Raw genomic sequence first — 115,343 nt, forward strand, 5'->3', positions numbered from 1 at the left:
TCCAAGCCGTTGATGGTGAATATCTTCTGGCAGTCATTGTCGGTAAGAGCCAAAGTGGACTGGATCTCAGAGAACTTATCCTTGAACTTACTCTGGTCAAGCAGCATGAAGACATCAGAATTATTGATGATGGCCTCCTTAACGATAGGAGAGGAGGTGATATCCTGGATCTCCTGTGTGACCACTCCCACCATAGCCCAATGTTTTCTAGCCGTTTTATAGAGATACTTGATATAGCTCGCCATCACCGGTGTGGCTATGGCTTTCCATGCCTCTTCAATAACCAGACACTTTCTGCCCTTCTTGATTCTCATTTTCTGCGTGAACACATCCATGATGATCAGAACAATGATAGGGAAGAGAATAGGGTCATCCTTCACCTTGTCTATCTCGAAGACGATGAACTTTTCATCAAACAGCGTAGCATCCAGGTCATTATTCAGAATATGAGAACGTTCTCCACCTTTATAGAATGGCTTGAGAATGGCGGCAAAATCATGGATAGCAAACTCTATCTTCTGCTGAACGATAAGCTGAGGTATTCTCACCAGAGCGAACTCATAATAGGTATTGAAGGAGAGTTCAGAAACCTTGAGACTTCTTTTCTGGCGTTCAATCTTGTCAATCTTACGCTCGATGCGCTGGAGATAGTTTTTTTCCACGAGTTCCGGAGTCAAACGTTGGAGCTGGTGAAGGGCAGCTTGCTTTTCACCCTCTGTAGCTGCTGTATCTTCCACCACGGCCTGGAGCTTATTGACCAGACGCGAATTTCTCGAAGTCATGTCCTTTTCCTCAGACAATTGCTCATATCGATCCTCGAGCTCCTTTTCATATTGGTCATACTTGCCATTCTTTTTATCTTCCAGCAGAAGTATCTCCTTCATCTGCCTTCTTTCGTCCTTGCTGAAGTTATCAAAAGGATGGAAGTAGGCCTCATAATATTCCGTGATGGTCTGGTTGATGACCGTATCTTCAATCTTGCTTGGGTAGTCAGTTCCCTTGAAGAGTTGGAAAATCAGGCTTTTCAAGAAGTTCTTCTTCTCGCCAAAGTTCTCCTTATACTCAAGTTCTGAAATCTTGAACGGATTCATTGAAATCGGTTTTTCCTTGCTATAAGAGATATAAGACCCACCGAAGTAGTTGCAGATTCCCTCATAACTGTCACCGGTGTCCACGATGACCACGTCCGTATCCTGCTCATAATATTGTCGCATCACGGAGTTCATGAAGAAACTCTTACCGCTTCCAGATGGTCCCAGGACAAAGAAATTGGAGTTGTTGGTATATTTGACCTTACCTTCCTTGCCGGTGATGTCTATGGGTAGTGGCAAACCCTGCCGATCTGTGTAATAGCATTTCAGGGGTGAAGAGTCACCCTGTTGCTGGTGTTCCTTATACATCAGACAGAGAGCCGGTTCCGAGAGCGTCAGAAATCTGTCATATTCCTTATTAAGCCGGAAGCAATTACCAGGGAAGCTGCCAACGAAGAGTTCCAGTTGGTTATAAGCTCTCTTGGATATATGGATGCTATGTCTTGCGAAGAGGTTCTCCAAGGAATTGGTTATCTTTTGGAAATCCTTATCCCCAGAAATCTTAACCACCATGTTATAGTGGGCATAGACGAGCATCTTGCCGTTACGGACGATTTCAGACTGAACCTTTTCGATGTCCTCAACGGCAATCTGATTGTTGGGATTGGGAATGGAGGCATGACGGTTCTTTTTCTTATCCAGCTTCATGATTTCCCTTTTTTGGTTGGGAAGGAAGATCACCTGATTATACACCAGGGTATCAACTTCGGGAAGCGAGTCGATGGAAGAAAGCAAATCCTCGGAGAGAATACTGTTTCCTACCTGGCTTTCAGAATAGGGACGAAGCATGCCCGGCAAGCCAACCTGATCCACATCCAAAAGGCTATAGGCCTTGATATGGTGCTTTCCCATACCAATTTCCTCGCTGGTGACCTTGAAATCACTCATGGAAACTGTGGCGTTCTTGAAATCCATGGCAAAGAAACGGTCTGCATACCTCTTGCATTCTTCGGCCTTGAGAAAGGAACATTCCACATTGCTGACCTTCAACCTGTCATGGACCTTCTGGATTTTCACCAAGAAGTCCTTCCATTTGGCGGGATCATAACTGTGAATAGTTCCTTTCTTACCTTTTCTTGTAATCATCAGGAAGGTTTCATGAGCTACATAACTCCTTCCATGAAAGAACCTGAAATACGAATCAGAAAGGAAACGTTTGGAAATAGAGCTTTTTCCCTTGGCAGCAATGCTATTCATATCAAACTGCTTGCGAACGAAGACATCCTGCTTATGAAGGGCATAACCTTCCCCCAAAAGTTGCAGAATAGAAGAGAACAGGCTTATGAAATCGTAATAGCTATCTTTGGAAGCTGAATATTTTCTTATGGGATTTCTGATTTTAAGTATAGCGGTATAGTCCCCTCCCTTGGTATAGATGATTCCCATATCGTTCACATCTTCCACGCTGAAATAAATGTCCTCGAAGACCTTGGCTCTTTTTCCTCCAGTACCAAAGGCGCAAATGGAGATACCCATGCCTATAATCACTGCAATTAAGAGCATTACTACTGCGATTGCAACCATTTTACTGAATTATATATTGTTTTACTTAATAACTTTTTGAACGAGCAAAGATGAAAATACCCTTGGGTGCTTTCTTGCTGTGAAGTCCCTGATGCTGCTTCAGAAATATCATGGACCCTCCCACGCCTAAAAAGGTGGTAAGCAGGAGAAGTCCAGCCAGGAATCCCAACAGGATGTAGCCTATGAGAAATCCCAGGAGTCCTCCTCCCACAGCACCAGCAGCCCAGAAGATATACCTTCCTTTCAGACCCAGGAATTCAAGGGGTTTTTGAAGTCCCTTGAAAACCGGGTAGTCCTTGTATCGTTCCTGGTCTTTCTTGCCCATATGCCAAGATTAAAGACCGAAGAACAAAGGCAAACACTGAGCTGCGGCAATGAGGAAGATGCAGGCACCCACAATCATCATGATGCTCTTCTTGACATCCTGCTCCTCGTTGTTCATCTTTACATATACAGAAATAGCGCCAATCATGGCAACAATACCTGCGATGGCATAACAGAGGTTCGTAACGACGGGCACATATCGCTTCAAACTCTCGGTGGAAGTCTCAATAGCAGCAAGACCAGCATCCACATCCTGCGCGAAAGTAGTGATACTAACCATGAAAAGCATCATGGCCATCATACAGATACGAGGGTTCTTGACAAAAGCCTTTGCATTTTTTACTGTGGCAGCGGCGCCCTTCATTGCGCCGCCTGCCAGATTACTGAAAAGTTTATTCATTTTTTTCTTGAAAAATTAAATGATTATATAATTCTTTGACTAATTTATCTACCATAGGTGGTCAGTTACCCCATATTGGAATCCGAAGAATGACGGGAAAATAAAAGTGGCACATCCAAGAAAAATCAAACTTCCTATCAGAATGAGCACACTCTTGGCAAAACCGTCTTCACCAGTTTGCATCTTTATGTAGATATTGATGGCACAATAGAAGCTCAGGAGTGTTGCGATGGCATACATGAGCTGGGCTACATAAGAGCACATCGTGAGCACATAAGTGACCATATCATAAAGTCTTCCGGTGTTTCCGCTATAATCAGTGGTTCCACAATTGGCCATGGCCAGGTGGGAGATTGAAAGCAACAGCATTGCTATCGCCATAACTTTAGTATAATCCCTCATTTTGGATACTGTTTATATCGATACTCCACCTAAATTCTCGGCGAAACTATTGATGAATGCTTCGCCATCGATCATGTTTTGAAGGAAATCTTTGGAACTGATTTCCTCTTCAACGTCAGCCTTGCAGGTGATCATTTCCTTTTTCGCATTACTGATTCTTGCATACACCTCATTTACATCCATTTGCTCCACATCTTCCACAGTTATGGAAGCTGGTCGTTCCTGAGAAGATTCGATGGAGGTCACCCCAGTTTCACTGATTTCTGAAGACGAATGAAGGAAACTATCCTCATCCACATCTACAGGCTGTTCCTCTTCCAAAACTTGGGGAACATGATTTGTTGAGGTCTTGAAAACCTCCTCATCCGCCTTCTTTTCACTTGGCGCTATCTTCTTGAGATCTAAGACGATGATAATCGCATAATAGACTGCAAGAAGGAATGTCATTGTTAATGCAAATATGCTAAATGTTTCCATTGTTATTTGATTGATAAATTCCTGATTACGGGTGCAAAGGAACAGCTTTTTTAGCAGATAATACCTATTAAACTAATCAAATACGTTTTTTAACTAAAAACCGGTCATTTTGTCAAGTAAAACTCAAGAAAGTGTTAAAATGGAAACCTGTATGCTACTTGTGAATAATAGTAAAAGCTATTTTGATGATGATGATTCTAAAACTATCAACTTCTAAATAATGATATATAATAACTCCGTTTTTGTTCTGTCAGGTGAACCTCACTTTTTATCATATCAGACTTTGCACTTTTTACCACAGGCTTTTTTCTTTGCAAAGGTATGGCTGTCCTGGCAGACACCAAGCACCACCTCAAAAGGTTATACTGCTAAAAACTTGTTCAGCAGCCTTCCACAATCCAAGATTGGGTTTTCCAAAAAGTTTTTAGCCGCATTGCCTGGTTTTCTGCCCTGATAGGGACACCCATCTTTTTAGCACGAAAAAAGGCATAGTGGTAAAGGTTACGCTGGAATGTAATTAAAAAAAATCTCGGATTCTCCCAGAACAAAAGTCTTGAAAAGGCTGGGTTTCAGGAAATCTAGAATATAATTTTAATGTTGAACTTTTAAATAAAGCTTTTATGGAAAGAATGATTTCAGAAAAGGACAAGGAGTTTACGGATGTATTCTCACGTTTCGTTAATGGCAAGATGGGCAGTGCGCAGCTTACCGGTGAGGAATGGGCTAATGACCATCGTTATCTTGTAAATGAAAAATTCAAGGTGGTGATGGCATTTATTGACAAGCTAGCTTATTGCTATGAGCAGGGTTGGTATGACCCACGTGATGAGTGGGCATGCACATTGTCGGCATCCATCATGGAGCATTTGAAGGAGAAACAGCTGTATTATTCACAAATTAAAGATAGATAGGAAATGGCAAATTGGGCATCAACTAGTTATAGAATAGAAAGCAAGCAGAAAGACCTTCAGGAGATATATGACCTCTTCATGGAATTTAATGAGAACGGAAGAATCCCTTTCGATAATCTTACTGACAAGAATTGGGAAGGGAACATCGTCTGGGCTTTGGGAGGAGACACCAATAATTACTACCTCAGAGGATTCATCCAAAGTTGTGAAATTAGTGAGGGCATGCTCTCCATCGAGGCAGAAGAAGCATGGGGAGCATCTGATTTCCGCCATTTCCTAGAAAACCATTACAAGGACATGAAGGTATATTTCATGGTGGAAGAAGACGGTGACTGTGTTTATGCCACAAATGATTCAGAAGGCAAGTATTTCAGCTGCCGCTTTGTGGTTGATTCTTGTCTTGATGGGGCATATGACTATGAATGTTTCAATACGGAGAAAGAAGCCCTTCATTATATTGCTGAGCTTCTTGAGGTGGATTCCATATCAATGGAACAACTTGAGACCTGGCAGAAATATCACGAGAATGAGGAGGATTACTTATATTTCAATGAATATAAGATTGTTGCGTAGAATAGGTAACGGAGAGACTAACCACCTCTCCACAATATAAATAAGGTATGGAATACATAAATTTCGTCAAAAGGAAGGTGCAGCTGCATCATGAGATAGAGAATGCCATCAAGGAAATGATGATGGAAAAAGGTGTGACGGAGATAGACCTTTTAAAAGATGAGGAATCATTTGATGCAGGATGGCTCATAAGAAGCATTGGTGATACCAATGCACTCGAAGAAGTACTAGTGGCTAACATCAAAGTGGAGAATAACACCTTGTATTACAAGGGTAAAACCACTTGTGAGACAGATGAAGATTGGCAACTGATAGATGTGATCGATAATGTCCTGCTCGGTAGCATTGACACTGTTTATGATGCGGTTTTTCAGAGAATCAAATCAAACTTCTAAGAAAGGGAGCAAGGGGCTAAGTGCCTCTTGCTTTTTCGATCGGTGCTGCCTATATACTTTTGAGCGGTATATAGGCAGCACTATGTGGGTATCTCCGATAGAAGTTGAATGGATATGTATCATATCTAAGCCATATATCATTCGTAACTAAGATGTGTTACATTAAATTTAATTTAAAATTTTCCTTACCTTGCGCTTTTCTTAATCAAATATTGTATCTTTGCATAAGATAAGTTGCACTCGGCAATTTGAAAGCAAGCTTTCATTGCGCTCGTTTGCATTATCTTTGCAACAAGGTGGATACTATAGCTACAAACATCAACATCGAGGATATGAGAAGTTTTTTATTCATCGTATTAATATTGATAAGCATTATGATGGAAGCAAAGATTCGCAAACCTGCAGTAGCAGGTAGTTTTTATGCTGACGATGCCAAGGAGCTTCGCCAGGATGTGAGAGATTGTTTCTCTCAGTGCAAGAATCCTGTCATGGAACATGTACAAGCCGTTATCGTACCCCATGCAGGTTATGTGTTTTCTGGAGTAACGGCAGCATCAGCTTTTGCTGCCATCCATCCGGAGGCAGAATATGAGCATATCTTTCTTCTGGGACCAAGCCATCATGTTTATCTGGGCAAGGCTTCTATTAATGAAGGTGCTTCTGCCTACGCCACACCTTTGGGAGAAGTAGCTGTAGATACAGCCCTTTGCAGGGATTTGATGGCTAAAAGTGATGCCTTTACCTATGTACCAGCAGCACATGAGAGTGAACATTGCCTGGAGGTGGAACTGCCATTCCTGCAATACCACATGAAGAAGATGCCGCCAATCGTTCCAATTATCATTGCGACTCAGGAACTCAGTACACTAAAGGAGATTGCCAGCTGCCTGAAACCTTATCTGAACGAAAGAAATCTTTTCGTTATCAGCAGCGACTTCTCTCATTATCCTGCCTATATGGATGCCAAACTGGTGGATGGACTCACCAAAGACAGCATCATGACAGGAAAGACAGAGGCTTTTGTTAATGCCACACTGCATAATCAGGAACTCAATATCGGCAATTTGGCAACGAGTGCCTGTGGCATGGCTCCTATTGCCACCTTGCTGATGATGACAGAAAAGAATGCAGGGATTCATCCACATCACATCATGTACTGCAACTCCGGTGATTCACCATACGGAGGAAAAGACAAGGTGGTGGGCTATCATTCTTTTGTATTTACCACTCAAGCTGCCAGCTTTGAATTGACTCAAGATGATAAGAAGATGCTTAAGTCTATCGCTTATCATACCATCGAGGCTTCTCTTGAGGGAAAAAAGTATGAGCCTAGCGGACTATCTTATATGCTAAAGACCCACTGCGGTGCCTTTGTTTCTCTGCATAAGAAGGGGAGATTAAGAGGTTGCATCGGTCATTTTGGTGAAGATATGCCATTATATCAGACTGTGGTACAGATGGCTAAGGCGGCAGCCTTTGAAGATCCCCGCTTTTATGGGGTTACATTGGATGAACTGGATGATATCGATATTGAAATCTCCGTGCTCACTCCGATGAAGCGTATCCATAGCATTGATGAATTTCAATTGGGCAAACAGGGTATTTTCATGCGCAAGGGATATCATACGGGTACCTTCCTTCCACAAGTTGCTGATGAAGTAGCGTGGTCGAAGGAGGAATTCCTGGGCCATTGCGCTCAGGACAAAGCTGGAATAGGATGGGATGGCTGGAAGACGGCAGAACTATATACCTATGAAGCCATCGTATTCTAGTGGCTAGATGATTACAAATATTCTAAATCTTTAGATATGATGAAGGAATGCAGATTTTACAAGAAGCTGGATGGGGTAGGGAGGTATGCAGCCAATACGGTAATGTGTGAACTTTGCCCTCATTGCTGCGTCATCTCGGAAGGCAGGCATGGGAAATGCGGCAGCAGATGGAATTTTGAAGGGAGGCTTTACTCTGTGGTCTATGGCAAGCCCTGTGCCTTGGCTGATGACCCTATTGAGAAGAAACCCTTGAATGAGTTTCATCCGGGAACCCGCTGCCTGTCTCTGTCCTGTACAGGTTGTAACTTCCGCTGTCTCAACTGTCAGAACCATGACATCTCTCAGGTGCTTCCATCTAATGTTGACTTCTATGAGCTGTCTCCTCTGGAAATTGTAGAGATCGCCGTCAAGCATCATCTGCCAGGTATCGCCTTTACCTATACAGAGCCGCTTACCTACTATGAATATATCTATGACATAGCTCAGGAAGCGCATAAGAGAGGACTCTGGAATATTCTGGTATCAGCAGGTTACATCAACCCGGACCCCTTGAAAGAGATTGTATCTTTCATAGATGCAGCCAATATCGACCTCAAGGCTTTCTCCGATGAAGTATATCAGAAACAATGTGGCGGTCATTTGCAGCCAGTTCTTGACACTCTTCTTACAATCAAGGAAGCTGGAGTACATCTGGAGATAACAAACCTCTTGATTCCAGGAGTGAATGATGATGAAGGTATGATAAGGGATATGTGCAGATGGCTCAAAGATCATGGCTTTGACGATTGCCCTCTTCATTTCAGCAGATTCTTTCCTCAATATAGGATGAAAGATTCTATACCTACTCCAAGAGAAACCTTATATCTAGCCCGTAGGATTGCAGAGGAAGAAGGAATCAATAAGGTATATTTAGGGAATATTTAAAATAAAAATAATTGATAGAAATGAACAAAACAGCATTTATTACAGGAGCCAACAAAGGTATTGGCTTTGGAATCAGTAAGTATCTTGGTCTAGGTGGCTGGGATATCATCATCGGCGCTCGTAACGAAGCGAGAGCTTTGGAGGCAATGAGTAAGTTGAAGGGAGCAGGATGTACTGTACTTGGTTGGGTGAATATTGAACTCGGCGATCTCGATAGCATCAGTCTGGCAGCTAAGGAAATCAAGGAAAAGTATCCTTCGCTCAATCTCCTTGTGAACAATGCAGGCATCCCAGGAGACATGTCCAAGACCAGTTGGGAGACAGACATGAAGGATATCAAGGAGACAACAGACGTGAACTACTTTGGAACCCTGGCAATTACTCAGGCACTTCTCCCTCTTATCAAGACTAACGAAGGTAGAATCGTCAATATTACGGTTCCAAGCGAGATCAGTCCCTACTGGCATCCATTGGCATACGTGGCTAGCAAGGCTGCCCAGAATGCCATGATGGGAGTAATGGCAATGGAGTTTAAACAGAACAACATCCCGGTAGAGATTTTCAGCGTACATCCTGGTCCTACTACCACAGATTTGAACGGCAACATGGCTTTACCTGGTTTCCATACGATTGAAACTGTAGGCGAGAAGTTTGCCGAACTCATCAATGATGGAAAATCCCACAACGGTGAATTCATAGAATTGTACCCTATTGTGAAGGAAGATTAAGAACATATCTCTTCGAGGGTAAAAAAATAGCACAGAAAAAATTAAGAGGGTGTGTCATAAGTCCATGGCACACCCTCTGTTTTATTTTCAAGAATATACTTGGCCCCAAGCATCTATACTCCTCAAGGCAAGATACATTTTAGACACAATATAACACTTGTTAATATTTTACTTTATCATCAAATTCCACATGTACTTCCAGGTTGAACTCACGGACATATATGAGGTCGTATAATGAGAAGTAACAATGATCATACAGATTATGAAAGGGCTGTATAAGATGCAGGTCTTTCGACCATTCTCTATCCAGTCCCTCATTCCAATTGTCGTTCTCAATCTCCATCCCCAACCAATTCTCCAATTTCTCATTGATATTTTGCTCAGAAGGACGCTCACTACTGAATCGGAGCGGCCATGCGCATCCCTCATCATAGAGTGTAATGTAACCTCCATATGTGAGAGCATCCCACACCTGTTTTGCCGTTTCTGTCTGAATGGGGTGATGTGCAGGATATTCGTAACCAAGGAATATCTTTCCTTCCACCTCAAAATCTCCAGAAATGTCCTTACGATGCAGGTATTCTTGATAAACTGTCATCGTCCGGTGATAAAGCTGCGTACATGCCTTTCGAAGTGCGTCATTGAAACCGATGAGGAGTTGCTTCGTCTCATCGTCATATACATTCAATTGCCATAGTACGTTGCAACGCTTTTCGAGCAAGTGCTTCATCACAAACTTTTCTTTATCAGAGTATTGACAATACTCGTTTATTCTTGCAATGTCTTTCTCCAACATGACAATGCGAGAGTCTTCAAATACATCTTTTATGTTCATATCTTAATCCCATAAATTACTGTTATACTTATAGAAAAACTTAATTTCTTTATTCGTTAAGAATCTTAATGGCTTTGTTGGCCAGCTCTGCAGTAATGCCATCATACGGATTGGTCAGGATGAAGTGTGGCAGTTGCGAATCCTGTATCACGTATTCATCATCGATAATAACATACCGACCTTCATCTTGGAGATTGTCAGCTATCCATGATGCGATTTCCACTCCTTTCCATTGGGTGTGTGCGGGATTCATTTCATCAAGGTTGGCATTGAGTAGCATGTTGTCAGTGGCAGAAGACGGAGTTATATCAATAACTTTGCCGGGCATGTTTCTGTCGCTCCACATCTGTTGCATAGCCTCTAACCCAAGATATTTCCACGATGATTCTATTACGATATCAGCATTGGTCTCTTCTACTATTCTCTTAAGTTCAGCCACTGTCTCCGGGTCGAAGAAAGCTCCATACTTGTCTTTCCTGGATTTCCCATGATACATAAGCAAGTTCTGGTTGTACTCAGTATTCAGTACACCGTCAAAATCGAGAAAAATTATCTTCTTCATGCACATTATTTTATTGGATAATGAGAGATGTACTAATCCAAAAAGAGTGCTTCACGGTATGAACCCGTGAAAGCAACTCCCTTGTAGTGCTATTGTCATTTTTGTAACAAAAAACAATAAAATGAGTTGTAAGAGTTATAGTAGTTTCCTGGCAATCCAAGCACAAGCCTCTGCGTCAGCCAGGGCATTATGGTGTTGGGTTAGGTCGTACCCGCAATAGGCAGCTACAGTTTGTAGCTGGTGGTTGGGTAGGAGAGATCCCAACTTTCTTCTGGAGGCACGACAGGTGCAATGGAACTCATAATCGGAATAGTCCATCTGATACATTTGGAACACAGACTTCAGGCACCCCTCATCGAAGGGTGAGTTGTGGGCTACCAATGGCAGTCCCTCTATCTTTGACTGAATCTCAGCCCATACCTCTGGAAACACCCTGGCGTTCATGGTATCCTCCATGGTAAGTCCATGCACCCTAGTATTCCAATAGGAATAATACTCAGGTTCGGGTTTGATGAGACTGTAGTAGCTATCCACAATCTCACCATCCCTTACTATCACAATGCCTACGGAGCAAACGCTTGTGCGTTGCTGGTTGGCAGTCTCAAAATCTATCGCTGCAAAATTCTTCATGAGTGCAAAGTTACTAATTATAGATGTATTATCCAAATTTTTAATATTTATATATCCATACTGGTATGCCCTTTTCCTTGGCAATTTCTATCATGTTCTTGGTTCCATGAGATTTGCCATCCCAAAAAGCAACAAGATGTGTTGCCGTAACAAGCATGTTCATGTTCCTAAGGATTCCTGCCATCCTCGGATACTTATCCCAATTCGCAGGGTATAGGACCATTGTTAGCTTATGCTCCTTGGCGTATTTGATGCCTAAGTTGTCTGCACCATCTGCCATCCCTGAAATGATTTCTATTGGGTGAGCGTCCAAGTCTCCCAAAGATTCGAAAGTCTCATCAAACTTTTCTTTCAAAAACTCATAGTTGTCAAAGTCACGTTCTCCCGCTACAATCACCTTGTAACTATTGAGATACTTTGTCTTGATGGCATGTTTGATGGCTTCTTTGTCCATCTTGCCATTTGATAATTCTTTGCCCATATTCATGTTTGCTCATTAAATTTTCTGCAAAATTAGATAAAACGTGAGAAAAATCATTGCGCATGAAAAAAGTTTTTGTTGTGTGAAAGGAAATTACACAGGTGTGGGCTACCTTTGCACCAGAATAATTAAAATTGATATACAATGGAAAAGTTTGATATTGATAAAGAAATGGCGAAGTTTAAAGGACTGAACATTATCGAAAAATGCTCGGCTTTAGACGATTTGCTTGATGATTTGGAAGATGCCCAAGAGCAGATTATCTGTGCCAAGGATGAGATTTCCGAAGAATACGCCAACGTTTTTACGAAGAAGTTCCACGAGGAGATAGCTTCCTTTATAGCGGAAACCTTCGATGGCAAGATTCCATATGTTGAAAAATATGGTTATAAAATCATGTATGACAACATGCCCATTTACATAACCTTTTTTTGTATTTATGGTGAATGGTCTATTTGTCTTTTTGATAAGAGTGGAAGTACAAAACATCTGATAAAACTTGCAGGTGTTTTAGGTGTCAATATAACAGGGAATGAGGCATCTTTGAACTTAGAAGTTACAGAGAAAGATTTGCTTTCCAAGGTGAAGCAAATCCTGTTACTCTCAGACACCTACGAAAAATGAATCTTTCATCAGGTAAGATTCTTATTTCATAAATCGAACATATAACTTAAAAATAAAGCATAATGAACAAAACTATAAAAGAGCAATTGGATAAGATGGAAAACCGTTTGGACGAGGCTCTAGATAATGACTTCTTCAATGATCCCGAGTTTGACTTGGATGACTTCCAACCAGAGGTTTGTTCCATTGAGAGAGAGCTGAATGAGATATTGGAGTTCAATCGTGAACATCTTCAATTTCCGGAGTTGGAGCAGATTTGTTCCATCCAGAAGAAAATCAAGCAGGTGAAGGATGAGTATGAATTCTATGATCCAGAGTATGAGAGAAGCGTCATGTTCCCAAATGGTGAGGATGAGGAAGAGGATGATTTCGCCTTCTAAATATAGACAAGTATGGAAAATAGACCTTATTTGAGAACCATATTGGGAGGAACGGATTTTAGAAGTCTTTCCCTCATGGAGAAAATTGTATGTATTAATGTAGTGCTATTATGGTTATGCAAACGTCGTGTAAAAAAGATATGGAGAAGTATATATTTTTAGATTTTGATGGAGTAATCAATACTCCAAAAGGTAAGTTTGATAAAAACGCTGTGACAAATTTACGCCGCTTGTTGGAAAGAACTGATGCTAAGGTCGTCATTTCTTCCACTTGGCGATTGCAAGGCATGGAGTACATACAGCAATTATGGCAGGAATACCAATTGCCTGGCGAAGTTATAGATTTGACCCCTTCTTGCAATTCCACTAACTTTAGCAATGTAGATGGGCAGGAGGAATGGCAAGGCTTACATGGGTGTAAAGGCTTGGAGATTGCAGAATGGTTGAGATTGAACGCCAAAGAGCCTTATCAATATATAATTCTTGATGATGAGGAAGATTTTCTGTTTTCTCAACGAGAACATCTTGTAAAAGTTGAAGGTAGCAAAGGTCTTGATAAGGCTGATGTGAGAGTTGCAATTCAAATCTTAAATACCAAAGAGATCAGTCAAATGAAACGTTGGTTTTATGGTGCTCTAAAATTTATTGCGCTTTATATCCTTATGGTGATGGTTTTCATGGCTTATTTTTACTGGTATCCAGAAAAGGAGATAAATAACATGAATCGTTGTGCCCTTATGTACCATGAGTGTTTGCGTAATCATTTTCATTGGCAAAAATAACAACTTCTACAATAATTTATATGGAATTTCGTTTCTAAGATAAACAATTATAGTTAATAATGTGATGAATGATATAATCAATATTCTAAACCAAGTTCGAATAGTTTCACAAAAAATAAAAGAACAAAGAAAAGAAAAGTTTGAGCGTGGTGAAAACTTTAATATTTTCAATGATTTAGGCTTCATGTCCGATGAAGTCCATCTACACTCTATGTTTTTGGCAAACCTGCTGAACCCTAAAGGAAGTCATGGACAAAGAGGAAAATTCCTTGAGGCGTTTTTGAAAATGCTACAAAAATCGTTTCCTGCGATATCTGCAGATAGTTTAGAATTAGACACGGCTATCGCTTCTGTAGGAGTAGAGAAATATATAGGTAGGCAGACAGATAGTGAAGGCGGCAGAATAGATATTTATCTTACCGATGGCAAGCATAGTATTATTATAGAAAATAAAATCAATGCTGGTGACCAACATCATCAGATGCTAAGATACTGGAATTATGGAATGTCACAAAAAGGAGACGATACGGAAAAATCATTTGTATTGATTTACTTGACATTGGATGGTTGTTCTCCTTCAAAAGACTCTTTGGGTGAAGACTTAAAGGAAAATGATATAGTTTGCCTATCCTATAAGAGTGATATTAGAGGATGGCTTGATCGTTGCGTGGAGTTGGCTGCAAGAACTCCGCTCGTGAGAGAAACGATCAATCAATATATTAGTACTATTGACATATTAACAAATAACGTTATGGAAGATAATAAGGAACTATTAGATATTTTAAGCAAAGAAGAAAATTTAGATGCAATTTATGATATTGCAAACAATAAAAATATTGTTGTAAACAGATTTATAAACGAAGTGTTTATTCCTAAATTAAGAGATTTAGCTGAAAGCAAAGGGTTGACTATGGGAGATAATTGTACAGAGAATTGGATGGAAGAATCGTGGGCAGGAGCATCATTTTATAATCCAAAATGGAAGTATCTTAAACTTGCTTTCGAGTTTGAACATAAAGGCTTAGATTTTTTAATCTTTGGCTTTCGACCAAAAGATGAAGATGGTGTCAAGCGTGAAGATGTAAAAGACTGGGAAAAAGTTCAAAAAAACTATTCCACAAAAGATGTCAATAATCAATGTTGGATTTGGAAAGATTTTAATGGAAATCAATATTGGGATAATGCCTCAGGGATAAAAGACTTACTGAACGGTAAAACTTTAAATGATTTCTCAATAATGTTTGACGAAGCTATAGATAGTGTCAAGGGACTGGATATTTAGTCCCTTGACAAAAGAACATTAATGGGTTGCCTTTCAAAGATACTTACTTGCAAGTTTTTTTATCCGCTCCTTCACCTCTTCTCTTAGCCATTGAGGTTCCAACACTTCCATGGTATCCATGTTAGAGAAAATTTCTTGCTCGAAATCAAACTCTGGTTTCAGGTGATACTCAAAGATGGAGTATTCATCGGTACGCTTCATTTCCTTTTGAGACTCATGGAGAGGAAGATTACGTATGTAGTTGCTCTGGAAGGCATCTACCTTGAGCACCACCTTCTGAACTTCGGAATCCTCGTTATTGATGATTCCGAAGCAATCCTTGAAATATTCGGCCGGTTCCAAATCCTTTGGCATCTTGAAAATTTTGTCTGAGATGATGACATTCTCCATACGGTCAAGTGCATAGCAACGGATATCGTTCGTGCCAGGACTATATGCGACCACATACCAACGTTTCTTGAAAGCCTTCACGAAATAAGGATGGATGTCAAACTCATAATACTTCTCGTTATAGTAGCTGTAGTAAGAGATGAATATGACGTGGTTGTCGCGCATCGCCTTGATGATATCCTCCAGGAAGTTTCTGCCAGATGGCATGTCCTCCAGGAGAACTCTCTCCTTGAGTTTGCGACTGTTGCCCACCATGGCGTTGAGTGAGAAGGCGTTGAGTAACCAGTTCCTGGTGCTTCCTTCCTCGAAGCAATTGCCATACTCTATGTGATAACGGAATCCGCTACTACATTCGATGTTAATCTCAAACAGTTCCTCAATGGCATGGAGATTGTTGATGAAGGTACGGCGAGAAAGTTCCGTTCCCTCACTGAGGTCAGAGTCCAACCATCTGCTTTGAATCTCCTTCAGGGTAATGCCACCCCTGTTCCTTGCTCGATGAATGGTCTCTACGAGCCAGACATATTTGTTCAATTGATTGATAGCCATATTCTATACTTTTAAATTTTGGCACAAATATAATGAAAAAGTGAGAAATAATGTTGCACAGTTGCCAATTATTTTAGTAAGAACTCTATCATTTCGTCGTATTTGGCGAAAAATACACTTTCCTTCATCTTGCATAGTTTGGCATCTCTTCCTAGCAGGTAACTAAAGTACTCCCAAAATTGTTTCCTATGATGCATAAATTTTGTGGCAAAGGTACATATTTCCTGTGTAAAATGTTGTCACACTTAAAATATTTTTTAGGTGTGCAGTAATTTTTCCTATTTTCAGACTACCTTTGTGTCATAGATGTAAAGTAACAAAAAATTATGGAACAAACTAAACACGGAATATCGGTAAAACGCCGTATCTATTCCTTTCCAATGAAAGGAGAGAGCAGGGCAGAGGCAATCTGCCGATCTTTTAGGCAATACACCCTGGTGGATTGGACAAAATATAATAAGGTGTCTATGCGAATCGTCACCTCTGTAAAATATCCTTTGCTGATGGGAGAACTGACTCAACTTATATCAGTGTCACAATCATTTATGGACACAACAAAGGTGGATCTTGTAAAGGAGACATTGGGCACAAGTGAAGAACAACTATTGTTAATCATTCAAGCATATGAAGATGAATCAATGGGTTGACTTTGACACAGGTGATGAAGCTCAAAGTGAGTATGTTTTTTCCTATATGGGAAAGACATATAGCATAGAACTCAGTTTGAGTATTGGCTTTGGCGATATATGGTTTGCGAATTTGTACTCAGTGACCGGTGATAAGAAACAAAAATGTGTATCAAACATCAAAATTCCAACTTGTGATTTTGACGAACTCTCTTGGTTGAAACAATACTTGGAGAAACGAATGGATATGCTCTTGCTAGAGCTAAAAAATGAAGTCTCATCCGTCAGCTTCGAGCCAGAGGACATTGCCGGCTTACCCATATCTTCAGACGATAAAATCAAACTGCTTGACATGTTGCATGGTTTATGGTTTGATGTTTACAAAGTGTGCCAGGAAAAATAAGAAAACAGGTTTCGTATCACTTAAAAAAATAAAATAGGAAGCCAATGCAAAAAATGTGGTCGGAAGAGATTCTGCCAAGATTCACCATTGAAGTATTAACTTTATAAGATTTAGATTTATGCTATTCAACTATAATGAACATCGGATTTTTGCGTTCTCTGATACTCATGGGATGCACAAGTGGCTTCATATCCCAGAAGAAGCCGACATCCTGCTTTGTGCAGGCGATGTAGTGTCTGGATTTGGTAAGGATGGCATGGAGGACTTCTTTTCCTGGTTGTTAAGCCATCCCGCCAAACTTTATATTTTTGTCTCAGGTAATCATGAACTGTTCTTGGAAGACAGCTTAGAGCAGACAATTTCGCTCTTACCTAAAAAAGTAGTTTTCCTTCATGATTCCACCTTTGAGTTTGATGGGATATGTTTTGGGAATATATCCATGCGAAGCTTGCAAAGTAAGGAGCAAAATGTCCAATCTGCTACCAAAATGGACTTCCTGATTACCCATATTCCACCGGAAGGCATACTTGACGAGGATAGGGGAAGCCTTCCGCTATTGTTAGAGGTTTATCGCTCTCAACCTCGTTTCCATGTCTTTGGTCATGCTCATTCTTGTGGAAATCAAAGCAAGGGAGGTGCTTTTACGGAGTTTTACAATGTCTCACAGTTTAATGAACTTAGAAATAAGAAATGAGAAGTCATAACTAGACCAAGCTCATTTCTTATTAAACCACTTTACTATCAGTAAATATAGATCTTCTCCTAAGTTCTCGTCATACGATTGATACCATCTATAGTTTTTCCCATCAAGGTCGGTTATGATTTTTTTAATCTTGTTTTTTTCTTTTTCCAGCAACGGATGTTTTGAAGATGTTCTTGTAAGGATAAGAAAGCCATCCCAACCAGTAAAAGGGAGATTGAACATTTCAATCAATTCTGTGATGTATTCCACTCTCTTATTTTTTTCAAAAGCAAAGCTGACATATTCCTTTTCCATCTGGCAGGATTTATGGTACAACCATTTAAAGTTCTTGCTATTTAAGCCTTGGCAGTTGTTTTTAGTAAGTCTTCTGATTAAGTAGTGGGTCTTACATATTTGTTTATATTGTACAAATAAGGAGTAAACCTTGTTAAATGTATATAATTTCAGAAGTGCAATGTTTCGACAGTGTCTCTTCCTGATAATTTTATAAAGTTCTTGTTCTGACATTCTTTCGGGAACGCATTTCTTTGGCAAGAGAACTTTAATAACCAGCTTGTATATATTCATCACTAGCTTACTGAACTTAGTATTTTTAACGATGCCAAGACTATGAAATGGCTCAAGCACACCCTGTTGGTTATTTCTTATAATTGTTTCCATAATACTTGCGGCAATGCTTGAAGTGTCAGGACTTTCACAACCTCTAAAGATGACTTTGTACTTGCCTAAATTCTCCAAAGAATCCTTTTTATACCCTTCAGGCATGATAACATTCATGCCCAAAGGGTCTATGGAGGAATTCACAATCTGTACAATCATATAAGAATGCTCAGATGTTCCTGTCTGATGGCAAATACGGTCATAAGTCATTTTCATGAAAGGGGTAAAGTTGTCCCCCATTCCATAAACTTCCCATAAGATTTCTTCAATATCTTCGAAAGATATACTTCTTAAATATTCAGCTATAGTCATTTTATAATTTTAAGAATATCCCACAATCAGCAAATATATGTCCTCTCCTAAGCATTTGTCAGTGGCATGATACCATATGTCAGGTTTGATTCCTTTCTCCTTGAGAATGTTTGATATGGCATCATTTTCTTCCGCAGAAAGCATAGATTCTGGAGAAGTTTTGATTTCAACCAGATACTTGTCCCATTTCTTGAACTTATCCGCATAATGCTCAAATAAGTCTATGAGATATACTATTCTCTGGCTTTTGCATGTGGCAAATGAACGGAACTCCCTTCCTTTGTCATGGCCTTTTATTTGGAAAAGCCATTTAAAATCGGTGTATGAAAGTCCATCAACGTTGTTCTTATATAATCTTCTGATAAGATAGTCTATCTCATTGTATATTTCCAGTTGCTTGATTCTATTCTTGACACGGAAATTACGTTTTCTCTTTGCCCCATTGCAACGCCTTTCTCTTTTTTCTATAATATTTCGATCTTCAGAAAATACAGTTAGATTATATTCGTCTTGCCATTCTTCATCGAAATACCTAGTTTGTTTGCCTGGCAACTGATGTTTTGCATATCTTTTATAAATCAAACATGCTTTTTTTATATAAAGTGAGTCGTAGTCTAATTGAAAACTTTCTCCATCAAGACTATACCGCCACCCTGGTAAATCATAAACAAGTTTAGCCGCAATTTCTTTTTGGGAGAAAAGACCAGGATTTCCATCATACCTAATTTCCTTTGAGGCGCATTCAGCTAAAGGCACCAATTCGAAGTCCCATGTATTCATGCCAATATAGCCAGGAATAATGTCCCTATGGTCTATGAACTGAATCCAAAGATAAGGATTCTTACTTGGTTTTCCTTCAATTCTACAGATACAGTCATATTTCATTTTGCATTCTTCCAGTTGGTGATCATCCGTCCAAAAATATGAATCCATTTTTTTTCGCCACTCTTCTATCATTTTTCTTGTGGGTGGTAGGATGTCATCAAAAGAGAATTGCTTTAAGTATTCTTGTACTGTCATTTTCGATTTTTTAAATCATTATACATCATCATCTATCGGATGACCCTTTTTGAATTTCTGAATGAGAATCGTAAACTGTAAGTCAATAACATCAGAGTTTACCTCTGCTGTACCAAAGACGAGTTCTCCCTTTCCTGCCAACTTCTGAAACTCGCTCTTAATCTCTTCTTTCTCTTTCAAGGAAAGAGGATGAAGAGATGATGCCTTACATAATACAACCAGCTTCTGAGGATTGGCAAACTCATTCTCTGAATCCAGCTCGATGTACTTTATCAGTTTCTTCAGGTAATCCACTCTGCTGCTTTCTCCATAAGTGTGAGTCTCCATGTTGGTTAGCAACATAGAGAAACCATCATAGATGAAGTCCATGTCATGAAAAGTGATGTCCTTTCCACCCATGAACTTATCTCGGAGACCTTCATATTTTTCTCTATAGTCTAGATAGTCAATTCTCTTCTGCATACGATAGTCACGCTTCTTTCTGATATTGGATGCTTTGGCGATTCTCTTGTTGCAATAGTCCCAGTCTTCCATGCTCATGGATATACTATCATGAGAAAAGAGCTTCATGGTTTCGAGAACCTCTCTCTTTTTATGTCCGGGCAAATAATAGAGATAGTACTTTTGTTCTAACTTTCTTGCCATAGTACCATAACAGGTGTGCATCTTGTGCTCGATTCTGTCCTCAAAGGTATCTTGGGTAGTCTGTGGCGTATAGCCATAGAAAGTACAACTCCAAAGAATCTTGGCTATGACTTCTTCTTTAGTAAGTCTACAGGCATCGTCAACAATAACTTCCTTGGCGACATTGCTTTCCCAAAGATCACCTTCACAATTGTATACATTAATATATGGCTCTTCGTCCTCATATCCTTCAACAGGTTTAACCCACTCTACACGTATTTGGGGGTTCTTAATCTCGGATTCATCCGCTGGAGTAAGATGGCAAAGGATGTCGTATGCCTCACGATATTGTCTGATGCCCAAATATCCTTCCTTTTTTAAGGCAGGAATCAATGCGTCAAAATCCGTACTAAGTAAAAGTTCTTTCAGTTTCATACACTTAACATTTAAAATTTATTGCAAAGGTAGTGCAAGGGTGTGCCAAAAAATGGCACAGCTTAAAAATATCTTTGAAGGCTATGATATTTTTATAAAATTTTTATAAGGTGTGTTGAAATATCCTCAAGACATGAGCCACCACAAAGATATACGCACATCAGAGAGCGTAGAATCTCACTATGTTGATAATCAAACAATGTACAAGGTGGAATCTATGGTTTGAGCTAAAAAAGCATCAAATTGCTCCATAATTGAAAAAAATCCCCAAAAGGAGTGTGTTTCTTAGATTTTATTTGTATTTTTGCCATGTCATTCAGAGTTTTATTTGTTTTTTAAATGCAACACTAAGATAAGTGAAATTTCTGACATGGCATAATCCTGAGCAACTTATTGTTGCTCAGGTGCTTATAAAAAATATTAAATTATGGTATTGCGCAAATAAGGTCATTGACATCTATAATAAGGCGTTTCTCATATTTCTGAACGAGTATAGTGAAATGGATGTCAGCCACCTCAGTTTTTATCTCTGATAAACCAAAGATGAGCTTTCCTTTTCCTGCTAACTTGTGGAACTCATTCCTGATTTCTTCATTTTCATCGGAGGAGAGTGGGTGTTGTGAAGGCACCTTGCATAATACAACAAGCTTCTGCGGATTGAAAAACTCATAGTCTGAATCCATCTCGATGTACTTTATCAGTTTCTTCAGATAATCCACTCTGCTGCTTTCTCCATAAGTATGAGTCTCCATGTTGGTTAGTAACATAGAGAAACCATCATAGATGAAGTCCATGTCATGAAAAGTGATGTCCTTTCCACCCATGAACTTATCCCGGAGACCTTCATATTTTTCTCTATAGTCTAGATAGTCAATTCTCTTCTGCATACGATAGTCACGCTTCTTTCTGATATTGGATGCTTTGGCGATTCTCTTCTTGCAATAGTTCCAGTCCTCCATGCTCATGGCTATACTATCAAGAGATGCGAGTCTCATTCTTTTGAGAACCTCTCTCTTTTTATGTCCGGGCAAATAATAGAGATAGAACTTTTGTTTTAACTTTCTCGCCATAGTTCCATAACAGGTGTGCATCTTGTGCTCGATTCTGTCCTCAAAGGTATCTTGGGTAGTCTGTGGCGTATAGCCATAGGAAGTACAACTCAAAAGAATCTTGGCTATGACTTCTTCCTTAGTAAGTTTACAGTCATCGGCAACTACAACTTCCTTGGCTACATTGTGCTCCCAAAGATCACCTTCACAATTGTATACATTAATATATGGCTCTTCATCCTCATAGCCTTCAACAGGTTTAACCCACTCTACACGTATTTGGGGGTCATTAATCTCGGATTCATCCGCAGGAGTAAGATGGCAAAGGATGTCGTATGCCTCACGATATTGTCTGATGCCCAAATATCCTTCCTTTTTCAAGGCTGGTATCAACATATCAAAATCCGTACTAAGTAAAAGTTCTTTCAGTTTCATACACTTAACATTTAAAATTTATTGCAAAGGTAGTGCAAGGGTGTGCCAAAAAATGGCAGAGCTTAAAAATATCTTTGAAGGCTATGATATTTTTATAAAATTTTTATAAGGTGTGTTGAAATATCCTCAAGACATGAGCCACCACAAAGATATACGCACATCAGAGAGCGTAGAATCTCACTATATTGATAACCAAACAATGTGCATCTCGATTCCAAGGTGGAATCTATGGTTTAAGCTAAAAAAGCATCAAATTGCTCCATAATTGAAAAAAATCCCCAAAAGGAGTGTGTTTCATAGATTTTATTTGTATTTTTGCCGTGTCATTCAGAGTTTTATTTGTTTTTAAATGCAACACTAAGACAAGTGAGATTTCTGACATGGCAAAAACCTAATCAACTTTTTGTTGCTCAGGTTCTTATAAATAATATTGAATTATAGTGTTGCGGAATTTAGGTTATTATGACAACATCAGACAAACAATTTGATTCGCAGTTTGATAAAGTTGAGAATCTTGTACACTATCCTTGGATAGGTTGCAACTATGCTTCGGCACCAAAACGTGTGCTTATCATGGGAGACTCGCACTATACGGTGAATGATGAAGGCAAATTCTGCCCAGAGGAATATGATAGATGTGTTACAGACAAGGAATATACAAGAGGAATCATTAATTGTGCAATAGTTAATTGTGCAATAGAAAAAGGTAGCTGGAAATTCCATACAAACCTTCAGAAAACATTCTTGGATGAAAGCGACATGGATGTCGAGGGTTTTTGGAACAAAATAGCTTCTTATAACTTCATACAGGAGCCTATGAAAGGCACACATGAGGTGCCCTCCTTAGCTGATTACGAGACGGCATGGAAGTGCTTAGCTGATGTCGTGCAGATTATCAAGCCAGATGTTTGCATATTCGTTGGATTAAGAAACGCAAAGGGTATAAATGTTCTCGATGAAACGGACGTGAAATATTCTATCCAAACATTGGACGAAAGAATCAGTTACAGTTCTCCTATACGAGGTGAATTGCAATTTGCTGATGGCTATCAGCTTCCATTCTATATGATTCATCATACATCAATGGGGTATAGCCCTCAGCTTTGGTACGACTTCTTGAACAAAGAGATTCCAGAGGTTGTCAGCTTTTTGGATAAGTAAAAAATAACGTGAGTGACGTATGACGACAGAGGAAAAACATTTGGGTGAATATCGATTGCCGACTGAATGGCTGTTATTGCTACAACATCTCCAATTCAGAAAATCTTGTTGATGGATAATTATCACGCTGGCTGCTCGATGCATATTCCACAGTCCACACGTTGTCGCAAGACACGTCGCTTAAAGACCGTAAAATCTTGAAAAAGCGAAAAAGAAACCGAGGGTGTGTCATAAGTCCATGACGCACCCTTTTTCGCAAAAACTCCTACTTGCAAGTTTTTGTCTTGTTCTTTTAGAATTTTTTCTGCTTTATTTACAACAAAGCCCAAATTTTCACAAGCTCGGGCTTTGTCTTTCTGCAAAAAAGTAGTATCTTTGCAGAAAACTTTATAGAATATGGCAAAGATACAAATAAAATCCGAAACTAGGAAAGATTTGAGCTTTTTTCCTTCATCTTTTGACAATTATATCCCAAAAGATGATAAAGTACGTATGTTAGATTCCATAGTTCGCAGTATGGACAGTAAACCATTGTTAAGTACTTACGAAGGTACAGGTGAATTAACCGATTCCGTACAAATCACCTTCTGAAATGCATCGATTTCTATTTTGACAAGGTCGTGAATATCCTTGTAAAAAAGGGTGTTATAACCTTAGAGGAGCAGTACGTTGATGGTACCAAGATAGAGTCAAAGGCTAACAAATATACCTTTGTTTGGAAGAAGACAGTGCAGAAAAACCGTGAGAAACTTCTAGAAAAGGCAGCAATAGCTCTCAAGCAACTCAAAAAAAAATAAAGTATCTCTCAGGAAAAGAATATGATGAAGACACGGAGAGTTTGCTGGAAAAATCGTGCGACATAGACTCCACGGTAAGGAGTTACGAGCAACAGCTGCTGTCTATCCCGGAGGCGAACCTCTCAAAAAGAGAACGCAGCAAACTTGGCACTCAGATTAAACACTTATATAATTATAGTAATAAAATGCGCGAATACGAGTCTTCATTGGAGATTCTTGGCAACAGAAACAGTTTTTCCAAGACAGACAATGATGCCACATTCATGCGCCTCAAAGAGGATGCCATGAACAATGGACAGACTAAGCCTGCCTACAACTTGCAGATAGCCACCGAAAATCAGTATATCACGAACTTTGACTTATATTCAAATCCAACAGATACACTTACTTTCAAGCCTTTCATGCAGAAGTTCAAATGGAGACACGGTAGGCAGCCAAAAACCGTCACTGCAGATTCTGGCTATGGATCCTTAGAGAATTATGAGTTCATAGAAGAAGAGGACATGGTTGGTTACGTTAAGTACAACTGGTTTCATAAGGAGCAACACAGACCATTCAAGGAAGATGCTTTTAATCAGGCAAATCTCTATTATAATAAGGAGGAAAACTACCTGGTTTTCCTATGGGGCAACATATGGAAGAATGTGGGCAGCGACAGACTACGAGTGACTCCGGATATGTTTCCGTCATAACGCTTTACAGGGCCAAACGGTGTGATGGTTGTCCATTGGCTAGTAGGTGCAAGACTTCCAAGGGGGATAGGGTTGTCGGAGTTAATCACCGTCTTAATGCTTACAAGAAGGAAGCTTTTGAATTGTTGACATCTGAGCTAGGCTTGGAACACCGGAGCAAAAGACCGGTAGAGCCAGAGGCGGCTTTTGGACAAATGAAGTTTGATATGGGCTATAAACGATTCCGACATTTTGGCAAAGAGAAGGTTTATATGGACTTCGGTATTTATGCCATGTCTACCAACTAAAAAAAATGTTAGGAATAAAGCGACATGAATTGTAAAACTCAAAACAGCTGATGAAGCTGTAAGGGATAACTATGCCCAATTGGGAACTAAAGTGAGAAATCTATATCTAAGGAGACCAGAAAGTAAATATTATAAACATTCCGTTTCTAGTAGCTGTTAAATCGAGATAAGGTTTACGGAAAATTATAGATAGAAAAAGGGTGCGTCATGGACTTATGACACACCCTCTTTTTACATTCTTCCAATGTATTCGATAGAGGGTAAGCATCATGAAGCCGGTGATAGCCCAAGAAAACGGGTATACCCACATCAGAAGCTTGAAATCGTTGAAGTGGGGTAACACTGCAAACACCCAAGCCATACGGAGTACGCAGGTACCGAAGATGGTGACAAGGGTAGGGGCTATAGATTTACCCATGCCACGCATCGCTGACGCTGCCACCTCATAACTTGCAGCGATAAACTGGATAACAAGAACATTATGCATTCGTATCTTTCCATATTCCAACACATGAGGGTCACCCGTGAAAAGCCCCAGGAAGAATTCATCTTGCCAGGCGAAGCACCAGTTACATAAAGCGCAAGTTAATGCCCCCAGAGCCATGCAAATCCAAAAAATGCGGTTCACTCGGTCGAGCTTGCCGGCACCATAGTTCTGACCGATGAATGTAATTGCGGCTCCATTGAAGGCAGCGATGAAGAAATAGCTGTAGAATTCGAAGTTGAGTGCAGCTGCTGAACCGGCTATCGCTCCATAGCCATAACCATTGATAGCAGACTGTACCACCACGTTTGAGAAAGAGAATACCATTCCCTGCAATCCTGCGGGTACACCTATCTGCAGCATTCGTCTCAGTTCCTTCCATTTTACACGCATTCTCTTGATGTTCAGTCGAAATGGTCCTTTCTCATGAATTAGGAGGTAGATGATGAGAGCTGCACTCACTGCATTGGCAATAGAGGTAGCGATGGCCACACCAGCCACACTCATATGAAAGACGATGACGAAGATAAGGTTGAGTATGGTATTCACGATGCCCGCCACCATCAGGATATAAAGTGGTCGGCGCGTATCGCCCATGCTTCGGAGTATTGCAGAACCAAAATCGAAGATCATGAAGAAAGGGATACCTAGGAAAAAGATGCGGAGATAAGTCACCGCCAAATCGAGAACATCGGCTGGGGTATTCATCAAAGTAAGAATCGGTCGAGCCACGCTAATGCCCAATACCATAAGAAAGAGCCCACTTACCAGTGCAGTGATTCCTACTGTTCCAATGGCATCCCGGATACTCCGCTTGTCATTTTGTCCAATGTGGTTGGAAATAATGACGTTGGCGCCCATCGAAACTCCCATAAAGAGATTAATGAGCAAACTGATGACTGGTGTGTTGCTTCCCACTGCCGCCAAAGCTTGGCTGCTGGCAAAGCGTCCCACTACAGCAACATCCACCGAATTAAACAATTGTTGCAAGATGCTGCTTGCTGCCAGAGGGAGGGTGAACACTATTATCTTCATGAGCAATGGTCCATGAAGCATATCAATCTGATTCCTTGATTTTGTATTATCCATATCCATTCAATCTTTTTCCTTTTTGAGTCCTTTTCGCTTTATCTAAAGAGTTTTTCTCTTTCATCCTGTTTTGAGGTGCAAAGTTACTGCTTTTTGTTGAGATTGAGGAATCATAACCCAGAAATCTATTAAAATTCGGTAAAATAGCTAAGGATTTGAACTACCCACAAGCTAAAGACTTGTGGGATTCCGACTTCATCAAGGAATGCTTGCAAGCAAGTCTTACGCCCTCTCCATCGGTGTAATCGACAGTTCCTGCCGATATATTTCTTAAACCTTCATCAAGTATATTCTTCGCTGCATTCAGGTCACGATCTATTAACTCACCGCAATTTGGGCAAGTATAGTAGCGGTCTGACAAAGACAGATCCTCCTTGACATGGCCACAATAATGGCATGTCTTCGAGGATGGATAGATGGATTGACTGTTACCCCAAGAGCCATTTAGCCGCTACACTTTTCTGTGGAGGAGTAGATGAACCTCGCAGCATTGAGGGCAACAGCAAGCTTGAAGAAGCTTATGAAATGGGAAAGAAGGTGTAGTATTATATCAAGAGTCCGGTCAAGGCAACCCGTGAAAGGTTACTTTGGACCGGACTTTCCTTTTAATGCCCTTACAGTATATTTCGCATTATTACCTGAAAAACAGAGGTTATGCGGAGGTGTTCTAGTTAAATTATCCTAAACTGTTTATTAATTGGATTTTTCTTTCTTTTCTCTTTCTTTTATTATAATTTTCTTTCTCTATTTCTTTCTTCCTGTTATCAATATATAGGGGCCGTTAACGAACCTTAAATCGATTTGGCGGCTCCAGGATTTCTACTTATATTTGCAGCCGATAAAAAATTGAGTATATGAAAAAGGAAATGAATAAACCGGCGGAGAACATGCTCAGATTGTATGACTCGGTCATCTATCCAGGAAAGTGTGAGCACATGAGAAAAATGGATAGAAAGAGATTGCGTTCTGTATGGGCGTATGATATCACCTATCTATATCCTGTGATACAGGAAGGCATCGATTGGATGAAATTCGGGCTCTTTGACTCCAAGAAGCTCGACAGGAAGGTTCCCTTCTACAATCATCAGCAGGAGATATTCCTGCAGATGGCAGAGAAATGTGCCTGGATAGAGCAGGTGATTGAATATCCAGAGGAGATTATATATGATGAGGAATTCACTTTGACGTTCACTCCTGATTATATGATTATCCTGGAGGATGGATGTATCGTAATGGTGATGCTCATGCCCTACCATCTGTTTTCCACTCAGGCTGTACAGAAGAAATGGTATGCTTTGATGGAACACTGCAGACTCCATGGATATGGATGTGTACTTTACGATATCAAAAGAGGAATCAGCCTTCATTGGTTACTTCATCTATGGGAACAGAAGGACATGACCCTTTTTGAGAAAGAGATAATGGAGACGCTAAGAGCCCGGAAAAGTCATTGGCTTGACAGCTTGAACATGCAGAAGATCATGAAGAAGCACCAGGCCAACCTTTGTGACATACAGGCACTCGTTTTCAAGCACAAGCTGCTGTTCATTCCTGAAAGCAAAAGTCGGAAGGTAGCATTGCTGAAGCTCCATGAAGAAAATATGTTTGATTCACAACTAATCATCGATGCACATGAAAAGAATTATCACTCATCCAGAAGAAACAATATACGAGCTAGTAGCAAACTCTGATTGTTTAGAGTTTTGGAAGTCTATGGGATTTGAATACAATAGGGCAGGAGACCGGGATGATGAATATTATCTAAGAAAGACATGTTCTTACGGTCTTAAGCAGGAAATAGGAGGACTGGCCATCATTCAGAGCAAAGGGCAAGAAGGAATCGCCAACAGATGGGGATGCATTCTATTGCCCTGTCAGTTTGAGAGGGTTGAGATACTGACCAGTAATGATTCTCATGGGATACAGAAACTGCATTTTGTGGGATACAAGGAAGACTGTATGGAAATGTACGAGTATGAAGGGGAAACTCCCATCAAGACATTGACATTGCATAAGTTGATAGCCTGATAGTCCTTATCTATGGGGTATTGTTCCTCCACTTGAGGAAATCTCACCCATTTTTAAGGGAGATTGGCTATGCCTTCACCCTCAGAGCTTTTATCGTGCAAAGGTAAGGCTGCTACAGCAGATGCCAAGTATCGCCTAAAGGCTAGAAAGCTAAAATCTTTTTCGGAAGCCTTCCACAATTCCCATGGAATTGGGTATTCCCAAAAGATTTCTACTATCTTACTTGGCGTTCTGCTGGATAAGCATCCTTCAAAGGAGGCACGAAAAAGGCTATGGTGTGAAGGGTATGCCGGAATGTCATAAAAAAAAGTTCGGTTTCCTGTGGAAAACAAGTCTTTAAAAAGGCTGGTGCTCAGGAAATCCAGAATTTTCTTCGAAGCAGGGGGCGAAAGCAGGGCATGATTATTGATGCTTTGCGTCTGAAGCTGTGGGGAAAATCAAATGGAAAAATATACAGCAAAATTGTGCAATATGCATATATGCAGTATAAATATCCGGAAAGTGTTAAAATAGAAGTTTCATTGTGCAGAGGGGATAGATGCAGAAGAAATCTATTATCTTTGCACGCTTAGAAGAGTAGAAAAAGAATGAAAGCAAAGGAAATTGAATGGAAAGAAATAAGTGTTTTGCCGCTCAGTGCCAATGTATTTCCACCAGGCAAGCCCTATAAGGCACAGATGATGCTTGGTAAGGCGTTTCCCATCAGCAAGGCTCAAGCCATGGAGTTTGTCAGGATGGGATGCAGCATGGCTGAAATGAATTCCGAGGATGTGTGTATCATAGAAAGGCTTCTTGGGAAATATCACATGACTGGTGAATACAGATATGTGGGTGACAAGAGGCATGTAAAGCTCATCAACCAGATGGATCTTGACAAGGCTTTGAAGCTGGAATACGACTTTTAGCCAGAAACGGGAAGGCCTCTTGAATCCATTCAGAATACAAGAGGCCGAACCAAAGGAATTTTCCTAAATGAAATGTGGAAGTTTCATGCTGCAAAGATACGAATAATTTCTTGAAATGGCAAAAAAAAGTTTGCGAAATTCTGGTTTTCGAATGAATATTAATAACATTTACAAAATATTGATTGACATGAAGAATCTTATGATGGGGGTGATGATGTTTCTCACCTGTACAACAACAAGCATGGCGCAAGGTTTCAAGGAGCCAGAGTATATCGGACAGGTATCACTCGTGCAGTCTGCCAACAGCCAAGTGATCCTGGAGAAGGAAGAGGCAGAAATGAAGACCAAGACCTCTGGTTTTGGCTACATTCCTATTCCCGGCAGCAGTTTACTCGACAAAGGAAAGACGTTCCTTAGAGTAAAAGGTGAATCCTCACCCAACAAGGTTGCCAAGGGAAAGGTGCAGTTCGTTGTGAGGGTAAAGGACCACAATGAGGATCCTAAGACTACCATTGGAGTATTCCAGTTCGAAGCAAAGAAGAAAGAGCGCAGATTCATGCTGGCTGAAGTGGGGGTTCTTTCAGGCTTGAAGGCAACAACATCCTTCAACACAGTAGCATATGAAGTGGAGAAGTTTGGCGAGAGTTCGTTCCTAGTGACAATTTCAGATGCAGCACCAGGAGAATATGGAGTGACGACCACCAACTTCGGACACATTTCAACCTTCTCTGTCAAATAACAATTAAACTATCAAGATTATGGGAGCAATATTCTTATTTTTGTTTTTCATGTGGCTATTCAAAGGTTTTGGAAAAGCCATGAAACATAGTGAAGATTCATTTCGTCCAGACAAATAGCAGTTTTAAAGTTCAACACATTTTTATATACTCAAAGCCCAGAGGTCTTCGCGAGAAGACTGATGGGCATTTTTATAGAATGAACCTTCTATTTCTCCTTGGGTGACAAAATCCCTGCAGGCAAATTAAACTTTCAGTACGCCCACCAGGAAGTTAAGCCCAGGAGCAGTACCGAAAGAACATGGTATGTCACATCTGCCCAAATAGTTCAAGCTTAAAAACTACTTCCATAAACCGCCATCCCTGTAGGTATGCTTGATCTCGTAGTAGAGGGCAAGAGCAAACAGAATGATGACTATTGCAAAGATGCATATGGGAATAGCAATAGAAACGTTGTTCATATCCTTAGAACACATAGTCGGATGATATATGCTTGTCCTTAACAAAAGAGCTGAGATTTCTATAACCCTTATAGAAAATACTGAAGTTCTTGACTTTCTTCTGGTTACGCTGCTTCAAAGTAAGTGCGATAGTCTCACCCACTACAGTATTTGGGAAAAACACATAAACCTCATCATAGTCATCACTGTCCACTACCATATGCATGAAGTTCTTGACGTGTGACATGATGATGCAGGTACCTTGATAGGGCAAACGTAGTTCTGCAGATCCCTGTAATGAACAATAAGCCAGATAGTCCATAAAGTCATAGAACAGGCAACAAACCTGGGTATCCTTTACCTTAGGGTTCAGGACTGTGGTTATGCCACAGGCTCTCAATGTTACTGGATTTTTGGTATAATCCGGATGGAAGAACTCAACGCCTCCCATATCATTTTGAATCCCGAAGCCCTGATACAGTTTTCCCAGACTTCCAAATTCTACACTCTGAAGAATGGAAGGTACCTTTTTCAATCCGTTACTTTTAAGATATTCCTTATCACCCTTTGTTAAGTTATAGACACATATATCGCCTTCCAGGTGAGCAAAGGATAAACGTTTTCCTTTTATCATGATAGTTGTATTTATTAGTTGTTGAATGATTGAAAGATCAAATTTTCTAATGTTTCCCGGGTGCCTCCCAGTTTAAAGAAGTCACTGACATCTTTTTCCTGCTTACTTCCGGCAAGTGGCAGAACCACCTTGCTTACCGGATAGGAAGACTCCAGTTCTTCCACTCTATGGGTAGACTCCCGCAATCCGGTAGCATCCACATCATACACAAACACCAGATGCTCAAAACGAAGCTTAAGCTGGTCCAAGAGTGTAGAATGAACCTTGGCTGTTTCACTATTGAAGCAGATGGCAGGAAAGCCATGGCTACACAAAGACAGTACATCCTTCTCGCCACCAGTAATCAAGAGGAATTTTCCTCTTTCCGGTAGTTGGTCGTAACCGAAGACATAAGGACAGGGAAGTTCTCCAGCATAAAGAAACCTGTTCTCAGAACGAGGTCGATACACCTTGATACCCTTACCGCTTTTGAAGAAATATCCATAGCTGGGAGTGAGGGAAGTGGAGTAGATGCCATATTGCCTTCCATCAGTCTTGGTAAAGACACAACTCTTCAAGCTCTCAACATGAAACCTCGACAAGATTTCTGCTGTGATACCATATGCTCCCCAATAGGCTAACTCTTCCTGAGAGAAAGACTTCACCTCCGCCCTAAAGGATATACCAGGATCTTCCTGAATCACTTTCCTTGCAGATATAGCCTTCTGGGGTATAGCGCGATAAACATATCCTAACTCTTCACCGCCATAATCAAACACTCCTAAAGAAAGATCCCTGTCTATCTGCTTCAGAAGATGAACAAAGTCGGTTGACAGATTGATGTTCAAAATCTGAGCAGCAATGAAAAAACAATCTCCAGAATATCTGCTATCACCAAAGTCATGCAAATAATAATAGGCTCTACCTCCCAATGGCTGATTGAGGTACAGCTTGCAAGATGGCCGATTGTCATCATCCCGAAAAGGACTTTTGAACTTTCTTTTCAGGCATTCCTTTCCCAGGTAATGAACAAAAATGCCCAAACCTCCGGAAGTTCGGGCTAGGATTTCTTCTTTTTCCTTCATACTAAATGGGATTATAGGTTTCAGAAAGCTCTCGAAAATTAGTATCTGGCATCACTACAACCTGCATCATGTGATTCACACGATCAGCCATCCGATCCCCATAGCGAGGACGGACTTCAGAAGAGGGCAGGTTGGTGGTTACAATGGTGAATAACCGACACTCATAGCGATAGGAAAGCAACTCACTAATCGGATAACACTCTTGCCCATATTTCATGATACGCTCAGACTCCATTCCCAAATCATCAATAGCCAATAATGCCGTATTGCGATAACCCAGGAACTGCTTATAGTCATTCACGTATAAATGACAAAGATCAGAAGCACTCATCACTGTAAGGCCAGCAGTTACCATATGTCCCGATGAAGCCTTGATGGGATCAGGCAGATAAAGAGAGTTTATAAGTCTCTGTATGGCAGACACTATAGTGGTTTTACCAGTCCCACCAAATCCACTCAACCATAATCCGCATTTATAACTTTGACCAACCAGCCAATAGGCAATTGTATTTAAAACCATACATTGTTCCTCGTCATAGATACAGTTGATATAGCTGGCATTTACTGCCTTTTCAAAGGCTGCACGCAATGCCTCATAACAGAATCTAGGACTAACTGGCAACTTAAAACTACATCTACCCACAGGAGCAGCTTGTATTCTATAAATCACCTCGTCAACACTTTGAGGCGGTCTGAATGCTGTAGTATTCATCATTGTTCATTCCTCGATTAAACCTTAACCATGTATCTTAAAAACTCTGACCATAAATAGTCCTGCCATCAGATGCCTGAGGAGTATATCGGGAGCCATAAACTGATTTAGGCTTCTTAAAATCCTGCTTTTTAAGCCAATCGCAGAAATGACTCTTGTAATCACTCAGATCATCATGCTTCTCTTTACCACGGCACTGCATGTCGAGGTTAAAGGTTCTAAGCAAATCTAGAACTTCGTGAATATTTGCGAAATGATAACGCGACCTAACGGCTTCCAGCCAGGATGATTCATCAAGCAGAGCAAAATAGTAGCTTTCTTTGCTTGGTTTCTTTTCTGCCAGCTCTTTTCCATTCTGAAATTTTCTACCCTCACACGCACACACATGCGTCGATGAAGTTCCGGCTTTTATATCATTATATCTATATAAGGGAGTTGTCACCTGCATGTCGCTGATTTGTCTGGTGTCTGTCATCTGCGTGTCACCTGCATGTCGGTTGCGTGTCACTTGCATGTCACCATCAAAGACACCATCATAAACACCTTGATATTGGTTGTAATTACAGATGGTAATAAGATTAGATTGGAGAGAAATTTCAATTTCTCCAGTCTTCTCCAAATCACCGAGAATAGACCAGATACTACTTAAGGGAATACAGGTTTCTGTATGAAGATCCTGATTACTTATAGCCAACTGAGCTCTACTTAAAGACTCATCTGGTCGAGATTTATAAATCGCATTCAGCAGCAGATGGACGAAAAGATGAACCTTTTCCCCATCTTGATACCACTTCCAAGACAAGATTTTGCGGTAGAGTTTAATCCAGCCCAAAGTATCATCTTCATTAGAAAGCTGCAAGAAACGTTCAAAATTACAAATGGAAACAATTGTTCCCTTGTTGCTGCTCTTGACCTTGATATCCTTTGTGGAGGATAACTTTTTAAGGCAGGTTCGCACATTTCTAATGGATAATCCTGTGTCTTGAGCAATTTGCACAAGACTTGTGACAACTTGCCCAGGATAGATAGTCAAGGAAAGATAATCCTTCTTCTTGACATTAGCCTGAAGCAACAGATACAAAAACAAATGTACCATCTTACTCTCATGGTACCATCGCCAGGAAGTAAAACTTCGAGGCAGTTTAATCCATGTTTTATCGAAATTACGCATTTTGTGATGTTGATTTTAAATATATCGTAAGCACAAATTACTGTGCAGGGGTTTTAAGATTTTAGAACTACATAGAGCATCTTAGAAAACCTTATAAAAAGCCTTCCAATCGCACACACGTGAATTTTACTCTTCTATAATATTGAAAGAAAGACTATTACGTCCAGACTTAGTTAGTACATGAAGACATCCGCCCTCAACTTTCAGATTTCTAATTTTAGTCAAGCTATGATTACCACCATGCCATTTCACCGAGGACTTTTCCAATATGTCCTTGATGACTATCAAATGCTTCATACAGGCAGCATGAGACTCTTGCCAATCATACACTCTTGGTGGTATCTTATACAAGACACATACAACCCAATCAGGTTTTGTTTCGCTATGAATTTTCTTCTTAATTTTGAACATCTTTATTTTGTTTAAATCAATATTAATAGAAATTTGATTGAGTCGAAAGAATGAATGTAATCAATTGTTCTCTTTCATGTCAATCATACTAATACTCGCCTTTTGCTTATACATGAATACTCCAGTGAGCTTCCATTATTAAGTTTAATATAGTGTTAAAACCATCATCTAGATTTCAGCAGTTTATAGACTCTAACATGAGACTATAAAATCCTAATCTTTTTTGCGAATGCAAAGATATATATTTATTTCTACAAAGGCAATCTAATAACGTATAATTTAACTTTAATTAACTTGTAATGTGCTATTTTTCAACGCAATAAATAACTAAAACATTTTTCTACTTGTTTTTTATAATATGCCTTTAAACTCATACGACGGTTTAATAACTTTAGCTTAAACCGAATCATCCTTACATAGTCTCAAAAAACATCCACACAAATAACATTTCAAAAAAAATAGGATTTTATTATGATGTTTTATTTTTTTTTGTACCTTTGCATCGTTGTCCTTTGGGACATAGATTTTCGTGGGAATAAGTAAAGTGCCTCACTTTCTTAAATCGGCAAATTAAAAGAATAAATACAAGGCACGGGACAGCTCATATACGTGAGCTGCCTATCCGTGCATGTATTTATAGGCTTTGCCGAGCCTTAGAAGGTGTGCTGGATGGCAGCTCACTTTCTTTTTAGTTAATGTCTAATAAACGTAGACACGAATACTATAAATATATGAAATACGGTTTTAAATAGCCAATCATTTAGTAAATTTGTGGCTTGAAAGTGTATACTCAGAGTGACACACATAACAAAGGAAAGGAGAGAAATAGACCAGCAAGTGATTCTAAAAAACAATAGTATATTATGAGTGGCAAAGAACTAAGAGAAATATTGGCATCAAAAGGCATCTTACAAAAAGATGTTGCCCAAAAACTAAACATGACAGCTGGCAGTTTTACCCAGTTATTACGAGCCCAGGACATAAAAACTGGACTATTAGAATCAATCTGTAGAGTACTTAACGTCAAGTTGAACTTCTTCTATGAAGGAACAGAATACATAGAAAGTAACATCGTCATCAGAAAAGAGGACTTTGAACATCTTTCTACAAAAATAGAACAGATTCACAAGACTTGTGAAGAAATGAAAGACAAAGATTAGAGCATCCTCCCACATATCTAACATGTGAGAGGATAACTAACTATGACAAGTACTTCACTAGCCCTTGATGACAGCCACAGGGAACAAATGAGTCTTGATTTTAACAAGATCTGCTTCTTGCTCTATGACTTTCTCTATATTCTTGTAGGCGGAAGATGCTTCCTCAAGATCTTCCTGGCATCTGATGGCGTGGACGATTCCTTTTTCATCCAACTTTTGAATCTCCTCCGCAAGATTGAGACTCTTGACAGCCTCAGTCCGGCTCATGACCCTTCCTGCACCATGAGAGCAGCTCATGAAGCTTAAAGGATTGCCAAGACCTTCTACAATGTAAGAGCTAGTACCTTGAGAACCAGGAATGATACCAATTTCACCCATCTTCGCACTGGTGGCTCCTTTTCTATGAACAATACATGCCTCGTCAAAATGAGTCTCCCAAGCCGCATAGTTATGAGCGATATTGATCATTGGCTCGAACTCAACGTTAGGAATCGCATCAGAAATCACTTCCTCAATACGCTGCATAATGAGATTTCTATTGCATAGTCCAAAGTCTATGCAATACTGCATCTCACTCCAATATTCATTGAACTCCTTGGTCTTCAGAGGCAAGAATGGTAAGTTCAATTCCGGCTTTACTGATGAAAAGTAGCGTTCATTGAGTATCATAGCCACTCTGCTATAATAGTCACAAACCTGCTTGCCCAAATTTCTTGAACCCGAGTGAATCATGATCCAAAGCCAGCCTTCATCATCGCTTTGAAGCTCAATGAAGTGATTGCCACCACCAAGCGTACCAACTTGTTTGGTAGCTGATACATATTGACGCTTAACTATAGTCATGCTATCTACATCGTGGTTAGCTGGCATGTACTTCTCCTCCTGAGCCTCCTTATGATGCTCCATCCCTAGCGGAATCTGTTTGCGGATGCCTCGCATGATTTGCTTTCTAAGTACCTCCTGTTCTATAGTCTCCACCTTTATGTTAGTCTTGACAGCACACATACCACATCCGATATCAACTCCCACAGCGTTGGGAATAACAACATCCTTGGTTGCCAATACCGTTCCAATAGGCATACCCTTACCCCCATGCAAATCTGGCATCAACGCCAAATGTCTAAAAACAAAGGGCAGGCTGCAGAGGTTCGAAATCTGTTGCCATGCCGTAGCATCACACATGTTAGCCCACATCTTCACCGGGGTTCCATTCATTGCAAATTCTTTCATTTTCTTAATCTCCTATGTTTTTGATGCAAAATTACAATACCGGTGTGCAGTATTTTTGCGTAGGAGTACAAAATCTTCAAATTATAGCAAAATTCGGCTGTTCAACGGGTATATCAACTAATCTGCATCACAATGAGCATGAGGAATCACCTTACTATTGTACTGCCGCAAGAATGGTATAGAATTTCGGAATTCATTCATCATAGCAGTGTTACCATGGTATGAACTACAAAAGAAACGAGGGCAATACCCTTCAAACCGCAGCGTCTCAGCCTCACGGAGGTATTGCCCCTTACAAAGATACCCTTATGAATACCTTATCAAGCGCAAAAATAACCTTTTCATCTGAAATCTGCAAGAGAAATAGGGAAAAGTTTTAATGTTGATATATCATTTTGTTGAAACAGCAGTTGAAAGTCGGACTTCTGAAAGGAAAACCTGCCATTTTGCTCCAATTGTCATGACAGTTTTTGACGGAAATCAAGAAATCGCCCGTTTTTTGAAGTTTTCTCTCAAAAAATTGTGTGCGCGCACAAAAAGGCATTACCTTTGCACTCGAAAAGATTGAATAACGAATAATTAAAGAAAGAAAGGGTAACAATTATGATGGTATTAGTAATGACACTGGCAGTTGTAGCTGCCCTTTTTGCAGAGGTTGTAAATGTCAACAAAAAGATTAGCCTCGGCAAGTAATCAAACCTTGAGAGGCATCTCCGGATGCTTCCAGGAAGTTGATTCGAAATAAGGTAAAGATTAGGATAACAGATAAATATAGAGAAAGGATAAAAGTTATGATGGTATTAGGAATGACACTGGCAGTTGTAGCTGCCCTTTTTGCAGAGGTTGTAAATGTCAACAAGAAGATTAGCCTCGGCAAGTAATCAAACCTTGAGAGGCATCTCCGGATGCTTCCAGGAAGTTGATTCGAAATAAGGTAAAGATTAGGATAAAAGATAAATATAGAGAAAGGATAAAAGTTATGATGGTATTAGGAATGATTTTGGCAATGATCGTTGCCGGATGCGCTGAGTATGGCGCAAGAACTAATATGAAGAACTTCGCTTAACAGCTGTTCTTCTTTCAATTTGAGAGAATTTAAACAGTAGTTCCATATAATAAATAAAGAAAGGCAGTTGTAGGCATTTGAAAGATGTCTGCAGCTGCCTTTCCTTTTTATATTCATTTATGATAGATTTCTACTTAAAAGTTGTATCTTTGCAACCAAATTATTGATCTACAATGAAGAAAGAACGTGAAACGGCGAACAAGTACCGTCAACAAGCCCTTGAGGGAGACTTGATGGCGATGAACAACATGGGTGTATGCTATGCGCAAGGCATCGGTGTTGTAGAGAATCATGCCACTGCGTTTGAATGGTACATGAAAGCTGCAGAACTCGGTGATACGTATGCTTGCTACAATGTAGCAGAATGCTACTACCTGGGAGATGGAGTAGAACAGGATTATGAGAAAGCCCTTCATTGGTATCTGATTGCAGCCGAAAAGGGAGACGTGCAATCTCAAGTAAATGCAGCAAACGCATATTACCTGGGGCAAGGAACCGAAGAAAACCATGAGAAGGCTCACGAATGGTGGATGAAAGCCGCTCAGAGGGGGCATCTTCAGAGTCAGAAAAACGTCGGAGCCAACTATTGGAACGGCGATGGAGTGGAGAAAGATGACAGCTGGGCAGCCTTCTGGTATGAAATGGCAGGCCAGCAAGGAGATGCACAGGCTCAGTTCTCTACAGGATGGTTCTACATGACCGGCACAGGTGTAAAGCAGGACAAGCGCAAGGGACTCAAATGGATTCACAGAGCTACAGCCCAAGGCTTTGAACATGCCAAGCAATGGTGCATGGATAATGGTTACAGTATATATTAAATAGATATGAAAATGAATAGAGATTTACGTTTGATAGAAGGGCAGCATCCTCTCATACATAACATAACCAATTATGTTGCCATGAACTTTGTGGCAAACAGCCTACTGGCAATTGGGGCTTCCCCAATCATGGCGCGCGCCCAGGAAGAGGTGGAGGAAATCAGTAGCAAGAGCAATGCCTTGGCACTTAACTTGGGAATTCTGGAAAATGCGACAGCCTACTCTATGTTACAAGCTGGTGACGCTGCTTCCAAGAGCAGAATTCCAATTGTATTAGATGTGGTTGGAGTAGGTGCCACACGGTTTCGAATGGATACTGCATCAAAAATCATCCTTCAATGCCAGCCAACTGTTATCAAGGGAAATGCCAGTGAGATACTATCATTATACTCTCATCAAATAGGAATGCAGGGAGTGGACAGCCTTCTTGAAACTTCTGGGGTTGAGGTACAGGCCCAAATTCTTGCCAGGAAACTGGCATGCATCATCGTTATTACCGGTGCTACAGACATCATCACGGATGGTGAAAAAGTAGCTTATGTTCATGAGGGGCATCCTCTGATGGGCAAGGTTACAGCCATGGGTTGTGCTGCCACTGGTATCATAGGAGCTTTCCTTTCAGTAAACCCTAATCCATTTGATGCATCTGTTCATGCCATGAAAGCCATGGGCATTGCAGGAGAAAGAGCTGCTGCCATTTCTAGAGGCAATGGTAGCATGATGGTGAACTTCCTTGATGAACTTTGTAATCTGGGATGCCATGAGTAGAATTATCAAAATCAAGAAGAGATCATTCATGAAACGATTTTATGCCATCAATCTGTTTGGCATAATCATTACTTGTGAAAAGCTATCAAAGGAGAGTCTCAATCATGAACTCATACATACAGCGCAAGCAAAGGAATTGCTATATGTTCTATTCTATATATGGTATATTGCTGAGTGGAGTGTTTTAGTCCTGAAATATAGAAATTGGATGAAAGCATATTACAACATCAGATTTGAGAAAGAAGCCTATGCTCACCAGAATGATATGGAGTATTTAATTCGGAGGAAACACTATTGCTATCTGAAACGCATTGAAGCAAGACACATTTAGGCATTCCCCAACTTTTTGGGGAATGTTTCCACATACTTTCCTCATTTTCCACACTATTCATTTTTGGCACAAATGACATAAGCTTCTGATTATCAATACAAACTAATTTCTATCATCTTTTTGGCACGCAGATTGTGACTATGATTAGCGGGTTCGATAATGAATCCACAAACAAGTAAGTAACATCAATTAGTAACAATTTAAAAAAGATAAGATTATGAAGAAGTTTATGTTTGCAGCTATCGCAGCTTTGGTTATGGTTTCAGTAAGCAACGTTTTTGCATCAAGCAAAATGGTAAGTAACGCTCAGGTTGCTCCTGTTGATACAGTAGCTCCAGATGCTCCTTCAGATACATTGGCTGTTGGTACTCCTATCCAACCACAGGCTGGTGTTGAGGATTCTACCCAGCAGGAGAATGCCACAGAGGCAACTACAGAAGCAACTCCAACAGAGACAACAACTGAGAATGCTACAGAGACAACAACAGAGAATACCACCGAAGAGACTCCAGTAGCTACAGAACAGCAGGCTATTGCTGAATAATAGAGAAAATACAGTTCTTTTTGTAAGCGTTATACAGGAATAATAGGGATATTGTTATCAAAAAAGTACTTATACTTATTTTAGTTTCAGAAGAAATTGCATAATTAGTAGATACTTGACAAGATTTTTAGTTCAGTTAGGAAAAGGGGGAGTCTGCTGGCAGTGATGCCGGCAGACTTCTGTATTTTATACTAATTGTTTTTTTACTGTTTGATCCGAATATCACCAAGGCTTCGATTCTTTGCAAATCGATTCAGATCAACCCAATTCCAGACTCCTGGAACCCTGCCATGTTTGCTGAACTGCCAGATGTCATAGTGAGGTTTACCTGGCAATACCGGTTCATGATCATAACTGGCAATCCAGAGATAATAGTTATCAAATTCCGGACTCAGGTAATCCTTGAAATAACTCTCGCTACAATATATAATAGGTGTATGTCCATAATAGGATTTACAGAGCTTGCAGAATGTTTTCAGAAGAAGTTGGATCTCACTCTTGCTGAGTCCCTTGGTTCCATCATCTTCAGCATCCACTACAGGTAGAAGATCCTGCCTCTCCTTATCATAAACTGCACGAAAGTTTTCAAACTGCATTACCGCAGGCATCTTAGATAGAAAATGGTAAGTGCCAACTGGAATCTGATGTTTTCTCGCTTGATTAATGTTGGCTTCATACCAAGGATCCTGGATGGTTGCTCCTTCTGTTGCCTTCACATAGATGAACTTCAATCGCTTTACTTCACTGAGTTCATCCCAATGGATTCTGCCTTGGTGGCGTGAGATGTCAATGCCGTCATAGCTACCAGAGTATTGTCCCGATGTCAGGTCGTGAGCGGGCCACTGATTATCTGATGACTTCTTGATCATATAGGCTGAAATCATACGGTATGCCTCAAATCCTATGATGCATGATACTAGTAGAATGAGGGCAAGACATATCAGTTTCTTGCCTTTATTATTCTTGTTATTTTGTCGTTTTCCTCTTGTCATATTATACCATTCGAGTTTTTGCATACAAAATTATAAAAAATATTTGAGAAAATGAGATTTTTTGAATAAAAAGTCATCTCTCTTCTTTAAGAGTGGAGTAGGATATGTGAGCCTATTACTTTGAAAACATATCTTTAATTATTTATAAAACTTTAGGCTAACCCATCTTATAATGAAGTTTTTTGCTTATATTTGCATATTATAATTAGGATTAAGGCAATGACAAAGAATACAATGGCGAACAAACTTCCTAGGAAGTTGATTCAGAAAATGGAAATCGTGGGCGAACAAATCAAGCTTGCCAGATTGCGCCGCAACCTGAGCATGGCTCAAGTTGCAGAAAGAGCAACATGCTCAGAAGTTACACTTTGCAAGGTGGAGAAAGGATTACCAACGGTTTCCATCGGAATCTACCTGCGTGTACTCTATGCTCTTCAACTGGATGATGACATCTTGCTCTTGGCAAAGGATGACAAGCTTGGAAGGGCATTGCAGGATATGGGACTGAAGAATCGTCAAAGAGCATCTAAAAAAAGATAGAAATGGAACGACTGTTTGTTTTCGCTGATTTTAACTGGCTCGGCAAAGCGGAGCTGGTAGGGGAGTTGTGTTATGAAAAATTGCGCGGCTCTGACAGTTATGCATTTAAGTTTGATGAGAATTGGCTTAAGGTTCATGCCGGAATCAAGCTTTCGGAGGACATCAATAACTACCCAGGCATGCAATATACCCAGCCAGGAAGTGATATTTTCGGATGCTTTTCTGATGCATTGCCAGATAGGTGGGGGCGTACCTTGCTCAAAAGAAGAGAACAGCAAGAGAAACAAGCATGTACGTCAGCTTGACGCCATCAAGGATGCTGAGATTATAGGAAAATACTCCAATGCAAGTTGGGTATTGAATTGGTAAGAAAGGAGATTATTTATGTCAAAAAAGAAGATATTCAGATGCCAGGAATGTGGGTACGAGACCGAAATATATGAGGGACGTGGTTTCATGGGGCAGCACATTGAAGCCATGTCTTGTCCAGACTGCAGGAACATAGTACCTCTAGTGGTAGGTGGAGTGATAGGTGATGCTGCACCTAGCTTCAACTCCCTTGTGGGAAGACTCTGCCTGAGATGCGGATCTGACAGAATTCACAGGTGGGATATGCACACCTGTCCCAAATGCGGGGGCAGGATGCTGCCCACTGGCGAAGAAGAGTTCTGGACATAAAGTCATTGCTTTTAGGACAGAAAGACTGAGAAAGCAAAAAAGCCTGCTGGCTATAATTGTCAGCAGGCTTCTTTGTTATAATGTTCGCCCTTGAAATACAGTACTCTTGTGAAGAGGTAGTATGACTCCATTGAGGGTGAGCCTACGAGAGTTGAAGTTAGGCAGAATCTCCACACTGGCTTCATGGCTTCCCTTATACATGGTAATCCAGATTTGGGCAGAGATACCAATGCCAGTAACACTCATACTTACTTGTGTAGTCCCTTTCTTGTCCGTTTGAATCTTGTATCCACTTACGCTTCCCTGAACCGTAACTCCACCAATGCCATTAGGTCCGGAGAAGGGAACATTGAAGGCTACCTGCACAACAGCATCATCCTTATTGACGGAGACGAAATTGGTGTTGGAATTAACATAGGCAATCTGACCATACGGGAAAACAACCTTGTCGGCTTCCAAGGTAAAGGTAGTATCCTTAATTGCATTCAATGCTTCATCCCAATACACACTATCTATCCGGTTTTGCAAATCACGCTGCTCTTTTTTGAGAGCTTTCTGACGTGACTTCAAACCATTGACCAACTGCTCGTTGGCCTTATTTTTTCCCCATTGATACATATCATCTGACTGGCTTGACTGCGCACAGGCAAAGGCTGACATCAGACAGAAAACAAGTGAAATAAATATTCTTATCATCCTTGATCCTTTCCTATATTAAATTCATAAATTCAAAAAAGGGCCAGCCCCATTATCAGGACTAGCCCTCCGTTTTAATTATTTTCTCGATGCAATGAATGTCATCTTGAAAGCTGCATAGCACTTCAAGAAAGATTACTTAACCTCAATGTGCTTAACATCGTCTTTCTTCTCCTCCTTGGCTGTCTTAGGAATCTCAATCTTCAAGACACCGTCACTGACCTCAGCGGAAATCTTCTCCTGGTCAGCATCCTCTGGCAAAGCGTAACTCTGAGAGTAGCTGCTGTAAGAGAACTCACGACGCAAGTAATGCTCTTCCTTCTTCTCCTCCTTGTTCTCGATGGATACATTCAGATAGCCATCCTTGTCGATGTTCATCTTGACCATATCCTTCTTCAAACCAGGAGCTGCAACCTCCATTGTGTAAGCTGTAGCACTTTCCTTGACGTTGACTGCAGGAGCTGTTGCGTTCATGTGTGGCATCAAGCTTGTATCAAAGAAGTTGTCATTAAACCAACTGTTCAACCAATTTGAAACACTGTTATTTCTACGAGCTAACAACATAATGTAAAACCTCCTAATTCTATTTTTCTCATCCTCTCTTCGCCTTCCGGCTCTGTCGGGATTTCTCATTGTTTTTAATTTATCCTTTTTAATAATGATCGCTTCGGCTTTCGAGGCTCAAGGATTTCCAGAAACCCTCAAATGTCATTGCTTAGGGTTCTTATCGTTCCCCTTGCCCTTTCGGCTTCGGCTTTCATTCTATGTAGAAGCAAGTTGCGTGCCAACCCGTTTTGTATATTTGGAGTGAACAGTTTTTGCCAATCTTGGCAAAAAACTCTGCAGAATTGGCAACAAAGGATAATTTATTTAAGCTTTGCTGCCAAAACTTCATGCTTTTCTACATATCTAGCATGGTTTGCCCTCGAATCTTTTTTCATATCTATTTATCTATAATCTCCTATATATTTAATGGATATCAGACTCTTCCACTGCAGATGCTTTGTCCTCCTTGGGTTGGGGCTTGGGTACGAAGCCCAGAATAGCTACCAGACAACTCATCAATGGGCTGATGATGTTGAAGAAGCAGAAGGGGAGATACACCAGTGTCGGGATGCCGAGAACCGTACTCTGCGTCATACCGCAGGCTGTCCATGGAACCAGTACGCTCGTTACGGTAGCACTATCCTCTGTACTTCGGCTCAAGAGTTCCGGACGGTAGCCTCGTTCAGCATATTCATCCTTGTAGATAGATGCATTCATGATGATGCTCAGGAACTGGTCACCCATAACGAGATTGAGCAATACACCCGATGTCACGGTACTGCAGACAAGTGATATGGTGCTATGGATGCTTTTCAGAAGCACGTGGGTGATAGCGTGAAGCATGCCGCTGGCAACCATACATGAACCGAAACACATGGCACAGAGAATGAGCCAGATGGTATTGAGCATGCCTGCCATACCTCGGGTTGCCACGAGCTCATTGATGTTCCCCATGCCGCAATCTACCTGGGTGTGGGTATAGCAGGTGGTCATGATTCCCTCAAAGAGACTCTTGGCAGTGATGTTGTCTTCGCCAGCAATCTTTACCAGTACTTCCGGCTGGAGGATGAGGGCACAGATGCATGCAGAAAGAGCTGAAAGAAGAAGCGTGATGAGAGAGGGGGTCTTGCGGTAGATGAGCCATCCTGTAAAAGCCGGAACGAGCATCGTAAGCAGGGAGATATTGAAACCATGACTCAGACCGGTAAGATACTGGCTGATATCCACAGGTTTGGAATCATAGCAGAGTCCGATGATGAGATAGAGCACCAGCGAGAGCAGGATGCTTGGTATGGTGGTGTAGAGCATATAGCGGATATGCGAGAAGAGATCGGCACCGGCTATGCTTGAAGCCAGGACGGTGGTATCGCTCATAGGCGAGAGCTTATCACCGAAATAGGCTCCCGAGATGATGGCTCCAGCGGTGTAGGGGGCTGGTATTCCCAAGGCATCACCGATTCCCATCAGGGCAATACCGATGGTGGCAATGGTGGTCCATGAGGTTCCCGTCATCACGGAAATTATGCTGGAGATGATGCAGGCGCAGGGTAGGAAAAAGGTCGGCGACATGATCTGTACACCATAATATATTAATGTGGGAACCACGCCACTGACCATCCAGGTAGCTGACATCATTCCGATGAGCAGCAGGATCAGAATAGATACCCCGGCATCGCCCACGGTCTTTTTGATCATCTCCTCGAAGATATTCCATTTCATATTGTAGATTCCCATGCCGAGTGCCACGCATACTGCTGTGGCTATCATGAGGGGCACCTGAGAGGCACCTGCCAGGGCATCATCAGGGAAGAGTTTGACAACCATGACGATGAGGGTGATAAGTACTGCCAGAGGTATGACAGAAATGAAAGGATGTGGTTCCACTGGCTACTGAGGTGGGCAGGAAACCTGCTCCTCAGCAACTTGAGTTTTTTGTTTATTTTCTTTTTGTTCCATTTGTTAATACTCTCTTATACATTTCACAAAGACACAATTCGTCATCTGACGATGCCAGGATGATTTCACCGCATGTCGAGCTGTAATATTGAATGTTTATTTGCTGCATTCTTTCAACTGCGATTAAACGAAATCTTTATTTTTCATACAGTTCTATCGGCAAACCATCTGGGTCACTGAAGAATACAAATCGCTTGCCTGTATATTCATCCGTGCGTATAGGTTCATGCGCAATACCTTTACTGTCAAGTTCATCAATTGCCTCCGAAAGATCATCTACCTCAAAAGCAAGATGGCGCAGACCGGCTGCTTCCGGATAGGAAGGACGTGCAGGTGGGTTAGGGAAGGAGAACAACTCGATGACATAGTTGTCATCAAGCCAGCAGTCAGCTTTCCATGAGTCACGTTCCGTACGATAGTTTTCACTCACAATCTTCATTCCGAGCACATCTGTATAGAAATGCTTGGATTTCTCATAGTCGGAGCAAATCACGGCTACATGATGGATTTTGTTAAGTTTCATATTTCGTTGTTTATATTTGTTATTCATTAAGTCATTTTCAGAACTTCTTTGTTCTCATATGGCAATATGGCTCACCGCCGGTTTTCTCGTAGTAGTGCTGGTGGTAGGCTTCGCCAATATAGAATGTCTCCTCGGGTAAAAGGAGGGTATTCACCTCATTGCCCTTGTTGCGAAGCAATTGCATCACCCTTTCTGCCGTCTGCCTCTGGGATTCATTACGATAGAAGATACAGCTGCGGTATTGTGGACCGAGGTCAGGACCTACGCCATCAGTCTGTGCCGGGTCATGAATCTCGAAGAAAAGTTTGCATAGGCTCTCGTACGATACCTCTTCGGGATTGAACTCCACGATGATGGCTTCTACATGATGTGTCTTATGGTCTCGAACATCAGCATAGGAAGGGAATGCCTCTTTGCCACCGGTATAACCAGCCAGGGTATTGATTACCCCAGGCTGTTTCTGAAACTGATGCTGCGTTCCCCAAAAACATCCGCAGGCAAAGATGCCCACTTCTGTCTTCTTGTCATCAGGCGCATGATAGATGTCAACCTTTGAGCATTCCTCAATGGCTGCCTTTACCATTTCCAGTGCCTTTCCATGCTTCTTCTGAAGGTCTGGATAGGCCTTGCCACGTTCAAAATTATGCTGGAGGTCGTTGTATTTCACCTGCAGGGCAATGGGATTCTGAGAGTCTATGATACCTTGGACGTAATCATAATAATCTGTTCCTTTCTTATGCGTGAGTAGGCGAATGGCATTCACCACGCCTGTAGGGATTCCTTCATGAAGCAAATCATCAAAGGAATAAGGACTGTCTTCTACCACATCATGCAGAAAACCTGCCATTTTCTCTTCGTCTGTATGTCCCATCAGTCCCACTGTCAATGGATGAAGAATGGCTGGATAGCCATCTCGGTCAAGTTGACCGGCATGGGCTTTTGTTGCTATGCTAAGTGCTATATCAATTGGATTCATTGTATCTTATGAATGTTTAAATGATTTATTAATGATTCAAGTGAAAGTATATCATCAGCGCAATCTGGATGAGCAGGATAATAGGAACTCCGTATTTGAACTTCCGATGCTGCGTCTTATGATGCCAGGCTTTCATACCCAACCAGGCTCCAATACTTCCTCCCACAGCTGCCATTGTCAGAAGCGTTGCCTCCGAAATACGCCATTTGGCTTTCTTGGCTTTATACTTGTCTATACCATATATGATAAATGTGGCAGCATTGATGACAAGTAGATAATATATGAGATAACTATGCAATGTATTCATGCTGATTATTTCAATGATGATGATGCTATTTTTAATTCTGTATGTCTAACGATTCTCCCTCACGCTCGATCTTCCAAAACGGGATTTGCTTGGCATCTGTGAACTCCTTCATACGCCAGGCACTCTTGAAACCGCTTGCCACAAAGTGCATAGGGACAAACAATCCTGTCTGGAATTGCTCGATGAACTGTCTTGCACCACGGGTATATCCATTACCTATGCGGCCATCCACAGGAAACATGACTACATCAAAGCAATCTGTTATTTTTCTGATGTCTTCCAGTTCACCCAAGTATTGCTTCTCGTCTTTTAGTGGGTCTATCTCACCAAACTCAAAGCTCCAGATAGTTCCACCCTTATAGTCGTCTGTCAAGAATCTAGCATACCAATTGTTCAAATCTGCAGCATGGAAGATACGTTTCCCTTCAACCTCTACGATCCATGACACGCCACTGTCATTGCTTCCGGCAGCAACGACCTTTATATTTTTGTCGCACCATGAGTTTCCCTTAACCATCAAGACATCTGCTTCTTCTCTCTGGCATCTACGATGCCGAATGATATCCTTGGAGAGAATGTAAGTCATTGGGGTATGTGGAAAGTGTTTTCTCCAAGAAAATATTTCTCTGGAGAAATGATCTTCGTGGAAATGACTTGCAAAAACATACACAGGCTTACCCTTGGATAGAATCTCCGGCAAGCAATTGGCAGGATCCATCCAATAGTCAAAAACCAATATGCAGGAGTGTGTCTCCACTGCAAAACCACTATGGAATATATATGTCAGTTTCATCTTTCTCATTCAGATTTACGATTGAATCTATGGATTCTTTCCTTAATGATGCACAAATAGGTTCATTTCATCATGTCATTCAAATATGAATTGTTGGTCAAATGCTCAACCCCGGCAGGCTAGGAAGAAAGAGTATCCTTACTGTACTTAAACTGTTTGACGAATCTCATATTTAACCTCCATGCCAAGTATATCCATGATTTTTTCAACCGTCGATAGGGAAGGATTGCCTTTACCGCTCTCTATCTGCTTGATGGTAGAAATGGCTACCTCAGACATGTCAGCGAGGTCTTGCTGGGTAATACCCAAAACCATACGCTGCAATTTCATTACTTCTCGAATTTTCATACAAAGTAGTGTATTACATTGTACTTTTCGTGCAAAGATAACAAATATTTCTGGATTACGCAAGAAAAGGTACGATATCATGTTCCTTTTTAAAAAAATTATATGTTAGTGCGATTTTTCTTGATTATTTGCCATTAATATTGTTTTTTTCCTTATCTTTGCAGGCAAATTGCATCAAAGAAGTCATGACAATAGAAGAAGCTATCAAACAAAGACATAGTGTACGAAATTACATACACAAACCTCTTTCAACAGAGGTAGTTAGAGCACTCGAAGTAAAAATCGGGGAGTGCAACAAAGAGGGTGGACTACACATACAACTAGTTACCCAAGAAACCAAGGCATTCACAGGCATCATGTCCTATGGAAAATTCCATGGTGTGGAGAACTATCTCGTAATGGCTGGCAAGAAGGCTGATGATCTCGATGAGCGTATTGGATATTATGGCGAACAGCTTGTGTTGCTTGCTCAAACCTTGGGACTCAATACCTGCTGGGTTGGATTAAGTTATCGAAAGGTGAAGGAAGCTTACCATATTGAAGAAGGGGAGAAGTTGGCATGTATGATTGCCTTGGGATATGGTAAGACGCAAGGTGCCAGTCACAAAATCAAGACCATTGAACAGGTGAGCAATGCAACCGGCGATTCTCCTTCATGGTTTAGAAAGGGCGTGGAAGCTGCTCTTCTAGCTCCAACAGCCATCAATCAACAGAAGTTCTCATTCCTCCTTCAATCTCAGGAAAGCCCAGGAGTCGGAGGCAAGGCAAAAGTTCTTGCCAAGAAAGGTTTCTCGATGGTAGGATATACCCAAATGGATCTCGGCATCGCCAAGCTTCACTTTGAAATTGGTGCAGGAACAGAAAATTTTGAGTGGGAGTAGGGGGAAAGGATGAGAGACTACACGGAAATATGGCAACTTCAAGATACCATCATCACTGCAGTCAATGCATGTGGTCAGGTAGTCTGGGATTTGCACGAAACAAGTGATGGATTCCATTTGGAGCTTACAGAACACCTGGATGAAACAGAAATCAGCAACCTCTGCTGTCAACTTCCGCTTTCTGCAGATTATGAAGGCGAAGGCAAAAACGGTTCTGTGCTGAGATTGAATATATAGCAGATGGCCTTACTTGACAAAAAGCATCAATAGAGCCCTATTCATGTTACCCTTTAAAATAAACGTATTATGCAGATATTATTGGCAAATGCCAAAATCATGTTTGATAAGGCAGATAGGGCAGCTGTTTCAAAGCCACTTTTCCAATCTGTGGCCGAAATTTTGGCTACAGAAATGGCTAAGCTGGATGTAGAGGAATTGGCTAGGCAACTTGATTGCAGCCACAAGATAGCTTCGGAAAACTGGAAACGCTATCGTAATTTTATGGCTGCTGAGAAGATGCCTGCCATTCTTTCATACAATGGACAGGCGTATAAGCATCTACGTGCCAACACCTTGGGAGAAGAATCCCTGGAGTATGCCCAGAAACATCTCTGGATTACCTGCTTTCTCTATGGATTGCTTCAGCCGATGGATGGCATTGTGCCTTATCGTATGGAGCATTGTGTGACGCTTGAAGCCACAAACGACAAGCCAATCAATCAATTTTGGAAAGATAAACTGACCGATGTTCTTATCAACAGTGTGAAAGCAGACGATGGCATACTTATCCATCTCTCCACAGCAGAATATGAACATCTATTTGATTGGAAGAGAATTTGCATGGAAGTAAAAGTCATCCAGCCCCTCTTTTATGTTCGCCAGATGGATGGCAGGTTGAAGATGCAGGCTGTATGGGCTAAATCCTGCCGTGGAGCTATGGTAAGATATATTCTAAGCAACCAGCTAACTACTCTTGAAGAATTGGCAGCCTTCAGTTACGAAGGTTTTGAATATGCGCCAGAATTAGGAGAAGAGGCTTTTCCGCATTTCGTTTGTAATAGAACAAAATAGTTTTTTCTATGCGAATGATATGATGAGAGTACAAAAGAATTTACATAGTGAATGAATAGTATTTATTTTAAATAAAATATAGTATAAGTTAAAATACTGTTTTTTCGTTCATCATAATGAATAAAAACAGTACTTTAACTTATTTTTTTCGTTCCTAGTATATTCTAACATCACAAAAGAAGATTTTCAGATGCCAAAATTGTGGGCACGAGACCTAAATATACGAGGAACGGGGTTAATGGCTCAGCACATAAAAGCCAGAGGTTGCCCAGATTTCAGGAACATAGTACCTTAGGTGGACCTAGCGTATCCCCATTAAATTCTATATTGCTTTCCAAGCAACCAATCCTTTTCCTAAATCATCTAGTTCTATGGCAAGAGCTGTAATCTTGCGCTTGTCTGCTTTGAAAGGTTCTGCATACTGCTTAGCTTTAATTTGCTCTGCTGCAGCATCAACACCGCCATTGTTACTTAGCTTCAATTCCAATACATAGATGATGGTCGATGTTTCTACCACCATATCTATTCTACCCGTAGCTATCATCTTCTCAACTTGTACTCTGCAGCCAATGGCATTGAAAATTGTACTCAGGATGAGACGATAACGTTCTTCCATATCCATGCTTGCAAGCTTCTTGTTGCTGTATGGGACATCGGCAATGAGAGCTTTCAGACATTGCATAGCTTCTGATAGATCGCCCATTTTCAGGGAATACTGCAACATATTCTGAGTAGATACCACTTGGGCATTTGACTTCAGCGTCAAAGCTGGTAACACTATCTTATACAAAGCCTTGCGTACTTCATTATTAGGAATGCCTAGTAAATAAATACCTTCTACATACCCTTTTATCGTAAGGTAACCAGACTGATAGAGGAACAGTTCTGCTCCACCGCCTGTCACGTCAGAAGTCTCCAGGGTATCACTATCCATCGGACATTTTTCGAAATCCTTCAATCTTATTTCTATATCATCCACAAACTTAGGAAGTAACGAGGTTGCTCCAGAGGAAGCCCAGTAATTCTTAAGACTGGAATCAGAAAGGGCATTGACAAGACTAAATGGATTGAATATGTCAACCATATTTTCATGACTGAAATGATAACCATCGTAGAATGTCGTTAACTGTGCAACGGCTTCTTCGAAAGTCCACCCATTCTTTGTAGCCAGTTTATTGACTTCCGGATTGAAATCATTGAGGACTTCTTCTTTCGTGATACCGCAAAGAGCAGCATACTCAGGAGCGAAACTGATGTTGCTCAAATTATTGAGAACTGAGAATAGCGAAATTTGCGTAAACTTGGTTATACCCGTGATGAAAACAAACTTCTCGTATTTATCCTGAGCTTTCAATACAGAAAATACTTCTCTATAGACACTCGTACATGCTTCATGTTGCGGAGTCTTCCAGGAATGCTGCAATGGAGAGTCGTATTCATCAATGAGAATAACCACCTGCTGCCCTGTCTTATTGTAAGCCGTCTTTATAATTACTATCAGACGAGTAGCTAATGGGAAGTTATCCCTGGCTTCAATCCCATATAAAGATTCATATTCCTGAAAGGTATAGTTCAGATAACCTTTCAGACTTTCCGGTTCTGCTCCTGCCTGACTCATGTCGAGTCTGATTACAGGACGCTTCACCCATTCCGTCTCCAGCTGCATAATTTTCAATCCCTCGAAGAGTTCCTTCTTACCCATGAAGTAGGCTTCGAGCGTATCGACTAGGACGGATTTACCAAAGCGGCGTGGGCGGCTCAGGTAATTATACTTCTTTCCCTTGTTGGCAAGCTGCCAGATGATATCTGTCTTGTCAACATAAAGATATCCACCCGTTCTGATTTCCTCAAAAGACTGGATGCCAACAGGTAATTTTCTATCGTTTGTCTCTACCATAATACCTAAATCATTCGTTTCATTTGCAAATATACAATTATTTTTTTAAATTTCCATGTTTTTTTATTTTTCTTAGTAGTTTTTTTGCTCTACATAAAAAAGCCTACAGGTAATGTAGCCATTAACTGCAGACTATTCATTTGCGATAAATTTAGATATGGTTCAAGGATAGAGCACTAAACGTCAACCACCTCGTATGTAGGGTTGACGCCGAGCACTTTATTTTCTAACGTGAATTATGATAAATATAACTTACGTTTATGGATTCTTCTCTGCTAACTTTAGATATTATCATCTTGAACTCGCATCAATCTCCAAAGCAAAAAAGTGACGAAAAAGACAATAAGACACCATATCATTGCATCTGCTGCCCATGATGGTGAACCTGGGGTCATCGCTAAGTCACAAAAACCGGCACCAAGTATAAAACTCAGTAAAGAAATGCATCCAGTCGTGGTTCTTGTTGCGTCGGGTTCTACTTTGTATTCTTTCATAACTATTGCTATTTATATGTTATGTGTACAAAAGTAACAAAAAATACTGAAACTGCCAAGAAAACAGGAGGAAAACACACCAAAAACAAAAATATTTCTTGCAATGGAGATTGGCTGCACACCTAAGATGTACCTTTGCAAGTTTAACATGATTTTAGTATATTACCTCCCTATCTCACATCCTTCATGGTTGCGGTAGCTCGGTTTCTAGAACGTAGCCTTTATGTGAGAATTATATTCTATTTAACCCACCTTGTCTAACATATCATATCTACTTAAAATTCATTGAACTACCCACAAGCTAAAGACTTGTGGGATTCCGACTTCATCAAGGAATGCTTGCAAGCAAGTCTTACGCCCTCTCCATCGGTGTAATCGACAGTTCCTGCCGATATATTTCTTAAACCTTCATCAAGTATATTCTTCGCTGCATTCAGGTCACGGTCTATTAACTCACCGCAATTTGGGCAAGTATAGTAGCGGTCTGACAAAGACAGATCCTCCTTGACATGGCCACAATAATGGCATGTCTTCGAGGATGGATAGAATCGGTCTATCTTAACCAGAGTTTTGCCATACCACTTTGCCTTGTACTCCAACATGGTAACGAATGTACTCCAGCTAGCATCAGAAACTGACTTGGCAAGATGACGGTTTCTTACCATTCCCTTGACATTCAGGTCCTCGCAACACACCACATCGTATCTGCGAATGAGGTCAATGGAAATCTTATGCAGCTTGTCCTTACGGCAAGACATGATTTTCTCCTGCAACCTGGCGACCTTGATACGCAGCCTGTTCCATGAACCGCTTCCCTTCTTCTTGCGTGAAAGATGCTTTTGCATCGTTGCCAGCTTCTTTGAATACTTCTTGATGAACTTATTTGATGAGTACCTGTCATTATCGGAAGTAATCACGAAATCCTTCAAGCCCAAGTCAATGCCGACACTCAGATTGGTTTTCTCCAAGTCCCCGACCACAACCTGCGCCATGATGGTAACATAATACTTTCCGCCCGGTGTTACAGATACTGTCATATTTCTTAACTCGCCCAAAACATCCTGACTCTTGGCGAACCTGATGCCGCCTTTGAATTTCGGGATGAATATTCTGTTGCCTTCAACCTTAAAATGCTGGGGAACAGCAAAGCTGCCCCCATGTTTCTTTGAGTGGAAACGTGGGAATCTGGCTCTCCCCTTGAAGAAGTTTACATAGGCGGTTTCCAAATGGCGCAAGGCATGCTGCAAAGTCTGACTGTTGATTTCCTTTAACCAGGAGTAGGCCTCGGTCTTTTTCATTGCAGTCAGCTCCTTTGCCTGCTCATAGTAGTTGGAGCTCTTCCTGGTCTGCTCATACTGTTCCTTGCGCTTGGCGAGAAAATGATTGTAGACAAAGCGGACACTACCAAAATAATTCGCAAGCATTTTCTCTTGCTTCTTATTCGGGTAAAGCCTAAACTTATATGTCTTCTGTATCATCTTCATAGTGTACAAAGGTACGAAATTTTTCTCCAACAACAAAGGAAAGATGCAATTATTTGCAAAATATTACGCGATTTCAATATATGTGATGCAAATAGTGACACCTTCAGAAAATACATTGAGAAACAAAGCTAATTTTTGTGCCAATTCATCCCAGAGGCTAAAGACCTTTGGGTTTTCTTGGCAACATTATATAAAAAATAAAGGCTAGGCTTTCCTTCCTTCATCCGATAAGAATTATTATCTTAAATATCCGTAAAAAAATTACGGCATGTTGATATTTTGTATATCTTTGCAAATGCTAAGCAGCACTGAACACCATAAATAAAACTAGTTTCGTCGTTTCTGTGCATCTTTGCTTTGCACCAACATTATTGTTATCAATTAAAATGAAGTATATAGAATCATGTTAGTAAAATTTGCCGTAACGAACTATAGAGGATTTGCCAATCGCATAGAATGGGATTTGTCGAAACCAAGTAACTATTCGTTCAATACTTTTGCCATTAAAGATGGTATCATCAAGAATGGCATCGTGTATGGACCTAATGGTTCTGGCAAGTCGAACTTTGCAATGGCCATCTTCGACATCACCAATCATCTTTCACAGAAGTGGAAGAAGGTGAACTATTATGATAACTTTACATATACGGGAAAGTTGAACTTCCCCGTAAAATTTGAATATGCCTTCAAGTTTAGAGATGATACGTTACAATATACATATAGCAAATCGCCTGATGGAAAGCTGGAGGAAGAAGAACTTGTAGTGAATAACAAGCTTATTTTCTGCAATAAGAATTCTGTCTTGACATTGGATGAAACTGAGTTCCCGATGGATTCTGCAGTGAAGGCAAACCTTGCCAATAACGCCAACAATGTGTCCATCGTAAACTTTCTACTTACTTCCTATCCTCTTGCCAAGGAGCATTATCTTCTGAAACTGCAGCAATTCGTAAACTCAATGTTATGGTTTAGAAGTGTTGAAAAAAATGAATTTATGGGGTTGGCTACTGCTCCGGCAAATCTCGATGAGTATATCATCAAGAATCAGCTGACTCGGGACTTTGAGGACTTTATACATCGGGTAAGCGGACAATGTTTTGAGTTCCAGGAGCCAAATGATGATGATAAAGAGTTGTATTGCGTTTTTGGATTAGGTCGCATTCCATTCGGTAAGATAGCATCAACGGGTACTCAATCTCTGATGCTACTTTATTACTGGCTGAAACAGATGACAAATGCATCGTTCGTTTTCATCGATGAATTTGATGCTTTCTATCATTTCAGACTCTCTTATGAGGTTTGCAAAACCCTCTTTGCTCTTCCATGTCAGGCTTTTACGTCATCACACAACACCTACCTGATGACTAACGATTTGCTTCGCCCAGACTGCAATTTCATCTTGCAAGACAACAAAATCAAGCCGTTGAGCGAATGTACCCAAAAAGAGTTGAGATTCGGGCATAATATAGAAAAAATGTTTAGAGGTAACGCATTCGAAGTATGATACTATTCGTTTTTGAAGGAGTAAAACGGGAGCCGGATTTGTTCCGCACCATCCAGCGATTATACTTTGCAAACAGAGATGAGCAGATAGTATGTTCCTATAACAACAACATCTATCAGCTATACAAAGATTTGCAGGAGTATGATGGCGATGGAGATATTGTGTCTTTGCTTATGGAGAAATTTGCCGGTCAAGCAGACAATCCGCTTAAGGATATTGATGCTTCTGCTGACATCTCGGAAATCTATCTGTTCTTCGACTATGACTTTCATAACCGGAATTTATCACTCGAAGAAATCAACAGGCAGGTAAAGGAAATGCTTGAAACTTTCAATAATGAAACGGAGTTTGGTAGGCTTTATATTGACTATCCGATGGTTGAGTCTATACGATATACCAAGCAGTTGCCCGATGCAAACTATTGGACGTATTCTGTAACACGTTCTGAGTGTGGTAAGTTCAAAGGTGTATCTGCCGATTTTTCTGCGTATGACAGTTTCGATTTCATCCTACTGAAAGATCATCGAGAGCCAACAGAAGAAGAGACGAAGGAAGTCAAGCAGAATTGGGAATATTTAAAAGAAATGAATGTGGGAAAAGCGAACTATCTATGTAAGGGGAAGAATATGATGCCTGCATCTAAAGAAGACATACTTCAAGATAAAATATTCAACTCACAATTAGAGCAGTATATAAATACCGAAGATTGCAAAGTAGCAGTACTCAATGCTTTCCCAATATTCCTATTTGACTATTTCAAATAATGTTTGCATACTATGGTATTTAAAACGTATTGACAGAAGTAAACACTGGGAGTGTCAAGTATAAATTTTATACAAGAATATAGCATAAGTTAAAGTACCGATTTTTACGTTCACTGCAATGAATAAAATCGGTACTTTATTTTTTTGTGCGCTCTAACACCATATTATAACAAATATGTTTAACAAACATTATTGCTATTAAAAACTTTAAATATTATCGTCTTGCATTCGCATCAATCTCCAAAGCAAAAAAGTGACGAAAAAGACTATAAGACACCATATCATTGCATCTGCTGCCCATGATGGTGAACCTGGGGTCATAGCTAGATCACAAAAACCGGCACCAAGTATAAAACTCAGTAAAGAAATGCATCCAGTCGTGGTTCTAGTTGCGTCGGGTTCTACTTTGTATTCTTTCATAACTATTGCTATTTATATGTTATGTGTACAAAAGTAACAAAAAATACTGAAACTGCCAAGAAAACAGGAGGAAAACACACCAAAAACAAAAACATTTCTTGCTATGCAGATAGGCTGCACACCTATGCTATACCTTTGCAGGTTAAAACCTGATATATAGGATATATGAAAATTGTTATGCTTCATAGGGAAAAATTACTCTTTATCTATAAAGGCAAATCTGAGTACATTTTACTATGATGCCCTCAGATTTGCCTTTGTAAAATTCACTTATATCCTGTCTTATTTTTCCTCATAAGGAGCAAAACCATGATCTAGCAGGAAGGCATAAGTTTCAGGGTCATTTCGAATAGCAGCACCACCTTTTTTGTGAAATTTCATCAAGATGCCGTAGTAAGGCTTATCCTTAGGAGTAGGCAAAAAGCCACGTTCAATGACAAACTTCTTTAGAGCTTCATTTCCCTTACATATAGGTTCGTTGTCTTCTAAACCTATCATTTTTCTCAACTCTGCCTTCATACCTTCTGATATTTCCAGGCGGTTCATGTGATTTCTAATCCAAATATAATCCAGATCACTGGCTATACCGGAACCACGCTGGATGATTCCTTCCTGCTCCACACGTTTCTTGATTTTCTCAAAACGAACCTGTACTGCCTTCATAGGAGTAACATACATCTGTAAAATCCGCTGGAATCTATCAAGATGTGCCTGTGTCAAACTCTTGTTTTTCTTCTTACCCTTCAAGAATTTCTGAAACTCCTGGTAAATTCCATTCACATATGAATCTTCCTTCTGTGTTGGCAACTTACCGTTGTTCTTTTTAATAGCTTCTTCAAGGATATCAAGCCGTTCATCTAAACCTGTACGCTTAACTGGTTCCTTTGAATAACCATGTGCTACCAACCAATTCATACGATGAGGATATTTACGCTGATTCATCGGAAAACGCTGTTTTTCAATAAATCTGACAGCCTTTAAATCCTCAGAAGGATAAGGAAGACGACCATTTTTATCATAAAATTCTGTCAAAAGTGGTAAAAAATGATCATACCAAATGTCATCCTTCAGTTCTGCAACATCATCAAATTTGCATATTTCCTCATAAAACTCACGAAAATCTCTACATTCGTCTATTACTTCAAAAGGAAAAGGTTCCAATTCATCATTTGAAGAACTTTCATTATTACCATTACTACCTCCACCGAAACTATAAGTTTTGCAGTAGTCGAGCAACATAGTATCCATATTGTTTACTAAATCCAGAACAACAGGACGCTTCAAAATGTTCTCTGCCGTAAGACAACGACCAATTTGCTGCTCAATGATAAGACGGGATATGGTTGAACGGAGCATGATAATCCCATCCACGTGTGGCACATGAATTCCTTCATTAAGCATATTTACAGAAATGGCTACCTTTAACCCGTCATAATTGTCCAATTCGAAATCCTCCATTTCTTTGGAGAGGTATTTCTCCTGATAATCAATCTGATAGAAACGGATACGCTTGAAACCTGCAGAAGATAACCAGTCCCCAAGAAGTTGTCTGGCTTTGGCAGCTTTGGCAACCTTAGAACAAAAGACAATAATTCTCTTGATATCGGAACTGAAATATTTTTTGATGATAGGAGATACTCCATGTGACTCAGACCAACTGCGTGAAATTCCTGCAAGACGATGCAAATAGGTCTTCTTCTCTCCATCTTCCATATACTTGGAAGTTCTAATAGCCCCTTTTGCCTTCTCTATTGTTTCATCAGCAGAATACAATGAAGAAACATAAATCGGAGTAGGAAGAATATTCTTTTTCAAGGCAAGTCCAAGACTCAAGTAGCTAACAATGTTGCCATCGAAAAGTTCTTCTGCCATATCTCGCTCATGATCCAAATATCTGATATGAGTCGCACTCGTACCTAAGATTTTTGCAAAAGGATTAGCTGAAATTATCTTTTTAACACCATGTCCCCATTCTGGTGCACCCGCACGATGAAACTCATCAAGGACTATCAAATCATAGCCTGTAGAAGGGACTTCATCATAGATGGAACTTGCATAAGTACGGAACTCTACCCCTTCATTACACACTTTCTGGGTCTCGTTCAATACAAAATTATTGGGAGCCATGACCAATACCTTTGAAAAATGGGAAGCAATTGCTGCAATACAATAGCTCTTACCTGTACCAGTGGCATGTACTATAGCTGCACGTTGATGGTTCTCAAAATGAGCCATCACCTTTTCATAAGCTTCTCTATTATGAGGAAGCAGATGAAGATTCTTTTGTTCGGTAGTTACTGACATATTCTGTTCTAAAGTTTGTTTATTCAAATACATGGGACTGCTGCATATATCGAGTGACATCTAAGCAAGGTTCACTCCAAACAGTTAAGAACGGAACGAAGGATGCAAGGTATTACAGGATGTTGTAACCTTCCTAGGTGTTAAAACCAGGTGCAAAGATAGAAAAAAACATTGGAACAAACAAGAAAACACAAAGAAAACACACCAAAGACAAAAATATTTCTTGCTACGCAGAAAGACTGCACACCTATTGTATACCTTTGCACCAGAAAAAAAGATTTCTGGATGTGTGAAGAGATCGTGGTGGTCAAGAAAGACTTACTTCATTAATGAATCGCTGGTGGTAATACACTAGAGCTATGGGTACTCAGTTTTTCCATTACCACCCTATTCCACATCCTTTATGGTTGCGGTAGCTCAGTTGGTAGAGCATAGATGTGTGTGGGAATCATCTTCTTCCAGGAGGTCAACTTACACATACTTCTGCAATGAGAGCCTAGTGTCGCAGGTTCGAGTCCTGCCCGCAGCCCAATTATTAACTTAGGTCAAGAGGGACTTACTTCATAGCTTGAATTGCAGTTTCATAGTTGGAGTTCCTCCATTACCTTATTATAATATAGATTGATTATGAACGACAAGGCTTTAGTAAAAGTTGCATTGAGGTACAAGGCTTTGTATCTTGACATCAGGAAGGAAGACATCAACATGTCTTCGGAAATCACTCCAGCAGTCTATTCCCTTTTGGAGCGATTAAAAGAGTACGGCTATTGTGTAAGCGAGGAGCTGTTACATGGTCTTGGCATGGTATCTGTAGAAGAACTGACAGATATTGTTGCCGTCATCGAGGATGTAATGGGAGTAGAACTCAATTGGTCTCCACTAGTCAAGGGTTGGAATGTTCCTACTAAAGAAGGAGCTGTGGATCATTTCATTACCTGGATTGCCAATATCTTACACAAAGAAGTGGATATCAAGGGTACTACCCTACCTTGTGGACATTTGATTCCTGAGGGAACTTTCCCATTGGAGAGATACAATGGATGTCCCTACTGTGGTACACCATTCGTTGCAACTGATTATGTTTTCAAGGGTCAGGGAAGCAAGCTAAAGGAACTGCGCCTGTTCACGGGAAAAGAGCTGAAGGAGGTTTTTCAATCGTTACTCTCCTCTCCCACTCCACTGGACATGACTCAGAAAAACAGTCTGGAGCTTCTTTTGGATGAATATGATGTTCCAGAAGGAATAGAGATCAGCATGAAAGAGACCATGATGCTGGTCATCAGAAATCTGGTAAGGAAGGAGGATGGTGATAAAGCCACATCCTACTTGAAGACCCCTACTGACATCTTGAGATATCTCTGGTATGAGAAAACTGGGCAGCTGCAGATTATCAAGCCATCTGTTCTCCAGGCCAATGCAAGAAGGTTAGGTTATCAGATGGGGATGGCAGGGGATACCTCTCTCACCTACCAGGAACGAATGAAGGAGCATCTCAAGCTGAAATACTCCAGAAAGACATGCAAGATGGTAGCCAAATGGATGAATGCAACCTCGCTTTCTGCCAAGAAAGCGGCTGAGGACATGAATCCTAAGCGTGGTATGTGGGTAAGATTTATTCGCGCTCTCCGTTTGGCAGAATATGCCAAGAGAAAGGGATTTGAGCATTTGGCAGAAATCATGGATGTATTCTACAACCAGGATTACACCACATGGCAAGGCTGCATAGACAAGGCTAGCAAGGAAAAGGACGCAAAGAAGGTGTTGGATTTACTGAAATCCAGACCAGGCTCTTTTGCCCGCTGCCTGTTTGCCACCATGTTGAGGTTTGGTTGCGAAGAGACTTTGAAAGCTTTTGAGGAGGTAGCAGATAAACTATCTATGAGACTTCTGGTTTCTCTGGGCAATGCTGCCGAGATCTACTTTGACGAGAACTCTATTCGCTCCATACAGACAATTACCGGATTAAGAAAAACAATCGAGCATAATAAGTTGCTTTCTCTGTATTCGAGAGAGGAACGTCAGCAGATGGTGGATGCGGTATATGGTATATACAAACATGCCATACTCAGACGCTTCAAGGATATGGATACAGAAAGCAAGACCATCTATATTGCACCAGAACTGTTTGATATCCCAATCAGCGTAGGTGACCGTTCTTCTACCATACAGGATACCAGCTGCGCCTTGATGGGTACGAGATTTCCAGTGGAAGGTGATGCTGTTAGATTGTTCTTGCAATGGGGCAAGGGTCTTCACGCCCAACACCTGGACATGGATCTTAGCTGTAGGATTTCATATGATGACAAGATTGAGGAATGTGCCTACTATCATCTCACATGCACCGGTGCCAAGCATTCGGGTGACATCAGAAGCATACCGGAGATGGTGGGAACGGCAGAGTATATAGATTTGTCTTTACCTGAGCTGGAGAAAGCTGGTGCCAGGTATGCGACCTTTACCTGCAATGCATACTCCTGTGGTTCACTGTCACCAAATCTTGTGGTGGGATGGATGGATTCTGCCAATGAAATGACAATATCTGAAAAAGATGGTGTTGCCTACGATCCATCATGTGTTCAGCACATGGTAAGAGTGGGTGATGACAATCTTGCCAAGGGACTTGTCTTCGGGGTTCTGGATATAGCCAGAAGAGAAATCATTTGGTTGGAAATGCCAGTCTCAGGACAAACGCTTCGTTCTGCTTGTAGAGAAGACATAGAGGCGCTGCTCAAGAGACTTCAAAGAAAACTTAAGATTGGAGAGCTCCTTCGATTAAAGGCAGAGGCACAAGGTCTTAAAATCTTGTTTGATGAGAGTCAGGCAGACGAAAGCTATACCTATGAATGGGCTTTGAATCCGGCAGAGGTAAGCAAGCTCTTGTATTGAAAGAACAACGACTCTATTGCGGAATACAATTACTCCTCACATGATGAAGGTTTTTAAAATGCCAAAAGCCTTCATCATGTGATGAGTATCATAGGTCTGTAGTAGTCCAAAACAAACATCCCTTCATTAAATATTCTTAAATAATAAACCTATAAGTTGTACATTTAAACTTTTTTTGTATCTTCGCATTATAAAATAGTACGATTATGAGATTCGATCGTTATCACAGAAAACGAGCACCTCTGGGCTGTCAGATATGACGACTGCCTTGACAACGTTCTTGATTCCATACTTGGACAATGGAACGATGTTGCATGGTTACGCAACTTCTTTAAGCAGAATACAGATGATTTAGCCTCCTACTTCAAAATCACAAATGTCAACCAAGCCAGTTATGATACGATTGAAGATAGTGAACGCTTACAGTGTCTCATCATGGACATATCTCCAGATGCAGACCTTGACAAGATTTTCCGTCCATTGGAAAATTGTCGTACTTCAGAAATGCTTTTGGATAAGGAAAAGGCACGCCTTCGAAACACCCCTCGCCATGCTTCGTGGCTTCGAATTTATGCCATCAAGCTTGAACCAGGTATTTATATCATTACAGGAGGGGCTATCAAGTTAACCCGTACCATGCATGAACGTGAACATACGTTAGTAGAACTTGCCCGTATGGAAAAAGTGAGACGTTTTTTGATTAACAACGATATTGCCGATAAGGACTCCTTCATGGACTTCTTAAATGAAATTTTATAAAAAAGAAAGGAGGTTATTATGAAAACTGCTAATGAAATAGTTTCAAAACTTAAAGAGCATCAGGCTTCTTCTCCATCAAAATGGCGTGAGAATGCAGAATGGCGCATGGCAAACAAGTCATGGCTTCGCTATTCTCAGCATATTGCAATGAAAATGCTCGATAAAATGGATGAATTAGGAATGACACAGAAACGTTTGTCAGAACTTATGGGATGCAGTCAGCAATATGTGTCCAAGATTCTCAAAGGACAAGAGAATCTATCTCTTGAAACACTGGCAAAAATTGAGCGCTGTCTCCAGATATCTATCCTGGGGAACTTAGCCAAATAATGTTGCTGAAAAAAAGAATAATCTTCTTAAGAAAATACCCTTCATTAGAAAATAATGGCTGGTTTGAGATTCTTTATCCCAAACTAGCCATCATTATATTAGAAAATATTTGCCATATTCTAAAAAACACAGACGCCTAATTGCTGTCTTAAGTCTAGACTTCCAGTGAAAAGGATACCATGGATCCCCACACGATTGGCACCATCTACATTCACTTGCCGATCATCGATGAAGATGCTTTCCGATGCCTGTAGATCATAACGATTCAGAAGAAGTTGATAAATCTCCGGATTGGGCTTTACCATCTTCTCCTCACCACTCACAACGATTCCTTCAAACATATCAAACAGACGTGCATGGACTTCCCTGACTAATGGGAAAGTCTCATGAGACCAGTTGGTAAGGCAGAACAAATGATAGCCTCTATTCTTTAACTCGGACATGATTTCATAGATTCCGGGAATTTCACCACCATCCATATCCTTGTAACAATACCAGTAAGCACCTATGTAAGGAGCATACTTGGGAAAAGCCTGCTTTAATTCGAAAATACATTCATCTATTGGCTTTCCCAAGTCTGTCTGATCATTCCATTCATTCGTCACCACATGATCGATTATCCACCTAGCCTTCTCCCTGTCGCCATGAAACAGAGTGGTATAGAGGTTCATGCGCATCCAGTTCACCAATACGCTTCCTACATCAAAGATGATATTCTTGTATCTACTCATTGCAGTCTACATCTTATGTTTTAACTTTTTACATAGAAGAACTCAGGCTGCTTGGATTCGGCAAAGGCCTTCTCAAATTTCCAGCTGACTGCCTTATATAACAGACCTCCAAATTGGCGGGCATGCTGAGGGCAGACCACTACACATCTACCACACGAGATACATTTCTTTTCGTTGGTCTTATATGGTTCGTCCTGAGTAATGGCTCCGACAGGGCACATCTTCACACAAGCATGGCAGGAAGTACATTTTCCCTTGCTTCCTTCTGGATGCAAGGGAATTGGCTTAGTATCACGATATGGGCGGTTGCCATTTACCATCAGCCGGCTAACTGCTGCCATCTTTGAAATCTGGGATAGAAGTTGACTACTCTTTGAAGCGAAATCATGGAGTTTGGCCATATCATCAGCATCAGGTCTTCCCTCTGCAATCTTAGGGAAAATGGAATGCTGGGCTATGACGGCAGCCGCAGAAAGTATCTTGAAGCCATGGGATTCCACCAGGTCCTTCAGCTCGATGAGCGTATCATCGTAGGCTCTGTTACCATAGACACATACTATGATGGCTGGGGTATTGTTTCCAAGAAAACGTCTCAATGAACGAACTGCCATTTCAGGAACTCTACCAGCATAGGAAGGTACTCCCACAATCAACAAATCCTCTTCACTTCCAAGCGAGACATCATCCTTCAGCATATCAGAAGTGATGTCATACTCCTTAACTGGCTTCTGAAACTGGGATGCAATCTCACGGACTACACGTCTTGTTGAAAAAGTGGCGCTATAATAGACCAAGTGGATGTTTTTAATATTCATAATGTCATTGTATATTTAGAATGCAAAGATACGATTTTTATGTTAAACCAGCAATTGATTTGAAGATTTTTGTTATCTTTGCAGAAAATTTGAATTACTGGGTATAATATTGACGAGGTTTTTTGAAAAGACAAAGGAACATACAATGATAGATACAAGACTGAAAGTTTTCAGAAGTGTGGCTACACTCCTGAGTTTCACTAAGGCTGCCAACGAACTGTTCATCAGTCAGCCTGCCATCAGCAAGCACATACAGGAGCTTGAAAAGGAATATGGGGTGCAACTGTTCGACAGAATCGGCAATCGCATCCAGCTCACCCGTGCCGGACAACTTATGCTTGACCATGCCTGCAAGATTATCAATGCCTATCAGAATCTCGATTTCGACATGAAGAAACTCACTGAGAAATCAGGTGGCGAACTGCGCATCGGAGCCAGTACCACCATCTCGCAATATGTTCTCCCCGAACTGATTGCTGAATTCAGGAAACAATATCCCGATATTCGTCTTACCCTGCTCAGCGGAAATTCTCATGAGATAGAGGACGCTCTTGCTGCTGGAAGAATAGACCTGGGCATGGTGGAAGGCATCAAGCGTCAGCCCACCTTTAAATACACTCCTTTCATGAAAGATGAGCTGGTGGCGTTCGTACATTGTTCCAATCCCCTAGCCCAACAAGACGAGATTTCCCTGGAATTTCTCAAACAGATACCTATAGTGCTGCGTGAATTAGGCTCCGGAACTTTGGATGTCATCCAAAATGCCCTGCAAAAAAACGGTATTGATCTTTCTGATCTGAACATAGAGATGAATCTGGGAACCACAGAGGGCATCAAGCATTTCGTGGAACATTCCTTATGCATGGGTATCATCAGCGTAAGAGCCATCTACAGGAGTATCTATGAACAAGTTTTCAAGGTTCTGGAAATTGAAGACCTAAAGATGGAACGAGAATTTCTGTTTGTAGAGAAGAGAGGCGAAACCGCCAAACTCCAGCAGACATTCAAGAGATTCATAACCAGTGGTTATAACGTATAGTTATTATGTATATACAGCATCTCATGATTTTTCGTACCTTTGCACCTGCTTTTCAAAAGCGATTAACCGACAAAAAAGAAAAATATGAGATTATCAGAACAAAGGAGCAGTATGCTGCATGGCGTATTGCTCATCGCACTCTTCGCATGCGCTGCCTTCTACATCGGTGGCATGGACTGGGTGAAAGCTCTTTCGTTTAGCCCCATGGTGGTGGGCATCATCATTGGTATGCTCTATGCAAACAGTTTACGTAACAACCTGCCCGACACCTGGGTACCGGGCATCAAGTTTTGCAGTAAGCGAATCCTCCGCACAGGCATCATCCTTTATGGTTTCAAGCTTACCTTCCAGGATGTGATGGCTGTGGGCTTCTCTGCCATCGTAATGGATGCCATCATCGTATGCGGCACCATCGGCTTGGGAATCCTGGTGGGAAGACTCCTGAAAATTGACCGCAGTATCGCACTGCTCACCGCTTGCGGAAGTGCCATCTGTGGAGCTGCAGCAGTATTGGGTGTGGATGGGGCCATTCGTCCGAAGCCTTACAAGACGGCAGTAGCCGTAGCCACCGTAGTCATCTTTGGAACATTATCCATGTTCCTCTACCCTATTCTCTACAGGGCTGGCATCTTTGACCTATCACCAGATATGATGGGACTCTTTACGGGTTCCACCGTTCATGAAGTAGCCCATGTGGTAGGTGCAGCCAATGCCATGGGAGCCGAGGTGAGCAACAATGCCATCATTGTAAAGATGATAAGGGTGATGATGCTGGTACCGGTATTACTGGTAATTGCATGGACCGTTGCAAGGGATGTTGCCAAAAGAGACTGTTTGAAAAATACTGATACCAACAAGCCTAAAATCAGCATTCCATGGTTTGCCATTCTCTTCCTGGTAGTGATTGGATTCAATTCTCTTGGTTTGCTTCCGGAAAGCATAGTGGATTGGATTAACCAACTGGATACCTTCCTCCTGACCATGGCAATGGCAGCATTGGGAGCCGAGACAAGCTTTGACAAATTCAAGAAAGCTGGCATTAAGCCTTTCCTCTTGGCTGCCATTCTTTATTGCTGGCTCATCGTAGGTGGATATTGTCTGGTTAAGTTTGCCATACCTTACTTACAATAATAGTATCACATATATGATACCGTCAAAACTGAATATCCATGTGAAAAATTGAACGATTCACATGGATATTTTTATTCGTTAACGTTTTTACTTTCTTCTTCTCCTAGGAATTTCAACCGTAGGCTCGTAAGCTTTCAGTCCTTCATCACCTGTAAAGATTTCAACTTCATATCCTAAATCAGTATAAAACTTTACGACTTCAACTATAGAAGCATCGCCTAAAGCTTGCCCTCCTATAACTGTGTCCTTCCATTTCTCTGCCAACTTTTTTAAGTTTTCAGGATTCCACAAACTGCTTTGTTCAGTAAATGCAGCCCATGGTGATTTCTCATCAGCAGAATCAATCATGATTTGAGCAAATTCCTCGCCTAATGACTTTCTGTCTCCGGAAGAATGAGCTATATGATTCCCAGTCTCAATGATCGTTGCAAGCGGCAGAATAAAGGTTGTTCCTTTCTTCTTTTCTTCCTCTATTTTCTCAGAGACCATCTCGTATGTAACCAAGGCTTTGCTTGGACCACAAGTTTCCTTGCCAGGTACTTTGAGCCAAACACAAAGTACACTCGTATCAATCACCAATACCTTTCTCATTATATTTTATCATTAACCATCATTCTACCAATTGTTCCTGAAGCCATCAATTTGGCTAGATTCTCTTTTTCTTCCAAGAGATTGACATGACTATCACCATTCTCATCACGGGTAACATAGCTGACAAACGGAATCATCTTGTTGCCTAACTCATCTAACAAAACTGGATTATGCGTCGTACAGAGCACATCAACCTGGCGCTGTCGTGACAAATCCTTCAACATATCAACCAACTCCTTTGCACGAGAAGGATGCAAGCCATTATCCACCTCTTCGATAAGCAACAAACTATGAGGTGCAACCGTCAAAAGAGCTACGACAATCGCTATAAAACGAAGCGTACCATCACTCATACCTCTTGCATCAACAGGTTGTTCGGGATTCCAATCCTCATAACAATAAAGCATGGCATCCGACTTAATCAGGCCAACAGGCTCAGATATCACCTTGTTAATATCACGCTCAGGAAGTGGTCGAACATAGCTAGACACCAGTGCTTCCACCTTCTTCTTTTCCTCAGGTGCCAATGCACATAAAACGCCAGCTACATTACTACCATCAGACTTCAACTCTTTTGAAATCTTGCAGTAATCACGCATCTTAGCAGGAACAGGATCAAGAATGATGATATTTCTAAAAGTAGCATATATCTTAGCCCAAAAATCTAGAAATATTGGAACATCATACATTTTCCATGTGATATTGCGAGCAGAATCAATAAACTTGCCAGGAACGACATCATCGCCTTCTATACCTAAACGATGAATTTCACAAGGACCAAAACTGAAAACTGAATTCCGTTTAATCACTCTCAAATCAAGAAGATAATAACTTCCATCAATTTCTATTTCTATCTCAATACAGAAAAAATCCTCACCTCTACGGATAATCCAGTCTTCCCCACCTCTAACAGCCTGGATGGCATCAAGAAGGCTCTTACCTTCCCCCACAGCACGGAGAAAGGCAAACGCATCTAACACATTTGACTTACCACTAGCATTGGTTCCGATAAGGATACCCAAAGAATCGATATATATAGTAGAGTCCTTAAAGCTCTTCCAGTTTTGTAACCTAATCTTTGTAATCATTGCCCATGTTTATTTAACTCAATATAATAATTTGCAAAGCTAATCATTTTTTCTGAAACAAACAAGAAAATCGCAATAATTCTGCAAGTAACCAGCAAATTACCTAAAAAAAGTAGAACGATTCACAAGGATATTCTCATTTTTTATTACCTTTGCAGCCATATTCTAAATATCATAGTCAATATGACTATCATAAAATAGAGGGGAAGGCTCCTCAATGGGGAATAAGTACATTTAACGCAGCAGAAATCATGAAGAAGAAAATATATTTTGCAGGTTCTATTCGTGGAGGGAGAAACTTTGCTGATCTCTACAGAAAGATGATTGAACATATGCAGCGCACTGACATCGTACTGACCGAACATATAGGTCAGGATGACATCAATCTCATGGAAAAAGGCAGGATGAGTGATGCAGAAATCTACAACCAGGACACAGCATGGCTTCAGGAGAGCGACATGGTGGTAGCCGAGTGCAGCAATCCTTCACTTGGTGTGGGTTATGAATTGGCGTATGCCGAGAGTAGAGGTATTCCTTGTCACATCTTCTATGACAAGAGCAAGACTCAGCTTTCAGCCATGCTTACAGGTAATCCCTACTTCGTGATTTACCCTTATCAAACAGAAGAGGAACTATTCTCTTTAATGGATAAGATTTTGTCATAGAAGCAATTATCACTATATGATTATCTGGAATCCATGGCACGGCTGCCATAAAATCAGTGAAGGATGTGAGCACTGCTACATGTACTTTCTAGATGGCAAGAGAGGCATTGACACGGCGAAGGTTTTCAGGACAGAGAACTTTGCCATGCCTCTTCAGAGAAAGAGAGACGGTAGTTTCAAATATCCTTCTGGCATGGAGATGTATGTGGGACTTAGCACGGATTTTTTTGTGGAGGAAGCTGATGTTTGGAGAGAAGAAGCCTGGAGAATCATCAGGAGTCGGCCGGATATGGTATTTCGTCTGCTCACCAAGCGTGCGCATCGCATTGAGGAATGCTTGCCAAAGGACTGGGGAACTGGTTATGAGAATGTTCTTCTCTCGGTAACTACAGAGAACCAGAAGAGAGCTGATGAGAGGCTTCCTATTCTTTTGGATCTTCCAGCCAGGCACAAAGGCTTCATGGCTGCTCCATTCATTGGTCCCATAGACGTTTCTTCCTATTTAGCCACAGGGCAGATAGAAGATGTACTATGTGGAGGTGAGAACTATGACGGTGCCAGGCCATGCCATTATGAGTGGGTGAAGAGTTTGAGTGATCAGTGCAGGACCTACCATGTATCATTCAACTTCATCGAAACTGGTACTTGCTTTGTCAAGGACGGAAGAATTTACCGAATTCATGACAAGCAAGTCCAGAGTAAACAAGCTTATCTGAGTGGGTTGAGTTTTCAGGGGAAGCCTATATCCTACAAGCTCCACCTTCCTGAAGGCAATCTGTTTGGCAATGAAATTATCAAGCCACAAGCATTGTTCAGAGCACATTGCAAGACCTGTGGGAGCAGGATGACGTGCAACGGTTGTTCCAATTGTGGGGCATGCGACAACAGATAGCGGAAATACTCATTATTGGTAGATTACAAGTTCCCTCGGGAGGTTGATGATTTTCAGTCTCTCGAACCAGAGCTTCATGGAAGAGCCTTGGTGGCGCTTGACATGGCTATTGATGATGTAGTAGTCGGCTTGGTATTCGTCCATCAAGTCGGAGAAAGCAGCCTTGATACGCGAACATTTCTCATTGATGGCATTATCAAGAGGGTTCGTCAGGCGATTCACTGTTTCTGTGATTTTATCGGGGTCGATTCTGTTGCCGATTTTTCGGTAGAGGGCAAACAGTTCCTCACGATGATCCACCAGGTTCTTGAACTCTATTCCTTCCGGGTGATTCAGAAAGAGCAGATAGAGGGCCTTGTGGATGGGACTGAGCTGCACTTCCCTGTTTCCATAGTCTGGGAGCAAGAAACGGTAATCTTCCGTGATGACCAGAGGACTGAGGGTTGCCCTTGCTGCCTCGATACGGAGCTGTTCCAATACGGGCACACTGATGGCTTTTAACAAAAGATCGGTTCTACCTTCTGCTAAAAGCTGGGTGGAAAGCGTCTTTACCTGAGCGGCTTTCTCCTCTGGGGTCATATTTCTTGTTTCTTCTTGCATACTGGTTGCAAAAGTACAAAAAGAATGGGAAATTTCGTTTCACTCCTTGGAAAAATCATCTTTTGCAAGGCTTGCGTTTGTTTTTTTATAGGTGATCTGACTCTTTATATGTATCTTTGTGGCCAAATTGAAATATTGAAATGATGAAAGAAGATTGGACACCTATAGATTTCGGGCAGACAGAAGACACTACCAAGAACATCATCAAGGTGATTGGTGTGGGTGGTGGCGGATGCAATGCCGTTAAGAATATGTATGCAGAGGGTATAGTAAACGTGAGTTTCGCCGTCTGTAATACGGATAGTCAATCACTATCCAAGTCGCCTGTGCCGGTAAAAATCATGCTCGGAAAGAGTGGTTTGGGTGCAGGGGCAAATCCCGAAGTGGGAAGAAGTGAGGCTCAGAATACCCAGGAAGATATCAAGAAACTGCTGGACGACGGAACCAAGATGGTTTTTGTTACAGCCGGAATGGGTGGTGGAACGGGTACGGGTGCCGCACCTGTCATTGCCGGTATTGCCAAAGGGATGGGAATCCTTACCGTTGGCATCATCACCATACCTTTCTACTTCGAGAAGCGAAAGAAAATTGTCAAGGCTCTGCAGGGTGTAGAAGAAATGCGCAAGAACGTGGATGCCTTGCTTATCGTCAACAACGAGCGTCTCTGCGATGTTTATGCCGACTCCGAGATTACCGTAAAGGATGCCTTCAAACTGGCAGACAAGGTACTGAGCGATGCCACCAAGAGTATCTCGGAACTCATCACCGTGGAGGGAACCATCAATCTTGACTTCCGTGACATCGAGACTACCATCAAGAGCGGTGGCGGTGCTATAATGGCCATGGGTAGAGCCAGTGGTGAGGGAAGGGTTCAGAGTGCCATCAAGAATGCGTTAGACTCTCCTCTGCTCTATGGCAGCGACATCAGTAATGCCCAGCGCATCCTTTTCAATATCTACACTTCCAGCAAGCACCCAATCTTTGTTCGGGAAATGAGAGAAATTGACGCTTTCTTTGATGAATTGAATCCAGACATCAAGGTGATCTGGGGTCTCTCTGATGATGACAGCTTGGACGAGGATGCCAAAGTCACCATTCTTGCAACAGGTCTCAACAATGAGTTGTCCGAGGAGGTAAAAGAAAGTTCCTCTACGTCAAAGGATGAAGAAGACTATCAAAGAATCATCGACAAACTCTATCATCCTATTCGAGACAACTTCCAGACGCATTCAGATAAAACTGAGCAAAAGCAAGAAACAGAACCTGCAGATGACAATAAGACTGATGATACAAAGAAGGTCGCCATGATTGCAGCTCAAGAAGGAGAGTCTGAAGAAGGGGCAACTAATGTTTTGAATGAGAACAACCCTCATAGCACAGAAGATTCAGGAAAGGTTTCTGTAGAATCGCCAGTTTCCAAGCCTAAGCCACTAACTTTGGGTAAAAAAATCAAAAACGGGCTTATAAAAATTGCAGAAGACTTGGATATCATCTCTTACGATGATGAGAACTACAAGTAGCTTCTTGAGAGACGAAGCTTCAAACCAAGAAGATGATAACGGCAGGCTTTGAAATCCCCACCGCTTAGGATTAATTCCAGCGATGGGGATTTTTTGTTCATTCATGCAGGAATATTAATTTAGGTGAATGGTTTCCGCATATCGTAAATCATTAAAAGAAATTAAGTTATATTATGTTTAAGGATTCCGTATTTCAGAATTTGTTTCGAACTATTAACTTAAGGACACTACAGAGAAAACAGAACACCATGAAAACATCCATTCCAATCTGATTAAAACTTACCTGTCATCTAAACGAGAGTAACCTGAAGAAGGCAAGAAAAAATGGTCAAAAGAAGCTATCATTTATACAGAATATGTTTAACCATGTAACCTCCATGCTGGTTGCAACTTTTTATCCCCGGTTTCATATATCCCAATTTTAAGGAGAGAGGTTTTTACTTTGCAAAATTACGATAAACGTAAACCTGCAAGTACCGCCTAAAGGCTATTTCTGTATTTTTTGTCTAAGCAGCCGATGGCTACCGAAAATAATACAGAAATTCCTTGCACCCTGTTTACTCTTATTTATCGTATTGACTTGCACGTAAAAAGCCTATCACCTTTTAATCTTCGGGATTTGGGGAGAGGGAATAATATTTTTAAATTACTAGTTGCAGCAGGTCTGTCGTGGGTTCACACGGAAAACGAGTATTCATATGATGTTACTTTTTGTTCTTGGCGTTTCAGTTCTTGCAGTTGTTACAGCTTACTCTCCTGAGGAATGGAAAGACATAATAGATAGAGTTAATGAATGATTTTCTTTTCAAAAGTCGGATTTTATCATAGAATCTGACTTTTTTTGTGTTATTTCTCATGACTTCACGATTTTTTTTGTATTTTTGCCATATTAATAAACGAAAATCATAAAATGATGCATATGGAGACTATTATTTCAACGATTGTGATCATAGCTTGTATCTACTTCTTTTCTCGTAGAAAAACAAAGCCAACAGAACAAGGAGCAGCCGGCAGCACACAACCTGAGGCTTCTGCAGACATACTGCAAGAAGAAAAGCAGGCAGGACCTCCACACACCAGGGATTTGTGCATAGAACTACTGAAGCAGTTAAACTGTAAGGCTGCTGTTGCAGAAGAGGACGAGAACCGCTTGTGTTTTCAGTATCAGGGAGAACTTTTCGTCATTGATACCAGTAATGAGAGTTTCTTCATTGATATTTGGGATCCAAGGTGGTATATTGTTCCATTGGATGATCTAGAACAAATGTCCAATGTACGTAAGGCAATAAACACAATCAACAACTATAGTGGAACAACCATTGTTTACTGCATAGAGGAAGAAGGACAGAAATTTGTTCTCCATTCCAAACGCCAGTGCATTCTGACCAAGGAAATCCCTCATGTGAAAGAATACCTAAGGGCGCTATTGAATGATTTTTTCACAGTTCATAACAGGCTGCGTGAAGAAATCGTTTCACAAAATACAGAGAACTAGCTTTCTACCTTATACCTTCTAGCCTAGGATCAAAACGTAGAAGAGTTCTCTGTTGCTGGAAGGTCTCAAGAAAGAAGAGAAGTGCTACACCAAAATATTTTGGGCAACACTTCTCTTTTTCCATCTATCACATAATGCAAAAGACAACTTCTCCCCTCTCTTCATTTTCACACTTAATTCTACAAAAAAGAAAAAGGGCATTTTTCTGCGATTTAAGCCGTTGTTGCAATTTTACCGAGGAAAGTTTCATTGCAAATCATCCAAGAGCCTGGTCTCCCATACAAATCAAGAAAAAGAAGGCTTTCTCTTGATTTGCAGAACCCTGTACCTATCTCTTCTCATATCACCAAACTTGTCTTAGGATTCTACAAGGCTATCAAGGCATTTATTTCCTTATAATTTTGTCGCAGCAAGCTCAAGAATGCCTATATGGAGTACAGAGGAAAAGGTCCAGAACCAATACTACAGGAGAAGGAGAGATAAAAAATCTGTTAATTGCTGCAAATCCCATACCTTTATAATTTTGTCGCACCAAATCTCCAAGAGTTTATAATAATGTCGCATGTGGGTTTATATTTTTGTCGCATCATCTTATAATTATGTCGCAAGTAGCTAAAGGGAGATACTATAAATCAGTTAGTTACAGATACAGAAAAGAATAAGCCAAAAATAGGGATATAAAAAAGAGCAGACTGGCAAGAAGACTTATAGTGGTGTTTCTTCCTCCGTTATGACGCAGAAAGGTGAAACTTCCAGCTTCATGGGGTGAAAGTTTTTGAAAGCCAAGCCTTATAAAGAAAGAACAGACTTTTTTGCGCGTTAAAATATGTATCTTTATGTTAGATAGTGTTATACCATGGGGCTATATTAAACATTCTCCATATAATGGTGCGACATTTTTATAAAGATACGAAATCGAAGCACAATCCTGAAGAATACTATTAATGGGAGATAATATACGGTAAGCAAAGCCATTTTGAAGACAAGACAAGTACTATTTGAACCTAACAATTCAAGTTCGTTTCACTAGAATAAACCTGCAAAAATGCAGATTATCAGATAGATATATAATTATTTCTCATATTTTATTGGACAATGATCACTTTATCTTATTCTCTTCAAGAAAGCACATCTACCATAACAAACTATCTTATATGCAAAAATAGTTAATCCAGATTCATATTATACCCTTATAATTTTGTCGCAACAAACCACCTAAGATTTATAATTATGTCGCAGCTAGGTTTATATTTTTGTCGCATCATCTTATAATTATGTCGCAGGTAGCTAAAGGGAGATGTTATAAATCAGTTAGTTACAGATACTGAAAAGAATAAGCCAAAAATAGAGATATAAAAAAGAGCAGACTGACAAGAGGACTTATAGTGGTGTTTCTTCCTCCGTTATGATGCAGAAAAAGGAAACTCCCAGCTTCATGGAGGGAAAGTTTTTGAAAGCCAGGCCTTATAAAGAAAGAACAGACTTTTTTGCGCGTTAAAATATGTATTTTTATGTTAGATAGTGTTATATTTCTGTCTTCTTATTCTTTCTAATATAAGTCATAATCCTCATGCGTAACATGCAAATTCAGAGTTAACTGCTATTCCTGCCTAATTCAACCAATAATTATGTCGCGATTACATTTCTATAAATACTTATAACATATTGAAGCAAAAGACTTTATAGTATACCTTCCCTATGTTTTATTTACTCTGAACATACATCATACGACAGAATAATAAACCAATTGAACCTATTTGCGACAAAAATACAAAGAAGTCGTAATACGTTCTACTTTTATCTGATTTCCTTTATTTTTTTGTCGCAGGTATATTACATAGTAATCCCCTGCCCTATTTGGCATTTATATTTTTGTCGCAAGTTACTTTATTAAAATCATTCAATACACTGATAAACAAACAAATACAATCACGTTGCGACAAAATTATAATTATCTTATACTTCGAGTTTTGGTGTACATTGCGACAAAATTATAAAGTTAACTTCTATCATGGAATACTTCACCTATAGAATTAGATTTAGCTTATAATTTTGTCGCAGTAACATGGAATATTCATTAAAGCCTTTCTTCATCCATCTCCCTGAAAACAAGCTATACATTTAATAAAGTACTCTTTTTACAGCCTTTATTTATTAAGAATTCTCCATGATATGCCACATCATATGCGACACAATTATAGTTATTATGATTTTATTTGCGACATAATTATTAAATAGTCGTTTTAAAAACCATATTTTTTGTTTCTTTATAATTTTGTCGTAGCAAAGTACCAGTTAAAAAATTGATAATCATTCCTTTCTCAATATTATAATTTTGTCGCAGTAATGTTTTAACTATCAGAGATTCAAAAGTTTATAAATTATATCCCAATCCTTAAAACTCAAGCCTGGACAAAATTATAAACTTAGCGTGTTTTTGTCTTTAAATTCTGGCTTTTCTTACTATAAAAACTATTATCATTTATAATATTGTCGTAACAAGATAGTTAACCTATATTAAAGTATTACTTTAACGAAAACCAATAAATTAAGAAAATTCAACGAACAACAATATAATTATAAATGATAACAATAAAAGATTACTCAAAAGATAAGCTGTGAAATAACTTTGTTTACGACAACCTATATTATATTTATGTCGCAAACTAATTCAAAACCTTATTTTTATTTATAATTTTGTCGCATCCACTTCCGAATCTAATACCATGTTTTTTATGGTCAGACCTCAAATTGCCCTATTGATTTTCAATGAGTTATAGAATGACCTCCTGCTTTTTGAACTCATTATTTCTAGATTTTATAATTTTGTCTTGTCTTTTAGAGGTTAAAAAAATGTAATTTACGACTCTTTTAAGAGGATTGTCGCAGAAATTATGTATTTTTGTGCCCAAAATTAAAATCATACAGCTATGGCTAAAGCGAAGAAAAAGGAAGATATTGAGGAAGTCGTTGCAGAGGTAATACCTTCTGGCGATGAAGGAGGCAAGGTTACTAAGAAGAAACCTGGGCGTCCTAAGAAAGTTGATGGATTGATTCTGGCAGAAAATCCACACTATTTTATTTCTCAGCCAAACGATGTAACTCAGGCAATCAGCAATCTTTCTGCAGTTGAGAGAAATTGTTGGTTGCAGATTCTTCGTGGTATACAGAAGAACAAGGATCTTCCAGATGGACATCCAGAGAAGTATCAGCTTACCTTGACTCGTAGCCAGCTTCTTGAATGTGTGTCCGGCCATAGCTCAAACCTGGATTATGCCTTCAATGCATTAAAGAACATCACTGATTCAAAGAAGGTCTTTCATTCCAAAGACGGTCACCGCATCTATGCTGGTTTATTGTCGTATGTGGATGAGCACCCTGATCAGGAGACCTACACTGTGGGTGTTACTCCAGTACTCCTCCCCTACTTCACCAACCTCTCATCTGAATTTACTGTCTTTGACATGTATATCGAGATGAGCTTCAAGAGTGTGTACTCACAACGCTTCTATGAATTCTGCTGTCAGTACCGCAACAAGGAAGACAAGATCTTCTTCATGACCGTTCATGATATCAAGAAGATGTTCAACCTTCTAGAAATTAAGGATGAAAAGGGCAACATTATCCAGAAAGAACAGTATAAAAACGGTTCTGATTTCAAGAAGCGAGTGCTTGACAAAGCTAAGAACGACATCAGGAAACTCTACGAAAAGGGACTTTGTGACGTTTGTTTTGATTATAAGGTTAAGAGCAAGAACTCCAGGGGTGCTGTTACTGCCTACTATTTTATCATTGAAACAAATGGTAATACAGCAAGACTTGGTGCTAAGAAGCCGGTTACACCAACACAGATCAAGATTCTGTCTGAAGGTTATGGTGCAAAACTGACCAAGATCATCACCCAAATCAACACCTTCCTTCGTGCACATTTCAGAGTTGAGCAGTCCAACTATTATATCACTGCCATCAGCAAATCTGTTTCTACAGTTGACTCGCAGTCAGAAAGAATTGAAATTCTAGAGAAAATTGCCAAGCAGCTGAAGAAAATAGCCTTGAGATATAGTAAAGATGATTTTGATACTAACGAGAGAAAAATCTGTGGTTCAGTATGCAAGATGCTCTATGAAGATTATGGAGTTCCATATATGAATGGAAAGCCAGGTAAGGGAGTACAAGGTAGACTGTTTGACGATTAATACATAAGATTATGGTGAAAATAATATCTAGTTTCAATTCATCCATTCCATCTGTGCGCAAAGTGAAGAATTGGTTGCAAACTGACCCACATCACATTTGGCATGGTAGAGATAGATTGGTTGTATTCTTCATCCTGGCTGGTGATGAAGCTGCCACTGCATTCATTCCGCTAGAAGAAGTTGACTTCTCGGAACAGGATGAAGGGCTGAGAATGATTTTGGAATCTACTCATCATGAGGAAATGGAGAAAAGGAATTATTATCAGCAAGTGTATTTCAAGCTCAATGCTCATCTCGACGCTCTGGATGACCTGAACCTTCAGCTTACCTCTACTTCTAAAGATGAGGATTTAGACTATTATAATCAAATTGTTGATAGCATCCATGAGCAGCATGAGAAGTTGATGAATTTTATCAATGATGTTTTTGTATGGAGAGACAGGAAGGATATGGGGGCCTATCTTGGTGAGATCCCATCTGTTGAAATCTCTGAGGAAGAATAGTATATACGGGGCATGTCTTCAGCAAGGCATGCCCTTTCTCGTTGCATTTTGCCCTCTCCCCTACCCTATCCTCGTAACATGTTTCCAGAATTTTACTTTGCCTCCCACTTGCATTAATACATGTTTTTTTCCCATCTATATCATTCTTGATAGAACGCTATCATTAAATGTTTGAATGTTTGAAAGTTTGTAAGCACACGTACATGTAGGTTAGTTTACTTGATTGTTATATAATGTAAATTGCTGATCTATAGATTTATATCTCATTTACATGTTTGCAAACATGTTTGAAAACAAATAAAATGTTCGCTATACCTGATTATTTTCTGTATTTTAGAATCCTCTTTGTACAGAGCATATGAATTAGTTTCTCCCCTACCCTACATTCTGATAGTATTCTCTACGTGGGGATAGTAAACCTATATAGTTACCATGAGAATGGAATCGTCTGTTGAAAACTTCATAAAAGTAGCGAGGCTAGACTTTAGATTAAGAATGGGGTAGATCAACTTTAGTAGTTAGCAACATATGATGACTGAAGTAATGATACAGGATATGGAGGATGCTGCAGCCTGGTTATCGACTCTTCATGGTGAGGAGGTAATGCAAGAAGCCGCTGTTCCAAAGAAGATAGTTGCAGAGTACTTTTTCTTGTGGCGGAACTGCAGCGTTATATAATCCAACTGTAGAATGGTTATAAAAGCCAGGCGACATGGCTTATTGTGAAGGCTCTGCTTATAGAAATTCTGGTTTTTCGTAAGAAACTCCTTCTGGAAACTTCTATTGGGAACTATTGCCATGAAAGTTCATGATTGAAGATATAAGTGGCTACATAGATGATTTGTGGCTACCGTAACACGAATTTGTATCAGATGCTGTTATTAATTATAGTTGAACAGACTTAACTGTCATAGTTGTATAAGATACCTGCTCCCCCACCCCATCAATAATCTATCTTACATACTTTTTGTTCTTCTTTACTATCTTATTTTGTATTGAGCTTTCCAAATCTTTTCACCTGACGATGTGTTCTCTTTTACTTTAAAATATGTTTGAAAGTTTGAAAACATGCATACAAGTATGTTTGTATGGATGTGCTATATCTTTTAAAGCATTAATATATTGGTATATAGCTATAGTATTAGCTTACAAGTATGTTTGAAAACAAAATAAACCGTAAAATGGAAAACCCGTACGCAAACTTATTGCATTTGGCTCTCTTCCATTTTTTTTGAGATTCTTTATTCTTTTTCTTTTAAGGAGACTTCGTGTTACCTGAATTCCTCTTCTCAGATAATTAGTTAAGCTATTATTTGAGCTATCTGTTAATACAGTTGCAAGGCAATATATGTTCTTACTAATGGTTGTTTAACATTCAGTATGAGCTTTACGTTCTTTTGGGAGTTTACATCCTGATTCATTTTGATGAAACCTGTACTGTATGCTATCGCACCGAGCCATTTGAACTTATATTCTTTTCTACTTATTATTACTGTTGTTTATGGTTTACTTTTTGAATCTCTTTTTATTATCATTACACCTTTTCCTTCTTTCTTTTTCAAGAAATATTGTTTGCTCGTTTAATTGCTAGTTTGTCTGGTTGATACTTGTCCTTTTGATTTCATACATTCTTGTTTCTTTGTTTTCTTGTTTCTATGTACCATGGTAAATATGATATTTTGTTTACCTGATTTCTAGTATGTTTTATTTTCCGTATTGCAGCTTGATCTTTCATAATATTGTTGACCTTGTGAAAATTTTCTTGAAAGTTTGAAAACATGTATTTTGTGCGCAGTCAACTTCTAAACATGAAAAACCGAAAACATGTTAACTTGAAAGATATAATGTCTGAATACTGGTTATCATGTTATTATCTCTTTTATTCAATATCTTTAGATTACATGTATGATTGAAAACAAAAAAAACATGTATGTTTGTAAAAGTGTAGTTTTATCCTAGATCTGTCTATTACCTGTAACATAAGTTTAATTGGGGATTTATTTTATGTTTGAAAACATGTTGTTACTTAAACATGTTTCGTTGAATCCTTGTTTATTATGCGTTTTAATTCATGATATACTATGACTTTAATTTATTCCTGTTTTCTTTCTATCATATTTATTATTATATTTCTATTTTACTATATTCTCTGAATGTTTGAAAACAAATATGTTTGAAAGAATGAATCTTTGAAAGTTAGAAATAGTTTTTCTGGTGCTTCTTTGAGCTGTTAACTTACTGACATCTAGTTTATAACTATACTTATTATATTACTTACATGAAAACATGTATGTTTGTATACGTGTACTCACTATTATATATTATAGGTTTTTAAGCTGTTTTGTTTTACTATTTGTAATGTACCTTATCACTTGAGATTCATTGTTCCTTTTTAGTTTTGATCAAGCTTTTGCTTTTGCTTGAATGTTTGAACGCTTGAATGTTTGAATGCTTGAAAATGTGCAGGCGTGTTAAATGTCTTTTCGTCTTTTTACTCAAGTTTGCGTTACTTTTATGTTCTTTTTTTATTTGTTTGTATGTAAACATGTATGCTTGGTTACATGTTTCTTTGTTTACAATCACTTTTTTACATTCCTGTTTTTTTTGTTAGCTTGCTTACAAGGTTACATGTAATTTCGTATGTTTGAGTATTTGTTTGTTTGTAAACAGATAATTACGTATATGTGATTACCTGTATGTTTGATTTCAATTAAACAAAGTCTTTTGTTTTTTATTACACGGGTTCCTTTGAATGCTAGCTTACATTTTTCTTTGGTTGTTTGATTGTTTGTTTGTTGGCAAACTAGGAAAAATGCAAACATGTATGATTGAAAGCAAACATGTTTGCATTTAGCTTTTCTGTTTCTTTACCCTTGTGATGCATTTCATATTTACTTTCTTTTTTGTAAGACCGCAATCATGTATGTTAGAAAACAGGTTTGTTTTTTATTGATATCTTTATATAATTACTCAATAATGTATTATATTCATTGTAGAATTATTCTGTTCTCCGCTTAAAAAAAATAAGTCCTATGATTTACTTTGGTCGAGAATTCTTTCGATGGTTGGGTAGAGAATGCGTCTGAGGGTGACGAACAATGCATCCAACGTGCACTCGGTTGGTCTTTCTCTCAGACGCTTTGCAAAGATAATCATTTTTGGGGAGAATTTACATTTTTCATTCAATAATTTGCTTTAAGATCTTTTTGATGCAAGGAACAAGGATCCATGTTTTTTCGTAAGTTTGTATTCCTGTATGTTTGCTAACAGTTTTATCCTGGTGTTACTTGATTTTGTTTGGTATTGCTATTTTCAATTATCTGCAATTCCCTTTTCTTTCCTTATCTATCAGATCTTCGTATGTTACTTTTGGGTAGGTATGTTTCTTGTTGATGTTAATAGAGTGGAGTAGGGAGGTCGGTGTTTCCGTCTGGAACTTCTATCAGCTCTAGTTTTCTTTATACTGTTGCTTAGCTGTCTTTTCTATATTTTATGGTTTGATTATCGATATGCTTTCCTATATAAATGGGCTTTTCTTCGATACTTTGATTTATCTATAAGATTTGTTTCTCCTGTTCTTTTTCCTTCTCAGTTCGTTATGCTTGAAAGTATGTATGTTTGGTAGTTTGTAAAACCGAAAACCAAAAAACAATTAAACATGTATGTTTGAAAACGGTTTTATTCGTTTTTTATAAACGTTTGATTAATAGTATGATATAAGTTGCTTGAAGTTTGCAAACTTATATGTATACAAACATGTTTGCAAAATATTATGTTTGAAAACAAACATTTTTGCGATTTCTCTTGTTTATTTCAATTATTTAATGTATCTTTGCACCAGAATTAATAATTAAAAGTCAAAGACATGGAAAATAGACTGAAAATGATCTTGGCTATCGTCAATAATAAGGGTGGCGTTGGCAAAACGACTACAGTGCAAAATCTTGCAGCTGGTATGCTCCGAAAGGATAAGAAACTAAGAATCCTTGAGATAGACTTGGATCCTCAGTGTAACTTAACCCTTTTGAATCATGCTCCAGAAGGTTGTGCTACTGTTTTTGATTCTATGATTGCTTGTAAGGGACTTCCTATATACAAGTCAGAGATAGGAGTGTATTATGTTCCAGGTTCTGCAAAAATGCAGGATGTGGATCCTTTCCTTCAGAATACCGGATCTCCTCGTCAAGTGTTGGGAGCTTGCATCAGCAGTCCTTGCATAGATTTTACCGGTGAAGGTATCACTGATCCTATAGATTTCTTTGACTATATCTTCATTGATTGCCCTCCAGCATTGTCTCAGTCAACTTATAATGCTATGGTTGTTGCCAGTCATTTGCTTATACCAGTTCAGATGGAAGGACTTTCTGTGAATGGTTTGGCTGCCATTCTTGGAGCATTGGATGAGGTAAAGAATGGCAGATTTGCCTTGAATAAAGATCTTGAATTATTAGGTCTGTTACCTGTAATGCTGGATGAGAGACCTCGCATTGTCCGTCAGGCGCTGGCTTTTCTTAAAGAAACATATGGTGATAAGGTCTTGTCACATGGTATTCGACGTTGCATCAAGGTAAATGAGGCGCAGACAGAGCTGACTGACCTGTTCTCATATTCACCTTATTGTACAGCAGCAAATGACTACTCTTTTGTAATTAAAGAATTGTTCAATCTATAAATATTTAGAATTATGGCAGGAAAGGATTTTCGCGCAGCGTTTAGTAATATGAATCAGGCAGTACGTCCTGGTAATGAGCAGCCTGTTGTTAAGAAAAAGAAGATGTCTCTTGCAGAGAAAAGAGCCACTATGCATGGTGTTCAGACTTATTTGTCCGATGAAGACTATGAGCAGCTTATGCTCACTAAGATCAAGACAAAAAAGAGTTGTGAAGAGATTTTGCGTGATGCTTTAAAGCAGTATATTCAGGCATTTAAGTAAAATGCCTGCTAAGAGATAAAGTTGGCCATTGCCTAAGAGTGTTGGATCTTAGGCAATGGCTTTTTTATTTTTTCCTTAAGTTGGAACTGATGTTTCCTGGCTATTTCTAATGTAAACAGAATTAACTTGTTATACTATTGCGATGTTTGCCTATGTATTATATCTATAGGTAATTTTGCTATCGATATAAAACCTCGTGCTTTTTCTGTCTGACTTACCAGTCATCACTTGCTTTTTGACGTGCAAAGGTATGGCAGGCTTGTCAGATACCAAACACCACATTTCTGCTATCTGCAGAGAATCTTTTCAAGCAGCCTTCCACAATCAGAGATTGGGTATTCCTGAAAAGATTCTCTGCAGATTGTTTGGTGTTCTGACTTCTATGGCCTTCCATCTTTTAAGCACGTAAAAAGGCAAAGTGATGACTGGTATGCCGGAATGACTTTAAAAAAAACTCGGATTTTACGATAGCAAAAGTCTTAAAAAGGCTGTGAATCTGAAATCCAGAATAAATTCAAGTTGAACTTTAAAGGATTAAGAACATGACAGAGACAATTCAAATCAAGGTTCCCAAGTGGAACATCGAGAGTGAGACTGGTTACAAGCCACGTACTACATTTTGGCAGGATTTCTCCATAGCTGATGCTTTTGGAGGGGATGCCGTTACAGACACATTCCATCGTGCGTTCAATGAATGGAAAGACAATTGTGTTTACATTACTGAGCTTGTGATGGTGTTGAATCACAAGATTGCCCAGTGGTATGAAAAAAACATGGAGCTAGCCAAACTTTACGATAAGTATTATCATGCAGCAGCTTGTTACGCAGAGGATAATCTCAAAGGGGCTAAGCTACAGTATTATTATAGAGTGACAGATTAAAGAAGGAAACGGCAAGGCTAACCACCTTGCCACAACTTTTTCAACATGGCTGGGATTTTAGATGATGAAATTTTGGAGTTGGAAGGTCTCTTTGCATCAGACAACTCAAGTATGAGAAATCGGCATATAGAGTTTGCCAGGCGTGATTATGTAAAGCTCAAGCAGCTAGGGTATGTCCGTGCTCCTTCTGAACTTAAACTCAATGAGTATCTTTGGGTTGACGTACTTTCCTACTTGCAACCACGCACTCAAGTAGAGGAGATTGAGGAAAACCTGGAAATTAGAATATTACAGCATCCCAATGGATTGTGGACCTATGGAGTTTTTGCTTGCTATGGAACCAGGGGTTGGTCTTTCTTGCCTGGTCTCTTTACCGGTCTTTTTCGTTCCGAGAATGAGGCGCATGATACGGCTATCAATAGCCTGATCAGGTTTCTACAGGAAGACAAGAAAGCAGCTAAACTTGTGAAGAAGTTAAAGGGGCGGCTTTCTGGTAACCTGCAGTTGGACTTGTTTGCTGGTTTTGTCTTTTAGCAGGGAGTGGGGGAGAGGCTCTATCTAGGGTTTCTTCCCCTCGGTTCGGCTGCTTTCTTAGGGCGCAGCCGTCCGGCATAACCTTCCTGTTATGCCGGATAAATAGGTATCGCAGATGCTTGTCTGATGGCTGATAGCATCAGCCTCTGGTTTTTTATGTCTATCTTTTTGGGGAGGAGATCGGAGAGCCGCTTTTGGGGTAGGCTACCTCCTAAAAGATAGGTTGTATGTCATGGCAAATGGTATGAAAGAATCTGCATCCTCTTCCTTTTGCTTCACTTTTTTGAAGATGGTGGCTTGTTTTTTGGAAGGTAGTAGTCCTTTGCCATCCTTTTGACAGGTCTCTTTTGTCTTTGGTGTTTCCTCCTTTAGCTTGCCTTCCTTGAGGGAGGATTGGCTGGTCATCGTGGGGTGGGGATTCGAAGACCTGGTTGAAAGAGGTTAGTATAGTCTCTCTTTTCTCGGTGATGTTGATGGGTACACCAGAAATAGGTAGGACTGGTTTTCTCAAGGTTCCTGGTAAAGGGAAGCGTCCTCTTTTTGATTTCCTGCTACTTTTATTGTTTCTTTAGGTGAGCGTTCATTCATTTTCTTAAGCGTCATCCCTTGATTTTACTTTGCAAATTTACCACAAGCGGCGACTGTCAAGGGCACACCCAGGGGCTTGTCTCCACATTTTTTTCATTGTTTTTGGGTGCAGCGGCTCCTGTTTCAAAAACAACCAGATGTCCTTGAAAATAATATGGGCCATCTCTTGCCTTTTCTCGCCTTCTCCTTGTTGGTGTTATTCGCACGTAAAATTTAAGTAATAACGTTTTAAAAATAAAGATTATGAACGCAAGTAACAATTTCACAGTAGTAGGTTTTATCTGCAAGGACGCAGAAGTTAGAAACTTTGAGAAAAGCAGCCTCGCTCGCTTTGGCGTATCCATCAAGACCACTGAGAAGAAGGGTGGCGTGGAGATTACCTCTTCTTCCATCCAGAGCTTCGAGAGCTGGATCAAGAACGATGACCAGGCAACCCTCGATCTCCTCAAGAAGGGCAAGCGAGTAAAGGTGGAGGGCTTCTTCAAGAGCGAGACCTATCAGAAGGATGGCAAGGACCATCATGTGATCAAGCTCATTGCCACCGGTATCTCAGAGGTGGAGAAGCAAAAGAAGGAGGAGGCAGCTTAGCCTCCTTTCCCATATCTGCCATGTTTGTCTTCCAAGGCTATCTTTTTGCCGGCTCTCCAGGGTGTTATATCTATCTGGGTATTTTGGGGTTAAGTATTATGGTGGTATCTAAAAAGTGCTTTTTCTTGTGTGTATTCCTTCATATCTTGCCAATATCCCCAATATTATCAGGAAATATGGTGATTTCTCAGATTTTATTTATAATTTTGTCGTAGCAATTAAGAACATCAGAAGGATATTAAAAAGTTATGGATACAAGAATCATCATATTGAGTGACAATCGTACCGATAATCCCCTGCTTGAAACGGAGCATGGTTTATCGGTATATTTAGAGTATAACGGCAGGAAGTATCTGCTCGATACCGGAGCTTCCGACTTATTCATGCGCAATGCTGAAAAGCTGGGTGTAGATTTAGGTGAGGTGGATTATTGCCTGATTTCGCATGGTCACAATGACCATATAGGTGGACTTCCTGCCTTTTTGGAGATGAATCACAGGGTAAAGGTCATCTTGTCTTCGGAGATTCCTGGGGCAGAATATGCTTCTGCCAGGCGTTATCTGCATTCTATTACAGGAGATGTGGATTTTCAGAAACATGGAGATCGGTTTGTTTTCATCAAAGAGGATTCTTGTGTGGATGGTATTCATGTCTATTCTCATCTGGCTCATCATCATGCACAACCTTTGGGCGATAGAACGCTGTTGATAAAATCTGATGATGGCAAGTTTGTAAAGGATGCATTCCGTCACGAACTGGCCTTTGTAGTGGGCGATGTTCTCTTTACCGGTTGTGCCCATAACGGTATCTTGAATATTCTGGAATCTATTCAGGAACCTATCCGTTTGAGCATTGGAGGCTTTCATTTGTTGGACAGTCATTTAAGCGAGCATTATGAGACGGATGAGCAGTTGCGTGATATCTCTTCGGAATTGGCGCGCCGTTATCCGGATGTGGATTTCTATACTGGACATTGCACTGGGGAGCATTGCTACGGAGTTTTATCTGAGGAGAAGGGATTGCAATTACATCAGTTTCATTGTGGTGACGAGATTGATAGAGGATGAAATTTACTAAAAATGAGTTGATTAGTCAGCGGCTGATACCGATTTGAGAACTATTTTTTATGTATCTATTGATAGCGTCCTTTTATATTGTTATATCTTTATGAGTGTTCCTGGGGAAACGCTCTTTTGGTGCCATCTATTCAAGGCTACTCAAAGTGGTTGGGTAGCCTTGGACAAACAAGAAGTGTTTCTAGGACTGCTGGCTCCTCTTTCTTTTGCTTCACTTTTTGGAAAGTTGGTGGCTTGTTTTTGGAAGGTAGTAGTCCTTTGCCATCCTTTTAACAGGTCTCTTTTGTTTTAGGTATATCCTCCTTTAGCTTGCCTTCCTTGAGGGAGGATTGGCTGGGCATCGTGGGGGTGGGGACTCGAAGACCTGGTTGAAAGAGGTAAGTATAGTCTCTCTCTTCTCGGTGATGTTGATGGGTACACCAGAAATAGGTAGGGCTGGTTTTCTCAAGGTTTCTGGTAAAGGGAAGCGTCCTCTTTTTGGTTTCCTGCTACTTTTATTGTTTCTTTAGGTGAGCGTTCATTCATTTTCTTAAGCGTCATCCCTTGATTTTACTTTGCAAATTTACCACAAGCGGCGACAGTCAAGGGCACACCCAGGGGGCTTGTCTCCACATTTTTTTCATTGTTTTTGGGTGCAGCGGCTCCTGTTTCAAAAACAACCAGATATCCTTGAAAATAATATGGGCCATCTCTTGTCTTTTCTCGCCTTCTCCTTGTTGGTGTTATTCGCACGTAAAATTTAAGTAATAACGTTTTAAAAATAAAGATTATGAACGCAAGTAACAATTTCACAGTAGTAGGTTTTATCTGCAAGGACGCAGAAGTTAGAAACTTTGAGAAGAGCAGCCTCGCTCGCTTTGGCGTATCCATCAAGACCACCGAGAAGAAGGGTGGCGTGGAGATTACCTCTTCTTCCATCCAGAGCTTCGAGAGCTGGATCAAGAACGATGACCAGGCAATCCTCGATCTCCTCAAGAAGGGCAAGCGAGTAAAGGTTGAGGGCTTCTTCAAGAGTGAGACCTATCAGAAGGATGGCAAGGACCATCATGTGATCAAGCTCATTGCCACCGGTATCTCAGAGGTGGAGAAGCAAAAGAAGGAGGAGGCAGCTTAGCCTCCTTTCCATATCTGCCATGTTTGTCTTTCCAAGGCTATCTTTTAGGAGGTAGCCTTTTTTGCCGGCTCTCCAGGGTGTCATGTCTAATGGAGAGGGTGGGGCTAGTTCTTGACGTGATATTGTTAAATCTAGCAAATGGTTTCCAAAATGCGGAAACCGTTAGGAATGATTAAGTTATCTTTAGTGAATGGTTTCCGTATTTCTGAAACTGTTTGGAAACATTAAGTCTGCTCTTGTGGGAATTGAAACTATTTATAGTAGTGAAGAAGAACGCTTCTGACTAGCAAGATATCATGATAGATAATTAGATCTTTCATTCCTTTTGGTGGGGTGGTTTGGGGGTGATTTTGTATGCTTTTGGGAGTTTTTACTTACAAAAAGGTTAAAAAACATGCAAAAAACAGAAATTCTTCATGATAGTTGAGATTATCTGAAAATAAATGTGTATTTTTGTGCCTATAAATATAAGTAGAATATAATATAAGGCAAAAATACGTATCTAACTTATATCGTGGTATAATTTAAATATTAGGAATTATGATTGATTATTACGAGTATTCTATACCCGAATTGGTAAAACTTCTTGGTGCAAGATTCAAGGATTACCGTCTGCGTAGCAATATGACACAGAAAGAGGTATCTGAACAATCGGGTATTACAATCACAACCATTCATAAGTTTGAGAATGGTACATCCGGCAATGTCTCGCTTGGCACATTTCTTTTGCTGCTGAAGGCGATAGAGCAGATTGATGCCCTTGATGAACTGATGCCGGATTTACCGCCATCTGCGTACCTGATGAAGGAAGAAAAGAAAGTTCAACGAATAAGACATAAGAAGTCATGATAGCTAGTTCTTTAAAAATAATGCTTTGGGACAAGGAAATCGGTCGTTTGTCCTGGGATGCAAGGAGAGGGGTTTCGTTTTTTGAATACAATCCTGCTTTTCTTGGTGGGAGGCTCGATCCGTTCCCTCTGGTGGCTTCTGTCAAGTCACCTGCCAGCCGTCGTCCCATCATGGGTGACAGGGAAACGAAGCTTTACCGCAAACTGCCTCCTTTTCTTGCAGATTCTTTACCCGACGCTTGGGGTAATCAGGTGTTTGAGTGTTGGCGCATACAGAATGGTATTCGCAATCAGGAGATAACTCCGCTTGAAATTTTGTCGTTCATCGGTAAGCGCGGTATGGGAGCTTTGGAGTTTATACCTGAATCATCCGGCATTAGAAAGTCGGAAAAGCTGAATATGAAGTTGTTGACGGATTTGGCTCAGAGAATATTCTTGGAGCGTGAGAATGTGAGGCTGTTGCCAGATGAATCGCTGACCATGCAGTCGTTGATCGCTGTAGGTACTTCGGCAGGCGGTCGCCAACCGAAGGCTATCATCGCGATCAATCCGAAAACCGGAGAAATCAGAAGTGGTCAGATAGCCGGTCACAAGGGCTTTGATTATTGCATCCTGAAGTTTGGTGATGCGGAGCGTTCTTCTGCAGAACTGGAAATGGCCTATTACAAGATGGCTAGGGCTGCAGGCATAAGCATGATGCCTTGCAGGATTATTGAGATCGAAGGTCTGAAGCATTTCATTACCCATCGTTTTGATCGTGATGAGGAACGTAAATTACACATGCAGACGTTGGCGGCTCTATATCCTGATGCTGACAGCTATGAAAAGTTGCTGATGGTTTGTCGAAAGATGCGTCTGCCTGAAAGTACCCAGGAGGAAGTTTTCCGCAGGATGGTATTCAACATCCTAGCCAACAATACTGATGATCACAACAAGAATTTCTCCTTTCTGATGGATGAAAGTGGAAAATGGCAACTTTCTCCTGCATACGATATGACTTATATCTTCAATGTGGGTGGCTTTCTTCCTGAGAAGATGCATTGTATGATGATGCAGGGTAAGCTTCAAGGTCAGACTCTTGAAGATGCTTTGGCTCTCGGCAAGGAAAATGGTATCAGGAAGGCTGAAAGTATCATTGGTGAGGTTGCCTCTGCTATCCGCCAATTCAGACACTTTGCAGAGGAGTGCGAAGTTAGTCAGCGTTGGATAGGTGCTGTAGAAACCACCCTTAACCAGCATCTGGCAGAGTGGGGATTGCTCGAACGAAGAAAGAATGTTTCATTCAGAATAGGCGAAACCCTTTTTGAGAAGGTACGTGTAGAAAAGACATACAAAGGTAATTATCATCTTTTGTGTGAAGTGGATGGGAAAGAACGCAAGTTCGTGATTACCGGAAAGAAAGAAGAATACGCATTGATTGATAGGGTTGGTACGGAAAATCTAACTGATGAGCAATTGTATTCGTTGGTTGAAAGCTTCTTTGTAAGATAAAAGACATTTTTATTATATTTATTAAGGAGAGCGGCCTTTGGGTCGCTCTTTTTGTGTCATCTATTCAAGACTACCTATCTGATTGGGGGAGCCTTCGATAAACAGGAAATATTTGGGGGATGCTGGCTCCTCTTCCTTTTGCTTCACTTTTTTGAGTGTGGTGGCTTGTTTTTGGAAGGTAGTAGTCCTTTGCCATCCTTTTGACAGGTCTCTTTTGTTTTAGGTATAATCCTCCTTTAGCTTGCCTTCCTTGAGGGAGGATTGGCTGGTCATCGTGGGGTGGGGACTCGAAGGCCTGGTTGAAAGAGGTAAGTATAGTCTCTCTTTTCTCAGTGATGTTGATGGGTACACCAGGAATAGGTAGGGCTGGTTTTCTCAAGGTTCCTGGTAAAGGGTAGCGTCCTCTTTTTGATATCCTGCTACTTTTATTGTTTCTTTAGGTGAGCGTTCATTCATTTTCTTAAGCGTCATCCCTTGATTTTACTTTGCAAATTTACCACAAGCGGCGACTGTCAAGGGCACACCCAGGGGGCTTGTCTCCACATTTTTTTCATTGTTTTTGGGTGCAGCGGCTCCTGTTTCAAAAACAACCAGATATCCTTGAAAATAATATGGGCCATCTCTTGCCTTTTCTCGCCTTCTCCTTGTTGGTGTTATTCGCACGTAAAATTTAAGTAATAACGTTTTAGAAATAAAGATTATGAACGCAAGTAACAATTTCACAGTAGTAGGTTTTATCTGCAAGGACGCAGAAGTTAGAAACTTTGAGAAGAGCAGCCTCGCTCGCTTTGGCGTATCCATCAAGACCACCGAGAAGAAGGGTGGCGTGGAGATTACCTCTTCTTCCATCCAGAGCTTCGAGAGCTGGATCAAGAACGGTGACCAGGCAATCCTCGATCTCCTCAAGAAGGGCAAGCGAGTAAAGGTGGAGGGCTTCTTCAAGAGCGAGACCTATCAGAAGGATGGCAAGGACCATCATGTGATCAAGCTCATTGCCACCGGTATCTCAGAGGTGGAGAAGCAAAAGAAGGAGGAGGCAGCTTAGCCTCCTTTCCCATATCTGCCATGTTTGTCTTCCAAGGCTATCATTTTGGGTAGTCTTGGATTGATGGTACTTGGGGGATGGTATTATATCTACTTTTCGATGGAATCGCATATTTTCAAGGGTTTTCTTTGTGAATTTGGATTTTTGGTGTATCTTTGTGCCATCGTCTATAGAAGTTGCGAAGTTTATGGCGTTATCGGTTCATCTGAGTAGTGGTATCTCGATGAAATCGTTCTTTTGGGAGCCAAGGAGGAATACATGGTTGATATGGACTGCATGTGTTTCTCTTGGCTCTTTTTCTTTTATGCCGGCTCTTTTATGCTTATCTTTGTCTATCTGTTTTGTTGATATCTATGGTTTGGTTTTACTGTGTCGTGGTTTAGGTAGATATCCATTGGAAGATGATACTTATATCTATTGTTTTCTACTGTAGTTTTGTGAATAGAACCTCGTTTTTATAATTTTGTCGCAGCATAATCCCACCAGGCTTTTTATCGTGCAAAGGTATGGCAGTCTTGGCAGATACCAAACACCACGTTGTTATCGGCGAAGAATCTTTTCCGGCAGCCTTCCGAAATCATAGATTGCGGTTTTCCGGAAAAGATTCTCTACCGATTGTTTGGTTTTCTGCCATTTTTGACTGCCATCTTTTTAGGCACGAAAAAAGGCTTGGTGTGAAGGTTATGCCGGAATGCTAAAAAAAAACTCGGATTTATCCTCAAAACTCCAGGGATTGGAAAAAGGCTGGATGTTTCAGGAAATCCAGAATATTTTAAGTTTAATTTTAAACAATTGCAGATATGAGACAGAATTTTTCGGGCTTTTGCATGGAGGAACATCCCCAGTATAAGGCTTATAACAATGGGCTTGGAAACTTGACCACAGTGGAGCTGATTTCTTTGGTTATCGGTACAGGAACGCAGAAGAATGTGGAACAGGCACGCCAGATTTACAATGTGATGGAGGAGAGCTTGCGTAATATAGCCAAGGCTAGGGTAGAGGACTTGCAGGTGGTTCAAGGCATCGGGGATTCCAAGGCGATAGCCCTTCAGGCAGCCATCGAGCTGGGTAAGCGTTACAGCTTGGAAAATATGGCAGAGCGTCCGGATATGGGCAGCAGCTTGGCTATCTATAATTTCCTTCTTCCTCATGTAAGGGATTTGGAGGTGGAGGAATGCCATTTGCTGTTGATGAATCAGAATTTCAAGCTTATCAAGCATGTGCCCATGAGTCATGGAGGACTCACGGAAACGGCGGTGGATGTGCGCAGAATCATGAGGGAGGCTGTTTTGAACAATGCCACGATATTGGCTCTTGCCCATAATCACCCTTCGAATTCTCCTCATCCAAGCAGGGCTGATGACATGCTCACCAAGAGCGTCAAGGAAGCTTGTGACATCATGCGCATCTTTTTCATGGACCATGTGATAATTGCCGATGGGTGTTATTACTCTTATCATGACAGAGGAAAAATGGGTTTATAAAGGTAACGGAGAGGCTAACCACCTCTCCATAAAAGAATATTTGTATGAAAGTACGTTTATATCATGATGAAAGGGTAAGCGCCAAGAATGCGCCGGATGCATGGTCTATCTATTGTCCTTACCCTAAGAAGTATCAGAGGGTTACGGGTATCAAGGGCGTTTATCTAGGTTGCAAGCCTACAGATGGCGGTTTGATACGTTGTTGTTGGGAATCCATGGAAGTGGGGCAGAGAATCAATTTGGGAAAGCGTGTGGATGTATCTAGCACGCCAATAGGTATTCAGGTTGCTTTTCACAATATAGAGCGTGTTTATCTGAATGCTTGCAAGGTTGATACCCTGGAGGCATGGGGAAAGTTTCAAAGAGTTTAAAAATAAGGATTATGAATCAGAATGAAGTTTTGGAGTTTGATGGTTTTCGTGTGGAAAGAGAGTCTTTCCTTGGTGGGGATTGCTATGGTCTGGTCACCTCATGCAAGAAAGATGAGGAGGGTGTTTCATATCATCTGGAGGTGGAGTTTGACATATCCCAAGCCAAGTTTCAGTTTTCCAAGTGTTATTCTCACCAGGTGGTTCCTTGCAATGAACTTTCTGCCGGCGGTAGGCTCAAGGTCATGGTTTATCTAGTAGAAAAGGCAGCTGGTGCTTTCGTGAGGGAGAAGGGTATTTCTCAGAAGTTGTCCTTGGAGAAATTGAAAGGCTTGTATCAAGAGGATGATGTGGTGATGGGAGAGATTCTTGCCTCGGAGAAAGCCGATGGCTTGACCATAGAGGAGTCGTTCTTTCTGTATATCCTTGCTCAAAATTGGGCGAATGGTGATGAGTTTTCTTGGGCTTGTGGGGGAGTAGAGGAAGAAAGTGTATCTCTTGTGGAAGAGGCAAGGAAGATGAAGTTGTGAAAGAGAGGGGTGAGGAGAGTTTGGGCTCTCCTTCTTTTTTCTTTTAGGGATGGTGCGTTCATGTGGGCGCGAATTCTACAAACAAGTGAAAATGACATATGGTTTGTAAAACCTTGCTAGTTAACCGCTCTATCATTTATTCTATATTCTCTTTATTGAGTGCCATCTTGAGTGTCATTACATAATTTCTCTTTACCTCACTTTCTATATTCTTCCATATATATATTGTTTTGAATTTGCGTATATTTCATCGGTCATGACCGATGAAATAAGTTTCATGATGAAACTTTACGCTTGCTGTCAAAATGGCTATAAAAGTTGTATTGCTGCAAAGTGATTTTCCGTTAGACGTTACAGTGTAAAAAGCAGTGCAAGTTTCTTGGTGGACACCTTTGGGTGATATTTGAAAGCAAAGATTTTAATGACCGGATTCAAGGGAGATTGAGATAATGACACAGCCCCTTCATGACACCCTTGGAAATTCGCAAATCGACACTTTAGTTATGCGTGTCGAATGGTGATGAGTTTTTGAGGGCTTGTGGAGGAGTAGAAGAAGATGAAGTTGTGAAAAAGGAGCGTTCATGTGAGCGCATCCTATCATATCTATATGATATTTTGAGTGCTGTGGTATCTACAAGAGCATTTTGCAAGAAGCTCCCCACATAGCATGTTGGAATAGCTATGTAGGGAGCTTCTTTGCCAGTTGTTTGTGCTAAGCTGCTTGATTCTTGGGTGATACACCTAGGTTTGCTTCCATTCGCTCTTTGATGGACTTGAGTCCTTCATATTCGAAATAGAAGATTCCTTCTTGTGTATCAACACGGAATCCGTTGCTTGTCTCTTTTAAGTCGAATGCGTAGGTTTTATCCTTGGTGATAACGTTGAAGATTGCACATCCAAAGACTGGTGTAACAATTAATATAGCGCGATCAGGATGGGAGATTGTACATCCATTACTCATTTTTTTGAGGCGAATATCACCAAGTATAATAGCGTTCTTTTCCATATGAATTTATTGTTTGATTGATATTGAATATTAATACTATGCTTTAATTTAAGAGAAGTGCTTTTAGTATCTTTCTCTTTTCTGCTTGCAAAGGTATTGCAAAATAGTGAAATGGTATTTCACTCACTCCATTTTTGTATTTTTGGAGTGTAAGTGATTTAAAAAGGTTCCATTAGGGATGTGGATGTCTAGTGGAACCTGATGAGAGGATACCATACTCAAAGTATCAGCTACCTTCATTGTAAGTATGGAAGAATCTCCAGTGGAGAACTAATTGCTTGGTCGTATGCGGTACCAAGCAGCATACTTCTTTCCTTGGTTCCCCAGAGGCATGCTATGGCTTTTATGTCGGCTCTTTTAGATGCAATCATGTCTATAGCCCTGTCTCCAAAGCTCAGAACATCTTCAGCTTTCTCATCCATCAGCTCCAAAGCCTTCAGCATAGGGGCAGGATGGGGCTTTACGGGATGGGCATCATGGTAGCCAACGATGAAACTTGCTGGAATCTGGTAATAGCCAACGATTCTTTCCACATAGGGACGTGGTGAGCTGCTGACTATTGCCATCTTGATTCCTTGTGCTTTTATGTGGTCAAGGACTTCCTGGATTCCTGCATACATGGAGGTATATGGGATAAGTCTATATGCCTCGTGCCAGTTTCTCATCTTTCTGGCATTTTCCAGTATTGTGGTATCTACAAGAGTTAAGTCCAGATCAAAAATCACTCCTTTTATCATAGGCTAGAATAATGAATCCTTGATTTTTGGTTTGTTGCTCTTCTCTACCGACTCTCTGATGATGGCAAGGGCTTCTTCGAATGAACCGGAAGTCAGGGCATGGGCTTTTCCTTCTTCCAGGAACTTCTTGTTGCCCTCTGCTTTTCCGCCGATCTGTCCATCCATGTTCTTGTATTTGATCATGAAGAGTGGCTTTCGGGCTTTGAGGGTGGCGTTTACTGCATGCATGGTTCCTCCTCTAAGACCTGTCTGGATGACGAGGGTAGTGTATGAGAGTCCTGCCTGCAGTCTGTCACGCTCCACCAGGGTATAGCGGTTGCCTCTTTGTCCTACCGGGTACTCAGAAAGCAGAAGTCCTCCGCTTTCCACTATGTTCTTGGCCAGTTCCAGGTTCTCTTTTGGGTAGATGGATTCCCAATCCAAGCCGTTGGCAAGGAATGCCGTGGTAGTTCCCTTCACGTTCAATGCTCCTTGGTGGCCGGTTGTGTCGCATCCTATGGCAAGACCTGATACGATGTTGAAGCCTTGTTCTGCGAACTTTTCTGCGAAGTAGATTCCTGCTTGGGTTCCTGCTTCTGTTGGTTCTCTTGTACCGATGATGGCGATGCCCGGCATTTGGAGTGCTTTGATGTTTCCTCTGTAGAACAGAATCAATGGGGCGTCTGTATTGCCATCTTCATTGATGGTCTCGCGCAGGATTTGAGGGAAGGCTTCTTCGTAATAGGAGATGATGCCAATACCTTCTCTTTCTGCATCGTTGATGCAGGTTAATGCCTTTCTGTTGGCTTCCTGGAGATCTGTGGCTGAGTATTTTTCGAACTTCTTTCCCTTGAGAGTAGTCCAGAAGTGACACAGGTCCTCGATGGTTTGCACTTGGGACGGAGCTACCTCGGCTATGGAGAGAACGGTTTTGTTTCCGCAGCCCTTGAGGTTCTTCAATGTCAATATGAGTTCAGTATTGAGTGCCATATTTCTTTATGTTCTATTTCTTTGTTATTACTTTTGTTATGCAGCTGTAAGAGTAGTTATTTCTTTTTGAATTCCCAATATCTTGGAGAAAAAATACTTGCTTTTGCGGCTGCATGTTCTGTTTGTGCTAGTCGATGTTCCAGTAGGCGTCAGGATCGCCGTCGAAAACGTCGTCTATGTCCTGGTCGCTCCAGCCTTCTACGTCTTGGGCATATGAACCGTTGTAGTTGTCGTATGTCTCTTCCTCCTCGTAGTAGTCTGCAGGATCGTAGTAGTCTTCCGAATCGTAATCGTCCGTCGGATCATAGTGAGGATGGTAATCTGGGTTGAAGGTCTTTGCCAGGAACAATCCTGTTACGCTTGCTGCCCCCATGGTTTCCAGCTTTTCTGCAACCATTTGGAAGGTTCTTCCTCTTGTGATGATGTCATCAATGACGATGATTTTCTTTCCTGCGATGTCACAGCTGTTGAAGCCGAAGCCTTCGATTGGATTTCCGGTTTTTCCTGTGAGGTGACCAGCTTCATGGTCGTGCTCATTGTAGATGGCATTGATTGCTACCTTGTAGCCGGCAGCCTGGATTGCTTCAGCAAGCTTTTTGTAGCGAGCTTGTGTCTTGCTCTTGGTGGATGCAGGGATGAAGCAGATGTCCCAACCTGTCTTCTCTCCATTTGTTATTTCCTGGATCTTGTTCAGGAATCCACTCTTAACTTCGTCGTTGAGGTAGCCGTCTTTGAAGTTATAGCAAGTCTGACGGTCTGCCAATTGCTGGGCATTTGCCTGGTATCTCACTGGGAGATAGTCTTTGAGATATTGATAATTATACATTTTTCTTATATTTTTTTGATTTAACTTTTTGTTACTTTGTAATGGTGGTCTTTGCCAAGAACAGGCCGGTGACTGATTTTGCGCCAAGTTCTGCAAGCATTAGACTTGTCTTGGTGAAGTTGGCTCCCGTGGTGATGATGTCACCTATCAGGATGATGTCTTTTCCCTCGATTTGCTCCTTGTTGAAGAGGAAGTCCTCTGCTGGATCTGTCTTTCCGGTAGCCATGAGTTCTGTTGCTCGCTTTGGCAGGATGGTGTGGTAGTCACTTGGTATGCCTGTTTCTGTCTCGATGGCAGTTGCCAGTTGTGAGTAGCGGAGGGCTGTCTTGTCTGCTGTGATGGCCGGCATGAAGCATACGCTCAGGTTAGTGTCCTTGAGTTCGTCCTTGAGCTGCTTGATTGCGTCGGTGAACTGATTCTTCAGCTCCTGTGAGCATTTGCCGTTCTTGAAGTCATGGACAATCTTGCGGTTTCTCTCTTCCTCTTCCGTTGCTGGCAATCTCATTGGGAGATACTCCATGAGGTTTACGTACTCCAGGTTATTGATTGCCTGTACTGTTGATGATGCATCCTCTCTCATAGGGATGATGTTCTTGTTTGATTTTAAGTTTGTTTTCATTTTGTTAAAAACTTTATTTTGTTAATATTCATTTAACCGCTTATGCGGCGATTTTGCTTAATTTCTTGATCATGTTTACCAGATCTGCTCCTTCTGCAACCATTTTGGCAGAGTCGCATCGGTATGGTAATCTTCCACCTTTGCAGATGACTGGGTCTCCCTGATAGTTGATTTCTATGACGAGCAGCAAGTTACCATTGTAGCTGTACCAGTTGTACTTGAGTGATGACATCAGCAGGGGATTGTCATAGGTGTAGGACTTGATGAATGGAACCAGTACGGTGTTTTGGAACTGGTCCAGGGTAGCAATCTGAGGATAGAACGTAGCGATCTCATCCTGGAGCTTGCAGGTCTTGTTGGTCTTGCTGTTGATTCCCACCACGAGTTGGCATGTCTGCTGATAGCTGCAGTTACACATGGCAGCAATGGACTCCACGGTTTCTCTGATTTGTGGTTTATCGTCTTTGGACTTTTTTGCCAAGTCGAACAGGCTACCCTTCTTCTCCAATGTTGCATTCTCTTCCAAGTCCAATGGAAATTCCACCATGCAAGCGAGCTTCTCTTGTTTCTGTTCCTCTGTCAGCTCCATAGACATCAGGGTATTGAGTGCCTCCATTCTCGTTGTCTCAGGGAGGGTTGTCATCAGGGTATTGAACATACTCACCATCTCCTGGAAGCTGATGTCTTGCTTAAAGGGTTTTGCATCCTTGAGCAGGTAGGAACCATCTGTGTAGCTTCTTGTTTCCTGTCTCGTGGTTCCGTAGGTGTCACGGTCAGGATAGAAGATTCTCTCATCCTTCTTTGCCAAGGTGATCTGTGCTCCAATTTTCAGGTGATCTCCATCCATTACTGATGGAGGAAATACTGAGAGTTTGTGCATGATCTCGAATGGCATGTGAATGGTTTTGTTGTCAACTGTAATTGAATACTTGTTGTCGATGTAATTGGTAACGATACCAATATGTTTTGTATAATTGTTCATAATTTTAAATGTTTGTTTCTTTATTTACTTAATTGATATTGTTGTCTTATTCCCATGTGGGAGATGCTGCTGGGTGTTCTGCCCTTTCCTTTGGTGGGTCAGGCTGAATGTCTGACCCAGTCTGGATTGACTGTTTTGGCGAGGAAGAGACCTCTTACCATGTTGGCACCATTTCTGGTGAGCTTGTTGGTTGTTTGCATGAATGTCATGCCTCTTGTGATGACGTCATCTATGAGGATGATGTTTTTGCCGGCAACGTCGCTTGTCTTGATGTTGAAGTTCTCTGCCGGGTTTGTCTTCTTGCCTGTGATGTGGCCTGATTCCTGGTCCTGGATTGGCAGGATGGTGTGGTAGTCGCAGGCAATTCCTGTTTCCTTCTCGATGAAGGCTGCGAGCTTTTGGTAGCGGCAAGCTGTCTTGTGGTGGGTGGATGCTGGTATGAAGCATACTCTCCAGTTGTTGCCACCCAGTTCTTTTTTGATTTCCTTGATGTGTTCTACGATTGCGTTCATCAAGCTAAGGCTGCAGTAGCCGTTTTTGAAGTCGTAGATGACTTGTCTGTCACTCTCTTGCTTCCTTGTTGCGGAGTATCTCTTTGGGAGGTATTCCATGATGTAATTATATGTATAGCTCATGTCATTTGATATTAATGGGTTAAACTTCTTGTTCTTGTTTTCGTTTGCAAAAGTACTGTGGGTTTTTGAAATGATATTTCACTCACTCATTTTTCCCGTTTTGCCTTCTATTATTGCTATTTAATGTTTGTATTCAATAATGTCGCTAACTACTTAACCATAGCGGCTTTGGTTTTTCTGGGTGCAAAGGTAGGGGGGTATAGTGAAATTATATTTCACTGGCTCATTTTTCCCATTTTTTGTTATTTAGGCATACTTCTATACCTTATTATATATAGAACTCATGCATTTTCCTTCATTTCTTGAGCTTTTAGCTGTTTGTTGTTGAGTAGCCTGGAGGGCAGGAATCTTAGGAGGTGCGGGGTGATATAGAGAAAGCTTTCTTCGTGGTTTGGTGTTTCTTTTTTCTCTCTTCTCTTATTTTCCTCGGTACAGCAGGGTAATTCATCATGGGTTCTTCTTAGTGATACGTTTTTGTGGAGTGCTGAAATAGGCTTCTTTATGATGCAATCATCTTGTTTTTATGTTTTTTGGGGGTGTATTGGTATAAAATCTAACGTAAAGTTGGCTCTTTCTGATATTTTTTGTACTTTTGTCTCATCGTATTAAAGTACTTAAATGTATGAAGATGAACTGGTATTTTTTTAAAGAAGGATTGAACAAGAGAACTGTTCAGGCTATCCTTTTGATTTGTGTGGGTACTGCTGTGGCATCTGCACAGGTTTACTGGTTCTTTTACTTTTGCTTTTCTCTTCTTTGGGTGTTGGCTTTTTATGTGACTGATAGGGTTGGTATTTGTATCACAGATGTGAACGAAATGCTTCTGATGACTATAAATTCTGAGCATGATAAGAAGGAGAAGGCGCTTTATATGACTACTTTTGCAATTAACAATGAGTATTTCCTGGACGATTACTATGCCAAGGAGAAAAACATAAAAAAATAACTATGTATAATTTTAATACATCAATACATCGATTGTTACATGACAAGCTGATATCATCATTTACTCACCATAAGCTTGAAGCTCTTTCTTTATTTACTGTTGGAGACATTAAGGCTATGGGAATGGAAAAGTTGTCTGCAATGCCAAGGATAGGAAAGAAGATTGTCTATGATGTGAAGCATGTCTTTGCTGCTATTGAATCTCAAGATCCCCTCTTGGAGGTAAAGCGATATTGTAGTGATGAGGTCATACAGAAGATGGATATCTGTTATGCGCATTTATGTGAGAATGTCGAAGATGGCAAGGAATTTCAGGCAATATTCCCGTCCTCGTTAGAAATACTGAAGCTTATTTGTATAAATGAATCTAATTTGATGGAGATGGTGAATAATTATCCTCAGGCTGCTTCATGCTTATATATCTATTTGGTTTGTTTGAAATCTTTGATTCTGGATGATCGCAATGACTTTTATTATTCGGTCAAAGATAGTGCTATGCAGTATCGTTATCAAGTGGGTAGTAAGGTCTTAGGGATGATATTTTATTCCCATCTTTCTAATAAGAGCAGGCTCTTGTTGGAATCGCATTATGCTGTCATGGAAAAGTTCTTTGGTACCAGTGCCTTTATCCCGTTTCATCCTTTCATAGAGGATAGGTTGACGTATGAATTAGGTTTATCAGAAATATACTCTACTCGGAGCCTAGACAAAGAGTTCTGTTATGATATAGAATTTAAGCTTAATCATCCCTTGAATTCTTATTACTCTTTTTCTTTGCTTACACATTTCGTAGATGCATATACATCTTTGGACTTTGAACATTCAGGTCAATGTACTATTGGATTGTTTCCTTTCATGTCGGATAAAAGCGTATCCTTTGTTACAGATTTTCATCAGGTAAATGGTTATTATCCGATGTTCACTCTTTTTTCGGATTATCTGCAGTTTGGAATGTGGAATGAAGGAAGGAAAGTTTCCTTAGAATATAGAGGAATCGGTAGAAAAAGAAAAACTTCTCAGGAGTTGAGGGAAGAATATCATATAACGCCGTATATACTTAAAAATTATCTTTCCCACCCAATGGTGAAGAGTACTGACCCAATTATACTGGATGAACATTGGAAATGTTATGACTTTTTGTATGAAATGCCGTTCATAGGATTCTTTTCGCCAATTTGCAGAAGTATCTTGGAAAAGGAGCGTTTGCAGACGGATGCCATTGGGTTGATGGAACTTATATTTTTGAGGAACCCTGGCTATCCTTCAAACAAGCAGTTTAGAAAGTTCGAATCTAAAAACAGATTCATATTGGTGAATGCAAGTCTTTTTGATACTGATGAAATAGCTAAGCTAGTTACTAAAATGAAAGAACTGCTGGCTATCAATCGTTTCACAGATGAACATTATCAGGCAAGTATGTTTTTAAAGGAGCTGGATGTTCAGAAATTAGGTGGTAAAGAGCATTTTCTATCTTTCTTTACTTATCTGATGTTGGAGACCTTTGGTTTGGAAGTGGATGATGAAGGTGGCTTCGTGGCTGAGAGAAACAAAGTTTCCGTTACTTCTGAGCTGTTGGAGATTTTGAAAGAAAGAGGCAAACCTATGAGAGCGGAGGAAATGAGAGACATTTTTCATAGAAGGTGTCCTGCTTATCGTCATCTTACCGTTAATACCATCCGCGTTTATTTGAATAAAATGGAGGGGGTAAAATCCGTTGGACTGTCAGGCTACTATGGGTTGGCGTCTTGGGAGCATATCTATTGGGGAACGATGGTAGACAAGATTTATGAGGTATTGTCTCTTGCTGGCAAACCATTGCCGCTTAGCGACATTTATCAGCAAGTAAAGGTGTTTTTCCCGAATTCGACGAAATCGTCCATGGAAGGCAGCATGAGACTGGATGCAAGGCATCGGTTTAAATATGACGTGGAGAGGCATGCGTATGTTTTGGTGGATCATGCCCTCTAACCATTATATTCCTGCAATCAAATGGTTGCAGGAATATGCTGGTTAGCTTCTGTATGGGTGATAAACTGCCTGCGACAGAATTACAAGTAAAAAGAGGGGGTAGTATGGTATTGATTTCCAGTACTATCACATCAGTTCGTATTTTCATCCCATGTGGGATTAAAAAACTGCTGTATCTAAGACAAGAAGTGTCAATTTTCTTTATTTTGCATGCCAATTTGTTCACTTAACCATAGTTTGACAGTAAAAAAATCATTCAGTAGAGCACTTAGGTGTTCTTTCACGTTGGGCAAATTTTTGGGTAGTATACATTGGCGTTTGGAATGGAGAACAAATTTCTGTTCTTCTTCCTCTATGCAGTAAACAATGGTTGTTCCACTATAGTTGTTGATTGTGTTAATTGCCTTACGTACATTAGACATTTGTTCTAGATCATCCAATGGAACAATATACCACTTTGGATCCCAAATATTAATGAAGAAACTCTCGTTGGTGGCATCAATGATGAAATGTTCTCCATGATACTCAAAATATAAGCGGTTTTCGTCCTCTTCTTCAACAGATACCTCACAGTTTAACTGTTTCAGTAGCTCTATGCACAAATCCCTGGTGTGTGGAGGTTCTTCCTGCTTTTCTTCTTGCTGCATGTCTGCGGAATCCTCAGATTGCGTACAGCCGTCTGTCTCTTGTTCTGTAGCTTTTGCTTTTCTTCGAGAAAAGAAGTAGATACAAGCTACAATCACAATCGTTGAAATAATAGTTTCCATATGCATCGTTTCATTTATTGTTCTTTTCCAATAACTCTGCTATCTTTCTGAAAAATGGTTTTAAAAGAATGCATCCAATACTTCCTCAAACACATCATTCGGACTCACTCTATTGAAGAGATTCATAGAGGTGTTGAGCTTCATCACGTCAACTCCGCTTCCCATGATGTATTCGATGTCCTTACCCTTGTGGAGCAGGAGCGCCTTGCAGCATTCACGGAGTCTGTCACCCAGAATCTCATGTTCAATATAGGCTCTGGCTTCACCCTCGCCATCCAAACCATAGTAGTTTGCGTTGTAGCTATGACCAAGTCCTTTCTGCTGTGGGAAGATATACCATATCCAATGGCTTTGCTTTCGTCCTTCCTTCAGTTCTCTCAAAGCCTGGTTATAGGCAAACTCCTGAGCATCCAGGAAACGCAAGAGATCATAGTGTGGCTGCTGAACCTTTGGCCATCCGATGATGTCCCAGAACTCAGAAGGAAGGCACACATTCTCAAGATCGTAGCATCTTTCAAACAGAGGAGCCATTTCTTCTGGAGAATATCCGGCGATACCGCAACCAATCAATGTCACAAAGAAAGTCTTGTCAGGATGATTCTTGGCAAACTCAATGAAATCATCCACATCCTTTTTCATGGCTTCCAAACCACTCATTGAATCGATGGCGTAACTCATTCCCTGCAAACCATGTCCCTGACCTCTGATGGCACCGAACTTCTCCAGGGCAGTCTTTGCCGCACCACCATCATGATGTCCCATGGCGTTGGAGCCGAATACAAAGATTTCACCGGCGGCAAGACGGCTGATGAGATGAGGGGTAACGCGAGTTTCTGGATTATTAGGCGACTTATCCAGTTTAGCAAGCTCTTCTGCTTCCACCACAGGAACCATCTTCTTCCATTCCTCCAGGAACTCTTTCATGTCGTATTTTAAGTTCTGAAGTTCAGAAGGCTTATATACGCCACGTATTCTGCCACCTTCTTTTTCACCGTTGCCTCGGTCTTGAACTTTGCCATTTCCTTTGGATTTAACTTAAAGGTAAACGACTTATAGGTCTTCTTACCGTTGACCATTTCAAACTTGATAACTGAAATCTTTACTTCCTTACTCATTTTTATTATCTTTTAGTTATCTATTAATACCACTATCCCCTGAAAGGTAAACAGGGTAGACTATTCTCTCTTGTTTATGAACGACGTTACTTCTGAGAGTTAGAGACATAAATTCGTTTTGGATATTTACCAAGTACGAACAATGTAACCGGGCAAATCCAAACCTCCTTTGTGAATCCCTCTAAATTGGAAACCTTGTATGTAGCACCACCAAAGATTCTGTAGTATTGTCTGGTAAGACAGATATCTGTAGATTCTTTCTGTTCGTAAGATACACGTACTGTGACCAATCTAGACTTGAAAGTCTCCAACAGATGGTTAGCTCCTGCTACCATCTGCAAGTTATGATGATGTCCAGCCCAAGGCATTTTAATATACCATAGGTTATCACTTTCTTTTTCGAAAGTAAGAACATACTGACGTGTGCTCAAAGACTTCACCATAGCCTTTACTAAAGTGGCAAACAATTTAAAATAGTTCATTCTCTTATTCTTTGTTTTGTTTGTAATTAATCGATTATTAATTATTTATATTAAGAGTTGGTCAAGTCGTATAGGTTCTGTAACTTTGTAAATTACAGCATCTACAGTATATATGAATACTGTGCTTGATCTATATATGGACATCTTTAACGATGTAGTTGTTTATTCTGTTGCAAAGTTAACAAAAAGTTTCGAGAAAATACTCTTTGAGGTGAAAATTTTATTCATGGTGATTCCAAGAAGATAAATTTCTCCCCAATAGAGTGGTTTTGCTCGTATGTAGAGCAGACCTATTGCAACGCATTCGGCTTGAAAAAGTCGAATGCATTGGTTAGCTCAAACTTTTTGTATCACTTGCCAAGACCTTTTTGGTGAACTTGGAAGATGGCTATAGCCATAGATTCCAGTTACATCAGCAAAGCTGGCAAGACGATTCCATATATTTCTCTTTGTTCTTTTTCAATGGCTTAGCAACAAGCCTGCATTTGAGGAATCATGCTGTCTATAGCCGGATGATTCAGGAACTTTGATCTGTGCCCGATATGCCACTTGTTGCAGTAGTTGCATTTGTAGGCTGTTATCTCCCTGGAATCATATGGGTGGTTGATCTTCCATTGGGCTATAGCCTTTTGTGCAGATTCTTCGTTTTTGTACCCCATTTTCTTCTTGAGGACTAATTCATGGGTGATAGGATCTTTCTTCCATTTCCAGTGGGTGGATTCGCCTCTTCTTGTGTTTCTTGCCTTTTCCTTCTGTCCGATGTTGTACAGTTGGAAGGCAGTGGCTCTGTCCATCCAGTATTTCTCCCTGTTACTGGTTTTGTAGCCTTCATCCTTCTTGTGCATCCGGTGATAGGCCTGGCACATTCTCTTCTCCACGATGCGTCTTACCTTTTTGGAGTCATGTGGAGCTTCCGTCTCAATGTCGAAGTTACGGAGCAGCATTCCTTTCTTGAACTTGAGCTTCTCCTTGAAGATTTTCTCGGTCTCCTTCTTGAAGCGAACATCCTGGCCATTCAGGACAACTCTGTTTCCATCCATTTTCACTAGCATGGTTGTGAGGTCTTTCTCTTTTGCTGCTTCCATGTTCATGAGTTTTTGGATGGCATTGAGTACGCTCTTGACGTTGAAGTTCACTCCGATGATGCTGTCTCTGATGTACTTGATCAGGTAGTGCTCTTCTAATGTACTCTCATTGGCTCGCAGATATCGTCCCAATGTTGTTAGATTCTCTGAATAGTTCCAGCTGTCAATCTTTCCGTAGCGTAATAAGGATGATTCCCAGCTAGTTAAAATGTTCTTAATCTCAATTTCCATTACTCTCATAATTTTAATGTGCTCCTAACTTTAACCATAGGTGCTTTGGTTTTCTGGGTGCAAAGGTAAGAGTATATAGTGAAATGATATTTCACTGGCTCATTTTTCTTGTTTTTTGTCATTTTGGTATACTTTCTCTACCTATTATATGCATGAATCATGCATTTTCCTTCATTTTACCCTGTTTATTGTTGAATTCGCTTCTATTGCGATGGATGCAGATAGTTAATAGAGTTAAATTTTTTGGTTGGAAATGGCTAAATATTTAAGAATAATTGGCTTGCATATCTCGAAAAATAGTAGTAACTTTGCACCCGCTAAGGAAAAGTTAATTTTCGGTTAAGAAAGGTAAAAAATTGTTTAGCTGAGTTCTTTAACTTATTGATAATCAGAATAGTCTTATAAGGCCGAGTACGAGACCATCGTCCACTACAACAAGGATTAAGACATTGACTTCATAACTCCAATGATTTAAAAATGAATAAGTACGAGACCATCGTCCACTACAACAAGGATTAAGACTCAGCCTTGTACATCTTCTCCAAGCCTAAAAGGCTGTACGAGACCATCGTCCACTACAACAAGGATTAAGACCTTATCAAAATCTTTAATCATAGTGTATTTTATTAAATGTACGAGACCATCGTCCACTACAACAAGGATTAAGACAAACCCATCTTGATTGCACCATCTGCTTTGTTAGCATGTACGAGACCATCGTCCACTACAACAAGGATTAAAACTTGAAATAATCTTTTCCATAATCTAATGTTTTAATGTACGAGACCATCGTCCACTACAATAAGGATTAAGACTGGAAATCCCTCTTTAAGAGTTTACTTCTTGATAAGTACGAGACCATCTTCCACTACAATAAGGATTAAGACTTCTAAAATTTTAAAGGGTTCAACAAATTTTATTCTGGTACGAGACCATCTTCCACTACAATAAGGATTAAGACCTACCCAACTCTTTAGAGTATGGCAAATCAATGCTGTGTACGAGACCATCTTCCACTACAATAAGGATTAAGACTTGTGAAACGCACATTACTAACCATTCCTCTAGTGTGTACGAGACCATCTTCCACTACAATAAGGATTAAGACACTACTTGTTCATATATTATGGAATCTTTAGCCTTGTCGTACGAGACCATCTTCCACTACAATAAGGATTAAGACGGGTCAGTAGCCATAAGAGTAAATGCAACATCATCAGGTACGAGACCATCTTCCACTACAATAAGGATTAAGACAACTCGTTGGTAACACCTTCAACAAACTCACCAGTCTGTACGAGACCATCTTCCACTACAATAAGGATTAAGACGGGTCAGTAGCCATAAGAGTAAATGCAACATCATCAGGTACGAGACCATCTTCCACTACAATAAGGATTAAGACAACTCGTTGGTAACACCTTCAACAAACTCACCAGTCTGTACGAGACCATCTTCCACTACAACAAGGATTAAGACAACTCTGTTGCACTTGCTTTAAAATCTTTCATACTATACGAGACCATCTTCCACTACAATAAGGATTAAGACCCTTGCATCCAAGCTTCTATCGTGATGTCAGCAGATGCAGGTACGAGACCATCTTCCACTACAACAAGGATTAAGACAAAGCATTTGCCGCTTGTGCAGATGACTTCTGTACGTACTAGACCTTCTTCCACTACAACAAGGATTAAGACCCCTCTATGGTGACGTTAGCCATTACGGCAACTACGTACGAGACCATCGTCCACTACAACAAGGATTAAGACCGATTGGTGATTGTCATCGCATTGCGCAAGCTCATAGGTTCGAGACCATCTTCCACTACAATAAGGGATAATCTCTGTTTGATAGTACCTATGTTTTTTATTATTGATGGTGTATTTCTGTTAAATGCATTGATCAATTGTTATAAACCAAAAACGTTGGATAGAGGAGCATAGACGTTCTCATTTTTACCGCCAATGTTTTGTATGGTAGTTGGATATTGGTCGGAATTGGGCTGACTGAGAAGTGCCAACTGCATTTAAGAAAGGTTGCTCCCGAGTATGTACGACTAAATGTAGGATATATTTCATAGTGACAAACGAGTACTAACCTTGTTGCTTATATATCAGCCTTTCTTCCTTTGGTTTGGGAAAGAGTTGAGTTACTTCTCAACTAACTAGGTGTTGTGTTCATACTCTTACATCTGGCCAAAGGTTCTTTATTTTTCACTTGGTTGTGGTTTTAAATGGATATGGAGTGGGTTGATTAAGTGGGATTTTTTTGATATGTTTGCTTTTGAGCAGTCCATTCTTTAGGGTACACCTAAATGGGGCATACCCTAAGAATAGACCTTTTCAGTTCTTAGATAGTTGAATATAGAGTGATGATAGTTTACTTTGAATTCTGGGTTCTGTATAGTTATTACTAAACACCTGCGACAAAATTATAAGCAAAAAGATGGGTTAGTCTGCATTCTCATTTAGATTGTCAATGATGCTTTTCAAAGAGTTTTGGCAATCTTGGCACAATCCGTTTTTCATGTAGAAAGTATTCTTGCTATGAGCATCCTGCATCAGGCACTTCGGGGCATTCTTCTTGCAATGCGGCAAGCCACGAGAATGCAGGAATTCATGGATTGTTACTTTCCATAAGTCATCCTTTCGTTTCAATCGGAAGGTTGAAACCACACAGGCGTCACCTGGCCGGAAACTCAATCCCATGATTCCATAGTTGTATTGTCCATGAATAGAAGTAGAGATGTCTCGATGCGTCAAACCTATCGTTACGATTTCATCATTACCTCCATGCTCTTCATGCAACATTTTCAGGATTCCCCCAGCCCAATACCTGTTTCTTGGTTTGTAGAGACATGAGGCAGGTATTTCTTTCTTGTCTCCAACAAATACAGATGCCTCCACCCAAGCCTTTGGTTTCGTATAGAGAATGATACCCAATTGCTTCACGAGTTCTTCTCTCAACTGTTCTGCCTCCTGATGTGAGAAATTTCCCAAAGGCTTTAACTCTATGACATAACCCAATGGAGGATCAGCAGGGAGGCTGTCTCCCATGATTTCATTGCCATGGCTCTGATTTCCATTGGAACAACCTGCTAAAAACAGGATTGAGATTCCAGCTATAAACAGCAATAACTTCTTCATAGAATATTCTTTTTATTTGTATTTTGCATAAATCAATACCGGTCTTCTCCTAGAAGATTCCTTGTATATCTGCATCACTTTCTCCACGCAGCTCCTTGATACAGTAAAGCAGCCACGGCTCTCTGTTCCCAGCGGAATATACTCCTTCTCACCGGAGAATCTTGTCACCTTGCCAGCAGAATGGATCAGGATACCACGGGCTTCTGCCAGATAATTGCTTTTGTCGAGCCCTCGAAGGCGAACGCAGTTCTTGAACTTCATTCCCCCCTTTCCTATCATGACATATCTTCCAAGACTCGTACATCCACTTCCAAGGTTATTACTGAACTTTGGTTGAGCAACCGTATTGCCTTTACCGCTTCCGTGCATGCAATAGCTGCTCATTACTCTTTTGCCACGCTGCAAGTCATAGATAAAGAACCTCTTCTTGCCAGATGGTTTGGAGAAATCCACCAGGATATAGTAATCCGTACTGTATCCTCGTCTGTCGCAATAATCTCTTACTTGCGTCAGGTTCTCACAATCCACCTGATGATACCACTCTTTAGCATCCACCGTATTCTTTAAAAACGGTTTCGTGAACCTTTTATAAATAGGTGGTACGAAAAGGACACCGATGACAAGCAGAGTCAGTATTCCCAATATGATAAAAAACTTCTTCATGATCAACTGATGTGTAATCTAAAGATATAGAAATTTCTATTCCCTGACGCATGTCAGATTCATCTGCTGCTTAAGAAACTCGATAATCTCATTTCGCCTGTTTACCAAGACATAATGGTTTTCTTCTGGAACAAAGTACAGCCCTGTATGGACTCCCATCTTGCTGAGTCTGCTTGCCTGACTTGGCATCAAACGTGAAGAATGATCCTGACCGCCACCAATCAGATTGATTCTACATGGCACCTTCCTCAATCCTCCAAGATTACAGGAGATAGATGTCAAACTCTTGAAATCCTTGGCATGTGATGAGTGCATGGTTGCCACTATCGCACTACCTCCATTTGAAAGCCCCATCAGATGAATCTGGCGATGGTCGATGTGATAGCCCATTCGCTCCAGGGAAGGTATGTAATAGCTGAAAATCTCATTGATATCACGATTTGTGAAGATGCCACTCATGCTGCGAGTACCGATGCTCAGCACGATGCAGTTGTCCAGGTCCTTCCAGATACCCTGATAGAGTTGCCAGTTGCCCAAGTATCCATGACAGAATACCACCAGCGGATATTTGAATCCGTTCTCCTTGCTCCATCTTACATTCTCATCTCCCTTAGGTTCGCAGATATACACAGCCCTGTCATTGGTTTCGAAAGCCTCATTGAAAGCCTGTACATAGATGCCAGACATCGGGTTATCCTTTCCCAGGTTGTCATACGGAGTAAAGAAGTTATGAATCTTACCATTGGCAATATCCTGATTGGCTTGTGCAATAAGAGTACCGCCAACGCCCATCATGCTGATTACAGGTCGGGCAATCATCAGGTTTCTAATGCCAAAGTTCACAATCTCTTCCTCTGGAATCAAGGTGTTGATGAGATACTGGGTAAGCGGTGGATGCTTAGTATCCCCATTCTTATCAAGATAAACGAGTTTCACCCTGTCACTTGAATCGATGAGATAGCGGGGCATTGCCATCCACAGGCATACGAAGAAGAGCATCCAATAGGGACGTATTCCCCATTTCTTTGCCCATGGTGGGAGCATCTCAAAGATGTGCTTCTTCCATACAAGGAAGAGCAGCATCAGCATGATGGTCTTGTAAAACAGAGAGGCAAAGAATGCCCAAGCCACCACGAGCAATACAGATATAATACATTTCTTAGTCATATATTCTTCTTTTGTATGTTGGGTTATTTCGATACAGGAAAACTTATCAGTTCATTGCTGGTCTTCTTGGCTAGTCGGTTGAACCATACAAGCAGAATAAAGTTCATTCCTATTAGTGCCACTCCCAGGAAGACAAAGAGGATGAGATAAACACTCTGGTAACTCATGTGCCATTGCATCCCCGTCATCTTTGTATAGTTGATGAGTGCTTTATGTTGTGTCTGAAAGCTAAGTCCAATGAATGGGCTGATGAAATTGAACCAGTTGGAGAAGATCAGATATGTATAGCCAAGAATGGAAACTGTTCCTGATATGGTGAACACATCCAGACCGAATTGCTTGTATCTCTTCCTCATGGGAATGAGAAGCAAGAGGCAGGATAGGATACACACCAGTCCCTGTAGGTATAAGCTCCATGCCACATTGGCAGTAGCATATGAAACTCCCAGGTTTTTGGCAATCATAGAAATGATGCCTGCCACTAAATCATATAGCATTTTCATGTTTCAGTTATTTTATGTTCAAATTCATATTAAAGTTCAATATTCACCTTTTATAATAAGGGATTTCTTGAGTGCAAAAGTAGACATAAATATGCATGCCTTGGTACTTTTTATCTGTGGATTGTATCAAATGCCTGTTTCTGTGTATGAACTGATGGTACAATCGATTTCTGATGTACCATTTGTCACAAAGGCTTCTCCATCTGTTTTGCCATCTTCTTTTCCAAATGATCTTTTCTGGAATCTTCTTTTTCATCAGATTATCAGAGGGCTGCCTTTACTTGGGCAGTCCTCCTTAGATGTTATGCGGCATTTCTTGTCAGCTTTTTGACCATGTTTACCAGGTCCACTCCTTCTGCAATCATTTTGGCGGAGTCGCATCGGTAGGGGAGTCTGCCACCTTTGCAGATGATAGGATCTCCGTGGTAGTTGATGTCTATGATGAGGATTAGGTCACCATTGTAGTTGTACCAGTTGTATTTGAGGGATGACATGAGCAGGGCATTGTCGTAGGTGTATGACTTGATGAATGGAACCAGCAGGGTATTCTGGAACTGGTCGAGGTTGGCCATCTGTGGATAGTTGGCGGCGATTTCATCCTGGAGTTTGCAAGTCTTGTTGGTCTTGTCGTTCACTCCTACGATGAGTTGGCATTGTTTCTGTTCCTCGCTATTGCACATGGCAACGATTGACTCTACGATCTCCTTGAGTTGTGCTCTGTCATCCTTGGTATTGCCCGGTGCATAGAACAGGCTTGCCTTCTTTTCCAGGGTCTGTGACTCTAAGAAGTCCAATGGGAAGTCTACCATGGATGTAAGTTTCTCTACCTTTTGCTCCTCTGTCATGTTGATAGCTGAGATTACTTTCAGCGTTTCCAATCTCAGGTCCTCTTGAAGTGAAGGCAGCTGTGTGCTGAGTTGAGCCATCAGTTCTGGAAGGCTGTTGGACTGCTTATACGTTTTTGTATCCTTGAGCAGGTAAGTACCATCGATGTTCAGCTTATGTTCCTGATTGTTGTTGACTCCGTAGGTTTCATGGTCAGGGTAGTATGTCTTCTCGTCTTTTTTCACCATGATGACTGTTACGCCGATCTTGAGGTGACCATCTTCCATCATGGATTGTGGAAATGCCGGGAATTTATGCATCACGCTGAATGGGATGTAGATAGTCTTGTCATCTACTTCGATGACATACATGTTGCTGTAGTAGTTGGTAACTTTACCATTGAATTTGTTGAATTTGCACATAGTCTTGATATGTTTTAATTGAATATTTATATTTTGATTGAAATGATTGATGATTGCTCCTAGCCAGTTTTCCTGTTGCTGGCTTGTCTTGTATGGGGCTCCCAAACCTTTGCATTTATAGGCTGATGTTGCCTGGTGATTTCTGCATTGCATTCTTTTCAAGGCTTGATATACCTGATGGGCATTGATTGGGGCCCAGTCTGCTTCTAGGAAGGGTCTTTCTTCTGATGCAGGGTTCCTAACCTGGTAGGAAGCCCTGCTTGGAATGGTGACTTTGCTCATGCTACTAACTGTCTGAAGAGGTTTTCTACGATGTGTGTGAGTACGACGGCTTCTGCCAAGCGGATGAGGAGACCGATGAACATGGAGATGTTCTGATACACTCCATTGCCGAGGATACCCCAGAGTGGGCGGCAGAGGTACCACATGAAGTTACTTGCATTGCCGGTAGCTTTTACCAGGAATGTCAATACATCCAGTAGGATGATGATCCCGATGATAATACAGAAAATTGTCATAATGCTTGAAATTTATTATTATCTCTAATGTCGCTAACTTACTTAACCATAGCGGCTTTGGTTTTCTGTGTGCAAAGGTATGGAAACTCGGTGAAACTATATTTCACTGACTCAATTTTCCTTGATTTTGTCAGTTGAGAGGGTCTCCCATACCTTATTATATGCGCCTGTGGCATTGTCTAGTGGACGAATCCAGGGACAGAGACGATGAAGCCGTTTTCTCTTTTGCACTCTGGGTGTCCGGTAGCAGGGGCTACCACATCTTCTCTGCCTTTTTCCTTTGCTGCTGCGAGTACCATGGCCGATACGATGAAGGTGGTGTTGGCTTCTGGTTCCGGGAGATTTTCGATCTCTCCGTGTTTGACCTTGCAGACACCGCTTGCGTTGAACTCGGTATAGGTATCTGCTACTCTTGCATTTCCTTCCGTAGGGAAGCTTGTGCCATCATTCAGGGTGATGGTGTGGGGTGTTAAGTTGATGAATTTCATTGTTCTCTTGTTTTTATTACTTTATATTTATACATTGCTATCCTCCTACAGAAGTGGGGAGAAATAGCTTTCGTTTTATTTCGGGTGCAAAGGTACTTGAACATCGTGAAATGATATTTCACTGGCTCATTTTTCCTTGATTTTGTGTTTAAGCCTAGAAAAACAGGGTGTTTTTGGAATGCAGGATAAGGTCGATATCTACATCCTGACCAATGATCTTCATGGCTCTGGCATAGTCCTCAGACAAAGGGACAATCAGAATGCTGTCGTTGTTGTCATACATTTTTTGAATCTCTGTTAGTTTTTGGGCTATGTCTTGCACTTCATCAGATGGCATGTCTGCCATGAAGATGGACTTCTGGATCCTTATACATCCTTTTTTCAGTAGGAATTTTGCAATCAATGTTCTGACCTTGTTGCTGGTGATGTCGTACATGATGAAGCATATCATATATCCTGGTTTCCTTTCTGCTGAAGAGATGATGTTCAGTATCTGTCTGATTCTTTCCGGTAG

Annotated in this window: 118 protein-coding genes, 1 tRNA gene, 3 pseudogenes and 1 CRISPR repeat array (1 of these 123 running past the window's edge); of the genes and pseudogenes, 60 read left to right on the forward strand and 62 right to left on the reverse strand. The window is 40.6% G+C overall.

The genetic code is table 11. The annotated features are described in order from the left end of the window. From CFT61_RS06165 to CFT61_RS06185, 5 genes are all read right to left on the reverse strand, one after another. Positions 1-2,615: helicase HerA domain-containing protein (locus CFT61_RS06165; RefSeq protein WP_089543593.1), on the reverse strand; the 2,615-nt coding region annotated here is incomplete at its 3' end. Between the two features lie 25 nt (positions 2,616-2,640). Then, positions 2,641-2,940 (reverse strand): DUF4133 domain-containing protein, encoded by a 300-nt coding sequence (locus CFT61_RS06170; RefSeq protein ID WP_089543594.1) that lies wholly within the window; start codon positions 2,938-2,940, stop codon positions 2,641-2,643. A gap of 9 nt (positions 2,941-2,949) precedes the next feature. Further along, positions 2,950-3,339: a DUF4134 domain-containing protein gene (locus tag CFT61_RS06175; RefSeq protein WP_437176821.1), complete on the reverse strand. Its 390-nt coding sequence runs from the start codon at positions 3,337-3,339 to the stop codon at positions 2,950-2,952. 48 nt (positions 3,340-3,387) lie between these two features. Continuing rightward, the gene (locus CFT61_RS06180; protein ID WP_254918884.1) at positions 3,388-3,720 is read right to left on the reverse strand and encodes a DUF4134 family protein; all 333 of its coding nucleotides are present in this window, start codon (positions 3,718-3,720) and stop codon (positions 3,388-3,390) included. 33 nt (positions 3,721-3,753) lie between these two features. Beyond that, positions 3,754-4,218, reverse strand: coding sequence for a hypothetical protein (locus tag CFT61_RS06185; RefSeq protein ID WP_217899083.1), 465 nt, complete (start codon positions 4,216-4,218; stop codon positions 3,754-3,756). Between the two features lie 620 nt (positions 4,219-4,838). On the opposite strand from CFT61_RS06185, the gene CFT61_RS06190 reads away from it, so the two are divergent. From CFT61_RS06190 to CFT61_RS06215, 6 genes are all read left to right on the forward strand, one after another. After that, positions 4,839-5,129: a sulfide:quinone reductase gene (locus tag CFT61_RS06190; RefSeq protein ID WP_089543597.1), complete on the forward strand. Its 291-nt coding sequence runs from the start codon at positions 4,839-4,841 to the stop codon at positions 5,127-5,129. Between the two features lie 3 nt (positions 5,130-5,132). Then, positions 5,133-5,702, forward strand: a complete 570-nt coding sequence (locus CFT61_RS06195; protein ID WP_176425519.1) for a hypothetical protein — start codon at positions 5,133-5,135, stop codon at positions 5,700-5,702. 47 nt (positions 5,703-5,749) lie between these two features. Then, positions 5,750-6,097, forward strand: a complete 348-nt coding sequence (locus CFT61_RS06200; RefSeq protein WP_089543598.1) for a hypothetical protein — start codon at positions 5,750-5,752, stop codon at positions 6,095-6,097. A gap of 374 nt (positions 6,098-6,471) precedes the next feature. Continuing rightward, positions 6,472-7,869, forward strand: coding sequence for an AmmeMemoRadiSam system protein B (gene amrB / locus CFT61_RS06205; protein WP_254918885.1), 1,398 nt, complete (start codon positions 6,472-6,474; stop codon positions 7,867-7,869). 36 nt (positions 7,870-7,905) lie between these two features. Next, on the forward strand, positions 7,906-8,793 hold the full coding sequence (gene amrS / locus CFT61_RS06210; RefSeq protein ID WP_254918886.1) for an AmmeMemoRadiSam system radical SAM enzyme: 888 nt from the start codon (positions 7,906-7,908) through the stop codon (positions 8,791-8,793). Between the two features lie 20 nt (positions 8,794-8,813). Then, a complete protein-coding gene (locus CFT61_RS06215; RefSeq protein WP_089543599.1) occupies positions 8,814-9,521 on the forward strand; it encodes an SDR family NAD(P)-dependent oxidoreductase in 708 nt (235 codons plus the stop codon). 160 nt (positions 9,522-9,681) lie between these two features. Here CFT61_RS06215 and CFT61_RS06220 read toward each other — a convergent pair whose 3' ends face one another. From CFT61_RS06220 to CFT61_RS06235, 4 genes are all read right to left on the reverse strand, one after another. Next, complete coding sequence (locus tag CFT61_RS06220; protein WP_089543600.1) at positions 9,682-10,356, reverse strand: hypothetical protein; 675 nt, start codon at positions 10,354-10,356, stop codon at positions 9,682-9,684. Between the two features lie 49 nt (positions 10,357-10,405). Then, positions 10,406-10,918 carry an HAD domain-containing protein gene (locus tag CFT61_RS06225; RefSeq protein WP_142990571.1) on the reverse strand — a complete coding sequence of 171 codons (513 nt, stop codon included), beginning with the start codon at positions 10,916-10,918 and terminating at the stop codon, positions 10,406-10,408. A gap of 135 nt (positions 10,919-11,053) precedes the next feature. Then, positions 11,054-11,548, reverse strand: a complete 495-nt coding sequence (locus tag CFT61_RS06230) for a 3'-5' exonuclease (protein ID WP_089543602.1) — start codon at positions 11,546-11,548, stop codon at positions 11,054-11,056. 40 nt (positions 11,549-11,588) lie between these two features. Then, the gene (locus CFT61_RS06235; RefSeq protein WP_176425520.1) at positions 11,589-12,029 is read right to left on the reverse strand and encodes a DUF2493 domain-containing protein; all 441 of its coding nucleotides are present in this window, start codon (positions 12,027-12,029) and stop codon (positions 11,589-11,591) included. 144 nt (positions 12,030-12,173) lie between these two features. On the opposite strand from CFT61_RS06235, the gene CFT61_RS06240 reads away from it, so the two are divergent. The 4 genes from CFT61_RS06240 to CFT61_RS06255 all read left to right on the forward strand — a co-directional run bounded on the left by CFT61_RS06240 (position 12,174) and on the right by CFT61_RS06255 (position 15,097). Beyond that, a complete protein-coding gene (locus CFT61_RS06240; RefSeq protein ID WP_089543604.1) occupies positions 12,174-12,653 on the forward strand; it encodes a hypothetical protein in 480 nt (159 codons plus the stop codon). 62 nt (positions 12,654-12,715) lie between these two features. Then, positions 12,716-13,033: a hypothetical protein gene (locus CFT61_RS06245; RefSeq protein WP_089543605.1), complete on the forward strand. Its 318-nt coding sequence runs from the start codon at positions 12,716-12,718 to the stop codon at positions 13,031-13,033. A 140-nt stretch (positions 13,034-13,173) separates the two neighbouring features. After that, positions 13,174-13,815 (forward strand): HAD domain-containing protein, encoded by a 642-nt coding sequence (locus tag CFT61_RS06250; protein ID WP_142990572.1) that lies wholly within the window; start codon positions 13,174-13,176, stop codon positions 13,813-13,815. Positions 13,816-13,879: 64 nt separating this feature from the next. Beyond that, positions 13,880-15,097 (forward strand): PD-(D/E)XK nuclease family protein, encoded by a 1,218-nt coding sequence (locus CFT61_RS06255; protein ID WP_089543607.1) that lies wholly within the window; start codon positions 13,880-13,882, stop codon positions 15,095-15,097. 33 nt (positions 15,098-15,130) lie between these two features. On the opposite strand, the gene CFT61_RS06260 is transcribed toward CFT61_RS06255, so the two are convergent. Further along, positions 15,131-16,036, reverse strand: a complete 906-nt coding sequence (locus CFT61_RS06260) for a helix-turn-helix transcriptional regulator (RefSeq protein WP_089543608.1) — start codon at positions 16,034-16,036, stop codon at positions 15,131-15,133. A 326-nt stretch (positions 16,037-16,362) separates the two neighbouring features. Here CFT61_RS06260 and CFT61_RS06265 point away from each other — a divergent pair, with 326 nt between their 5' ends. The 3 genes from CFT61_RS06265 to CFT61_RS06275 all read left to right on the forward strand — a co-directional run bounded on the left by CFT61_RS06265 (position 16,363) and on the right by CFT61_RS06275 (position 17,759). Further along, complete coding sequence (locus CFT61_RS06265) at positions 16,363-16,683, forward strand: hypothetical protein (protein WP_142990573.1); 321 nt, start codon at positions 16,363-16,365, stop codon at positions 16,681-16,683. Then, a complete protein-coding gene (locus CFT61_RS06270) occupies positions 16,661-17,065 on the forward strand; it encodes a hypothetical protein (RefSeq protein ID WP_142990574.1) in 405 nt (134 codons plus the stop codon). The genes CFT61_RS06265 and CFT61_RS06270 overlap by 23 nt, the downstream gene beginning before the upstream one ends. A 118-nt stretch (positions 17,066-17,183) precedes the next feature. Next, positions 17,184-17,759, forward strand: coding sequence for a metallophosphoesterase family protein (locus CFT61_RS06275; RefSeq protein ID WP_089543611.1), 576 nt, complete (start codon positions 17,184-17,186; stop codon positions 17,757-17,759). 21 nt (positions 17,760-17,780) lie between these two features. Here the strand turns inward: CFT61_RS06275 and CFT61_RS06280 are convergent, their stop codons facing one another. From CFT61_RS06280 to CFT61_RS06305, 6 genes and pseudogenes are all read right to left on the reverse strand, one after another. Next, on the reverse strand, positions 17,781-18,740 hold the full coding sequence (locus CFT61_RS06280; protein ID WP_089543612.1) for a hypothetical protein: 960 nt from the start codon (positions 18,738-18,740) through the stop codon (positions 17,781-17,783). 9 nt (positions 18,741-18,749) lie between these two features. Then, positions 18,750-19,760, reverse strand: coding sequence for a hypothetical protein (locus CFT61_RS06285; protein ID WP_089543613.1), 1,011 nt, complete (start codon positions 19,758-19,760; stop codon positions 18,750-18,752). A gap of 18 nt (positions 19,761-19,778) precedes the next feature. After that, positions 19,779-20,819: a hypothetical protein gene (locus CFT61_RS06290; protein WP_089543614.1), complete on the reverse strand. Its 1,041-nt coding sequence runs from the start codon at positions 20,817-20,819 to the stop codon at positions 19,779-19,781. A 95-nt stretch (positions 20,820-20,914) separates the two neighbouring features. Next, positions 20,915-21,130 (reverse strand): annotated as a pseudogene (locus tag CFT61_RS06295) (hypothetical protein); the annotation flags it as partial. A 114-nt stretch (positions 21,131-21,244) separates the two neighbouring features. After that, positions 21,245-22,303, reverse strand: coding sequence for a hypothetical protein (locus CFT61_RS06300; RefSeq protein WP_089543615.1), 1,059 nt, complete (start codon positions 22,301-22,303; stop codon positions 21,245-21,247). A 95-nt stretch (positions 22,304-22,398) separates the two neighbouring features. Continuing rightward, positions 22,399-22,601: pseudogene (locus tag CFT61_RS06305) on the reverse strand (hypothetical protein); the annotation flags it as partial. A gap of 164 nt (positions 22,602-22,765) precedes the next feature. Here CFT61_RS06305 and CFT61_RS06310 point away from each other — a divergent pair. Then, positions 22,766-23,464, forward strand: coding sequence for a hypothetical protein (locus tag CFT61_RS06310; RefSeq protein ID WP_089543616.1), 699 nt, complete (start codon positions 22,766-22,768; stop codon positions 23,462-23,464). A 122-nt stretch (positions 23,465-23,586) separates the two neighbouring features. On the opposite strand, the gene CFT61_RS06315 is transcribed toward CFT61_RS06310, so the two are convergent. Continuing rightward, positions 23,587-23,928: a hypothetical protein gene (locus CFT61_RS06315; protein ID WP_089543617.1), complete on the reverse strand. Its 342-nt coding sequence runs from the start codon at positions 23,926-23,928 to the stop codon at positions 23,587-23,589. A 518-nt stretch (positions 23,929-24,446) separates the two neighbouring features. Between CFT61_RS06315 and CFT61_RS06320 the strand changes: the two genes are divergently transcribed. Together CFT61_RS06320 and CFT61_RS06325 are read left to right on the forward strand one after the other, a co-directional pair. After that, positions 24,447-24,953, forward strand: coding sequence for a transposase (locus tag CFT61_RS06320; RefSeq protein WP_089543618.1), 507 nt, complete (start codon positions 24,447-24,449; stop codon positions 24,951-24,953). Next, positions 24,896-25,240: a transposase gene (locus tag CFT61_RS06325; RefSeq protein WP_176425521.1), complete on the forward strand. Its 345-nt coding sequence runs from the start codon at positions 24,896-24,898 to the stop codon at positions 25,238-25,240. The genes CFT61_RS06320 and CFT61_RS06325 overlap by 58 nt, the downstream gene beginning before the upstream one ends. A 205-nt stretch (positions 25,241-25,445) precedes the next feature. Here CFT61_RS06325 and CFT61_RS06330 read toward each other — a convergent pair whose 3' ends face one another. Together CFT61_RS06330 and CFT61_RS17100 are read right to left on the reverse strand one after the other, a co-directional pair. Next, the gene (locus tag CFT61_RS06330; RefSeq protein ID WP_089543619.1) at positions 25,446-26,813 is read right to left on the reverse strand and encodes an MATE family efflux transporter; all 1,368 of its coding nucleotides are present in this window, start codon (positions 26,811-26,813) and stop codon (positions 25,446-25,448) included. 160 nt (positions 26,814-26,973) lie between these two features. After that, on the reverse strand, positions 26,974-27,231 hold the full coding sequence (locus tag CFT61_RS17100; protein ID WP_217899085.1) for a zinc ribbon domain-containing protein: 258 nt from the start codon (positions 27,229-27,231) through the stop codon (positions 26,974-26,976). Between CFT61_RS17100 and CFT61_RS06340 the strand changes: the two genes are divergently transcribed. From CFT61_RS06340 to CFT61_RS06365, 5 genes are all read left to right on the forward strand, one after another. Beyond that, the gene (locus CFT61_RS06340) at positions 27,222-27,356 is read left to right on the forward strand and encodes a hypothetical protein (RefSeq protein ID WP_254918888.1); all 135 of its coding nucleotides are present in this window, start codon (positions 27,222-27,224) and stop codon (positions 27,354-27,356) included. The two genes, CFT61_RS17100 and CFT61_RS06340, sit on opposite strands and share 10 nt — an antisense overlap. A 311-nt stretch (positions 27,357-27,667) precedes the next feature. Continuing rightward, a complete protein-coding gene (locus CFT61_RS06345) occupies positions 27,668-28,504 on the forward strand; it encodes a hypothetical protein (RefSeq protein ID WP_089543620.1) in 837 nt (278 codons plus the stop codon). 22 nt (positions 28,505-28,526) lie between these two features. Further along, positions 28,527-28,841, forward strand: a complete 315-nt coding sequence (locus tag CFT61_RS06350) for a hypothetical protein (protein WP_089543621.1) — start codon at positions 28,527-28,529, stop codon at positions 28,839-28,841. A 587-nt stretch (positions 28,842-29,428) separates the two neighbouring features. Then, on the forward strand, positions 29,429-29,746 hold the full coding sequence (locus CFT61_RS06360) for a hypothetical protein (RefSeq protein ID WP_089543623.1): 318 nt from the start codon (positions 29,429-29,431) through the stop codon (positions 29,744-29,746). 187 nt (positions 29,747-29,933) lie between these two features. Continuing rightward, entirely contained in the window at positions 29,934-30,485 is a 552-nt protein-coding gene (locus CFT61_RS06365; RefSeq protein ID WP_089543624.1) for a hypothetical protein, read from the forward strand. A gap of 463 nt (positions 30,486-30,948) precedes the next feature. Here CFT61_RS06365 and CFT61_RS06370 read toward each other — a convergent pair whose 3' ends face one another. From CFT61_RS06370 to CFT61_RS06385, 4 genes are read right to left on the reverse strand one after another with little or no spacing between them, the layout of a single operon-like run. Then, the gene (locus tag CFT61_RS06370; protein WP_089543625.1) at positions 30,949-31,557 is read right to left on the reverse strand and encodes a hypothetical protein; all 609 of its coding nucleotides are present in this window, start codon (positions 31,555-31,557) and stop codon (positions 30,949-30,951) included. A gap of 14 nt (positions 31,558-31,571) precedes the next feature. After that, positions 31,572-32,621: a toprim domain-containing protein gene (locus tag CFT61_RS06375; protein WP_089543626.1), complete on the reverse strand. Its 1,050-nt coding sequence runs from the start codon at positions 32,619-32,621 to the stop codon at positions 31,572-31,574. Position 32,622: 1 nt separating this feature from the next. Further along, positions 32,623-33,336, reverse strand: coding sequence for a hypothetical protein (locus CFT61_RS06380; protein WP_089543627.1), 714 nt, complete (start codon positions 33,334-33,336; stop codon positions 32,623-32,625). 34 nt (positions 33,337-33,370) lie between these two features. Beyond that, positions 33,371-34,429 carry a DUF7833 domain-containing protein gene (locus CFT61_RS06385; protein ID WP_089543628.1) on the reverse strand — a complete coding sequence of 353 codons (1,059 nt, stop codon included), beginning with the start codon at positions 34,427-34,429 and terminating at the stop codon, positions 33,371-33,373. A gap of 1,349 nt (positions 34,430-35,778) precedes the next feature. Between CFT61_RS06385 and CFT61_RS06395 the strand changes: the two genes are divergently transcribed. Beyond that, on the forward strand, positions 35,779-36,075 hold the full coding sequence (locus tag CFT61_RS06395) for a helix-turn-helix domain-containing protein (RefSeq protein ID WP_089543630.1): 297 nt from the start codon (positions 35,779-35,781) through the stop codon (positions 36,073-36,075). 57 nt (positions 36,076-36,132) lie between these two features. On the opposite strand, the gene CFT61_RS06400 is transcribed toward CFT61_RS06395, so the two are convergent. Next, a complete protein-coding gene (locus CFT61_RS06400) occupies positions 36,133-37,305 on the reverse strand; it encodes an RtcB family protein (RefSeq protein ID WP_089543631.1) in 1,173 nt (390 codons plus the stop codon). A 1,239-nt stretch (positions 37,306-38,544) separates the two neighbouring features. Here CFT61_RS06400 and CFT61_RS06405 point away from each other — a divergent pair. The 3 genes from CFT61_RS06405 to CFT61_RS16890 all read left to right on the forward strand — a co-directional run bounded on the left by CFT61_RS06405 (position 38,545) and on the right by CFT61_RS16890 (position 40,832). Beyond that, on the forward strand, positions 38,545-39,189 hold the full coding sequence (locus tag CFT61_RS06405; RefSeq protein WP_089543632.1) for a tetratricopeptide repeat protein: 645 nt from the start codon (positions 38,545-38,547) through the stop codon (positions 39,187-39,189). Between the two features lie 12 nt (positions 39,190-39,201). Next, the gene (thiM, locus tag CFT61_RS06410) at positions 39,202-39,957 is read left to right on the forward strand and encodes a hydroxyethylthiazole kinase (protein ID WP_254918889.1); all 756 of its coding nucleotides are present in this window, start codon (positions 39,202-39,204) and stop codon (positions 39,955-39,957) included. Between the two features lie 548 nt (positions 39,958-40,505). Then, positions 40,506-40,832 (forward strand): hypothetical protein, encoded by a 327-nt coding sequence (locus tag CFT61_RS16890; protein ID WP_089543634.1) that lies wholly within the window; start codon positions 40,506-40,508, stop codon positions 40,830-40,832. Positions 40,833-41,035: 203 nt separating this feature from the next. Here the strand turns inward: CFT61_RS16890 and CFT61_RS06425 are convergent, their stop codons facing one another. Continuing rightward, a complete protein-coding gene (locus CFT61_RS06425; protein ID WP_254918890.1) occupies positions 41,036-41,824 on the reverse strand; it encodes a glycoside hydrolase family 25 protein in 789 nt (262 codons plus the stop codon). 219 nt (positions 41,825-42,043) lie between these two features. Here CFT61_RS06425 and CFT61_RS06430 point away from each other — a divergent pair, with 219 nt between their 5' ends. The 3 genes and pseudogenes from CFT61_RS06430 (at position 42,044) to CFT61_RS06440 (ending at position 43,042) form a co-directional block, all read left to right on the forward strand. After that, positions 42,044-42,364: a helix-turn-helix domain-containing protein gene (locus CFT61_RS06430; protein WP_089543635.1), complete on the forward strand. Its 321-nt coding sequence runs from the start codon at positions 42,044-42,046 to the stop codon at positions 42,362-42,364. Positions 42,365-42,366: 2 nt separating this feature from the next. Next, positions 42,367-42,639: pseudogene (locus CFT61_RS06435) on the forward strand (HipA N-terminal domain-containing protein); the annotation flags it as partial. A gap of 109 nt (positions 42,640-42,748) precedes the next feature. Beyond that, positions 42,749-43,042 carry a hypothetical protein gene (locus CFT61_RS06440; protein WP_089543637.1) on the forward strand — a complete coding sequence of 98 codons (294 nt, stop codon included), beginning with the start codon at positions 42,749-42,751 and terminating at the stop codon, positions 43,040-43,042. A 75-nt stretch (positions 43,043-43,117) separates the two neighbouring features. Here the strand turns inward: CFT61_RS06440 and CFT61_RS06445 are convergent, their stop codons facing one another. From CFT61_RS06445 to CFT61_RS17220, 8 genes are all read right to left on the reverse strand, one after another. Next, a complete protein-coding gene (locus CFT61_RS06445; protein ID WP_254918891.1) occupies positions 43,118-43,738 on the reverse strand; it encodes a DUF4251 domain-containing protein in 621 nt (206 codons plus the stop codon). Positions 43,739-43,873: 135 nt separating this feature from the next. Beyond that, positions 43,874-44,302, reverse strand: coding sequence for an Hsp20/alpha crystallin family protein (locus tag CFT61_RS06450; protein WP_089543638.1), 429 nt, complete (start codon positions 44,300-44,302; stop codon positions 43,874-43,876). A gap of 405 nt (positions 44,303-44,707) precedes the next feature. Further along, the gene (locus tag CFT61_RS06455) at positions 44,708-46,108 is read right to left on the reverse strand and encodes a Na+/H+ antiporter NhaC family protein (RefSeq protein ID WP_089543639.1); all 1,401 of its coding nucleotides are present in this window, start codon (positions 46,106-46,108) and stop codon (positions 44,708-44,710) included. 268 nt (positions 46,109-46,376) lie between these two features. Next, the gene (gene gloA2, locus CFT61_RS06460) at positions 46,377-46,763 is read right to left on the reverse strand and encodes an SMU1112c/YaeR family gloxylase I-like metalloprotein (protein ID WP_089543640.1); all 387 of its coding nucleotides are present in this window, start codon (positions 46,761-46,763) and stop codon (positions 46,377-46,379) included. Positions 46,764-46,800: 37 nt separating this feature from the next. Further along, entirely contained in the window at positions 46,801-47,307 is a 507-nt protein-coding gene (gene msrA / locus CFT61_RS17400) for a peptide-methionine (S)-S-oxide reductase MsrA (protein WP_437176822.1), read from the reverse strand. 460 nt (positions 47,308-47,767) lie between these two features. Then, positions 47,768-48,046: a DUF1294 domain-containing protein gene (locus tag CFT61_RS06470; RefSeq protein WP_089543641.1), complete on the reverse strand. Its 279-nt coding sequence runs from the start codon at positions 48,044-48,046 to the stop codon at positions 47,768-47,770. 31 nt (positions 48,047-48,077) lie between these two features. After that, positions 48,078-48,839 (reverse strand): MBL fold metallo-hydrolase, encoded by a 762-nt coding sequence (locus CFT61_RS06475; protein WP_089543741.1) that lies wholly within the window; start codon positions 48,837-48,839, stop codon positions 48,078-48,080. A 147-nt stretch (positions 48,840-48,986) separates the two neighbouring features. After that, positions 48,987-49,169: a helix-turn-helix domain-containing protein gene (locus CFT61_RS17220; protein ID WP_254918893.1), complete on the reverse strand. Its 183-nt coding sequence runs from the start codon at positions 49,167-49,169 to the stop codon at positions 48,987-48,989. Positions 49,170-49,372: 203 nt separating this feature from the next. Here CFT61_RS17220 and CFT61_RS06485 point away from each other — a divergent pair, with 203 nt between their 5' ends. The 3 genes from CFT61_RS06485 (at position 49,373) to CFT61_RS06495 (ending at position 51,139) form a co-directional block, all read left to right on the forward strand. Further along, a complete protein-coding gene (locus tag CFT61_RS06485) occupies positions 49,373-50,068 on the forward strand; it encodes a nitroreductase family protein (RefSeq protein ID WP_089543643.1) in 696 nt (231 codons plus the stop codon). A 9-nt stretch (positions 50,069-50,077) separates the two neighbouring features. Further along, positions 50,078-50,305 (forward strand): hypothetical protein, encoded by a 228-nt coding sequence (locus tag CFT61_RS06490; RefSeq protein WP_089543644.1) that lies wholly within the window; start codon positions 50,078-50,080, stop codon positions 50,303-50,305. Positions 50,306-50,374: 69 nt separating this feature from the next. After that, positions 50,375-51,139: a YaaA family protein gene (locus CFT61_RS06495; protein ID WP_089543645.1), complete on the forward strand. Its 765-nt coding sequence runs from the start codon at positions 50,375-50,377 to the stop codon at positions 51,137-51,139. Positions 51,140-51,461: 322 nt separating this feature from the next. Here the strand turns inward: CFT61_RS06495 and CFT61_RS06500 are convergent, their stop codons facing one another. From CFT61_RS06500 to tnpB, 3 genes are all read right to left on the reverse strand, one after another. Further along, positions 51,462-53,036: an ATP-binding protein gene (locus CFT61_RS06500; RefSeq protein WP_089543646.1), complete on the reverse strand. Its 1,575-nt coding sequence runs from the start codon at positions 53,034-53,036 to the stop codon at positions 51,462-51,464. Between the two features lie 281 nt (positions 53,037-53,317). Continuing rightward, the gene (locus CFT61_RS16535) at positions 53,318-53,530 is read right to left on the reverse strand and encodes a hypothetical protein (RefSeq protein ID WP_142990575.1); all 213 of its coding nucleotides are present in this window, start codon (positions 53,528-53,530) and stop codon (positions 53,318-53,320) included. A gap of 290 nt (positions 53,531-53,820) precedes the next feature. Beyond that, complete coding sequence (gene tnpB, locus CFT61_RS06505) at positions 53,821-55,014, reverse strand: IS200/IS605 family element RNA-guided endonuclease TnpB (protein WP_142990576.1); 1,194 nt, start codon at positions 55,012-55,014, stop codon at positions 53,821-53,823. A gap of 403 nt (positions 55,015-55,417) precedes the next feature. Between tnpB and CFT61_RS06510 the strand changes: the two genes are divergently transcribed. Together CFT61_RS06510 and CFT61_RS06515 are read left to right on the forward strand one after the other, a co-directional pair. Then, the gene (locus tag CFT61_RS06510) at positions 55,418-56,518 is read left to right on the forward strand and encodes an AAA family ATPase (protein ID WP_089543648.1); all 1,101 of its coding nucleotides are present in this window, start codon (positions 55,418-55,420) and stop codon (positions 56,516-56,518) included. Next, complete coding sequence (locus CFT61_RS06515; protein WP_089543649.1) at positions 56,515-57,282, forward strand: hypothetical protein; 768 nt, start codon at positions 56,515-56,517, stop codon at positions 57,280-57,282. The genes CFT61_RS06510 and CFT61_RS06515 overlap by 4 nt, the downstream gene beginning before the upstream one ends. Before the next feature lie 702 nt (positions 57,283-57,984). Here CFT61_RS06515 and CFT61_RS06525 read toward each other — a convergent pair. Next, positions 57,985-60,006 carry a DEAD/DEAH box helicase gene (locus tag CFT61_RS06525; RefSeq protein ID WP_176425523.1) on the reverse strand — a complete coding sequence of 674 codons (2,022 nt, stop codon included), beginning with the start codon at positions 60,004-60,006 and terminating at the stop codon, positions 57,985-57,987. Positions 60,007-60,412: 406 nt separating this feature from the next. Between CFT61_RS06525 and CFT61_RS16895 the strand changes: the two genes are divergently transcribed. The 4 genes from CFT61_RS16895 to CFT61_RS06540 all read left to right on the forward strand — a co-directional run bounded on the left by CFT61_RS16895 (position 60,413) and on the right by CFT61_RS06540 (position 63,981). Further along, positions 60,413-60,535, forward strand: a tRNA-OTHER gene (locus CFT61_RS16895). A gap of 98 nt (positions 60,536-60,633) precedes the next feature. Further along, entirely contained in the window at positions 60,634-62,892 is a 2,259-nt protein-coding gene (locus CFT61_RS06530; protein ID WP_089543652.1) for a hypothetical protein, read from the forward strand. A 216-nt stretch (positions 62,893-63,108) separates the two neighbouring features. Next, positions 63,109-63,651 (forward strand): hypothetical protein, encoded by a 543-nt coding sequence (locus CFT61_RS17510; protein WP_089543653.1) that lies wholly within the window; start codon positions 63,109-63,111, stop codon positions 63,649-63,651. Positions 63,652-63,669: 18 nt separating this feature from the next. Continuing rightward, the gene (locus CFT61_RS06540; RefSeq protein WP_089543654.1) at positions 63,670-63,981 is read left to right on the forward strand and encodes a helix-turn-helix domain-containing protein; all 312 of its coding nucleotides are present in this window, start codon (positions 63,670-63,672) and stop codon (positions 63,979-63,981) included. A 119-nt stretch (positions 63,982-64,100) separates the two neighbouring features. On the opposite strand, the gene CFT61_RS06545 is transcribed toward CFT61_RS06540, so the two are convergent. Further along, the gene (locus CFT61_RS06545) at positions 64,101-64,712 is read right to left on the reverse strand and encodes an HAD family hydrolase (protein WP_089543655.1); all 612 of its coding nucleotides are present in this window, start codon (positions 64,710-64,712) and stop codon (positions 64,101-64,103) included. A 20-nt stretch (positions 64,713-64,732) separates the two neighbouring features. Then, entirely contained in the window at positions 64,733-65,527 is a 795-nt protein-coding gene (locus CFT61_RS06550; RefSeq protein WP_089543656.1) for an EFR1 family ferrodoxin, read from the reverse strand. A 145-nt stretch (positions 65,528-65,672) separates the two neighbouring features. Here CFT61_RS06550 and CFT61_RS06555 point away from each other — a divergent pair, with 145 nt between their 5' ends. Together CFT61_RS06555 and CFT61_RS06560 are read left to right on the forward strand one after the other, a co-directional pair. Then, entirely contained in the window at positions 65,673-66,566 is an 894-nt protein-coding gene (locus CFT61_RS06555) for a LysR family transcriptional regulator (RefSeq protein WP_089543657.1), read from the forward strand. 84 nt (positions 66,567-66,650) lie between these two features. Continuing rightward, complete coding sequence (locus CFT61_RS06560; protein ID WP_089543658.1) at positions 66,651-67,697, forward strand: YeiH family protein; 1,047 nt, start codon at positions 66,651-66,653, stop codon at positions 67,695-67,697. An 87-nt stretch (positions 67,698-67,784) separates the two neighbouring features. On the opposite strand, the gene CFT61_RS06565 is transcribed toward CFT61_RS06560, so the two are convergent. Both CFT61_RS06565 and CFT61_RS06570 read right to left on the reverse strand, forming a co-directional pair. Continuing rightward, a complete protein-coding gene (locus CFT61_RS06565; RefSeq protein WP_089543659.1) occupies positions 67,785-68,288 on the reverse strand; it encodes a hypothetical protein in 504 nt (167 codons plus the stop codon). Continuing rightward, positions 68,288-69,376, reverse strand: coding sequence for an AAA family ATPase (locus CFT61_RS06570; protein ID WP_089543660.1), 1,089 nt, complete (start codon positions 69,374-69,376; stop codon positions 68,288-68,290). Before CFT61_RS06570 ends, CFT61_RS06565 begins: the two co-directional genes overlap by 1 nt. A 251-nt stretch (positions 69,377-69,627) precedes the next feature. On the opposite strand from CFT61_RS06570, the gene CFT61_RS06575 reads away from it, so the two are divergent. Both CFT61_RS06575 and CFT61_RS06580 read left to right on the forward strand, forming a co-directional pair. Beyond that, complete coding sequence (locus tag CFT61_RS06575; RefSeq protein ID WP_089543661.1) at positions 69,628-70,041, forward strand: nucleoside 2-deoxyribosyltransferase; 414 nt, start codon at positions 69,628-69,630, stop codon at positions 70,039-70,041. Between the two features lie 16 nt (positions 70,042-70,057). Further along, a complete protein-coding gene (locus tag CFT61_RS06580) occupies positions 70,058-70,933 on the forward strand; it encodes a DUF5131 family protein (RefSeq protein ID WP_089543662.1) in 876 nt (291 codons plus the stop codon). 12 nt (positions 70,934-70,945) lie between these two features. On the opposite strand, the gene CFT61_RS06585 is transcribed toward CFT61_RS06580, so the two are convergent. Then, positions 70,946-71,533, reverse strand: coding sequence for a hypothetical protein (locus tag CFT61_RS06585; RefSeq protein ID WP_089543663.1), 588 nt, complete (start codon positions 71,531-71,533; stop codon positions 70,946-70,948). A 140-nt stretch (positions 71,534-71,673) separates the two neighbouring features. Here CFT61_RS06585 and ftsZ point away from each other — a divergent pair, with 140 nt between their 5' ends. The 17 genes from ftsZ to CFT61_RS17225 all read left to right on the forward strand — a co-directional run bounded on the left by ftsZ (position 71,674) and on the right by CFT61_RS17225 (position 94,727). Next, positions 71,674-73,053, forward strand: a complete 1,380-nt coding sequence (gene ftsZ / locus CFT61_RS06590) for a cell division protein FtsZ (RefSeq protein ID WP_089543664.1) — start codon at positions 71,674-71,676, stop codon at positions 73,051-73,053. A gap of 919 nt (positions 73,054-73,972) precedes the next feature. Next, positions 73,973-74,548: a hypothetical protein gene (locus CFT61_RS06595; protein WP_142990577.1), complete on the forward strand. Its 576-nt coding sequence runs from the start codon at positions 73,973-73,975 to the stop codon at positions 74,546-74,548. 2,930 nt (positions 74,549-77,478) lie between these two features. Next, positions 77,479-78,744: a replication initiation protein gene (locus CFT61_RS06600; RefSeq protein ID WP_089543666.1), complete on the forward strand. Its 1,266-nt coding sequence runs from the start codon at positions 77,479-77,481 to the stop codon at positions 78,742-78,744. Positions 78,745-78,755: 11 nt separating this feature from the next. Next, on the forward strand, positions 78,756-79,247 hold the full coding sequence (locus CFT61_RS06605; protein WP_142990578.1) for a hypothetical protein: 492 nt from the start codon (positions 78,756-78,758) through the stop codon (positions 79,245-79,247). 3,865 nt (positions 79,248-83,112) lie between these two features. Further along, positions 83,113-83,919 (forward strand): ParA family protein, encoded by an 807-nt coding sequence (locus CFT61_RS06610; protein WP_089543668.1) that lies wholly within the window; start codon positions 83,113-83,115, stop codon positions 83,917-83,919. 12 nt (positions 83,920-83,931) lie between these two features. Then, complete coding sequence (locus tag CFT61_RS06615; protein WP_089543669.1) at positions 83,932-84,180, forward strand: hypothetical protein; 249 nt, start codon at positions 83,932-83,934, stop codon at positions 84,178-84,180. Between the two features lie 542 nt (positions 84,181-84,722). Further along, positions 84,723-85,061, forward strand: a complete 339-nt coding sequence (locus CFT61_RS06620) for a hypothetical protein (RefSeq protein WP_089543670.1) — start codon at positions 84,723-84,725, stop codon at positions 85,059-85,061. Positions 85,062-85,106: 45 nt separating this feature from the next. Further along, the gene (locus tag CFT61_RS06625; protein ID WP_089543671.1) at positions 85,107-85,595 is read left to right on the forward strand and encodes a hypothetical protein; all 489 of its coding nucleotides are present in this window, start codon (positions 85,107-85,109) and stop codon (positions 85,593-85,595) included. 831 nt (positions 85,596-86,426) lie between these two features. Continuing rightward, positions 86,427-86,771, forward strand: a complete 345-nt coding sequence (locus CFT61_RS06635) for a single-stranded DNA-binding protein (protein WP_089543673.1) — start codon at positions 86,427-86,429, stop codon at positions 86,769-86,771. Between the two features lie 248 nt (positions 86,772-87,019). Beyond that, positions 87,020-87,838, forward strand: a complete 819-nt coding sequence (locus tag CFT61_RS06640) for an MBL fold metallo-hydrolase (RefSeq protein WP_089543674.1) — start codon at positions 87,020-87,022, stop codon at positions 87,836-87,838. A gap of 778 nt (positions 87,839-88,616) precedes the next feature. Beyond that, a complete protein-coding gene (locus CFT61_RS06650; RefSeq protein WP_089543676.1) occupies positions 88,617-88,961 on the forward strand; it encodes a single-stranded DNA-binding protein in 345 nt (114 codons plus the stop codon). Between the two features lie 540 nt (positions 88,962-89,501). Beyond that, positions 89,502-89,810, forward strand: coding sequence for a helix-turn-helix domain-containing protein (locus CFT61_RS06655; RefSeq protein WP_089543677.1), 309 nt, complete (start codon positions 89,502-89,504; stop codon positions 89,808-89,810). A 20-nt stretch (positions 89,811-89,830) separates the two neighbouring features. Then, a complete protein-coding gene (locus CFT61_RS06660; RefSeq protein ID WP_254918894.1) occupies positions 89,831-91,300 on the forward strand; it encodes a type II toxin-antitoxin system HipA family toxin in 1,470 nt (489 codons plus the stop codon). Between the two features lie 700 nt (positions 91,301-92,000). Next, a complete protein-coding gene (locus CFT61_RS06675) occupies positions 92,001-92,345 on the forward strand; it encodes a single-stranded DNA-binding protein (protein ID WP_089543680.1) in 345 nt (114 codons plus the stop codon). An 800-nt stretch (positions 92,346-93,145) separates the two neighbouring features. Next, the gene (locus CFT61_RS06680) at positions 93,146-93,829 is read left to right on the forward strand and encodes a JAB domain-containing protein (protein WP_254918895.1); all 684 of its coding nucleotides are present in this window, start codon (positions 93,146-93,148) and stop codon (positions 93,827-93,829) included. A gap of 44 nt (positions 93,830-93,873) precedes the next feature. Then, positions 93,874-94,200 carry a hypothetical protein gene (locus CFT61_RS06685; RefSeq protein ID WP_089543681.1) on the forward strand — a complete coding sequence of 109 codons (327 nt, stop codon included), beginning with the start codon at positions 93,874-93,876 and terminating at the stop codon, positions 94,198-94,200. A gap of 11 nt (positions 94,201-94,211) precedes the next feature. Beyond that, positions 94,212-94,727 carry a hypothetical protein gene (locus CFT61_RS17225; RefSeq protein ID WP_254918896.1) on the forward strand — a complete coding sequence of 172 codons (516 nt, stop codon included), beginning with the start codon at positions 94,212-94,214 and terminating at the stop codon, positions 94,725-94,727. 712 nt (positions 94,728-95,439) lie between these two features. Here the strand turns inward: CFT61_RS17225 and CFT61_RS06695 are convergent. The 7 genes from CFT61_RS06695 to CFT61_RS06725 form a co-directional block, all read right to left on the reverse strand. Further along, entirely contained in the window at positions 95,440-95,733 is a 294-nt protein-coding gene (locus CFT61_RS06695) for a hypothetical protein (RefSeq protein WP_089543682.1), read from the reverse strand. Between the two features lie 236 nt (positions 95,734-95,969). After that, positions 95,970-96,458 (reverse strand): HAD family hydrolase, encoded by a 489-nt coding sequence (locus tag CFT61_RS06700; RefSeq protein ID WP_367379331.1) that lies wholly within the window; start codon positions 96,456-96,458, stop codon positions 95,970-95,972. 15 nt (positions 96,459-96,473) lie between these two features. Further along, positions 96,474-97,439, reverse strand: coding sequence for a DNA-processing protein DprA (locus CFT61_RS06705; RefSeq protein WP_089543684.1), 966 nt, complete (start codon positions 97,437-97,439; stop codon positions 96,474-96,476). Between the two features lie 127 nt (positions 97,440-97,566). After that, positions 97,567-98,265: a phosphoribosyltransferase gene (locus tag CFT61_RS06710; RefSeq protein ID WP_089543685.1), complete on the reverse strand. Its 699-nt coding sequence runs from the start codon at positions 98,263-98,265 to the stop codon at positions 97,567-97,569. A 31-nt stretch (positions 98,266-98,296) separates the two neighbouring features. Further along, entirely contained in the window at positions 98,297-98,884 is a 588-nt protein-coding gene (locus tag CFT61_RS06715; RefSeq protein ID WP_089543686.1) for a phosphoribosyltransferase, read from the reverse strand. Positions 98,885-98,924: 40 nt separating this feature from the next. After that, complete coding sequence (locus CFT61_RS06720) at positions 98,925-99,866, reverse strand: hypothetical protein (protein ID WP_089543687.1); 942 nt, start codon at positions 99,864-99,866, stop codon at positions 98,925-98,927. Positions 99,867-99,964: 98 nt separating this feature from the next. After that, on the reverse strand, positions 99,965-100,501 hold the full coding sequence (locus CFT61_RS06725) for a phosphoribosyltransferase (RefSeq protein ID WP_089543688.1): 537 nt from the start codon (positions 100,499-100,501) through the stop codon (positions 99,965-99,967). A gap of 622 nt (positions 100,502-101,123) precedes the next feature. On the opposite strand from CFT61_RS06725, the gene CFT61_RS06730 reads away from it, so the two are divergent. Both CFT61_RS06730 and CFT61_RS06735 read left to right on the forward strand, forming a co-directional pair. Next, positions 101,124-101,447, forward strand: a complete 324-nt coding sequence (locus CFT61_RS06730; protein ID WP_089543689.1) for a hypothetical protein — start codon at positions 101,124-101,126, stop codon at positions 101,445-101,447. A gap of 2 nt (positions 101,448-101,449) precedes the next feature. After that, on the forward strand, positions 101,450-103,414 hold the full coding sequence (locus tag CFT61_RS06735; RefSeq protein ID WP_089543690.1) for a hypothetical protein: 1,965 nt from the start codon (positions 101,450-101,452) through the stop codon (positions 103,412-103,414). A gap of 191 nt (positions 103,415-103,605) precedes the next feature. On the opposite strand, the gene CFT61_RS06740 is transcribed toward CFT61_RS06735, so the two are convergent. From CFT61_RS06740 to cas2, 13 genes are all read right to left on the reverse strand, one after another. Beyond that, entirely contained in the window at positions 103,606-104,181 is a 576-nt protein-coding gene (locus CFT61_RS06740; protein ID WP_142990579.1) for a hypothetical protein, read from the reverse strand. Between the two features lie 60 nt (positions 104,182-104,241). Further along, positions 104,242-105,105, reverse strand: coding sequence for an A1S_2505 family phage non-structural protein (locus tag CFT61_RS17410; RefSeq protein ID WP_367379332.1), 864 nt, complete (start codon positions 105,103-105,105; stop codon positions 104,242-104,244). An 8-nt stretch (positions 105,106-105,113) separates the two neighbouring features. Continuing rightward, a complete protein-coding gene (locus CFT61_RS16905) occupies positions 105,114-105,296 on the reverse strand; it encodes a hypothetical protein (RefSeq protein WP_176425525.1) in 183 nt (60 codons plus the stop codon). Between the two features lie 86 nt (positions 105,297-105,382). Beyond that, positions 105,383-105,778, reverse strand: coding sequence for a DUF6717 family protein (locus CFT61_RS06750; protein WP_089543692.1), 396 nt, complete (start codon positions 105,776-105,778; stop codon positions 105,383-105,385). A gap of 467 nt (positions 105,779-106,245) precedes the next feature. Further along, on the reverse strand, positions 106,246-107,103 hold the full coding sequence (locus tag CFT61_RS06755; RefSeq protein WP_142990580.1) for a hypothetical protein: 858 nt from the start codon (positions 107,101-107,103) through the stop codon (positions 106,246-106,248). 402 nt (positions 107,104-107,505) lie between these two features. Beyond that, positions 107,506-108,866: a CRISPR direct-repeat array (repeat unit 37 nt; unit sequence GTACGAGACCATCGTCCACTACAACAAGGATTAAGAC). Between the two features lie 681 nt (positions 108,867-109,547). Continuing rightward, a complete protein-coding gene (locus CFT61_RS06760) occupies positions 109,548-110,243 on the reverse strand; it encodes a hypothetical protein (RefSeq protein WP_089543694.1) in 696 nt (231 codons plus the stop codon). A gap of 12 nt (positions 110,244-110,255) precedes the next feature. Then, positions 110,256-110,906, reverse strand: coding sequence for a murein L,D-transpeptidase catalytic domain-containing protein (locus tag CFT61_RS06765; RefSeq protein WP_089543695.1), 651 nt, complete (start codon positions 110,904-110,906; stop codon positions 110,256-110,258). Positions 110,907-110,942: 36 nt separating this feature from the next. Next, entirely contained in the window at positions 110,943-112,073 is a 1,131-nt protein-coding gene (locus CFT61_RS06770; RefSeq protein ID WP_142990581.1) for a hypothetical protein, read from the reverse strand. 23 nt (positions 112,074-112,096) lie between these two features. Continuing rightward, positions 112,097-112,570 carry a hypothetical protein gene (locus tag CFT61_RS06775; protein ID WP_089543697.1) on the reverse strand — a complete coding sequence of 158 codons (474 nt, stop codon included), beginning with the start codon at positions 112,568-112,570 and terminating at the stop codon, positions 112,097-112,099. Between the two features lie 308 nt (positions 112,571-112,878). Continuing rightward, a complete protein-coding gene (locus CFT61_RS06780) occupies positions 112,879-113,823 on the reverse strand; it encodes an RNA-binding domain-containing protein (RefSeq protein WP_176425526.1) in 945 nt (314 codons plus the stop codon). A 278-nt stretch (positions 113,824-114,101) separates the two neighbouring features. Then, on the reverse strand, positions 114,102-114,341 hold the full coding sequence (locus CFT61_RS06785) for a hypothetical protein (RefSeq protein WP_089543699.1): 240 nt from the start codon (positions 114,339-114,341) through the stop codon (positions 114,102-114,104). A 179-nt stretch (positions 114,342-114,520) separates the two neighbouring features. Further along, a complete protein-coding gene (locus CFT61_RS06790; RefSeq protein WP_089543700.1) occupies positions 114,521-114,829 on the reverse strand; it encodes a hypothetical protein in 309 nt (102 codons plus the stop codon). 154 nt (positions 114,830-114,983) lie between these two features. Beyond that, a protein-coding gene (cas2, locus tag CFT61_RS06795; RefSeq protein ID WP_089543701.1) for a CRISPR-associated endonuclease Cas2 crosses the window boundary here: on the reverse strand, positions 114,984-115,343 show its 3' portion. The gene runs 105 nt beyond the window's last position; only the last 360 of its 465 coding nucleotides appear in the window; its start codon lies beyond the right edge, outside the window — the gene reads right to left on this strand; the stop codon is at positions 114,984-114,986.

The sequence above is a fragment of the Segatella copri genome, assembly GCF_002224675.1.
In the GTDB taxonomy this organism is placed as follows: domain Bacteria; phylum Bacteroidota; class Bacteroidia; order Bacteroidales; family Bacteroidaceae; genus Prevotella; species Prevotella copri_U.

Bases quoted from the DNA above. Each gene is read 5' to 3' on its own strand.
- CFT61_RS06170 (WP_089543594.1), bottom strand. From the start codon at position 2,940: ATGGGCAAGAAAGACCAGGAACGATACAAGGACTACCCGGTTTTCAAG.
- CFT61_RS06175 (WP_437176821.1), bottom strand. From the start codon at position 3,339: ATGAATAAACTTTTCAGTAATCTGGCAGGCGGCGCAATGAAGGGCGCC.
- CFT61_RS06180 (WP_254918884.1), bottom strand. From the start codon at position 3,720: ATGGCGATAGCAATGCTGTTGCTTTCAATCTCCCACCTGGCCATGGCC.
- CFT61_RS06185 (WP_217899083.1), bottom strand. From the start codon at position 4,218: ATGGAAACATTTAGCATATTTGCATTAACAATGACATTCCTTCTTGCA.
- CFT61_RS06190 (WP_089543597.1), top strand. From the start codon at position 4,839: ATGGAAAGAATGATTTCAGAAAAGGACAAGGAGTTTACGGATGTATTC.
- CFT61_RS06195 (WP_176425519.1), top strand. From the start codon at position 5,133: ATGGCAAATTGGGCATCAACTAGTTATAGAATAGAAAGCAAGCAGAAA.
- CFT61_RS06200 (WP_089543598.1), top strand. From the start codon at position 5,750: ATGGAATACATAAATTTCGTCAAAAGGAAGGTGCAGCTGCATCATGAG.
- amrB (WP_254918885.1), top strand. From the start codon at position 6,472: ATGATGGAAGCAAAGATTCGCAAACCTGCAGTAGCAGGTAGTTTTTAT.
- amrS (WP_254918886.1), top strand. From the start codon at position 7,906: ATGATGAAGGAATGCAGATTTTACAAGAAGCTGGATGGGGTAGGGAGG.
- CFT61_RS06215 (WP_089543599.1), top strand. From the start codon at position 8,814: ATGAACAAAACAGCATTTATTACAGGAGCCAACAAAGGTATTGGCTTT.
- CFT61_RS06220 (WP_089543600.1), bottom strand. From the start codon at position 10,356: ATGAACATAAAAGATGTATTTGAAGACTCTCGCATTGTCATGTTGGAG.
- CFT61_RS06225 (WP_142990571.1), bottom strand. From the start codon at position 10,918: ATGAAGAAGATAATTTTTCTCGATTTTGACGGTGTACTGAATACTGAG.
- CFT61_RS06230 (WP_089543602.1), bottom strand. From the start codon at position 11,548: ATGAAGAATTTTGCAGCGATAGATTTTGAGACTGCCAACCAGCAACGC.
- CFT61_RS06235 (WP_176425520.1), bottom strand. From the start codon at position 12,029: ATGGGCAAAGAATTATCAAATGGCAAGATGGACAAAGAAGCCATCAAA.
- CFT61_RS06240 (WP_089543604.1), top strand. From the start codon at position 12,174: ATGGAAAAGTTTGATATTGATAAAGAAATGGCGAAGTTTAAAGGACTG.
- CFT61_RS06245 (WP_089543605.1), top strand. From the start codon at position 12,716: ATGAACAAAACTATAAAAGAGCAATTGGATAAGATGGAAAACCGTTTG.
- CFT61_RS06250 (WP_142990572.1), top strand. From the start codon at position 13,174: ATGGAGAAGTATATATTTTTAGATTTTGATGGAGTAATCAATACTCCA.
- CFT61_RS06255 (WP_089543607.1), top strand. From the start codon at position 13,880: ATGAATGATATAATCAATATTCTAAACCAAGTTCGAATAGTTTCACAA.
- CFT61_RS06260 (WP_089543608.1), bottom strand. From the start codon at position 16,036: ATGGCTATCAATCAATTGAACAAATATGTCTGGCTCGTAGAGACCATT.
- CFT61_RS06265 (WP_142990573.1), top strand. From the start codon at position 16,363: ATGGAACAAACTAAACACGGAATATCGGTAAAACGCCGTATCTATTCC.
- CFT61_RS06270 (WP_142990574.1), top strand. From the start codon at position 16,661: ATGAAGATGAATCAATGGGTTGACTTTGACACAGGTGATGAAGCTCAA.
- CFT61_RS06275 (WP_089543611.1), top strand. From the start codon at position 17,184: ATGCTATTCAACTATAATGAACATCGGATTTTTGCGTTCTCTGATACT.
- CFT61_RS06280 (WP_089543612.1), bottom strand. From the start codon at position 18,740: ATGACTATAGCTGAATATTTAAGAAGTATATCTTTCGAAGATATTGAA.
- CFT61_RS06285 (WP_089543613.1), bottom strand. From the start codon at position 19,760: ATGACAGTACAAGAATACTTAAAGCAATTCTCTTTTGATGACATCCTA.
- CFT61_RS06290 (WP_089543614.1), bottom strand. From the start codon at position 20,819: ATGAAACTGAAAGAACTTTTACTTAGTACGGATTTTGACGCATTGATT.
- CFT61_RS06300 (WP_089543615.1), bottom strand. From the start codon at position 22,303: ATGAAACTGAAAGAACTTTTACTTAGTACGGATTTTGATATGTTGATA.
- CFT61_RS06310 (WP_089543616.1), top strand. From the start codon at position 22,766: ATGACAACATCAGACAAACAATTTGATTCGCAGTTTGATAAAGTTGAG.
- CFT61_RS06320 (WP_089543618.1), top strand. From the start codon at position 24,447: ATGCGCGAATACGAGTCTTCATTGGAGATTCTTGGCAACAGAAACAGT.
- CFT61_RS06325 (WP_176425521.1), top strand. From the start codon at position 24,896: ATGGAAGAATGTGGGCAGCGACAGACTACGAGTGACTCCGGATATGTT.
- CFT61_RS06330 (WP_089543619.1), bottom strand. From the start codon at position 26,813: ATGGATAATACAAAATCAAGGAATCAGATTGATATGCTTCATGGACCA.
- CFT61_RS06340 (WP_254918888.1), top strand. From the start codon at position 27,222: ATGGATAGATGGATTGACTGTTACCCCAAGAGCCATTTAGCCGCTACA.
- CFT61_RS06345 (WP_089543620.1), top strand. From the start codon at position 27,668: ATGAAAAAGGAAATGAATAAACCGGCGGAGAACATGCTCAGATTGTAT.
- CFT61_RS06350 (WP_089543621.1), top strand. From the start codon at position 28,527: ATGGGATTTGAATACAATAGGGCAGGAGACCGGGATGATGAATATTAT.
- CFT61_RS06360 (WP_089543623.1), top strand. From the start codon at position 29,429: ATGAAAGCAAAGGAAATTGAATGGAAAGAAATAAGTGTTTTGCCGCTC.
- CFT61_RS06365 (WP_089543624.1), top strand. From the start codon at position 29,934: ATGAAGAATCTTATGATGGGGGTGATGATGTTTCTCACCTGTACAACA.
- CFT61_RS06370 (WP_089543625.1), bottom strand. From the start codon at position 31,557: ATGATAAAAGGAAAACGTTTATCCTTTGCTCACCTGGAAGGCGATATA.
- CFT61_RS06375 (WP_089543626.1), bottom strand. From the start codon at position 32,621: ATGAAGGAAAAAGAAGAAATCCTAGCCCGAACTTCCGGAGGTTTGGGC.
- CFT61_RS06380 (WP_089543627.1), bottom strand. From the start codon at position 33,336: ATGATGAATACTACAGCATTCAGACCGCCTCAAAGTGTTGACGAGGTG.
- CFT61_RS06385 (WP_089543628.1), bottom strand. From the start codon at position 34,429: ATGGTACATTTGTTTTTGTATCTGTTGCTTCAGGCTAATGTCAAGAAG.
- CFT61_RS06395 (WP_089543630.1), top strand. From the start codon at position 35,779: ATGAGTGGCAAAGAACTAAGAGAAATATTGGCATCAAAAGGCATCTTA.
- CFT61_RS06400 (WP_089543631.1), bottom strand. From the start codon at position 37,305: ATGAAAGAATTTGCAATGAATGGAACCCCGGTGAAGATGTGGGCTAAC.
- CFT61_RS06405 (WP_089543632.1), top strand. From the start codon at position 38,545: ATGAAGAAAGAACGTGAAACGGCGAACAAGTACCGTCAACAAGCCCTT.
- thiM (WP_254918889.1), top strand. From the start codon at position 39,202: ATGAATAGAGATTTACGTTTGATAGAAGGGCAGCATCCTCTCATACAT.
- CFT61_RS16890 (WP_089543634.1), top strand. From the start codon at position 40,506: ATGAAGAAGTTTATGTTTGCAGCTATCGCAGCTTTGGTTATGGTTTCA.
- CFT61_RS06425 (WP_254918890.1), bottom strand. From the start codon at position 41,824: ATGACAAGAGGAAAACGACAAAATAACAAGAATAATAAAGGCAAGAAA.
- CFT61_RS06430 (WP_089543635.1), top strand. From the start codon at position 42,044: ATGACAAAGAATACAATGGCGAACAAACTTCCTAGGAAGTTGATTCAG.
- CFT61_RS06440 (WP_089543637.1), top strand. From the start codon at position 42,749: ATGTCAAAAAAGAAGATATTCAGATGCCAGGAATGTGGGTACGAGACC.
- CFT61_RS06445 (WP_254918891.1), bottom strand. From the start codon at position 43,738: ATGATAAGAATATTTATTTCACTTGTTTTCTGTCTGATGTCAGCCTTT.
- CFT61_RS06450 (WP_089543638.1), bottom strand. From the start codon at position 44,302: ATGTTGTTAGCTCGTAGAAATAACAGTGTTTCAAATTGGTTGAACAGT.
- CFT61_RS06455 (WP_089543639.1), bottom strand. From the start codon at position 46,108: ATGGTTGTCAAACTCTTCCCTGATGATGCCCTGGCAGGTGCCTCTCAG.
- gloA2 (WP_089543640.1), bottom strand. From the start codon at position 46,763: ATGAAACTTAACAAAATCCATCATGTAGCCGTGATTTGCTCCGACTAT.
- CFT61_RS06470 (WP_089543641.1), bottom strand. From the start codon at position 48,046: ATGAATACATTGCATAGTTATCTCATATATTATCTACTTGTCATCAAT.
- CFT61_RS06475 (WP_089543741.1), bottom strand. From the start codon at position 48,839: ATGAAACTGACATATATATTCCATAGTGGTTTTGCAGTGGAGACACAC.
- CFT61_RS17220 (WP_254918893.1), bottom strand. From the start codon at position 49,169: ATGAAATTGCAGCGTATGGTTTTGGGTATTACCCAGCAAGACCTCGCT.
- CFT61_RS06485 (WP_089543643.1), top strand. From the start codon at position 49,373: ATGACAATAGAAGAAGCTATCAAACAAAGACATAGTGTACGAAATTAC.
- CFT61_RS06490 (WP_089543644.1), top strand. From the start codon at position 50,078: ATGAGAGACTACACGGAAATATGGCAACTTCAAGATACCATCATCACT.
- CFT61_RS06495 (WP_089543645.1), top strand. From the start codon at position 50,375: ATGCAGATATTATTGGCAAATGCCAAAATCATGTTTGATAAGGCAGAT.
- CFT61_RS06500 (WP_089543646.1), bottom strand. From the start codon at position 53,036: ATGGTAGAGACAAACGATAGAAAATTACCTGTTGGCATCCAGTCTTTT.
- CFT61_RS16535 (WP_142990575.1), bottom strand. From the start codon at position 53,530: ATGAAAGAATACAAAGTAGAACCCGACGCAACAAGAACCACGACTGGA.
- tnpB (WP_142990576.1), bottom strand. From the start codon at position 55,014: ATGAAGATGATACAGAAGACATATAAGTTTAGGCTTTACCCGAATAAG.
- CFT61_RS06510 (WP_089543648.1), top strand. From the start codon at position 55,418: ATGTTAGTAAAATTTGCCGTAACGAACTATAGAGGATTTGCCAATCGC.
- CFT61_RS06515 (WP_089543649.1), top strand. From the start codon at position 56,515: ATGATACTATTCGTTTTTGAAGGAGTAAAACGGGAGCCGGATTTGTTC.
- CFT61_RS06525 (WP_176425523.1), bottom strand. From the start codon at position 60,006: ATGTCAGTAACTACCGAACAAAAGAATCTTCATCTGCTTCCTCATAAT.
- CFT61_RS06530 (WP_089543652.1), top strand. From the start codon at position 60,634: ATGAACGACAAGGCTTTAGTAAAAGTTGCATTGAGGTACAAGGCTTTG.
- CFT61_RS06540 (WP_089543654.1), top strand. From the start codon at position 63,670: ATGAAAACTGCTAATGAAATAGTTTCAAAACTTAAAGAGCATCAGGCT.
- CFT61_RS06545 (WP_089543655.1), bottom strand. From the start codon at position 64,712: ATGAGTAGATACAAGAATATCATCTTTGATGTAGGAAGCGTATTGGTG.
- CFT61_RS06550 (WP_089543656.1), bottom strand. From the start codon at position 65,527: ATGAATATTAAAAACATCCACTTGGTCTATTATAGCGCCACTTTTTCA.
- CFT61_RS06555 (WP_089543657.1), top strand. From the start codon at position 65,673: ATGATAGATACAAGACTGAAAGTTTTCAGAAGTGTGGCTACACTCCTG.
- CFT61_RS06560 (WP_089543658.1), top strand. From the start codon at position 66,651: ATGAGATTATCAGAACAAAGGAGCAGTATGCTGCATGGCGTATTGCTC.
- CFT61_RS06565 (WP_089543659.1), bottom strand. From the start codon at position 68,288: ATGAGAAAGGTATTGGTGATTGATACGAGTGTACTTTGTGTTTGGCTC.
- CFT61_RS06570 (WP_089543660.1), bottom strand. From the start codon at position 69,376: ATGATTACAAAGATTAGGTTACAAAACTGGAAGAGCTTTAAGGACTCT.
- CFT61_RS06575 (WP_089543661.1), top strand. From the start codon at position 69,628: ATGAAGAAGAAAATATATTTTGCAGGTTCTATTCGTGGAGGGAGAAAC.
- CFT61_RS06580 (WP_089543662.1), top strand. From the start codon at position 70,058: ATGATTATCTGGAATCCATGGCACGGCTGCCATAAAATCAGTGAAGGA.
- CFT61_RS06585 (WP_089543663.1), bottom strand. From the start codon at position 71,533: ATGCAAGAAGAAACAAGAAATATGACCCCAGAGGAGAAAGCCGCTCAG.
- ftsZ (WP_089543664.1), top strand. From the start codon at position 71,674: ATGATGAAAGAAGATTGGACACCTATAGATTTCGGGCAGACAGAAGAC.
- CFT61_RS06595 (WP_142990577.1), top strand. From the start codon at position 73,973: ATGGAGACTATTATTTCAACGATTGTGATCATAGCTTGTATCTACTTC.
- CFT61_RS06600 (WP_089543666.1), top strand. From the start codon at position 77,479: ATGGCTAAAGCGAAGAAAAAGGAAGATATTGAGGAAGTCGTTGCAGAG.
- CFT61_RS06605 (WP_142990578.1), top strand. From the start codon at position 78,756: ATGGTGAAAATAATATCTAGTTTCAATTCATCCATTCCATCTGTGCGC.
- CFT61_RS06610 (WP_089543668.1), top strand. From the start codon at position 83,113: ATGGAAAATAGACTGAAAATGATCTTGGCTATCGTCAATAATAAGGGT.
- CFT61_RS06615 (WP_089543669.1), top strand. From the start codon at position 83,932: ATGGCAGGAAAGGATTTTCGCGCAGCGTTTAGTAATATGAATCAGGCA.
- CFT61_RS06620 (WP_089543670.1), top strand. From the start codon at position 84,723: ATGACAGAGACAATTCAAATCAAGGTTCCCAAGTGGAACATCGAGAGT.
- CFT61_RS06625 (WP_089543671.1), top strand. From the start codon at position 85,107: ATGGCTGGGATTTTAGATGATGAAATTTTGGAGTTGGAAGGTCTCTTT.
- CFT61_RS06635 (WP_089543673.1), top strand. From the start codon at position 86,427: ATGAACGCAAGTAACAATTTCACAGTAGTAGGTTTTATCTGCAAGGAC.
- CFT61_RS06640 (WP_089543674.1), top strand. From the start codon at position 87,020: ATGGATACAAGAATCATCATATTGAGTGACAATCGTACCGATAATCCC.
- CFT61_RS06650 (WP_089543676.1), top strand. From the start codon at position 88,617: ATGAACGCAAGTAACAATTTCACAGTAGTAGGTTTTATCTGCAAGGAC.
- CFT61_RS06655 (WP_089543677.1), top strand. From the start codon at position 89,502: ATGATTGATTATTACGAGTATTCTATACCCGAATTGGTAAAACTTCTT.
- CFT61_RS06660 (WP_254918894.1), top strand. From the start codon at position 89,831: ATGCTTTGGGACAAGGAAATCGGTCGTTTGTCCTGGGATGCAAGGAGA.
- CFT61_RS06675 (WP_089543680.1), top strand. From the start codon at position 92,001: ATGAACGCAAGTAACAATTTCACAGTAGTAGGTTTTATCTGCAAGGAC.
- CFT61_RS06680 (WP_254918895.1), top strand. From the start codon at position 93,146: ATGAGACAGAATTTTTCGGGCTTTTGCATGGAGGAACATCCCCAGTAT.
- CFT61_RS06685 (WP_089543681.1), top strand. From the start codon at position 93,874: ATGAAAGTACGTTTATATCATGATGAAAGGGTAAGCGCCAAGAATGCG.
- CFT61_RS17225 (WP_254918896.1), top strand. From the start codon at position 94,212: ATGAATCAGAATGAAGTTTTGGAGTTTGATGGTTTTCGTGTGGAAAGA.
- CFT61_RS06695 (WP_089543682.1), bottom strand. From the start codon at position 95,733: ATGGAAAAGAACGCTATTATACTTGGTGATATTCGCCTCAAAAAAATG.
- CFT61_RS06705 (WP_089543684.1), bottom strand. From the start codon at position 97,439: ATGGCACTCAATACTGAACTCATATTGACATTGAAGAACCTCAAGGGC.
- CFT61_RS06710 (WP_089543685.1), bottom strand. From the start codon at position 98,265: ATGTATAATTATCAATATCTCAAAGACTATCTCCCAGTGAGATACCAG.
- CFT61_RS06715 (WP_089543686.1), bottom strand. From the start codon at position 98,884: ATGAAAACAAACTTAAAATCAAACAAGAACATCATCCCTATGAGAGAG.
- CFT61_RS06720 (WP_089543687.1), bottom strand. From the start codon at position 99,866: ATGAACAATTATACAAAACATATTGGTATCGTTACCAATTACATCGAC.
- CFT61_RS06725 (WP_089543688.1), bottom strand. From the start codon at position 100,501: ATGAGCTATACATATAATTACATCATGGAATACCTCCCAAAGAGATAC.
- CFT61_RS06730 (WP_089543689.1), top strand. From the start codon at position 101,124: ATGAAGATGAACTGGTATTTTTTTAAAGAAGGATTGAACAAGAGAACT.
- CFT61_RS06735 (WP_089543690.1), top strand. From the start codon at position 101,450: ATGTATAATTTTAATACATCAATACATCGATTGTTACATGACAAGCTG.
- CFT61_RS06740 (WP_142990579.1), bottom strand. From the start codon at position 104,181: ATGGAAACTATTATTTCAACGATTGTGATTGTAGCTTGTATCTACTTC.
- CFT61_RS17410 (WP_367379332.1), bottom strand. From the start codon at position 105,105: ATGAAAGAGTTCCTGGAGGAATGGAAGAAGATGGTTCCTGTGGTGGAA.
- CFT61_RS16905 (WP_176425525.1), bottom strand. From the start codon at position 105,296: ATGAGTAAGGAAGTAAAGATTTCAGTTATCAAGTTTGAAATGGTCAAC.
- CFT61_RS06750 (WP_089543692.1), bottom strand. From the start codon at position 105,778: ATGAACTATTTTAAATTGTTTGCCACTTTAGTAAAGGCTATGGTGAAG.
- CFT61_RS06755 (WP_142990580.1), bottom strand. From the start codon at position 107,103: ATGAGAGTAATGGAAATTGAGATTAAGAACATTTTAACTAGCTGGGAA.
- CFT61_RS06760 (WP_089543694.1), bottom strand. From the start codon at position 110,243: ATGAAGAAGTTATTGCTGTTTATAGCTGGAATCTCAATCCTGTTTTTA.
- CFT61_RS06765 (WP_089543695.1), bottom strand. From the start codon at position 110,906: ATGAAGAAGTTTTTTATCATATTGGGAATACTGACTCTGCTTGTCATC.
- CFT61_RS06770 (WP_142990581.1), bottom strand. From the start codon at position 112,073: ATGACTAAGAAATGTATTATATCTGTATTGCTCGTGGTGGCTTGGGCA.
- CFT61_RS06775 (WP_089543697.1), bottom strand. From the start codon at position 112,570: ATGCTATATGATTTAGTGGCAGGCATCATTTCTATGATTGCCAAAAAC.
- CFT61_RS06780 (WP_176425526.1), bottom strand. From the start codon at position 113,823: ATGTGCAAATTCAACAAATTCAATGGTAAAGTTACCAACTACTACAGC.
- CFT61_RS06785 (WP_089543699.1), bottom strand. From the start codon at position 114,341: ATGACAATTTTCTGTATTATCATCGGGATCATCATCCTACTGGATGTA.
- CFT61_RS06790 (WP_089543700.1), bottom strand. From the start codon at position 114,829: ATGAAATTCATCAACTTAACACCCCACACCATCACCCTGAATGATGGC.